Origin of the sequence: Muriicola jejuensis (genome assembly GCF_010671595.1) — a bacterium.
In the GTDB taxonomy this organism is placed as follows: Bacteria; Bacteroidota; Bacteroidia; order Flavobacteriales; family Flavobacteriaceae; genus Muriicola; species Muriicola jejuensis.
On the sequence record NZ_JAABOP010000002.1, the window covers coordinates 57,672 to 173,014 of the forward strand.

The 115,343-nt window shown below is 49.9% G+C and carries 118 protein-coding genes, 1 other RNA gene and 1 pseudogene (2 of these 120 cut by a window edge); 76 read left to right on the plus strand and 44 right to left on the minus strand.

All coding sequences use genetic code 11. The features are described from left to right. Positions 1-530 carry the 3' portion of a DUF5723 family protein gene (locus GWK09_RS08215; RefSeq protein WP_163692646.1) on the plus strand. 916 nt of this gene lie to the left of the window's left edge, so 530 of the gene's 1,446 nt are visible here — the last part of the coding sequence; the start codon falls outside the window, past its left edge; its stop codon occupies positions 528-530. A 9-nt stretch (positions 531-539) separates the two neighbouring features. After that, the gene (locus tag GWK09_RS08220) at positions 540-1,415 is read left to right on the plus strand and encodes a phospholipase D-like domain-containing protein (protein WP_163692647.1); all 876 of its coding nucleotides are present in this window, start codon (positions 540-542) and stop codon (positions 1,413-1,415) included. Here GWK09_RS08220 and GWK09_RS08225 read toward each other — a convergent pair. Beyond that, complete coding sequence (locus GWK09_RS08225; RefSeq protein ID WP_163692649.1) at positions 1,412-2,689, minus strand: replication-associated recombination protein A; 1,278 nt, start codon at positions 2,687-2,689, stop codon at positions 1,412-1,414. The two genes, GWK09_RS08220 and GWK09_RS08225, sit on opposite strands and share 4 nt — an antisense overlap. Before the next feature lie 75 nt (positions 2,690-2,764). Between GWK09_RS08225 and GWK09_RS08230 the strand changes: the two genes are divergently transcribed. Next, positions 2,765-3,526: a rhomboid family intramembrane serine protease gene (locus GWK09_RS08230; RefSeq protein ID WP_163692650.1), complete on the plus strand. Its 762-nt coding sequence runs from the start codon at positions 2,765-2,767 to the stop codon at positions 3,524-3,526. Here the strand turns inward: GWK09_RS08230 and rlmB are convergent. The 7 genes from rlmB to GWK09_RS08265 all read right to left on the minus strand — a co-directional run bounded on the left by rlmB (position 3,523) and on the right by GWK09_RS08265 (position 13,101). Beyond that, on the minus strand, positions 3,523-4,260 hold the full coding sequence (gene rlmB, locus GWK09_RS08235) for a 23S rRNA (guanosine(2251)-2'-O)-methyltransferase RlmB (protein WP_163692652.1): 738 nt from the start codon (positions 4,258-4,260) through the stop codon (positions 3,523-3,525). The genes GWK09_RS08230 and rlmB overlap by 4 nt on opposite strands. Before the next feature lie 68 nt (positions 4,261-4,328). Continuing rightward, positions 4,329-5,099 carry a hypothetical protein gene (locus tag GWK09_RS08240; RefSeq protein ID WP_163692654.1) on the minus strand — a complete coding sequence of 257 codons (771 nt, stop codon included), beginning with the start codon at positions 5,097-5,099 and terminating at the stop codon, positions 4,329-4,331. Then, positions 5,096-5,854 (minus strand): hypothetical protein, encoded by a 759-nt coding sequence (locus tag GWK09_RS08245; RefSeq protein WP_163692655.1) that lies wholly within the window; start codon positions 5,852-5,854, stop codon positions 5,096-5,098. Before GWK09_RS08245 ends, GWK09_RS08240 begins: the two co-directional genes overlap by 4 nt. A gap of 24 nt (positions 5,855-5,878) precedes the next feature. Further along, positions 5,879-7,204 (minus strand): aryl-sulfate sulfotransferase, encoded by a 1,326-nt coding sequence (locus GWK09_RS08250; RefSeq protein ID WP_163692657.1) that lies wholly within the window; start codon positions 7,202-7,204, stop codon positions 5,879-5,881. Between the two features lie 119 nt (positions 7,205-7,323). Then, positions 7,324-8,193: a hypothetical protein gene (locus tag GWK09_RS08255; RefSeq protein WP_163692659.1), complete on the minus strand. Its 870-nt coding sequence runs from the start codon at positions 8,191-8,193 to the stop codon at positions 7,324-7,326. A gap of 15 nt (positions 8,194-8,208) precedes the next feature. Then, positions 8,209-9,864, minus strand: coding sequence for a SusD/RagB family nutrient-binding outer membrane lipoprotein (locus GWK09_RS08260; RefSeq protein ID WP_163692661.1), 1,656 nt, complete (start codon positions 9,862-9,864; stop codon positions 8,209-8,211). 18 nt (positions 9,865-9,882) lie between these two features. Continuing rightward, entirely contained in the window at positions 9,883-13,101 is a 3,219-nt protein-coding gene (locus GWK09_RS08265; protein ID WP_163692664.1) for a SusC/RagA family TonB-linked outer membrane protein, read from the minus strand. A gap of 523 nt (positions 13,102-13,624) precedes the next feature. Between GWK09_RS08265 and rpsL the strand changes: the two genes are divergently transcribed. The 37 genes and pseudogenes from rpsL to ctlX all read left to right on the plus strand — a co-directional run bounded on the left by rpsL (position 13,625) and on the right by ctlX (position 36,940). Then, positions 13,625-13,999, plus strand: coding sequence for a 30S ribosomal protein S12 (gene rpsL, locus GWK09_RS08270; RefSeq protein ID WP_013305196.1), 375 nt, complete (start codon positions 13,625-13,627; stop codon positions 13,997-13,999). Positions 14,000-14,021: 22 nt separating this feature from the next. Continuing rightward, positions 14,022-14,498 carry a 30S ribosomal protein S7 gene (gene rpsG, locus GWK09_RS08275; protein WP_163692665.1) on the plus strand — a complete coding sequence of 159 codons (477 nt, stop codon included), beginning with the start codon at positions 14,022-14,024 and terminating at the stop codon, positions 14,496-14,498. An 8-nt stretch (positions 14,499-14,506) separates the two neighbouring features. After that, positions 14,507-16,633: an elongation factor G gene (gene fusA, locus GWK09_RS08280; RefSeq protein ID WP_163692667.1), complete on the plus strand. Its 2,127-nt coding sequence runs from the start codon at positions 14,507-14,509 to the stop codon at positions 16,631-16,633. A 10-nt stretch (positions 16,634-16,643) separates the two neighbouring features. Then, positions 16,644-16,949 carry a 30S ribosomal protein S10 gene (gene rpsJ / locus GWK09_RS08285; RefSeq protein ID WP_008613600.1) on the plus strand — a complete coding sequence of 102 codons (306 nt, stop codon included), beginning with the start codon at positions 16,644-16,646 and terminating at the stop codon, positions 16,947-16,949. Positions 16,950-17,105: 156 nt separating this feature from the next. Further along, positions 17,106-17,723 carry a 50S ribosomal protein L3 gene (rplC, locus tag GWK09_RS08290; RefSeq protein ID WP_163692669.1) on the plus strand — a complete coding sequence of 206 codons (618 nt, stop codon included), beginning with the start codon at positions 17,106-17,108 and terminating at the stop codon, positions 17,721-17,723. Continuing rightward, entirely contained in the window at positions 17,723-18,352 is a 630-nt protein-coding gene (gene rplD / locus GWK09_RS08295) for a 50S ribosomal protein L4 (RefSeq protein ID WP_163692671.1), read from the plus strand. The genes rplC and rplD overlap by 1 nt, the downstream gene beginning before the upstream one ends. Positions 18,353-18,358: 6 nt before the next feature. Further along, positions 18,359-18,649 (plus strand): 50S ribosomal protein L23, encoded by a 291-nt coding sequence (gene rplW / locus GWK09_RS08300; protein ID WP_163692673.1) that lies wholly within the window; start codon positions 18,359-18,361, stop codon positions 18,647-18,649. Positions 18,650-18,658: 9 nt separating this feature from the next. Beyond that, on the plus strand, positions 18,659-19,483 hold the full coding sequence (rplB, locus tag GWK09_RS08305; RefSeq protein WP_163692675.1) for a 50S ribosomal protein L2: 825 nt from the start codon (positions 18,659-18,661) through the stop codon (positions 19,481-19,483). Between the two features lie 13 nt (positions 19,484-19,496). After that, the gene (gene rpsS / locus GWK09_RS08310) at positions 19,497-19,775 is read left to right on the plus strand and encodes a 30S ribosomal protein S19 (protein ID WP_163692676.1); all 279 of its coding nucleotides are present in this window, start codon (positions 19,497-19,499) and stop codon (positions 19,773-19,775) included. Between the two features lie 7 nt (positions 19,776-19,782). Then, entirely contained in the window at positions 19,783-20,190 is a 408-nt protein-coding gene (gene rplV / locus GWK09_RS08315) for a 50S ribosomal protein L22 (RefSeq protein ID WP_163692678.1), read from the plus strand. Between the two features lies 1 nt (position 20,191). Beyond that, on the plus strand, positions 20,192-20,902 hold the full coding sequence (gene rpsC / locus GWK09_RS08320; protein ID WP_163692680.1) for a 30S ribosomal protein S3: 711 nt from the start codon (positions 20,192-20,194) through the stop codon (positions 20,900-20,902). A gap of 18 nt (positions 20,903-20,920) precedes the next feature. Continuing rightward, complete coding sequence (gene rplP, locus GWK09_RS08325; RefSeq protein WP_163692682.1) at positions 20,921-21,343, plus strand: 50S ribosomal protein L16; 423 nt, start codon at positions 20,921-20,923, stop codon at positions 21,341-21,343. Positions 21,344-21,361: 18 nt separating this feature from the next. Beyond that, on the plus strand, positions 21,362-21,553 hold the full coding sequence (rpmC, locus tag GWK09_RS08330) for a 50S ribosomal protein L29 (protein ID WP_163692684.1): 192 nt from the start codon (positions 21,362-21,364) through the stop codon (positions 21,551-21,553). A gap of 13 nt (positions 21,554-21,566) precedes the next feature. Continuing rightward, on the plus strand, positions 21,567-21,824 hold the full coding sequence (gene rpsQ, locus GWK09_RS08335) for a 30S ribosomal protein S17 (RefSeq protein WP_066424976.1): 258 nt from the start codon (positions 21,567-21,569) through the stop codon (positions 21,822-21,824). A gap of 2 nt (positions 21,825-21,826) precedes the next feature. Continuing rightward, positions 21,827-22,195 (plus strand): 50S ribosomal protein L14, encoded by a 369-nt coding sequence (gene rplN / locus GWK09_RS08340; protein WP_129605547.1) that lies wholly within the window; start codon positions 21,827-21,829, stop codon positions 22,193-22,195. Positions 22,196-22,207: 12 nt separating this feature from the next. After that, positions 22,208-22,519 (plus strand): 50S ribosomal protein L24, encoded by a 312-nt coding sequence (rplX, locus tag GWK09_RS08345; RefSeq protein ID WP_163692685.1) that lies wholly within the window; start codon positions 22,208-22,210, stop codon positions 22,517-22,519. Between the two features lie 2 nt (positions 22,520-22,521). After that, on the plus strand, positions 22,522-23,073 hold the full coding sequence (rplE, locus tag GWK09_RS08350) for a 50S ribosomal protein L5 (RefSeq protein ID WP_163692687.1): 552 nt from the start codon (positions 22,522-22,524) through the stop codon (positions 23,071-23,073). A gap of 1 nt (position 23,074) precedes the next feature. After that, positions 23,075-23,344, plus strand: coding sequence for a 30S ribosomal protein S14 (gene rpsN / locus GWK09_RS08355; RefSeq protein WP_163692689.1), 270 nt, complete (start codon positions 23,075-23,077; stop codon positions 23,342-23,344). A gap of 22 nt (positions 23,345-23,366) precedes the next feature. Then, entirely contained in the window at positions 23,367-23,765 is a 399-nt protein-coding gene (rpsH, locus tag GWK09_RS08360) for a 30S ribosomal protein S8 (RefSeq protein WP_163692691.1), read from the plus strand. 19 nt (positions 23,766-23,784) lie between these two features. Beyond that, positions 23,785-24,327: a 50S ribosomal protein L6 gene (rplF, locus tag GWK09_RS08365; protein WP_163692693.1), complete on the plus strand. Its 543-nt coding sequence runs from the start codon at positions 23,785-23,787 to the stop codon at positions 24,325-24,327. A 10-nt stretch (positions 24,328-24,337) separates the two neighbouring features. Further along, positions 24,338-24,694, plus strand: a complete 357-nt coding sequence (gene rplR, locus GWK09_RS08370) for a 50S ribosomal protein L18 (RefSeq protein ID WP_163692695.1) — start codon at positions 24,338-24,340, stop codon at positions 24,692-24,694. 9 nt (positions 24,695-24,703) lie between these two features. Next, complete coding sequence (rpsE, locus tag GWK09_RS08375) at positions 24,704-25,228, plus strand: 30S ribosomal protein S5 (RefSeq protein ID WP_163692697.1); 525 nt, start codon at positions 24,704-24,706, stop codon at positions 25,226-25,228. 6 nt (positions 25,229-25,234) lie between these two features. Continuing rightward, positions 25,235-25,414, plus strand: a complete 180-nt coding sequence (rpmD, locus tag GWK09_RS08380) for a 50S ribosomal protein L30 (RefSeq protein WP_163692699.1) — start codon at positions 25,235-25,237, stop codon at positions 25,412-25,414. 15 nt (positions 25,415-25,429) lie between these two features. Further along, the gene (gene rplO / locus GWK09_RS08385; RefSeq protein WP_163692702.1) at positions 25,430-25,882 is read left to right on the plus strand and encodes a 50S ribosomal protein L15; all 453 of its coding nucleotides are present in this window, start codon (positions 25,430-25,432) and stop codon (positions 25,880-25,882) included. Between the two features lie 13 nt (positions 25,883-25,895). Further along, entirely contained in the window at positions 25,896-27,236 is a 1,341-nt protein-coding gene (gene secY, locus GWK09_RS08390; protein WP_163692704.1) for a preprotein translocase subunit SecY, read from the plus strand. 3 nt (positions 27,237-27,239) lie between these two features. Continuing rightward, on the plus strand, positions 27,240-27,455 hold the full coding sequence (gene infA / locus GWK09_RS08395) for a translation initiation factor IF-1 (protein WP_013305172.1): 216 nt from the start codon (positions 27,240-27,242) through the stop codon (positions 27,453-27,455). Between the two features lie 12 nt (positions 27,456-27,467). Continuing rightward, positions 27,468-27,584 carry a type B 50S ribosomal protein L36 gene (gene ykgO / locus GWK09_RS08400; RefSeq protein WP_010519235.1) on the plus strand — a complete coding sequence of 39 codons (117 nt, stop codon included), beginning with the start codon at positions 27,468-27,470 and terminating at the stop codon, positions 27,582-27,584. 2 nt (positions 27,585-27,586) lie between these two features. Continuing rightward, positions 27,587-27,961, plus strand: coding sequence for a 30S ribosomal protein S13 (gene rpsM / locus GWK09_RS08405; protein WP_163692706.1), 375 nt, complete (start codon positions 27,587-27,589; stop codon positions 27,959-27,961). An 11-nt stretch (positions 27,962-27,972) separates the two neighbouring features. Then, on the plus strand, positions 27,973-28,377 hold the full coding sequence (rpsK, locus tag GWK09_RS08410; protein ID WP_163692708.1) for a 30S ribosomal protein S11: 405 nt from the start codon (positions 27,973-27,975) through the stop codon (positions 28,375-28,377). 94 nt (positions 28,378-28,471) lie between these two features. After that, a complete protein-coding gene (rpsD, locus tag GWK09_RS08415) occupies positions 28,472-29,077 on the plus strand; it encodes a 30S ribosomal protein S4 (RefSeq protein WP_163692710.1) in 606 nt (201 codons plus the stop codon). 17 nt (positions 29,078-29,094) lie between these two features. Next, on the plus strand, positions 29,095-30,087 hold the full coding sequence (locus GWK09_RS08420; RefSeq protein WP_163692712.1) for a DNA-directed RNA polymerase subunit alpha: 993 nt from the start codon (positions 29,095-29,097) through the stop codon (positions 30,085-30,087). Positions 30,088-30,148: 61 nt separating this feature from the next. Then, positions 30,149-30,658, plus strand: a pseudogene (rplQ, locus tag GWK09_RS08425) (50S ribosomal protein L17); the annotation flags it as partial. Positions 30,659-30,883: 225 nt separating this feature from the next. Then, on the plus strand, positions 30,884-32,011 hold the full coding sequence (carA, locus tag GWK09_RS08430; protein WP_163692716.1) for a glutamine-hydrolyzing carbamoyl-phosphate synthase small subunit: 1,128 nt from the start codon (positions 30,884-30,886) through the stop codon (positions 32,009-32,011). 101 nt (positions 32,012-32,112) lie between these two features. Next, positions 32,113-33,405 carry a phosphopyruvate hydratase gene (eno, locus tag GWK09_RS08435; RefSeq protein ID WP_163692718.1) on the plus strand — a complete coding sequence of 431 codons (1,293 nt, stop codon included), beginning with the start codon at positions 32,113-32,115 and terminating at the stop codon, positions 33,403-33,405. A 290-nt stretch (positions 33,406-33,695) separates the two neighbouring features. After that, complete coding sequence (locus GWK09_RS08440; RefSeq protein ID WP_163692720.1) at positions 33,696-34,979, plus strand: citrate synthase; 1,284 nt, start codon at positions 33,696-33,698, stop codon at positions 34,977-34,979. Positions 34,980-34,991: 12 nt separating this feature from the next. Continuing rightward, complete coding sequence (locus GWK09_RS08445) at positions 34,992-35,906, plus strand: dimethylarginine dimethylaminohydrolase family protein (RefSeq protein ID WP_163692723.1); 915 nt, start codon at positions 34,992-34,994, stop codon at positions 35,904-35,906. A 92-nt stretch (positions 35,907-35,998) separates the two neighbouring features. Next, positions 35,999-36,940 (plus strand): citrulline utilization hydrolase CtlX, encoded by a 942-nt coding sequence (ctlX, locus tag GWK09_RS08450; RefSeq protein ID WP_163692725.1) that lies wholly within the window; start codon positions 35,999-36,001, stop codon positions 36,938-36,940. A gap of 10 nt (positions 36,941-36,950) precedes the next feature. Here the strand turns inward: ctlX and GWK09_RS08455 are convergent, their stop codons facing one another. Then, positions 36,951-38,381, minus strand: a complete 1,431-nt coding sequence (locus GWK09_RS08455; RefSeq protein ID WP_163692727.1) for an SDR family oxidoreductase — start codon at positions 38,379-38,381, stop codon at positions 36,951-36,953. 3 nt (positions 38,382-38,384) lie between these two features. Next, positions 38,385-38,810: a hypothetical protein gene (locus GWK09_RS08460; RefSeq protein ID WP_163692728.1), complete on the minus strand. Its 426-nt coding sequence runs from the start codon at positions 38,808-38,810 to the stop codon at positions 38,385-38,387. 122 nt (positions 38,811-38,932) lie between these two features. Between GWK09_RS08460 and argS the strand changes: the two genes are divergently transcribed. Further along, positions 38,933-40,717, plus strand: coding sequence for an arginine--tRNA ligase (gene argS / locus GWK09_RS08465; protein WP_163692730.1), 1,785 nt, complete (start codon positions 38,933-38,935; stop codon positions 40,715-40,717). A 51-nt stretch (positions 40,718-40,768) separates the two neighbouring features. Here argS and GWK09_RS08470 read toward each other — a convergent pair whose 3' ends face one another. Further along, a complete protein-coding gene (locus GWK09_RS08470) occupies positions 40,769-41,497 on the minus strand; it encodes a bacteriorhodopsin-like (RefSeq protein WP_163692731.1) in 729 nt (242 codons plus the stop codon). An 86-nt stretch (positions 41,498-41,583) separates the two neighbouring features. On the opposite strand from GWK09_RS08470, the gene GWK09_RS08475 reads away from it, so the two are divergent. Then, a complete protein-coding gene (locus GWK09_RS08475; RefSeq protein ID WP_163692733.1) occupies positions 41,584-42,480 on the plus strand; it encodes a Brp/Blh family beta-carotene 15,15'-dioxygenase in 897 nt (298 codons plus the stop codon). Here GWK09_RS08475 and GWK09_RS08480 read toward each other — a convergent pair. The 3 genes from GWK09_RS08480 to GWK09_RS08490 form a co-directional block, all read right to left on the minus strand. After that, the gene (locus GWK09_RS08480) at positions 42,477-45,023 is read right to left on the minus strand and encodes a TonB-dependent receptor (protein ID WP_163692735.1); all 2,547 of its coding nucleotides are present in this window, start codon (positions 45,021-45,023) and stop codon (positions 42,477-42,479) included. The genes GWK09_RS08475 and GWK09_RS08480 overlap by 4 nt on opposite strands. Continuing rightward, positions 45,004-45,912: a FecR family protein gene (locus GWK09_RS08485; RefSeq protein WP_163692737.1), complete on the minus strand. Its 909-nt coding sequence runs from the start codon at positions 45,910-45,912 to the stop codon at positions 45,004-45,006. The genes GWK09_RS08480 and GWK09_RS08485 overlap by 20 nt, the downstream gene beginning before the upstream one ends. 110 nt (positions 45,913-46,022) lie before the next feature. Continuing rightward, positions 46,023-46,523 carry an RNA polymerase sigma factor gene (locus GWK09_RS08490; RefSeq protein ID WP_163692739.1) on the minus strand — a complete coding sequence of 167 codons (501 nt, stop codon included), beginning with the start codon at positions 46,521-46,523 and terminating at the stop codon, positions 46,023-46,025. A gap of 124 nt (positions 46,524-46,647) precedes the next feature. Between GWK09_RS08490 and GWK09_RS08495 the strand changes: the two genes are divergently transcribed. The 4 genes from GWK09_RS08495 (at position 46,648) to GWK09_RS08510 (ending at position 52,981) form a co-directional block, all read left to right on the plus strand. Next, entirely contained in the window at positions 46,648-48,417 is a 1,770-nt protein-coding gene (locus tag GWK09_RS08495; RefSeq protein WP_163692741.1) for a hypothetical protein, read from the plus strand. A 141-nt stretch (positions 48,418-48,558) separates the two neighbouring features. Then, on the plus strand, positions 48,559-49,890 hold the full coding sequence (gene ffh, locus GWK09_RS08500; protein ID WP_163692743.1) for a signal recognition particle protein: 1,332 nt from the start codon (positions 48,559-48,561) through the stop codon (positions 49,888-49,890). A 75-nt stretch (positions 49,891-49,965) separates the two neighbouring features. Further along, complete coding sequence (gene folD / locus GWK09_RS08505) at positions 49,966-50,853, plus strand: bifunctional methylenetetrahydrofolate dehydrogenase/methenyltetrahydrofolate cyclohydrolase FolD (protein ID WP_163692744.1); 888 nt, start codon at positions 49,966-49,968, stop codon at positions 50,851-50,853. A 97-nt stretch (positions 50,854-50,950) separates the two neighbouring features. After that, entirely contained in the window at positions 50,951-52,981 is a 2,031-nt protein-coding gene (locus GWK09_RS08510) for a M13 family metallopeptidase (protein ID WP_163692746.1), read from the plus strand. Positions 52,982-53,030: 49 nt separating this feature from the next. On the opposite strand, the gene GWK09_RS08515 is transcribed toward GWK09_RS08510, so the two are convergent. Continuing rightward, positions 53,031-53,186, minus strand: coding sequence for a hypothetical protein (locus tag GWK09_RS08515; RefSeq protein ID WP_163692748.1), 156 nt, complete (start codon positions 53,184-53,186; stop codon positions 53,031-53,033). Between the two features lie 123 nt (positions 53,187-53,309). On the opposite strand from GWK09_RS08515, the gene GWK09_RS08520 reads away from it, so the two are divergent. From GWK09_RS08520 to GWK09_RS08530, 3 genes are read left to right on the plus strand one after another with little or no spacing between them, the layout of a single operon-like run. Next, a complete protein-coding gene (locus GWK09_RS08520) occupies positions 53,310-55,046 on the plus strand; it encodes an alpha/beta hydrolase-fold protein (RefSeq protein ID WP_163692750.1) in 1,737 nt (578 codons plus the stop codon). Between the two features lie 19 nt (positions 55,047-55,065). Further along, positions 55,066-56,037 carry an aldo/keto reductase gene (locus GWK09_RS08525; RefSeq protein WP_163692752.1) on the plus strand — a complete coding sequence of 324 codons (972 nt, stop codon included), beginning with the start codon at positions 55,066-55,068 and terminating at the stop codon, positions 56,035-56,037. A 12-nt stretch (positions 56,038-56,049) separates the two neighbouring features. Beyond that, the gene (locus GWK09_RS08530; RefSeq protein WP_163692753.1) at positions 56,050-56,250 is read left to right on the plus strand and encodes a hypothetical protein; all 201 of its coding nucleotides are present in this window, start codon (positions 56,050-56,052) and stop codon (positions 56,248-56,250) included. Positions 56,251-56,266: 16 nt separating this feature from the next. Here GWK09_RS08530 and GWK09_RS08535 read toward each other — a convergent pair whose 3' ends face one another. From GWK09_RS08535 to GWK09_RS08555, 5 genes are all read right to left on the minus strand, one after another. After that, positions 56,267-57,229, minus strand: coding sequence for an NmrA/HSCARG family protein (locus GWK09_RS08535; protein WP_163692755.1), 963 nt, complete (start codon positions 57,227-57,229; stop codon positions 56,267-56,269). Positions 57,230-57,340: 111 nt separating this feature from the next. Next, entirely contained in the window at positions 57,341-57,763 is a 423-nt protein-coding gene (locus GWK09_RS08540) for a VOC family protein (protein ID WP_163692757.1), read from the minus strand. Positions 57,764-57,836: 73 nt separating this feature from the next. Then, positions 57,837-58,676 carry an alpha/beta fold hydrolase gene (locus GWK09_RS08545; RefSeq protein WP_163692759.1) on the minus strand — a complete coding sequence of 280 codons (840 nt, stop codon included), beginning with the start codon at positions 58,674-58,676 and terminating at the stop codon, positions 57,837-57,839. Between the two features lie 49 nt (positions 58,677-58,725). Continuing rightward, positions 58,726-59,271: a hypothetical protein gene (locus tag GWK09_RS08550; RefSeq protein ID WP_163692761.1), complete on the minus strand. Its 546-nt coding sequence runs from the start codon at positions 59,269-59,271 to the stop codon at positions 58,726-58,728. Positions 59,272-59,318: 47 nt separating this feature from the next. Continuing rightward, a complete protein-coding gene (locus GWK09_RS08555; RefSeq protein WP_163692763.1) occupies positions 59,319-60,833 on the minus strand; it encodes a helicase HerA-like domain-containing protein in 1,515 nt (504 codons plus the stop codon). 58 nt (positions 60,834-60,891) lie between these two features. Between GWK09_RS08555 and GWK09_RS08560 the strand changes: the two genes are divergently transcribed. Together GWK09_RS08560 and GWK09_RS08565 are read left to right on the plus strand one after the other, a co-directional pair. After that, the gene (locus tag GWK09_RS08560) at positions 60,892-61,344 is read left to right on the plus strand and encodes a RidA family protein (RefSeq protein ID WP_163692765.1); all 453 of its coding nucleotides are present in this window, start codon (positions 60,892-60,894) and stop codon (positions 61,342-61,344) included. Between the two features lie 56 nt (positions 61,345-61,400). Further along, a complete protein-coding gene (locus GWK09_RS08565; protein ID WP_163692767.1) occupies positions 61,401-62,033 on the plus strand; it encodes a 7-carboxy-7-deazaguanine synthase QueE in 633 nt (210 codons plus the stop codon). 48 nt (positions 62,034-62,081) lie between these two features. Here the strand turns inward: GWK09_RS08565 and GWK09_RS08570 are convergent, their stop codons facing one another. Continuing rightward, positions 62,082-62,876 carry a hypothetical protein gene (locus tag GWK09_RS08570; protein ID WP_163692769.1) on the minus strand — a complete coding sequence of 265 codons (795 nt, stop codon included), beginning with the start codon at positions 62,874-62,876 and terminating at the stop codon, positions 62,082-62,084. An 85-nt stretch (positions 62,877-62,961) separates the two neighbouring features. Then, complete coding sequence (locus GWK09_RS08575) at positions 62,962-63,741, minus strand: class I SAM-dependent methyltransferase (RefSeq protein WP_239530866.1); 780 nt, start codon at positions 63,739-63,741, stop codon at positions 62,962-62,964. A 28-nt stretch (positions 63,742-63,769) separates the two neighbouring features. Between GWK09_RS08575 and GWK09_RS08580 the strand changes: the two genes are divergently transcribed. Together GWK09_RS08580 and GWK09_RS08585 are read left to right on the plus strand one after the other, a co-directional pair. After that, the gene (locus GWK09_RS08580; RefSeq protein ID WP_163693417.1) at positions 63,770-64,264 is read left to right on the plus strand and encodes a YkgJ family cysteine cluster protein; all 495 of its coding nucleotides are present in this window, start codon (positions 63,770-63,772) and stop codon (positions 64,262-64,264) included. A gap of 41 nt (positions 64,265-64,305) precedes the next feature. After that, on the plus strand, positions 64,306-65,151 hold the full coding sequence (locus tag GWK09_RS08585; RefSeq protein ID WP_163692771.1) for a sterol desaturase family protein: 846 nt from the start codon (positions 64,306-64,308) through the stop codon (positions 65,149-65,151). On the opposite strand, the gene GWK09_RS08590 is transcribed toward GWK09_RS08585, so the two are convergent. Continuing rightward, entirely contained in the window at positions 65,142-66,425 is a 1,284-nt protein-coding gene (locus tag GWK09_RS08590; protein ID WP_394367573.1) for an exo-beta-N-acetylmuramidase NamZ family protein, read from the minus strand. The genes GWK09_RS08585 and GWK09_RS08590 overlap by 10 nt on opposite strands. Positions 66,426-66,491: 66 nt before the next feature. On the opposite strand from GWK09_RS08590, the gene GWK09_RS08595 reads away from it, so the two are divergent. From GWK09_RS08595 to GWK09_RS08635, 9 genes are all read left to right on the plus strand, one after another. Beyond that, positions 66,492-67,733: an ABC transporter permease gene (locus GWK09_RS08595; protein ID WP_163692773.1), complete on the plus strand. Its 1,242-nt coding sequence runs from the start codon at positions 66,492-66,494 to the stop codon at positions 67,731-67,733. Positions 67,734-67,813: 80 nt separating this feature from the next. Further along, complete coding sequence (locus GWK09_RS08600) at positions 67,814-68,794, plus strand: PLP-dependent cysteine synthase family protein (RefSeq protein ID WP_163692775.1); 981 nt, start codon at positions 67,814-67,816, stop codon at positions 68,792-68,794. Positions 68,795-68,825: 31 nt separating this feature from the next. Continuing rightward, positions 68,826-70,124, plus strand: coding sequence for a M20/M25/M40 family metallo-hydrolase (locus GWK09_RS08605; RefSeq protein WP_163692777.1), 1,299 nt, complete (start codon positions 68,826-68,828; stop codon positions 70,122-70,124). Positions 70,125-70,127: 3 nt separating this feature from the next. Next, on the plus strand, positions 70,128-70,913 hold the full coding sequence (locus tag GWK09_RS08610) for an aldose epimerase family protein (protein WP_163692778.1): 786 nt from the start codon (positions 70,128-70,130) through the stop codon (positions 70,911-70,913). Next, positions 70,910-71,569 (plus strand): Crp/Fnr family transcriptional regulator, encoded by a 660-nt coding sequence (locus tag GWK09_RS08615; protein WP_163692780.1) that lies wholly within the window; start codon positions 70,910-70,912, stop codon positions 71,567-71,569. Before GWK09_RS08610 ends, GWK09_RS08615 begins: the two co-directional genes overlap by 4 nt. Before the next feature lie 33 nt (positions 71,570-71,602). Further along, positions 71,603-73,348 carry a SulP family inorganic anion transporter gene (locus GWK09_RS08620; RefSeq protein ID WP_163692782.1) on the plus strand — a complete coding sequence of 582 codons (1,746 nt, stop codon included), beginning with the start codon at positions 71,603-71,605 and terminating at the stop codon, positions 73,346-73,348. Positions 73,349-73,390: 42 nt separating this feature from the next. Next, positions 73,391-74,800 carry an MBL fold metallo-hydrolase gene (locus GWK09_RS08625; protein ID WP_163692784.1) on the plus strand — a complete coding sequence of 470 codons (1,410 nt, stop codon included), beginning with the start codon at positions 73,391-73,393 and terminating at the stop codon, positions 74,798-74,800. Positions 74,801-74,952: 152 nt separating this feature from the next. Beyond that, positions 74,953-75,168 (plus strand): YgaP family membrane protein, encoded by a 216-nt coding sequence (locus GWK09_RS08630; RefSeq protein WP_163692786.1) that lies wholly within the window; start codon positions 74,953-74,955, stop codon positions 75,166-75,168. Positions 75,169-75,335: 167 nt separating this feature from the next. Next, on the plus strand, positions 75,336-75,518 hold the full coding sequence (locus GWK09_RS08635) for a hypothetical protein (RefSeq protein ID WP_163692787.1): 183 nt from the start codon (positions 75,336-75,338) through the stop codon (positions 75,516-75,518). 121 nt (positions 75,519-75,639) lie between these two features. On the opposite strand, the gene GWK09_RS08640 is transcribed toward GWK09_RS08635, so the two are convergent. The 7 genes from GWK09_RS08640 to ssrA all read right to left on the minus strand — a co-directional run bounded on the left by GWK09_RS08640 (position 75,640) and on the right by ssrA (position 80,874). Next, positions 75,640-77,007, minus strand: a complete 1,368-nt coding sequence (locus GWK09_RS08640) for an exonuclease domain-containing protein (protein ID WP_163692788.1) — start codon at positions 77,005-77,007, stop codon at positions 75,640-75,642. 108 nt (positions 77,008-77,115) lie between these two features. Beyond that, a complete protein-coding gene (locus tag GWK09_RS08645) occupies positions 77,116-77,445 on the minus strand; it encodes a YegP family protein (RefSeq protein WP_163692789.1) in 330 nt (109 codons plus the stop codon). Positions 77,446-77,595: 150 nt separating this feature from the next. Further along, positions 77,596-77,817, minus strand: a complete 222-nt coding sequence (locus GWK09_RS08650) for a hypothetical protein (protein WP_163692790.1) — start codon at positions 77,815-77,817, stop codon at positions 77,596-77,598. 196 nt (positions 77,818-78,013) lie between these two features. Beyond that, on the minus strand, positions 78,014-78,367 hold the full coding sequence (locus tag GWK09_RS08655; protein ID WP_163692791.1) for a PKD domain-containing protein: 354 nt from the start codon (positions 78,365-78,367) through the stop codon (positions 78,014-78,016). A 74-nt stretch (positions 78,368-78,441) separates the two neighbouring features. Continuing rightward, the gene (locus GWK09_RS08660; RefSeq protein WP_204260416.1) at positions 78,442-79,353 is read right to left on the minus strand and encodes a lipid A deacylase LpxR family protein; all 912 of its coding nucleotides are present in this window, start codon (positions 79,351-79,353) and stop codon (positions 78,442-78,444) included. 127 nt (positions 79,354-79,480) lie between these two features. Continuing rightward, the gene (locus tag GWK09_RS08665) at positions 79,481-79,774 is read right to left on the minus strand and encodes a hypothetical protein (protein WP_239530868.1); all 294 of its coding nucleotides are present in this window, start codon (positions 79,772-79,774) and stop codon (positions 79,481-79,483) included. Positions 79,775-80,477: 703 nt separating this feature from the next. Beyond that, positions 80,478-80,874: a transfer-messenger RNA gene (gene ssrA, locus GWK09_RS08670) on the minus strand. Positions 80,875-80,983: 109 nt separating this feature from the next. On the opposite strand from ssrA, the gene GWK09_RS08675 reads away from it, so the two are divergent. Continuing rightward, positions 80,984-82,186, plus strand: a complete 1,203-nt coding sequence (locus tag GWK09_RS08675; RefSeq protein WP_163693420.1) for an NAD(P)-dependent oxidoreductase — start codon at positions 80,984-80,986, stop codon at positions 82,184-82,186. Between the two features lie 6 nt (positions 82,187-82,192). On the opposite strand, the gene GWK09_RS08680 is transcribed toward GWK09_RS08675, so the two are convergent. Next, positions 82,193-83,311, minus strand: coding sequence for an Sb-PDE family phosphodiesterase (locus GWK09_RS08680; RefSeq protein WP_163692793.1), 1,119 nt, complete (start codon positions 83,309-83,311; stop codon positions 82,193-82,195). Positions 83,312-83,382: 71 nt separating this feature from the next. On the opposite strand from GWK09_RS08680, the gene GWK09_RS08685 reads away from it, so the two are divergent. Together GWK09_RS08685 and GWK09_RS08690 are read left to right on the plus strand one after the other, a co-directional pair. Further along, on the plus strand, positions 83,383-83,649 hold the full coding sequence (locus tag GWK09_RS08685; RefSeq protein WP_163692795.1) for a hypothetical protein: 267 nt from the start codon (positions 83,383-83,385) through the stop codon (positions 83,647-83,649). 6 nt (positions 83,650-83,655) lie between these two features. Then, a complete protein-coding gene (locus GWK09_RS08690; protein WP_163692796.1) occupies positions 83,656-84,015 on the plus strand; it encodes a DUF1801 domain-containing protein in 360 nt (119 codons plus the stop codon). A gap of 11 nt (positions 84,016-84,026) precedes the next feature. Here GWK09_RS08690 and kdsA read toward each other — a convergent pair whose 3' ends face one another. Further along, on the minus strand, positions 84,027-84,848 hold the full coding sequence (kdsA, locus tag GWK09_RS08695) for a 3-deoxy-8-phosphooctulonate synthase (protein WP_163693421.1): 822 nt from the start codon (positions 84,846-84,848) through the stop codon (positions 84,027-84,029). Between the two features lie 111 nt (positions 84,849-84,959). Between kdsA and typA the strand changes: the two genes are divergently transcribed. After that, a complete protein-coding gene (gene typA, locus GWK09_RS08700) occupies positions 84,960-86,795 on the plus strand; it encodes a translational GTPase TypA (protein ID WP_163692798.1) in 1,836 nt (611 codons plus the stop codon). Between the two features lie 37 nt (positions 86,796-86,832). Here typA and ppgK read toward each other — a convergent pair whose 3' ends face one another. From ppgK to GWK09_RS08730, 6 genes are all read right to left on the minus strand, one after another. Continuing rightward, complete coding sequence (gene ppgK, locus GWK09_RS08705) at positions 86,833-87,585, minus strand: polyphosphate--glucose phosphotransferase (RefSeq protein WP_163692799.1); 753 nt, start codon at positions 87,583-87,585, stop codon at positions 86,833-86,835. Between the two features lie 82 nt (positions 87,586-87,667). Continuing rightward, on the minus strand, positions 87,668-88,480 hold the full coding sequence (locus GWK09_RS14960) for an NUDIX hydrolase (protein ID WP_204260418.1): 813 nt from the start codon (positions 88,478-88,480) through the stop codon (positions 87,668-87,670). A gap of 12 nt (positions 88,481-88,492) precedes the next feature. Further along, positions 88,493-89,674: an MFS transporter gene (locus tag GWK09_RS08715; RefSeq protein ID WP_163692801.1), complete on the minus strand. Its 1,182-nt coding sequence runs from the start codon at positions 89,672-89,674 to the stop codon at positions 88,493-88,495. A 73-nt stretch (positions 89,675-89,747) separates the two neighbouring features. Then, on the minus strand, positions 89,748-90,428 hold the full coding sequence (locus tag GWK09_RS08720; RefSeq protein ID WP_163692803.1) for a sulfotransferase family protein: 681 nt from the start codon (positions 90,426-90,428) through the stop codon (positions 89,748-89,750). A gap of 25 nt (positions 90,429-90,453) precedes the next feature. Beyond that, positions 90,454-92,115, minus strand: coding sequence for an aryl-sulfate sulfotransferase (locus GWK09_RS08725; RefSeq protein WP_163692805.1), 1,662 nt, complete (start codon positions 92,113-92,115; stop codon positions 90,454-90,456). Positions 92,116-92,195: 80 nt separating this feature from the next. Beyond that, on the minus strand, positions 92,196-92,879 hold the full coding sequence (locus tag GWK09_RS08730) for a cell division ATP-binding protein FtsE (RefSeq protein WP_163692807.1): 684 nt from the start codon (positions 92,877-92,879) through the stop codon (positions 92,196-92,198). Positions 92,880-93,035: 156 nt separating this feature from the next. On the opposite strand from GWK09_RS08730, the gene GWK09_RS08735 reads away from it, so the two are divergent. From GWK09_RS08735 to GWK09_RS08745, 3 genes are all read left to right on the plus strand, one after another. After that, positions 93,036-96,050, plus strand: coding sequence for a tetratricopeptide repeat protein (locus tag GWK09_RS08735; protein WP_394367574.1), 3,015 nt, complete (start codon positions 93,036-93,038; stop codon positions 96,048-96,050). A 17-nt stretch (positions 96,051-96,067) separates the two neighbouring features. Next, positions 96,068-97,816, plus strand: a complete 1,749-nt coding sequence (locus GWK09_RS08740) for a TonB-dependent receptor (protein WP_163692811.1) — start codon at positions 96,068-96,070, stop codon at positions 97,814-97,816. A 146-nt stretch (positions 97,817-97,962) separates the two neighbouring features. Further along, positions 97,963-99,063, plus strand: a complete 1,101-nt coding sequence (locus GWK09_RS08745; RefSeq protein WP_163692813.1) for an OmpA family protein — start codon at positions 97,963-97,965, stop codon at positions 99,061-99,063. Between the two features lie 9 nt (positions 99,064-99,072). Here GWK09_RS08745 and GWK09_RS08750 read toward each other — a convergent pair whose 3' ends face one another. Beyond that, entirely contained in the window at positions 99,073-99,873 is an 801-nt protein-coding gene (locus tag GWK09_RS08750) for an NIPSNAP family protein (RefSeq protein WP_163692814.1), read from the minus strand. Positions 99,874-100,033: 160 nt separating this feature from the next. Between GWK09_RS08750 and GWK09_RS08755 the strand changes: the two genes are divergently transcribed. Both GWK09_RS08755 and GWK09_RS08760 read left to right on the plus strand, forming a co-directional pair. Beyond that, complete coding sequence (locus GWK09_RS08755) at positions 100,034-100,795, plus strand: NYN domain-containing protein (RefSeq protein ID WP_163693423.1); 762 nt, start codon at positions 100,034-100,036, stop codon at positions 100,793-100,795. Positions 100,796-100,889: 94 nt separating this feature from the next. Then, on the plus strand, positions 100,890-102,512 hold the full coding sequence (locus GWK09_RS08760; RefSeq protein WP_163692816.1) for an amidohydrolase: 1,623 nt from the start codon (positions 100,890-100,892) through the stop codon (positions 102,510-102,512). A gap of 54 nt (positions 102,513-102,566) precedes the next feature. Here the strand turns inward: GWK09_RS08760 and GWK09_RS08765 are convergent, their stop codons facing one another. Further along, positions 102,567-103,112 carry a DUF2911 domain-containing protein gene (locus tag GWK09_RS08765; protein WP_163692817.1) on the minus strand — a complete coding sequence of 182 codons (546 nt, stop codon included), beginning with the start codon at positions 103,110-103,112 and terminating at the stop codon, positions 102,567-102,569. A 240-nt stretch (positions 103,113-103,352) separates the two neighbouring features. Here GWK09_RS08765 and asnB point away from each other — a divergent pair, with 240 nt between their 5' ends. After that, positions 103,353-105,023, plus strand: a complete 1,671-nt coding sequence (gene asnB, locus GWK09_RS08770; protein ID WP_163692818.1) for an asparagine synthase B — start codon at positions 103,353-103,355, stop codon at positions 105,021-105,023. Between the two features lie 93 nt (positions 105,024-105,116). Here the strand turns inward: asnB and GWK09_RS08775 are convergent, their stop codons facing one another. Next, the gene (locus GWK09_RS08775; RefSeq protein ID WP_163692819.1) at positions 105,117-106,562 is read right to left on the minus strand and encodes an SLC13 family permease; all 1,446 of its coding nucleotides are present in this window, start codon (positions 106,560-106,562) and stop codon (positions 105,117-105,119) included. Between the two features lie 331 nt (positions 106,563-106,893). Here GWK09_RS08775 and gyrB point away from each other — a divergent pair, with 331 nt between their 5' ends. Both gyrB and GWK09_RS08785 read left to right on the plus strand, forming a co-directional pair. Beyond that, entirely contained in the window at positions 106,894-108,831 is a 1,938-nt protein-coding gene (gene gyrB / locus GWK09_RS08780; RefSeq protein ID WP_163692820.1) for a DNA topoisomerase (ATP-hydrolyzing) subunit B, read from the plus strand. A gap of 72 nt (positions 108,832-108,903) precedes the next feature. Next, positions 108,904-109,917: a DUF6588 family protein gene (locus GWK09_RS08785; RefSeq protein ID WP_163692821.1), complete on the plus strand. Its 1,014-nt coding sequence runs from the start codon at positions 108,904-108,906 to the stop codon at positions 109,915-109,917. Positions 109,918-109,995: 78 nt separating this feature from the next. Here GWK09_RS08785 and GWK09_RS08790 read toward each other — a convergent pair whose 3' ends face one another. Then, the gene (locus GWK09_RS08790; RefSeq protein WP_239530876.1) at positions 109,996-110,367 is read right to left on the minus strand and encodes a hypothetical protein; all 372 of its coding nucleotides are present in this window, start codon (positions 110,365-110,367) and stop codon (positions 109,996-109,998) included. Between the two features lie 325 nt (positions 110,368-110,692). Between GWK09_RS08790 and mdh the strand changes: the two genes are divergently transcribed. Together mdh and secDF are read left to right on the plus strand one after the other, a co-directional pair. Next, positions 110,693-111,619, plus strand: a complete 927-nt coding sequence (gene mdh / locus GWK09_RS08795) for a malate dehydrogenase (protein WP_163692823.1) — start codon at positions 110,693-110,695, stop codon at positions 111,617-111,619. 190 nt (positions 111,620-111,809) lie between these two features. Then, a complete protein-coding gene (gene secDF, locus GWK09_RS08800) occupies positions 111,810-114,764 on the plus strand; it encodes a protein translocase subunit SecDF (RefSeq protein WP_163692824.1) in 2,955 nt (984 codons plus the stop codon). 28 nt (positions 114,765-114,792) lie between these two features. On the opposite strand, the gene GWK09_RS08805 is transcribed toward secDF, so the two are convergent. Together GWK09_RS08805 and GWK09_RS08810 are read right to left on the minus strand one after the other, a co-directional pair. Further along, positions 114,793-115,170 carry a hypothetical protein gene (locus GWK09_RS08805; protein WP_163692826.1) on the minus strand — a complete coding sequence of 126 codons (378 nt, stop codon included), beginning with the start codon at positions 115,168-115,170 and terminating at the stop codon, positions 114,793-114,795. Between the two features lie 38 nt (positions 115,171-115,208). After that, a protein-coding gene (locus GWK09_RS08810) for an ATP-binding cassette domain-containing protein (RefSeq protein ID WP_239530884.1) crosses the window boundary here: on the minus strand, positions 115,209-115,343 show its 3' portion. 1,095 nt of this gene lie beyond the right edge of the window; only the last 135 of its 1,230 coding nucleotides appear in the window; the start codon falls outside the window, past its right edge; its stop codon occupies positions 115,209-115,211.

Genomic DNA, 115,343 nt, shown 5'->3' on the forward strand with positions numbered 1-115,343 from the left:
AAGGCGTTGAGGCCATTCTTCCCGATGCCTTTGATGATGCCAACTCGGATTTTTGGCAGGACCTGGTCGACGAGATTGAAGCCCAACTGCCTTTTGAGGATAACAATACCAGTTACTTGACATTCAGGCCCACCCAATTGTACGGTTCTATCCGATATAATTTCGGGGAACCCGTCAATGAGGATATGGACTGCGACTGCGACATTGGCGTCACGGATGCCGATGTTCGTACCCCATTCAGGAATGCCACTGGTCTGCAGCTCCATGCCGTGAACAGGCCCCGTGGGCCACAAGCGGCCCTTACGGCCTTTTACCTAAGGAGGTTTGGGAACTTCCTCAGTTTGAAGGGCACGTATACCGTAGATAAATTCTCCATGTCGAACCTGGGTCTGGGGATGAACCTCCAGGCCGGGCCTGTCAACTTCTACGTGCTCGCCAATAACCTCCTTGGATACAGGAATCTGGCAGACAGTCGTTATGCGTCTTTCCAGATAGGATTAAATATCCTATCTTGGGGAGCCAACAGATAGGCTTTTAACATGAAAAATTTAGGCTTTGTATTCACGCTCCTGCTGGGGCTGTCCGTATCGGCCCAATCCGTGCTGAATACCTACCAATACGTCATCGTTCCCACAAAATTTGATGGTTTTAGAAGCGAAAACCAGTATCAGACCAGTACGCTGGTCAAGTTCTATCTCACGAATAAGGGAATGAATGCTTTTTATGACAATGCTCCTCCCGCGGATCTGAATACAAATCGTTGTAAAGCCATTTACGCGGCCCTGGATGATCAGTCCACCACCTTTACGACCAAGGTGGCCGTCGTTTTCAGGGATTGTGATGGAGAGGAACAATACAGGACGAAGACAGGGATCAGCAAGGTCAAGCAATATGAAGAAGCATACCGGGAGGCCCTGCAAGAGGCTTTTACATCCCTGAAAGGATATCAGTATACCTTTCGGGCAGCCGATGCTACTACGCCGGTCGTCCTCAATTTTGGTGGGGATGTAAAGAAATTGCCTTCCGCTCAGGACCCTGCAAGGGTCCCCGAACAAAAACCACAAGCGAAGACGGAGGAAGTCCGGGAGTCACGGGACAAGGAAGCGAGCCCGGTAATGCCTATGCCCGGGGAAAATATGGAAGCGATCACGCTGGCAGATGCCGTAGCCCTGAATGGGGAGGAAGAAGCGGTCACCCCGATATCTCTTTATGCCCAAAAGACAGAGACGGGATACCAGCTCGTAGATACGGTGCCGAGTATCCGCTTTTATTTATGGGAGACCTCCATGCCCGATGTTTTCCTGGCCGAAAGGAAAGGGCAGTACGGGATACTGTATCTCAAAGACGGTAAGTGGATCTATGAGTTCTACCAGGGTTCAGACCGTATGCAGGAAGAATTACAGATCAAATTCTAGTATTCGTATTTACCCTTCCACCTGCGGGTCAGAAAATCTTTGATACTGTTCTCCCGCGAATTGTCGCCTGGAGAATAAAAAACAGTACCCTTGAGGGAATCGGGGAGGAACTCCGCATCGATAAAATTGTTCTGGTAATCGTGGGCGTATTTGTAGTCCTTTCCGTATCCCAGGTCTTTCATGAGTTTGGTCGGGGCATTTCTCAAATCTAAAGGCACCGGAAGGTCACCGTGTTCCTTTACCGCCGCCTGGGCGTCGCCAATGGCCATATAACTCGAATTGCTCTTGGGGCTCGTCGCGAGGTAAATGGCACATTCGCTGAGCAGGATCCTGGCTTCGGGATATCCGATGGTCGTCACGGCCTGAAAAGTGCTGTTGGCGATCACCAGGGCTGTTGGGTTTGCCAGGCCTATATCCTCTGACGCGAGGATGAGCAGGCGCCTGGCAATAAATTTTACGTCTTCCCCTCCCTCGATCATCCTGGCAAGCCAGTAGACAGCCCCCTGGGGGTCGCTTCCCCTGATAGACTTGATAAAGGCGGAAATGATATCGTAGTGCTGCTCGCCAGTCTTGTCGTAGAGTACGGTGTTCTTCTGCACTTTCGACAGAACCAGTTCATCGGTGATCACGATGGTATCTGCTGGCTCTGAGGTTACCAGTAGTTCAAAGATGTTCAGCAATTTTCGGGCATCCCCCCCTGAAAGGCGGAGCAGTGCTTCCGTTTCCTTCAGGTCTATGGTCTTTTCCCTGAGGATGTGGTCTTCTTCCAGGGCCCTTTTTAACAGCATCTCCAGGTCTTCCTTCCCAAACGGATTGAGGATGTAGACCTGGCAACGAGAAAGCAGGGCCGGGATGACCTCAAAGCTGGGGTTTTCTGTGGTTGCACCGATCAGGGTGATCCAGCCTTTTTCCACGGCGCCCAGAAGAGAATCCTGCTGGGCCTTGCTGAACCTGTGGATCTCGTCTATAAACAGGATGGGATTGCGAGTCGTGAACAGATTGCCCCCTGCCTTGGCCTTTTCGATCACCTCCCGAACGTCTTTTACCCCGCTGCTTATGGCGCTCAGGGTATAGAAAGGCCTTTTGCTTTCCTGTGCGATGATCTGTGCCAGAGTGGTTTTTCCGGTACCCGGGGGGCCCCATAAGATAAGGGAAGGTATGGTACCCCTGCGGATCTGATGGGTTAAGGAACCCTCCTTCCCGACCAGGTGGTGCTGACTGATATAATCTTCCAGGGTCTTCGGCCTGACCCGCTCTGCGAGAGGTTCATTCATAGCGTTAAAAGTACATTTTTTCTCCGGAAGGACCGGTGAGGGGAATTCGGAAAATGGCCCTAAATTTGCATAGAGATGAGCAGTAGAAAAACCTTCCGAGAGGAATCCCATTTCAAGTTTACCAACAGCGTGCTGGCCGTTCCCATGGCGGCTGTACTCCTTATCTGGACCGTGTTCTGGCTCGAATTGGAATTCAGGATCAACTGGAACGATCTGGGCATTTACCCCCGTACCATTTCCGGCCTCAGAGGGGTCATCTTCGGACCATTCCTGCACGCCTCCATTGAACATTTGTACAACAATACCATCCCTCTGGCCATCCTCCTCTCAACGCTTATGTATTTCTACCGTTCCATGGCGTTCAAGTTACTTTTCTGGGGGTTGATCACAACCGGGCTGATCACCTGGCTTATCGGGAGGCCGGCCTATCATATAGGGGCGAGCGGCCTCATCTATCTCCTGGCCAGTTTTATTTTCTTCAAAGGGATCTTCACCAGGCATTACCGTCTTGTGGCGGTTTCACTGGTCGTATCCTTCATTTACGGCAGTATGCTCTGGTATATTTTTCCCGTGGAGGACGGAATTTCGTGGGAAGGGCATCTGGGAGGTTTCCTCGTGGGCCTGTTCGCAGCCCTTTTGGTAAAGGTAAAGGTGCCTGAAATCCCCAAGTACGCATGGGAAAGAGAGGATTACGACGAGGAGGAAGACGAATTCCTGAAACACTTTGATGAAGAAGGGAATTTTATCGAAAAGCTACCTGAAGAACCGGAGGAAGAGATCAGGATCACATATCATTACCGAAAAGGAGATCCGAATCCTCCCTCAGATGGGGATTAAAGGACCCTTTGTCTGACCGCTTCATACAGGAAAACCCCACAGGCCACGGAGACATTCAGGGAACTGATCTCCCCCAGCAAGGGAAGCTTGGCCAGTTGGTCTGCTTCTTTCAGGATGGAGGGGGAGATTCCGGTATCTTCTGCGCCCATGATAATCCCTGTGGGGCCCTTGAGATCCACGTCATAGAGGAGGTGGTTCGTTTTTTCAGTGGCGGCCACGATGGAAATCCCGGAAGCTTTCAGGTAGAAGACGGCGTCCTTGATGTGATCGGTCTTGGCAATCGGGATGCGGAAGACAGCACCAGCTGAGGTTTTCACCGTATCGCCCGTGATAGGGGCCGACCCTTTTTTTGGAATGATGATACCGTCTACCCCCGAGCATTCTGCCGTTCTGATGATGGCACCAAAATTCCTTACATCCGAGATCCCGTCAAGCAAAAGGAAAAGGGGGTCCTTCTTCTGCGCCATGACCTGGTCCGTGAGCTCTTCCAGGCTCAGAAAGGAGACGGGAGAAATGGTCCCCACAACGCCCTGATGATTGTTCTGGGTGAGTTTGTTGATCTTTTGCAGAGGGACATAGGAGGTCGGAATCCCGGATCTTCTCAACAGGTCTTCCAGTTCTCTCGAAAGGGGCCCTTTAAGCCCTTTTTGGATAAATACCTTATCAAGGGGTTCCCCGGCCTTTATCGCTTCAATAACGGCCCTAATACCGTAAATCTGGGTGGTGTCTGACATGGGCCAAAGGTATGATTATAAGATGGGATCCTCAAAGTTTCCAGGATATGGAAATATGCGCTATTTGATTATTGCTTTGCCAGCAGGTCCATTTGGGCAACGGTCCGGATCAGCTGTGATTCATCAGAGAGATCGATCCCTTCCTCTTTCATAAACTGTTTTACTTTATCGGCCATGGGATCGTTCAATTCTTTGAGAAAGCGGTTCTTTTTCAGGGAGACCTCTGCAATGTCTCCTCCATCCGCTTGAAGGAAGTAGGAAGTAAATGTACTGAACCTGCTTGGGATGGGGTTTACCATGGAATTTGCCGCAGGTTTGGCCTCCGTGAACTTCGATTCGAGGTGCTTATAGATCTTGAAGTTCTCACCCCTGTATAGCAGAAGCAGATACCCTTCAAGGCGATCACCCTTAGACGTGGTGAACGGCAGGTAATGATAGCCCAGGTTTCCGGTTTTGGGGATCAGGACCACCTTGGGGTCCCTGATAAGGGCCTGCTGTTTCTCTTCCGCCATCAAGGTCCTCTTTAATTCGACCTCACTGGAAAAGATGTTGTACCGGTAATAGTATTCTCCCAGGTTATCATCCTCGTAGAAAACACTTCCTTTTTCAAATTCCTCCAGTTCGTAAGGGCTACCGACCTCTGCTCCTACGAAATGGGTGACAATTTCGTCATCATCCCTGACCTGCTGGAAGAGTTTCTGCATCATCGGGGCCCATCGCTGGTGGAAATTGGAGTAAGGGATGGTCTCTCCGGCCAGGCTTGGAGCCGGTTGTCCTACTTGTTGGGCGGAAAGCTGAAAGCCCAGAATGACACATGCGATGAGGCTGTAACTTTTCATGATTCGGTGTCCAGGGTGTTGATGTATTCAAAGGTCCTGATCAGGCCCTTTTCTTCGTCCAGGTCTATCCTTTCGTCCTTGAGGAAATCCCCGACGTTCTCCCGTTCGTCTTTTTCGAGGATCCGGAGTACAGCCGATTTTTTAGTTGCCAGCTGGTCTATGCGCTCCACACCCTCCTTTTGATAGTAGTATTCCACAAAATGGGCGTATCGGCTGGGAATGTCGTTTACCATGGAGTTCACTGCGGTCTTGCCTTCGCTGTACTTCACGGCAAGTCGCTGATACAGGGTGAAATTTTTCCCCTGTTCAATGATCGAAAGGAAACCGTTCTTGGTCTCCCCTTTCTTATTGATATAAGTGGTAAACCTCAGTTCGCGACTCCCGTATTTCACCCGCACATTCTCATTAGCCAGGAGGCGTTTGGGCTCTTCTTCGGGTAAAGAGGTCTCTTTGATCTCAATTTCGCTGTTGAGGGCATTGTATCTGATGTAGTAATCACCAATATAATCCTCGCCGAAATAGATCTTACTCTTAATAAAGTCGTCAGTCAGGTAGGGCGACCCAAGAATGTTACCGTCAAAGCCGTTATCGTTTTTTCGCAGGCTAGTCATGTGTTTTGCCAGGAAGGGATCGGTTGTACCCCTGCCGCCGATTCCGAAAGCGGCCCCGGCCCCTCCGTCTATACGACCGGTGGTCTGGGCCGATGAAGTGGTAATAAATAGAATTATGAATAAGGTGGTCAATATATATTTCATCAGATCTTGTTTCTTGTTTAAAAATTAATTGGACAGGTTCAGGGCTGAAATTTCAGGGGCATCTTTGTCGTAGTGGTAGGCCCGCCAGAAGAATCCCTGGGCATTGAATTTCCAGACAACCTGGCCTGTTTCGGTAACTTCCCATACACCATAATCCCCTTCTGCGATCATTCTATTACCGTTGGGTAAAAGAACAGCCCCTGATACTTTTGGGGAATACAGATCTGGATGGGAAAAAGTCCAGATAACCTCTGGCTCATTGTCCGTGTTCGGTTGCAAATTGAATTCAGAAGGTAGTTGTAATTCATAGACCGTGGATTGCTCTAACTCCGCCCCATTGGAAAAAATGAGCATTTTACCTTCTTGCTCACCCTTGAGAAGATTGGGAAAGTGGTTGTTCTTAAACAATCGCTCTCCGCTGGCATTCCTGTAGGCCTCGGGGTTTCCGAACCGGTAGATAAGGTCGCCTCCCTTCCCGTAGTTCCCACCGGAATTTCCTCTGGCCTCCTCCGTACTTGTGCTGTGATCGATCACCCACACCTCAGAGTAAAAATTGACGCTTAGATAGATCACGTCCTTCACAGGGTCGTAAGCGATACCGTTGGCGTGCATAATGTCGCCATTGTCTATAGTGACGTAGTTGACATCGATCAGCTGGGGATTATCGGCCACTACACCAAAATGATCCTTGGTCTCATCAAAATCCTGTATGATATGATCCCAGGCATGCCATTCCCAAACGATCTGATCCGTACGCGGATCCACTTCAATAATGGCCTCGGGGAAAACATCCACCAGGGAACTGGAACCTGCATTAGCAGCCATATCCTGTGTAACGCGTTCCCAGACCATGGCCAGAACATTTCCATTGGGAAGGAGTTCTACGTCATGATGGGTTTCGGCTTCCTCTGAAGAATAATTAAAATTCCAAGTAATAGTGCCATCCGGCGCTATGAATTGAATCTTACCTCCCTGGCCGCCAAAGGTTATTTTGGGATCATCCGCCTCGAGGGTCGCCAGGAGAACTCCGTCAGATTCAAGATGGGCGTCATTGCCCAGGTTGTTACTGAGGGGCCATTCATGAACAAGTCGGGCTTCTTTGTCCATAAGAAACGCCCGGTTATTGCCTGCGTCATTGATGAGGACAAGTCCATCATATACGAGATTGGCATTCAGAAACTGTACTTCACCCATTAATACAGGCGGTTCTTCCTCAGGGTCTGTGGGATCCTCAGTTATGGGGTCTTCAGTAATCGGCTCCTCCTCCACGACAGGAGGGATCTCGTCATTGGTACAGGCGGTGAAAATCAGTATCGCCAGCAGTCCAAAGAGGTAAAGAGGTTTCTTCATATTTTACGGTTAACGCTTTCAAATTTAGTAAAAAGACGCTACTCAACCGTAACAATTCTAAATCAAAAAAGGCCATCCCGTAAGATGACCTTTTCTGCTTTTAATTTATGGATATACCCTTACGGACATATACTTAGGAATCCAGTAAAGTCTCCTATGAAAGGACTGGGTCCATCCTGATAAGCCAGTTTTCCGTTAGGAGCGTACAACTGGTAGGTCACTTCGGAATCCCAATCTCCGGAAACGTATTCCCAGGTAACGGTAGTAGCCGTAGCTGGAATGGTAATGGTCTCGGAATTGGAGGATCCCTGAGCGGCACTCACCAGATAATCAGTGGCCACACCATCGACGGTTACCCTAACTGAGGCTCCGTTCCATCCATCTCCATAAGAATCCTGCATATCCAGGGTGTAGTCACCTGGTACAGGTCCGATCGGAATACAGGCTATAACCACGTCATACTTATAAGGGGAGGAGAAATAAGATCCACCCAATACCCCGTTGTTAGCGTCCGTGTTGGAAAAAGACCTTCCGTCTGTCAGGTTCACAACGAACCTGTACGAGAATACATCTCCTCCTGAATATCCTGTACCGATACCTACCGCAGTGGCAGATTCCTGAAGGGTCGTAGAGAATGTAAGTTCAGGGAGACCTCTTGAACTGGTCGTGAAATCACTGGCGGCAAAAGTAGCCAGCAGTTGCTCAGGAACACTGGTGTCAGTTGGATCGTCCTGGTTATCCGTGAAGGAGATATACAAATCCACGGATTCTAACAATCCTCCGAATTCCCCGTCCTGTTCTTCTACGGTAACGGTCCAGACCGATCCGGGAACAAACGCGTTATAAGGACTGCCTGCCTGGGCCCTGGTCCTCAGGACCGCCCCGACGGTATAGTCGTTGAGAACGTCGTCAATCACTTTATCATCCGATTCACAGGAGATAAAGAAGGTCGTTGACAATGCTAATAGAAATACACTTATTTTTTTCATCGTAATTTTTTTAAATTAATTAGCAACAGGGAATGAAGGTGATGCCGGATTGTTATCCCAGAATACCTGGTCAGTCACTCCTGATTTCTGATTTAGAGACGAATTGTTGTTCGCCGCGTTGGCAGGGTAGAAGAAGCTTCTGATAAACGATCCCGGGTTAGGTTCCAGGTTAGGTTCCAGGTTGGTTGGATACCCTTTTCTCCTGTAGAAGTTATAGGCATCGTGTCCATTTCCTTTCAGAGCAGTAAAGAACTGCTCGGCCATTATGTTCCATTTTCCTTCATTAGAGGCCGCATCGAAACGCGTATCCAGGTCGGCCAGGAAGGCATCTACATCGGCCTGTGTAGGCGCTGTAGAGAGGTCGGCATCAGGATCTTTGGATCCGAACGTCTGAACCTTTGCGATGGATTTGGTGGCACCAGCAATGATGAAGGCTTTTCCTGATGCAGGACTACTGTTCATGGCCAGTTCTGCTCTCCAGAAATCTACCCAGGAAGCGAGCAGAAGGGGAGTGATCCCGTTTCCACCACCACCAGAGCCAAGAGCGATTGCATCGAAACGGCTGTCATCAAACATACCTGCCTGTGGGTATACACCACCTACAGTCCTTAACAGACCATCTGGTGGAATACCTGCGTCGTTTCCGTGGTTCCTTCCCCAGTACCCATTATCCAAAGAACAGAATGGGAATCCACCAGCCACATATTGTGGAGGAGGAGTAGACTGCAGGGAGCAATCCAGGGTTTCTTCGTTGGGCTCTACGAAATTACCATCCACATCCAGGGCATTAGGAGTACCGTCAGTTTGACGATAATAGTAATACTGGATCCTTGGATCATCTGTAGTGTCCATCAGGTTCATCAACCAGATTGTGGAGTAATCTCCACCACCCTGGTTGGTATAGTTCTGTGCATAGTTAGGGTGCCTGGTATCAGGCTGTACCTGATTGGTTCCCCACTGGAACTGAAGGTCATCTGCTGAAGCAGAAATAAAATTTCCACCCGAAATGATGCTGTTGAAAGCAGCGGTGTTTCCCAGGTTGAGATGCAATCTCAGTTTCAGGGTATTCGCGGCTTTTATCCATGCATCCCAGTCTCCGTCATAATAGAAATCAATATCCGGTTCTGCCAGGGCAGAGGCATTGAAATTTGAAATGGCGTTATCCAAAAGGGCCAGTGCAGCACTGTAGATATCGGCACCGCTGTCAGGAGCAGGGTTAAAATTATCCCCGCCGGCCATAGCCTCAGTATAAGGAACATCACCGAAGTAATCCACCAAGAGAGTTATGGTGTACGCCTCAATGAATTGTGCGATCGCCACGTGGTGATTCAGGCCATTACCTTCAGCCAGTGCACGCATGTCCCTGGCGTTCTTGATAACCTCCTGATACGCATCTTCCCAGTTTCCGTCAAAACCGGAAGGGGAATAGGCGTTCTGGTAGTTTCTGCTACCCATCCATTCGATTCGGGTAACCTCGGCACCTGTTTCTCCCAAAGATTCGGCAAGTCGGGCAAACCTTACCTGAACCTCGTTCAGGTAGAAGTCGACGTCCGCCTGTGAAGGAGTAAGTGCGTTAGGGTTCTCCGTAAGGTCCAGATTGGCGGTTTCACACCCAGTGAAAAGAACTCCACCGATCAAACCCATACTTAGATATTTTACTATGTTTTTCATGATCAATTTTTATTTTTATTAAAATGAAGCTTTTACACTGAGACCATACCTCCTTGAGCTAGGACCATTCAACCAGTCAAAGCCACGTCCGTTTCCGATACCTACACCGGCTACGTTGGGATCAAAGTTAGTTCCTTTAGGAATATTGATCGCCTCATACCACAGGTTGAAACCTGACAGGCTGAAGGTGAGAGATCCGAAAGGCGTCTTGTCAAGGAATTTAGATGGTACACTGTACCCCAGAGAAACTTCCTGTAAACGCACTACAGAGGCATCATATACCCTCAACTCATCTGGTCCGTAAAGGATGTTGTTGAAGTAGAAGGTAGAGTTGTTGATCTGTACCGTGTTAGGTGAACCATCAGACTGTACGCCTGGCAGGATAAAGGTGCCCAGACGATCGATGGTATCTGTACTCAGACCCCTTCCGAGAAGTACGGATGTGGTAGTCGAGAAGATATCCCCTCCATGGGTGTATCCCAGAAGGAAGCTAAAGTTGAAATTCTTGTAGCTGAAGTTGTTTCCAACGTTCAGTACCCATTCCGGGTTGGGATCTCCGATCTCGAACAGACCCTGTTCTATCACGTAGTCACCCGCAGAGTTCACAACGTAATTTCCGGCGTCATCCCTTTGAATTCGGCTTCCCACGATGATTCCAAGCGGGCTGCCGGCTTGGGCTGCGTTACCCAGGTTAGAGAAACCGGAGTACACTACGATGTCCGTATCCAGACCGAGGTCGATGACCTCTGACTCATTGGTAAACCAGTTCCCGTTGAGGGTCCATTTGAGTCCGCCTTCCTCTGATGATTGGAAGATGGCCAGGGTGGCGTCGATCTCAAGACCGTCAGATTTGATCTCCCCAACGTTGGTTTGTGTGTTGGTATACCCAGTAGAAGGATCCAAAGGACGGCTGATGATCAGGTCCTGAGTGTTCCTGGTGTAGTAGGAAGCGTCTAAGGTAAGGCGACTTCCGAACAAGCGGGCCTCGATACCGAATTCCCACTCCTCGAGCAACTCAGGCTTCAGATTGGGGTTACCCAGCAAGTTTGCACTTACGTTGGTCACCACGTCGTTTCCTGCATCGTCCTGGAAGGACTGGGTGTCGAGAACGAGGTTGGAAGCCACGGGATACCCTGTTGGGAAGTTAGCGGAGGTACCGTAACCGGCCCTGAGCTTCAAATAGTTGACACCGTTTTCACTCTGTAATCCAGGGATGAATTTGGTCGGGATCAAAGACAAACTGGCAGATGGATAAAAGATAGATCGGTTATCCTGAGCCAGGTTGGATACCCAGTCATTACGTCCGGCGAGGGTCAGGTAAACCATACGGTCGTAATCGAAGTCCAACTGTCCGTAAAGACCGGCGATATTTCTTTCTCTGAAGAACTGAATCTCATCCTGAAGTGCAAAGTTGAAGTGTCTGAGCACTCCGAATACCTGCTGTCCTGAACTCGCAACCCCATTCTGATCAAATACCTCTCTCCTTGTGGTGGCACCGGCGTTGAAGCTGAAACCAACTTTTTCGGAGATCTCGTACTGTCCGGAAAGGATCAGGTTGTGATCCAGAATCGTGTTGGTGTTGTTCCAAGTCTGAAGGATACCGCTCTGTACGGCAACACTTCCACCAACACCTCCTTTGTTCTGGGAGTTTACGTTGTTCTCACTATAGACGTCCAGACCAAAACGATAGGTCAGGTTCAGGTTGTCATTGATATCATAAATGGCGGTCATGTTCCCGAACACCCGGTTGGTCACCTGACTGTTCTTAGAGTTCTTTACGGTCCACAATGGGTGCTGGATACTGTTGTTCTGACGATAGTATACGCTGGAACCATCCACAGGGCTTTCAAAAGGCAGCCCCTGGATATCCACACTTCGGGGAGTATAGAACACATCACCGAAGATGGAGGATCCTGTTCCAACCGCTCCACTCGCATCACTCGCCGCAACGGGAGGTGTACGGTAATCGGTATTGGAAAAGTTCAGGGTTCCTGAAACGGTAAATTTGTTGGTAAGGATAGCCCTACCTCCCATACCGATGGTGTACCTCCTCAGGTTGTTCCCGGGGGTAAAGCCCTGGTCGTCGAGGAGACCGAAGTTCATGTTATAGGAAACATCTCCATCCTTGGAACTACCGTTCACGTTTACGGAGTTGGTTTGAACGATTCCCTGCTTAAAGAATTTCTCTACACTGTCATAAGGCTTCCATGGATAGCGGGCCCCTGCAAATTCCGGGAAGGCCGCCCTGATAGCTGCTGTGGATGTAGAATATGGGTGAGCGAGGGTTCCGTTGGCATCGATGGCCGCCTGTGTACCCCATCCGGCTACACCATCCCTGTCGAAGCTTGGTCCCCAGTTACTGAAGAACCATCCGAAGGCCTGGTCGAATCCGTTTCCGTATTGATCCTGGTAATCAGGAAGAGAGGCGATCTCGTTGACAAAGATGGAACTAGATACGGTGATCTCATTCTTCTTAGCCTGCCCTGTGCTTACCGCACCGTTCTTGGTGGTGATCAGGATCACCCCGTTACGACCGGCTGTACCGTAGAGAGTGGCAGCAGCCAGACCTTTCAATACGTTTACGCTTTCGATGTTGTTAGGATCAAGGTCCAGGAACCTACTGGATCCGGTGTTACCATCGGCGAAGTCCCCCTGTTCGTTAGTACTGCTGTCAAAAGGCACCCCGTCTACGATAAACAGTGGCTGGTTACTGCCACTGAACGTACTGAGACCCCTGATGATGATACTGGTACCCGAACCGGAAAGTCCACTTTGGTTCTGAATATTTACCCCGGAAGCCTTACCGGTCAGGATACGACCGACATCTCCTTCAGCTCGCTGCTCGAGCAACTCGTCGCTTACCTCGGAGACCGCATAACCCAGGGCCTGCTTTTCCTTTTTAATACCTTGTGCCGTTACGACCACTTCTTCCAACGCCTGAGCGTCTTCCTGCATCTGCACATTGATTGAGTTACTGGCACCGATGGTGACCCGTACATTTCTCTGGCCGATGTAGGTGAAAAGAAGCGTTTGCCCAGCACTACCACGGATGGAGTAATTACCGTCAAAATCGGTCTGAGTTCCTGTAGTGGTCCCTTCAACGACGATGTTTACTCCTGGAAGCGGAAGCCCGTCCTGGTCCGTCACGGTACCGGTGATCGTCTTCTCCTGCGCAAAGGTCAAATGCACAACAAACGCCAACAACAGCGTCAAGATTCCATTTAGATTTGTTCTCATTTTAAAATTATTTGAATTAGGTAAGTGCGAAAATCCTAATTCTATGTTAATAATCCAAACTTATTTTAATAAAATTTTAAGAGCTAAACGGCATACCCTCTAATGGGTTTCATGGATTTCAGGGATTTCTCAATTATTCCTGTGCTGTGGTAGTAGATCCCAAAAAGAAGTCTTTTTTTTCTGAGGTCCGTTATAAAGGGTTTTATGCCCCATGTAAGGTGAACCCTGTTCACCTCGGGATACTTCTTTCACAATACTTCCTCCCAAACCCTGTGATTCGGGACGACCATTAGCAGTATTACCTATTATAGAGAACTGAGCATACGACGGGTTCCTCGGAGCAAGTTTTTTATCCTTATATATTAAGGTATACGAAAATGCGAATGGTGGTAAGTTTACCGTCTGTCCGGAACGGATTCGAAAATTCTTATAAAATTACCAGACAACCATTTGAATTATCTGTAATAATTACTACATTTGCCGACCCTTAAAAGAGGGTAGATTTTTTTACATATTTATTTATATGCCAACAATTTCACAATTAGTACGAAAAGGAAGGGCCACAATTACCAAGAAGAGTAAATCGGCTGCTTTGGATTCGTGTCCTCAGAGAAGGGGTGTCTGCACGCGTGTTTACACCACTACTCCAAAGAAACCAAACTCGGCCATGAGGAAAGTGGCCAGGGTAAGGCTGACCAACGGGAAGGAAGTGAACGCTTACATCCCAGGAGAAGGACACAACCTCCAAGAGCACTCGATAGTATTGGTTAGAGGCGGAAGGGTGAAGGATTTGCCAGGAGTTAGATATCACATCGTGAGAGGGGCTTTGGATACTGCAGGTGTTGCCGGCAGGACTCAGAGACGATCTAAGTACGGCGCCAAAAGACCCAAAAAGTAAGCATCACTTTTAAGCAGAAGCAATGAGAAAAAGACAGGCAAAGAAAAGACCACTCTTACCGGACCCGAGGTTTAACGACCAGCTGGTCACCCGTTTTGTCAACATGATGATGTGGGACGGAAAGAAATCCGTGGCCTTTAAAGTTTTCTACGATGCCATCGATATCGTGGAACAAAAGAAGACGGACGAGGAGAAAACAGGCTTGGAGTTGTGGAAAGATGCCCTCTCCAACGTAATGCCTCACGTTGAGGTAAGGAGCCGCAGGGTGGGAGGAGCTACCTTCCAGATCCCTATGCAGATCAGGCCGGATCGCAAGATCTCCACTGCGATGAAATGGCTCATCAATTTCTCGAGAAAGAGAAATGAGAAATCCATGGCCCAAAAACTGGCCGGGGAGATCCTCGCAGCTGCCAAAGAAGAAGGCGCTGCAGTTAAGAAGCGGGTTGATACTCATAAGATGGCAGAAGCCAACAAAGCATTCTCTCACTTCAGATTCTAAAACAAAACATGGGAAGAGATTTAAAATATACAAGGAATATAGGTATTGCAGCACACATCGATGCGGGTAAAACCACCACTACAGAACGTATTCTGTTCTATACGGGGGTTAGCCACAAGATCGGAGAGGTGCATGACGGTGCGGCTACGATGGACTGGATGGAGCAGGAGCAGGAGAGAGGTATTACCATCACTTCTGCAGCTACTACCTGTACCTGGAATTTTCCGATGAAAAACGGACAGATCATCGAAGATACCAAGCCTTACCATTTCAACATTATAGATACTCCTGGCCACGTGGACTTTACCGTAGAGGTGAATCGTTCCCTCCGTGTCCTGGATGGACTCGTTTTTCTTTTCAGCGCCGTAGACGGTGTGGAACCTCAGTCCGAGACCAACTGGCGCCTTGCCGATAATTACAAGGTTCCCAGGATGGGCTTTGTCAACAAAATGGACAGACAGGGGGCTAACTTCCTTGCAGTCTGTCAGCAGGTAAAGGATATGCTGAAGTCGAACGCTGTGCCAATCGTATTGCCGATAGGTGATGAGGCCGACTTCAAAGGGATCGTGGACCTGGTGAAGAACCGTGCGATCGTGTGGCATGAAGATAACTTCGGATCCACCTTTGATGTGATCGACATTCCTGCCGAAATGGAGGCAGAGGTTAAAGAGTACCGTGCTGCCCTTATCGAAGCGGTAGCGGAATACGATGAAAACCTGATGGAGAAATTCTTCGAAGACGAGGATTCCATCACAGAAGACGAAGTACACGCCGCTCTCAGGGCAGCCGTAATGGACATGAGCATCATCCCGATGATCTGTGGCTCCTCCTTTAAGAACAAAGGGGTTCAGTTCCTCCTGGATGCCGTATGCCGTTACCTTCCTTCTCCAATGGACAAGGACGCTATCGTGGGGATCAACCCCGATACCGGGGCAGAAGTCGCAAGGAAACCCGATGTAAAGGAGCCTTTTGCCGCCCTCGCTTTTAAGATCGCGACAGACCCATTTGTGGGCCGACTCGCATTCTTCCGTGCCTATTCGGGTAAACTCGATGCCGGTTCCTATGTATTGAACAATCGTTCCGGAAATAAAGAGAGGATCTCGAGGATCTACCAGATGCACTCCAATAAACAAAATGCTGTGGAATCTATCTCTGCAGGAGATATCGGAGCTGCAGTTGGTTTCAAGGACATCAAGACAGGGGATACCCTTTCTGATGAAAAACACCCTATCGTTCTCGAGAGTATGAACTTCCCTGATCCTGTGATCGGGATCGCTGTAGAGCCCAAGACCAAGGCCGATGTGGATAAGTTGGGGATGGCTCTCTCCAAACTGGCAGAAGAGGATCCCACCTTCCAGGTGAAGACCGATGAGGCTTCAGGACAAACAATCATCTCAGGAATGGGGGAATTGCACCTCGATATCATCGTAGACCGACTCCGCAGGGAGTTCAAGGTGGAAGTGAACCAGGGTCAGCCTCAGGTAGAATACAAGGAAGCGATCACGCAGGCGGCCAACCACAGGGAAGTCTACAAGAAGCAGACGGGTGGACGTGGTAAGTTTGCCGACATCGTCTTTACAATGGAGCCTTCTACTCAGGAGAAAGCCGGCCTCGAATTCGTGAATGAGATCAAGGGAGGAAACATCCCTAAAGAATATATACCCTCAGTTGAGAAAGGTTTCAGGGAAGCCATGAAGAACGGGCCTCTGGCAGGCTTCGAAATGGACAGTATGAAAATCGTCCTCAAGGATGGATCTTTCCACCCTGTGGATTCGGATTCACTTTCCTTCGAACTGGCTGCGAAAATGGGGTACAAAACAGCTGCCAAAGCAGCACGTGCCGTACTTATGGAGCCTATTATGAAGCTGGAGGTGCTCACCCCGGAAGAAAACATGGGGGATATAGTAGGTGACCTCAACCGAAGGAGGGGGCAGGTGAACAACATGTCTGACCGTTCCGGATCCAAGGTGATCAAAGCGGAAGTGCCGCTTTCGGAAATGTTCGGTTATGTGACCTCTCTGAGGACGTTGTCCTCCGGTAGGGCTACCAGCACCATGGAGTTCTCTCACTATGCCGAAACACCTTCGAACATTGCAGAAGAGGTCATAAAAGCAACCAAAGGGGTAACCGCTTAATTTCAAGGAGATGAGTCAAAAGATCAGAATAAAGTTAAAATCATACGATTACAACCTGGTAGACAAGTCTGCCGAGAAAATTGTAAAGACCGTAAAGACCACCGGGGCTGTGGTAACCGGACCCATTCCGTTACCTACCCACAAGAAGATCTTTACCGTATTGCGTTCACCTCACGTGAATAAGAAATCGAGAGAACAATTTCAATTGAGCTCTTATAAAAGGCTATTGGATATTTACAGCTCGTCTTCCAAGACCATTGACGCTCTGATGAAGTTGGAGCTTCCCAGTGGTGTGGAAGTAGAGATCAAGGTGTGATAAAATAAGAGGGGGAGGCTGTGCCTTTCCCGGACATGTCCGGAGCAGTTTGCGAAGGAAAAACGGAAACAAAAATATATTCGGGGTCGGATTATTTTTGGCCCTGTTTTTTTGTCAGAAGAATTTGAATCATTAAAACAATTAATAATAAATAGTATGTCTGGGTTAATAGGAAGAAAAGTAGGCATGACCAGCATCTTTGACGAGAACGGGAAGAACATTCCCTGTACCGTGATCGAAGCCGGTCCATGCGTAGTTACCCAAGTCAGAACCGAAGAGGTAGACGGGTATAAAGCCCTTCAGCTCGGTTTCGATGACAAGGCAGAAAAACGTGCGAAGAAGTCCGAAGCAGGACACTTCAAAAAAGCAGGTGCTTCTCCCAAGAAAAAGGTCGTCGAATTCCGTCATTTTGAAGGAGAGCACAAATTGGGAGACACCCTAGGGGTAGACCTGTTTGTGGAAGGAGAGTTTGTGGATGTTACCGCAACTTCCAAAGGAAAAGGATTTCAGGGGGTAGTGAAGAGGCACGGCTTCGGCGGTGTCGGTCAGGCTACCCACGGACAGCACAACCGTTTGAGGGCACCTGGATCCATAGGTGCGGCCTCTTATCCTGCCAGGGTCTTCAAAGGAATGAAGATGGCCGGCAGAATGGGAGGAGAGCGGGTTACCGTTCAAAACCTGCGCGTCCTGAAAGTCGTACCGGAAAAGAACCTGATCGTCCTGAAAGGGTGCGTTCCCGGTCATAAAAATGCTTACTTAACGATCGAGAAATAATGAAGGTAGCAGTTTTAGACATCAACGGTAAAGATACAGGCAGAAAGGTAGAACTTTCTGACGCTGTATTCAAGATAGAGCCCAATACGCATGCCGTATACCTGGATGTGAAGCAGTACAGGGCCCACCAGAGGCAAGGTACCCACAAGGCGAAGGAAAGAGCTGAGATCGCAGGGAGTACCCGTAAGATCAAAAAGCAGAAGGGCACTGGTACCGCCAGAGCCGGTAGTATCAAATCCCCGGTCTTCAGAGGGGGTGGAAGGATCTTTGGTCCAAGGCCTAAGGATTACACCCTGAAACTCAACAAGAACCTGAAGCGCTTGGCCAGAAAATCGGCCCTGAGTATCAAGCATCAGGAGAATGCCATCCTGGTCGTGGAAGACTTCGCTTTCGAGACCCCAAAAACCAAAGATTTCCAGAAGGTGATCAAGGGGCTTGGACTGGAGAACAAAAAGTCCCTCTTTGTCTTGGGCGATACAAATAATAACGTATATTTGTCGTCGCGCAATTTGGAGGGCTCCGAGGTCATAACTAACTCAGAATTAAGTACTTACAAAATATTGAACGCAAACAATATTGTACTTTTGGAAGGGTCGTTGGAAGGGATCGAGGCCAATTTAAACAAATAGGAAATCATGAGTGTGTTAATAAAACCTATCATTACGGAAAAGATGACAGCAGACAGCGAGTTGCACAACCGCTATGGCTTCATCGTGGATCCCAGGGCCAACAAATTGCAGATCAAGGATGCAGTGGAAGGTACTTACGGAGTCTCTGTAAAGAAAGTGAGGACCATGAATTACGGCCCGACAAGAAAGACCAAGTACACAAAGACAGGGATTCAGCAAGGGAAGACAAACGCCTATAAAAAGGCCATTGTCGATGTTGCTGAGGGTGATGTCATTGATTTTTACAGTAATCTATAAAGACACCAAATGTCAGTTAGAAAATTAAAACCGATCACTCCCGGACAGCGATTTAAAGTAGTAAACGGATTTGACGCGCTTACTGCTGACAAGCCGGAGAAAAGCTTGCTTGCTCCGTTAAAAAAGTCGGGAGGTAGAAACAGTCATGGAAAGATGACCATGCGCCACAGGGGCGGTGGTCACAAAAGAAGGTATCGTCTGGTCGATTTCAAGAGGATGAAGCACGGTGTGGAGGCCGAGGTAAAATCGATTCAGTACGACCCTAACAGAACCGCCTTTATCGCTCTGATTGAGTACAAGGATGGTGAAAAGGGCTACATTATTGCCCCGAACGGATTGCAAATCGGGCAGACAGTGGTATCCGGAACAGGGTCAGCCCCTGAGATCGGCAATGCCATGCCGATCAATGAGATCCCCCTTGGTACGATCCTCTCCTGTATTGAATTGCGACCCGGACAAGGTGCAGTTCTTGCCAGAAGCGCAGGTACTTTTGCACAATTGATGGCGAAAGAGGGCAAATACGTAACGATCAAGTTACCCTCTGGTGAAACGAGGATGGTACTGGGCAACTGTACGGCTACCATTGGTGCCGTTTCCAACTCTGACCACCAGCTGATCGTATCCGGTAAGGCCGGCCGCAGCCGCTGGTTGGGCAGAAGGCCAAGAACAAGGCCAGTGGCCATGAACCCTGTGGATCACCCGATGGGTGGTGGTGAAGGAAGGGCTTCTGGAGGTCACCCAAGATCCAAGAAAGGTATTCCGGCCAAAGGCTTCAGGACGCGTTCCAAGACCAAGGATACCAACAGATATATCATAGAACGTAGAAAGAAATAAAAAGTAGAAAGAAATGGCACGTTCACTAAAAAAAGGACCCTACGTTCACCTCAGTCTGGAGAAGAAAGTCAGGCAGAATGTAGACTCAGGCAAGAAGACCGTGATCAAGACCTGGTCTAGGGCATCCATGATCACACCTGATTTCGTGGGTCAGACCATCGCTGTTCACAACGGAAAGCAATTCGTTCCCGTTTATGTGACTGAGAACATGGTAGGACACAAATTAGGGGAATTCTCACCGACGAGATCCTTCCGAGGTCATGCCGGAGCTAAAAATAAAGGTAAAAAGTAAGTAAGCTATGGGAGTTCGAAAAAAACAAATGGCCGAAAGAATCAAGGCAGAGAAGAAAGAGCTGGCATTTGCGAAGCTCAACAACTGTCCTACCTCGCCCCGTAAAATGCGCCTGGTCGCCGACCTGGTAAGAGGAGCAGAGGTAGAAAAGGCACTTGCCATCCTCAGGTTCAATCCGAAGGAAGCCTCCCGCAGGCTGGAAAAACTTTTGCTTTCCGCTATTGCCAACTGGCAGGCAAAGAACGAGGACGCGAACATCGAAGAGGCTGATCTCATCGTGAAGGAGATCCGCGTAGATTCAGGAAGAATGCTCAAGCGCCTCAGGCCTGCACCTCAGGGAAGGGCTCACAGGATAAGAAAACGTTCAAACCATGTCACCCTGGTGGTAGGTGCTAACAATAATACAGAAGCTTAGTATGGGACAGAAGACAAATCCAATAGGAAACCGCCTGGGAATCATCAGAGGATGGGAATCCAACTGGTACGGAGGCAATGATTACGGGGACAAACTCGCAGAGGATGACAAGATCCGGAAGTATGTTCACGCCCGTTTGGCCAAAGCCAGTGTTTCTAGGGTAATCATCGAAAGGACCCTTAAACTGATCACGGTGACCATCACAACGGCCAGGCCCGGTATCATTATCGGAAAAGGAGGTCAGGAAGTTGACAAGCTGAAGGAGGAATTGAAAAAGATCACCGACAAGGAGGTTCAGATCAACATTTTTGAGATCAAGAGGCCCGAGGTCGATGCCAATCTGGTAGCCGCGAGTGTAGCCCGTCAGATCGAGAACAGGATCTCTTACAGGCGAGCCATCAAAATGGCGATTGCCGCTGCGATGAGGATGAATGCCGAAGGTATAAAAGTGATGATCTCCGGACGTTTGAACGGAGCTGAAATGGCGCGTTCCGAGTCTTATAAGGAAGGAAGGATCCCGTTGTCTACCTTCAGGGCCGATATCGATTACGCTACGGACGAGGCCCATACAACCTATGGACGTCTGGGTATCAAGGTGTGGATCATGAAAGGTGAGGTTTACGGGAAAAGAGATCTTTCTCCTCTAGTGGGAATGTCTAAAGGAACCGGAAAGGAAAAGCCGGACACCGGAAAGAAACGCAGAAGAAAATAATTAGTAAAGTAGGAAGACATGTTACAGCCGAAAAGGACAAAGTTTCGCAAAGCGCAGAAAGGCCGTATGAAGGGGAATTCCGGAAGAGGTCACCAACTTTCCAATGGGATGTTTGGGATCAAATCGATGGATTCTGCCTTTATCACCTCGCGTCAGATCGAAGCTGCCCGTATAGCCGCAACCCGTTATATGAAAAGACAGGGTCAGTTATGGATCAAAATATTCCCGGACAAACCGATCACCAAAAAGCCTCTCGAGGTACGTATGGGTAAGGGTAAAGGTGCGCCGGAGTACTTTGTGGCCATAGTAAAGCCCGGCAGGATCATGTTCGAGGTAGCCGGAGTTCCTATGGACGTTGCCCAGGAAGCACTCAGGCTGGCAGCTCAAAAATTACCGGTAAAAACAAAATTCGTCGTGGCTAGGGATTACGAAGCCGCCTAATTTCAAAGGGATAATACCATGAAACAATCAGAGATAAAAGAATTGTCGGTAGAGGACTTGAAGGAGAAGTTGGCGGACCTTCAGAAGAAGCATGCCGATCTGAAGATGGCCCACGCTGTGACCCCCCTGGAGAATCCACTCCAGCTGAGGAAAGTAAAGAGGACAGTAGCCAGACTGGCCACAGAATTAACAAAAAGGGAAAACCAATAACGGGTTCTGCTTTATGGAAAAAAGAAATTTAAGAAAAGAACGAGTAGGCGTTGTAACCAGCAACAAAATGGAGAAATCCATTGTGGTTTCCGAAGTAAAGCGGGTAAAGCACCCTATGTACGGTAAGTTCGTATTGCGGACAAAGAAATATGTTGCACACGATGAAACCAATGACTGCAATATTGGGGATACTGTAAAGATCATGGAAACAAGACCTTTGAGTAAGACCAAATGCTGGAGATTGGTAGAAATCCTTGAAAGAGCTAAATAATTATGTTACAGCAAGAATCTAGACTTAAAGTGGCAGACAACACCGGAGCAAAAGAGGTGTTGACCATCCGTGTCCTGGGTGGTACCAAGAGAAGATACGCCTCCGTAGGAGACAAGATCGTGGTTTCTGTAAAGGAGGCTACTCCAAACGGAACCATCAAGAAAGGTGCAGTCTCCACAGCTGTGGTTGTGCGCACCAAAAAAGAAGTAAGGCGTCCTGACGGATCCTACATCAGGTTCGACGACAATGCTTGTGTACTTCTGAACCCTACCGGGGAGATGAGGGGTACAAGGGTCTTTGGTCCTGTGGCCAGAGAGCTCAGGGACAAACAGTTCATGAAGATTGTTTCATTAGCTCCCGAGGTGCTATAATTATACAAGAAGATGAAATTGAAAATAAAAACAGGGGATACAGTTCGGGTTGTAGCCGGAGACCATAAGGGATCTGAGGGCAAAGTCGTATCTGTAGACCGAGAGAAGAACAAGGCTATCGTGGAGGGTGTCAATACCGTTTCCAAACACGAAAAGCCAAGCGCCAAGAACCCTCAAGGGGGGATTGTAAAAAAAGAAGCACCCATCCATATTTCCAACCTGTCTCTGATCGACAAGAAATCAGGGGAAACCACCAGGGTAGGTTATGAGGTAAGGGATGGTAAGAAAGTGCGGGTTTCAAAGAAATCTAACGAGGTAATATAGTTATGGCTTACGTTCCAAGATTAAAGCAAGAATATCAAGAGCGGGTGATCGCAGCGCTGAAGGAGGAATTTGGGTACAGCAATATCATGCAGGTCCCCAAGTTGAAGAAGATCGTTGTCAGCAGGGGTGTGGGTGCCGCAGTAGCGGATAAGAAACTCATCGACCATGCCGTGGATGAACTCACCGCAATTACCGGCCAGAGGGCTGTCTCCACGATCTCTAAGAAGGACGTGGCTTCCTTCAAGCTGAGAAAAGGAATGCCCATTGGGGCCAAGGTGACCCTCAGGGGAGAGAAGATGTACGAATTCCTCGACAGGCTGGTGACCACCGCATTGCCCAGGGTAAGGGATTTCCAGGGGATCAGGGCCACGGGCTTTGACGGACGTGGGAATTACAACCTGGGGATCACGGAGCAGATTATCTTTCCGGAGATCAATATTGACAAGATCAACAGGATCAATGGAATGGATATCACTTTTGTGACCAGCGCAGAAACCGATAAAGAAGCACAATCCCTTCTGGCAGAATTGGGTCTGCCGTTTAAAAAGAATTAGTATGGCTAAAGAATCAATGAAAGCCCGCGAACGCAAAAGGGCTAAAATGGTAGCGAAATACGCAGAGAAGAGAAAGGCCCTCAAAGAGGCCGGCGATTACGAGGCATTGCAAAAACTGCCCAGGAACGCCTCTCCTGTTCGCATGCACAATCGCTGCAAGCTCACCGGAAGACCAAGGGGATACATGAGGACCTTTGGGTTATCCAGGGTAATGTTCAGGGAAATGGCCAACAAAGGGTTGATCCCGGGAGTTAAAAAAGCAAGTTGGTAATACTACTTAAAAAGGAAAGAACATGTTTACAGATCCTATCTCCGATTACTTGACAAGAATAAGAAACGCCAGCAGGGCGGGTCACAGGGTAGTAGAAATACCGGCTTCCAACCTCAAGAAGGAAATCACCAAGATTTTGTTCGATCAGGGCTATATCCTGAGCTATAAATTCGAGGAAGACAAAGTACAGGGAACCATCAAGATCGCCCTTAAGTACGATAAACAGACCAAAGAGCCTGTGATCAAGAAGATCCAGCGAATCAGCAAGCCGGGATTGCGCAAATACGCAGGTCACGAAGATCTGCCAAGGGTGTTGAACGGCCTGGGTATCGCGATCGTCTCCACCTCTCACGGGGTGATGACCAGCAAGCAGGCCAAGCAGGAGAACGTCGGTGGCGAAGTGCTTTGCTACGTTTATTAAAAAGAAAAAAGTATAAGAAATGTCTAGAATAGGTAACAATCCGATAGCGATCCCAGAGGGAACTACTGTAGAGGTCCGGGACAATATCATTACCGTCAAAGGAAAACTGGGTGAACTCTCTCAGGAATTCTCCTCCGTGAAAATAAAGGTAGAGGACGGACAGGTGTGGATCACCAGACCCTCAGATTCTAAGGATGACAGGACCAAGCACGGACTTTACAGGTCCTTGGTATTCAATATGGTAAAGGGAGTGTCTAAAGGTTGGACCAAAGAATTGGAACTGGTAGGGGTTGGTTACAGAGCCAGCAATCAGGGCCAGAAACTGGACCTCGCCCTGGGATTCTCACATAACATCATCATCGATCTGGCTCCCGAGGTCAAAGTGGAGACCACTTCGGAAAAGGGGAAGAACCCAACCATCAAACTGACCTCGCATGACAAGCAGTTGATCGGACAGGTCGCGGCTAAGATCCGTTCCTTCCGCAAGCCAGAGCCCTACAAAGGAAAAGGGATCAAATTTGTCGGTGAGCAATTGAGAAGAAAAGCAGGTAAATCAGCATAAGTAAGAGATCATGGCATTATCAAAGACTGAAAGACGGGACCGCATCCGAAGGAGAATCAGAAAGATTTCTTTCGGCACCACTGAAAGGCCCAGACTGTCTGTGTACAGGAGCAACAAGGAGATCTACGCCCAGATCATAGACGATACTGAGGGTAAGACCCTGGTAGCTGCTTCTTCCAGAGACAAGGAACTGAGCAAGACCAAGGGCACCAAAACAGAAATCGCCGCACTCGTGGGCAAGACCCTGGCTGAGAAAGCCTTAAAGGCCGGTATTGAGTCGGTAGCTTTTGACCGTGGGGGAAATCTTTACCACGGACGTGTTAAATCATTGGCAGAAGGTGCCAGAGAAGGCGGATTAAAATTTTAAGCGATTACTATGTACGGCAAATACAAGAATGTAGAAACAGTAAAACCCGGAGGTCTTGAACTCAAAGACAGGCTGGTAGGCGTTCAACGTGTCACCAAGGTAACCAAGGGGGGGAGAGCTTTCGGCTTCTCCGCCATCGTGGTCGTCGGAGACGAGAAAGGAGTGGTAGGACACGGCCTTGGCAAATCTAAGGAAGTCGCCACAGCCATTGCCAAAGCTATAGAGGATGCCAAGAAGAACCTGGTTCGCATCCCTTTGAGCAAAGGTACGCTGCCTCATGAGCAGAAAGGCAAATACGGAGGAGCAAGGGTATACATTCAGCCTGCTTCCCACGGTACAGGAGTTATAGCCGGGGGCGCGGTACGCGCGGTACTGGAATCCGTAGGAGTACAGGACGTTTTGTCCAAGTCTCAGGGTTCAAGCAACCCTCACAACGTGGTCAAGGCAACTTTCGACGCCCTGCTCCAGTTAAGGGATGCCAGGACGGTTGCTGCACAGCGCGGTATTGCCCTTGAAAAAGTTTTTAAAGGATAAGGAACGATGGGAAAGATAAAAGTAACTCAGGTAAAGAGCAGCATTAAGCGGCCTCAGAATCAGAAGAGGACCCTGGAGGCCCTCGGACTCAGGAAATTAGGACAACAGGTGGTACACGAAGACACCCCGAACATCCTGGGTATGATCAATAAAGTTAAACATTTGGTTTCTACGGAAGAAGCTTAAGAAAAGCGTGACGAAATGAATTTAAGCAATTTAAAACCAGCCGAAGGTTCCGTTCACAAGGATGGAAAGATCATAGGTAGGGGTCAGGGATCCGGAAAAGGAGGAACTGCCACCAGGGGACACAAGGGAGCCAAGTCGCGTTCCGGGTATTCCAAGAAAATAGGTTTTGAGGGTGGACAGATGCCGCTTCAACGCCGCGTCCCCAAGTTCGGTTTCAACAATATCAACCGCGTGTCCTACCGGGGTATCAACCTCAGTTCGCTACAGGAACTCGTAGATAGCGGGGCCGTAAAGAAGACCGTTACGCTGGAGGATCTGATCGCAAACGGACTGGCCGGAAAGAACGACCTTGTCAAAATATTGGGTGGAGGTGAACTGAAAGCAGGCCTGAAGATCACTGTCCACAAATTCACCGGAAGTGCCCAAAAGGCGATAGAGGCTGCCGGAGGAGAAGCAATAACACTATAAGAGAACGGGCCTTATGAAGAAATTTTTTGAGATCATATCAAATATCTGGAAGATAGAAGAGCTGAGGAAAAGGATTCTGATGACCCTCAGCCTTTTACTTGTCTACCGTTTTGGTGCACAGGTGGTCCTTCCCGGTATTGATACCTCACAATTGGCGGCCTTAACCAGTCAGACAGAAACAGGGATTCTCGGTATTTTGAACGCCTTTACCGGCGGTGCCTTCGCGAATGCTTCGGTCTTTGCCCTGGGGATCATGCCCTATATTTCTGCATCCATTGTGGTGCAGTTGATGGGGATCGCCGTGCCATATCTTCAGAAGCTCGATAAAGAAGGGGAAAGCGGCCGTAAGACCAAGAACCAGATCACCCGTTGGCTCACCATAGGGATCTGTATCGTCCAGGCGCCGGCATACCTTTACAGTCTGGGTGCCCTTGGGGTTCCGGACAGTGCATTCTTACTGGGGAAAGGCATGGGTTTCATCATTCCTTCCGTGATCATCCTGGTAACAGGCTGTGTATTTGCCATGTGGCTGGGTGAAAAGATCACCGACAAGGGTATCGGAAACGGGATCTCCCTCCTGATCATGATCGGGATCATCGCCACCATGCCCCAGGCTTTTGTACAGGAAGCGGTTACAAGGCTGGACGGGAACGGAGGCCCTATGCTTATACTCGTTGAAGTGATCCTGTGGTTCGTGGTCATCCTGGCCAGCGTCCTGCTGGTGATGGCTACGCGCAAGATCCCAGTACAGTACGCCAGGAGATCTGCTTCAGGGGGTTATGAAAAGAATATCATGGGGAGCAGGCAATACATACCTTTGAAACTGAACGCTTCAGGGGTAATGCCGATCATTTTCGCCCAGGCGATCATGTTTGCCCCCGGTCTGCTCGGACGTACCTTTAACGATACGGCGGTAGGGCAATGGATGGAAGTACAGTTCCAGGATATTTTCGGGCTGGCCTATAACATCCTTTTCGCCCTGTTGATCATCATTTTCACTTATTTCTATACGGCCATCACCGTACCGACGAACAAGATGGCAGATGATCTGAAAAGGAGCGGTGGATTTATTCCCGGTATCAGGCCCGGAAAGGAAACAGGAAATTTCCTGGACAAGATCATGTCCCTGATCACCCTCCCAGGCTCGGTCTTCCTCGCCATCATTGCAGTATTGCCTGCCATTGTGGTGAAGCTGATTGACATTCAGTCCGGTTGGGCTCTGTTTTACGGAGGGACCTCCCTGCTTATCATGGTGGGTGTGGCAATAGATACCGTACAACAGGTGAATGCATACCTGTTGAACCGTCATTACGACGGACTCATGAAAACCGGAAAGAACAGAAAAGTAGCATAGGATATGGCCAAACAAGCAGCAATAGAGCAGGACGGAAGTATCATTGAAGCATTGTCCAATGCCATGTTCAGGGTTGAACTGGAGAACGGACATGTGGTAACCGCTCATATCTCGGGGAAAATGCGAATGCACTATATCAAGCTTTTGCCCGGGGACAAGGTTAAACTGGAAATGAGTCCATATGACCTTACCAAGGCTAGAATTACATATAGATATTAAGAAACTCGAGACATGAAAGTAAGAGCATCGATAAAGAAAAGAAGCGCCGACTGCAAGATTGTTCGCAGAAAAGGCAGATTGTACGTAATCAATAAGAAGAATCCCAGATTCAAACAAAGACAAGGGTAATTATGGCAAGAATCGCAGGGGTAGATATCCCAAAACAAAAAAGAGGTGTAATAGCCCTCACCTATATCTTCGGAATTGGAAAGAGCAGGGCTCAGGAGATCCTGGACAAGGCTCAGGTGAATGCGGATACCAAGGTGTCCGACTGGTCAGACGACGAGATCGGCCGGATCCGTGACGCGGTTTCTTCTTACAAGATCGAAGGGGAGTTGCGTTCCGAGAACCAGCTCAACATCAAAAGGCTCATGGATATCGGTTGCTACCGCGGGATCCGACACAGATCAGGACTCCCTTTGCGCGGGCAACGGACCAAAAACAATTCCAGGACCCGTAAAGGAAAAAGAAAAACAGTGGCTAACAAGAAAAAAGCTACTAAGTAATAGCGCATAAGATGGCAAAGACAGGTACAAAAACAGCTGCAAAATCGACCAAGAAACGCAAGGTCATTGTCGAATCGACAGGTGAGGCACACATCACCGCTTCATTCAACAATATCATCATCTCCCTGACCAACAAGAAAGGGGATGTGATCTCCTGGGCCTCCGCCGGTAAAATGGGATTCAGGGGTTCCAAAAAGAATACCCCCTATGCGGCTCAGGTTGCAGCGGAGGAATGTGCTAAGACAGCTCATGAAGCGGGTCTGAGGAAGGTTAAGGTGTTCGTGAAGGGGCCAGGAAATGGTAGGGAATCAGCGATTCGCTCCCTGCACAATGCCGGGATAGAGGTCACCGAGATCATCGACGTTACCCCAATGCCCCACAACGGCTGCAGGCCACCAAAAAGACGAAGAGTTTAATACTTATTTCCTAAATAAATTTCTCACAAAAGTGTAGTTACGATTATCGAAGGATAAGCCTTAATTCATAATCACACTTTTAATTTCAAAGAAGATGGCAAGATACACAGGACCAAAATCAAAGATCGCCCGTAAATTCGGTGAAGCGATCTTCGGCGATGACAAATCGTTCGAAAAGAAGAATTACCCACCGGGACAGCACGGTAACAACAGGCGTCGCGGTAAAAAATCGGAGTATGCGATCCAGTTGATGGAAAAGCAAAAGGCCAAGTATACCTACGGTATTCTCGAAAGGCAATTCCGCAACCTTTTTGCAAGGGCTAACCGCAGCAAGGGCGTTACCGGGGAGGTACTGCTTCAGTTGTGCGAATCCCGACTAGACAACGTGGTCTACAGGATGGGAATTTCTACCTCCAGGAGCGGAGCACGCCAGCTGGTTTCCCACAGGCATATCACCGTAAACGGAGATGTGGTCAATATACCCTCTTATTCCCTGAATCCAGGGGATGTGGTAGGAGTGAGGGAAAAATCCAAATCCCTGCAGACGATTCAGGACTCGCTGTCAGCCAACAGCAGTGTGTACGAGTGGATCACCTGGAACTCTGAAAAGAAGGAAGGAACCTTTGTATCCGTTCCCGAGAGGATGCAGATCCCCGAGAACATCAAAGAACAATTAATCGTTGAGTTATACTCTAAATAAACCACATATACCTGACTATGGCATTATTTAATTTTCAGAAACCCGATAAAGTTATAATGATCGATTCCTCAGATTTCGAAGGGAAGTTCGAATTCCGCCCTTTGGAACCTGGTTATGGATTAACTGTCGGGAACGCACTCAGAAGAGTATTGCTTTCCTCTTTGGAAGGATTCGCCATTACATCGGTGAGGATTGACAAGGTTGAACATGAATTTTCGGTGATCGAAGGGGTAGTGGAAGACGTAACTGAGATCATCCTCAACTTAAAGCAGGTTCGGTTTAAGAGACAGATCGACGATGTGAACGAAGAGACCGTATCCGTATCCGTCAGTGGCAAGGATCAGCTTACCGCGGGAGATTTTCAGAAATTCATCTCCGGCTTCCAGGTGCTTAACCCGGAACTGGTGATCTGTAATATGGACCCGAAAGTCAGTATCAACATGGAGTTGATCATTGAAAAGGGAAGGGGATATGTGCCTGCTGAAGAGAATAAAAAGTCGAACGCTCCCATTGGCAGCATCGCGGTAGACTCCATCTTCACCCCGGTGAAAAACGTCAAATACAGCATAGAGAACTTCAGGGTAGAACAGAAGACCGACTATGAAAAACTGGTTTTCGAGATCGTCACTGACGGTTCCATCCACCCAAAAGAGGCCCTCACAGAGGCTGCGAAGGTGTTGATTCACCACTTTATGCTGTTCTCCGATGAGCGCATCACCCTTGAGGCAGATGAGATCGCACAGACAGAGACCTATGATGAGGAGTCCCTGCACATGAGGCAGTTGTTAAAGACCAAGCTGGTGGATATGGACCTGTCTGTAAGGGCGCTGAATTGCCTGAAGGCTGCAGAGGTCGATACTCTGGGAGACCTGGTATCTTTTAACAAGAACGACTTGATGAAATTCAGGAATTTCGGAAAGAAGTCGCTGACCGAGCTGGAAGAACTCGTCATCAACAAGGGACTGAACTTCGGGATGGACCTGTCAAAATACAAATTAGATAAAGATTAATACCCGCTTCTCCCCGGGATGCTCGTCTGGGCAGGGGTTGAAGATCATATAGTACGAAACCATGAGACACGGTAAGAAAGTCAATCACTTGAGCAGGAAGACAGCACACAGGTCGGCCATGCTGGCCAATATGGCCTGTTCCCTGATCGAGCACAAAAGGATCAACACCACGGTGGCCAAGGCCAAGGCCTTGAAACTGTTCATAGAGCCATTGATCACGAAATCAAAGGCGGAGAACAATAAGTCACTGGAAAAGGGTACGCACAACAGGCGTATCGTATTTAAGAACCTCCGCGACAAGTATGCGGTATCCGAATTGTTCAGCACCGTAGCTGAAAAGGTGGGTGACCGTCCCGGAGGATACACAAGGATCATCAAATTGGGGAACAGACAGGGAGATAACGCAGATATGGCGATGATCGAACTGGTCGATTTCAACGAGGTCTACAATGCCGGGAAGGCTAAAAAGAAGAAATCCACCCGAAGGGGCAGGAGTTCCAAAAAAGCTCAGCCGGCTGCGGAAGCTACACAAATGGTTGAGGAAGTGGAAGCCCCAAAAGCCGCTGAGGCCAAAAAGGAGGAGAAAGCTGAGCCCAAAGCAAAAGCCGAGGCCCAGCCCAAGGCAGAGGAGCCAAAGGCTGAAGCACCGAAGAATGAAACGAATGAGGACTCAGCAGAATCAAAATCTGATGATGCGAAGGCATAAGATGTTTACAACGTCTGGAAAATTGAAAAGGATAGGCCTAAAAGCCTATCCTTTTTTTCTTTTTATTTGTGAAACCAAAAAAACAGTTCAATGAAGTATCAATCCAAGAAGAAGGCACTGATCTTGCTCGCTGACGGCACAATCTTTTACGGAAAATCCGTAGGGAATGCCGAAGGAACGGCTTTTGGTGAGGTTTGTTTTAACACAGGGATGACCGGATATCAGGAGATCTTTACGGATCCTTCCTATTTCGGGCAATTGATGGTGATGACCAACGCCCATATCGGGAATTACGGAGCCAATGAGGATGAGGTGGAATCCGATACGGTAAAGATCGCCGGACTCATCTGTAAAAATTTCAGTTATGATTATTCAAGGCCTGATGCGGACGGTAGCCTGCTCGACTTTCTCAACAAAAACAACCTCCTCGCCATTTCGGATGTGGACACCAGGGCCCTGGTGAGTTATATCCGGGACCACGGGGCGATGAATGCCGTGATCTCCACACGGGTTGACGAGATTGATACCCTCAAAGCCGAATTGAAAAAAGTGCCGAGTATGGAGGGGTTGGAACTCGCTTCCAAGGTGTCTGCCAAAGAACCCTATTACTACGGGCAGGAGAATGCGACCTTTCGGATCGCAGCCCTGGACATCGGTATCAAGAAGAATATTCTCAGGAACCTGGCTGCCAGGGACGCCTATATCAAGGTCTTTCCGTATGACACCCCATTTTCGGAGCTGGAGGCGTGGAACCCCCATGGCTACTTCATATCCAATGGGCCGGGTGACCCTGAGCCTCTGAAAGGTGTGATTGAGACTGCCAGACAGATCATTGCCCAGGATAAACCCCTGTTCGGGATATGCCTGGGGCACCAGATCATTGCCCTGGCCAATGGGGTCTCTACCTATAAAATGTTCAACGGGCACAGGGGGATCAACCATCCTGTGATAAACCTGAAGACAGGTAAAGGGGAGATCACCTCTCAGAACCACGGGTTTGCCATCAACCGGGAGGAGACCGAATCCCATCCGGACCTCGAAATCACTCACATGCACCTGAATGACCACACCGTGGCCGGGATACGAATGAAGAACAAGAATGTCTTTTCGGTCCAGTACCATCCCGAGGCCAGTCCGGGTCCGCATGACGCAACCTACCTGTTCGATCAGTTCTTTGAGATGATCAGGGCCCATGCCGATGTGAATGTCTCGGTCTGACGAACAGATTTCCATGCCATTATTTCGGGAACCCCCTCTGATTCACGGGGTCCTTTTGTATCTTTGAAAAGAAAGAAATCAACCAGAAAAAGTAACGTATTATGAGTATCATCCTTGATGTACACGCCCGCCAGATCTTTGATTCCAGGGGCAACCCGACCGTTGAAGTAGACGTATTAACGCAAAACGGTGTCATGGGAAGGGCAGCAGTCCCTTCCGGAGCTTCCACAGGAGAGCACGAAGCCGTGGAACTTAGGGACGGAGGCAAAGCCTATATGGGCAAGGGAGTTTCTAAAGCCGTTGAGAATGTCAACACGGTGATCGCCGAGAAGATCAGGGGGATGATGGTCTTCGATCAGAACCTCATTGACAAGACCATGATAGAGTTGGACGGGACCCCTAATAAGTCCAAGCTGGGCGCCAACGCCATCCTGGGTGTCTCTCTGGCAGTGGCCAAGGCGGCAGCAGATGAGATGGGGATGTCTCTTTATCGCTATGTGGGAGGGGTGAGTGCCAATACTTTGCCCGTGCCCATGATGAATATCATCAACGGGGGATCGCATTCCGACGCCCCCATCGCCTTCCAGGAATTCATGGTCATGCCGGTAAAGGCGAAGAGTTTTTCCCATGCCATTCAGATGGGAACAGAGATCTTTCATCACCTGAAAAAAGTACTGCACGACCGGGGCCTAAGCACTGCTGTGGGTGACGAGGGCGGTTTCGCCCCCACATTAGACGGCACGGAGGACGCCCTGGATACCATCGCCAAGGCGGTAAAGAACGCCGGGTACAAGTTCGGGGATGAGGTCATGGTGGCCCTGGATTGTGCCGCGGCCGAATTCTATGTGAACGGCAAATACGACTACACCAAATTCGAAGGGGACAAGGGAGCCGTCAGGACCTCTGAAGAACAGGCTAAATACCTGGCTTCCCTTTGTGACAAGTACCCCATCATATCCATAGAGGACGGGATGGACGAAAATGACTGGAAGGGCTGGAAGATCCTGTCCGAACTTATAGGGGATAAGGTACAGCTGGTAGGTGACGACCTCTTTGTGACCAATGTGACCAGGCTGTCACGTGGTATCGCCGAAGGGATCGCGAACTCTATCCTGATCAAGGTCAACCAGATCGGTACCCTTACAGAGACCATTGCCGCGGTGAACATGGCCAAGAATGCTGGGTATACGAGCGTTATGTCTCACCGGTCCGGGGAAACGGAAGACAACACAATTGCAGACCTGGCCGTGGCCCTGAATACGGGTCAGATCAAGACAGGTTCCGCATCCAGGTCGGACCGAATGGCCAAATACAACCAGTTGCTTCGCATTGAGGAAGAATTGGGGGAAGTGGCCTATTATCCGGGGAAGGATGCCTTTAAGGTGGGTCATTAAAGCATATTCAATCCAATGAAAGCCTTTCGGACAGCCGAAAGGCTTTTTTTTATCCATCATTCTTTCATGCGTTTCTGCCTTTTTCGGGAGTTATAGGCGTATTTCCCAATCAACCGGCCATGGGAAGAGACACCATCTTATTCATGGTCGTGATCAGGAGGTTCGGGAGGAAGTATCAGGATTGCTAAAATTCCATTAAATCTCGGTAGAATGCCCTGTTCAATAATTGTTAAGAAGGCCCCTTTTTCCTATCTTTATCACTCTGTCTAAACATTACCAAAAACATCTCCATGAAAGATAAAGCAACACTCGAATACGAAGGGAAGAAATACGAATTTCCCGTGGTGGAAGGTACCGAAAAAGAACTGGCGATCGATATTAAAACCCTGAGATCGACCACGGGTATGATCACCCTGGATCCGGGATACAAGAATACGGGTTCCTGTGAAAGTGCCATTACTTATCTGGATGGAGAAAAGGGCATATTGCGCTACAGGGGGTACAACATTGAGGAGTTGGCCGATAAGGCCGATTTTCTGGAAGTAGCCTACCTCCTCATCTTCGGGGAACTTCCCAATAAACAGCAATTGAAGCAGTTCCACGAAGACATCAAGCAGGAATCTCACGTGGATGAAGAGATGAAGAAGATCCTGGATGCCTTTCCTAAATCTGCCCACCCCATGGGCGTGCTTTCCTCTTTGACCAGTGCCCTGATCGCCTTTAACCCTTCTTCGGTCAACGTCACTTCAGAAAAGGATATGTACCATGCCATCATCCGGATCATGGCCAAATTCCCGGTACTGGTGGCCTGGACCATGCGCAAGCAAAAAGGATTGCCCCTGGATTATGGGGATGACTCCCTGGGCTATGTGGAAAACCTCCATAAGATGATGTTCAAGAGGCCCAGCAAGGAATACGTAAAGAACAAGGTCGTCATTGAGGCCCTCGACAAGTTGTTGATCCTCCATGCAGATCACGAGCAGAATTGCTCTACCTCTACGGTTCGAATCACCGGCTCTTCACACGCAGGGCTGTTCGTTTCTCTTTCCGCAGGGATTTCGGCTCTGTGGGGCCCACTGCACGGAGGCGCGAACCAGGCTGTTTTGGAGATGCTCGAGGCGATCGCGGCCGATGGAGGAGACACCCAGAAATACATGAACAAGGCCAAGGATAAGAATGACCCTTTCAGGTTGATGGGCTTTGGCCACAGGGTGTACAAAAACTTCGATCCCCGTGCCAAGATCATCAAGCGCGCTGCCGATGAGGTGCTGGGGGACCTGGGGATTGAGGATCCCATATTATCCATCGCCAAAGGACTCGAAAAAGTGGCCCTGGAAGATCCTTACTTCGTAGACCGCAAGCTGTATCCTAATGTCGATTTCTATTCGGGAATCATCTACCGGGCCCTGGGTATACCGACCGAGATGTTTACCGTCATGTTCGCCATGGGAAGGCTGCCCGGATGGATCGCCCAATGGCGTGAAATGCGATTGAGAGGCGAACCTATCGGCCGGCCAAGACAGGTCTACATAGGCGAAAACCAAAGACCTTTTGTGCCTCTTAACAAGCGTTAGACCCCCCTCTGCATGCTACAACTCAATGTAAGAGATGAAACATCTCCTCTGAAGGCCGTGGTATTGGGCAGAGCTGAAAGTTCTGGCCCGATTCCCAGACCTGAGGAAGCCTATGATCCCAAATCCCTGGAACATATCCTGGCCGGTACCTATCCAATAGAAGAAGACATGGTCAGGGAAATGGCTGCTTTTGATGCTGTCTTGAAGAAGCATGGGGTGCGAGTATTCAGGCCGGAGGTTATAGAAGATTGCAACCAGATCTTTTCGAGGGATATCGCTTTTGTCATCGAAGATAAACTCATTAAGGCCAATATATTGCCAGAGCGGGAAAAGGAGTTCGAGGCCATCCTCCATGTCCTGGATGTGATAGACCCGGATAAAATCCTTGTTCCTCCTCCATCGGTACACGTGGAAGGTGGAGATGTAATGCCCTGGAAGGAATATATCTTTGTGGGCACCTACCGGGGGGAAGACTATGCCAGTTATATCACGGCCAGGACCAATACGGCAGCCGTGGCCTATCTGCAGGAACAGTTTCCGCATAAGGTGATCAAATCCTTCGACCTGAGAAAATCGAATACGGATGCCCGGCAAAACGCCTTGCATCTGGATTGCTGCTTCCAACCCATTGGCAGAGATAAGGCCATCCTCCACAAAAATGGTTTCCTGGTTGAAGAAGAGTACCAGTGGCTTCTGGATTACTTCGGCCGCGAGAACGTATTCGAGATCAGCAACGAGGAGATGTATCAAATGTTCAGCAATGTCTTCTCCATTTCACCGGATGTGATCGTTTCCGAGAGGTCGTTTACCAGGCTCAACACCTGGCTGCGCGACCGGGGTTTTACCGTTGAAGAGGTGCCTTATTATGAAATAGGCAAACAGGAAGGCCTGCTCAGGTGCAGTACCCTGCCGCTGGTCAGGGAATAGGTTGGATCCATCCCGGCAGTATAATTTTCTTCTCCAATTCAGAATAATGTATCCGTTTAAGGAGTAACTTTGACCTGAAATCAGACCACTTCATGCAGATCACCAACACTATTCTCATGGTCAGGCCCGTGCGTTTCCGGATGAATGAGGAAACCGCCGTAAATAACTATTTCCAGGAGGATTTGGATATCAAGAACCAAACCATCAACCTCAGGGCTCAAAAGGAATTCGACGATTTTGTCACTGCCCTGAGAGCTAAAGGGGTGGAGGTGATCGTAGTGGACGATATCTTTGAAAGGGATACCCCGGATTCCATCTTTCCCAACAACTGGATCTCCTTCCACGCCAACGGAACGGTAGGCTTATATCCCATGTTCGCCGAAAACCGGAGAAGGGAACGGAGGGAGGACGTACTCGATATCCTCGAGGAAAAGGGTTTCGAGATCCGAAACGTGGTTGATTATACTTCTGCCGAGGAAGACGGGCTTTTCCTGGAGGGTACGGGAAGTATCATCATGGACAGGGATCACCAGAAGGCTTATTGCGCCCTTTCTCCAAGGGCAGATGAAGGCCTTTTCATTGAATTCTGCGAAGACATGGAATGTACCCCCGTGATCTTTACTGCCTACCAGTCGGTAGACGGCCAGCGCCTGCCCATCTACCACACCAATGTGATGATGTGTGTGGGTGAGACCTTTGCGGTGATCTGTCTGGATTCCATCGACGACAAAAAGGAACGCAAGAACGTGGTAGACCACCTCCGGGGAGACGGGAAGGAGATCATCGCTATTACGGAGGTGCAGGAACAAAACTTTGCGGGAAACATGCTGCAGGTCATAGGGAAAGCGGATAAACGCTACCTGGTGATGAGTACAGCGGCATACAACAGCCTGAATCAGGAACAGCTGGAGGCCATCCAGCGCCATTGCGAGATCATTCATAGTCCGCTCGACACCATCGAGACCTGTGGTGGAGGGAGTGCGCGTTGTATGATGGCAGAGGTATTCCTCCCGAGGACCCGGGTGTTGTCCTAAAACCCCGTAATCAGGATCTTGTCTTGGCGATGTTTCGGATCATTCCCCCGAAGATAAAGTAGTGAAATGGTAGGATGGCATACCAGTAAAGCCTCCCCCGGAGCCCTTTGGGTCTGAAGGTGGCGGTCTGATGCAGTACGGAGTCCTTGTCTATCCTGAACTCCAGCCAGGCTTCACCGGGAAGTCGCATTTCAGCGAAGAGAAGCAGGCGTTTTGCTTTTTTGTCTGCCAGCAATACCCGCCAGAAATCCAGGGAATCTCCCGGATAGATCTTGTCCGGATGAGTCCGGCCCCTTCGGAGTCCAACTCCCCCGGTCAGTTTGTCGAGAAAGCCGCGTATCTTCCACAGCCAGTTCCCGTAATACCATCCCTGTTCTCCCCCGATGCGCCAAATATTCCGAAGAACAGCGTCCGGATCATCCACCTTTAGCTTCTTCTCGTCCTTTAACACACCGTATTTCGGAACCTGAATGTATTTTTCCAGATTTTTCTGGAACCTGCCGCTGATCATGCTGTCCTTCCAGCTGCTGACCACCAGGTTCTGTTCGATCTTTTTAAACGCCATGTCAATGGCTTCCATGTAGGTATGAGTTTCCAGACCCAGGAGTTCCTGCAGGCGGTTGTCCCTGGCCACCACCTCCATTTTCATGCTGTCTACCAGGTTCACGGCCAGTTTGTAGGAAGTGGAAGTGACAAAGTACAACCAGTAGGAAGAAAGTTTGGGGGTCATCACAGGAACGGTTAGGATATAGTTCTTGAATCCCCTCGCTTTGGCGTATTGCTGGAGCATCTCTTTGTAGGTGAGTATGTCTTTGCCCCCTATATCGAAAGACGTATCATAGGTGTCTTCCCTCCCCAGGACACCGGTCAGGAAATTGATCACATCCCGGATCCCAATGGGCTGCGTCCGGGTCAGCACCCATTTTGGTGTGATCATGACCGGAAGTTTTTCACACAGGTCGCGTATGATCTCAAAGGAAGAACTTCCCGACCCAACGATGATCCCTGCCCTCAGTACGGTCAGGTGATACCCTCCCTGGTAGAGGATGTCCTCCACATTTTTCCTCGACCTCAGGTGTTTGGACAGTTTTTCCTCGTTGACGATCCCGCTGAGGTAGACCACCTGTTTCACGTGGGTACCCTTTAGATAGCTGTTGAATGTCTCTGCGGATATTGCCTCCTTTTCATCGAAGTCGTCCGTAGACGAACTCATAGAGTGTATCAGGTAGTAAGCGGCATCGATGTCTGCCGGAAGGAGCCCTTCTTTTACCTCATTCAGGAAATCGACCTCCACGACCTCTATCTTCTCCAGGGTATCCTCATCCACAGAAAGCCGTTTTTTGTCCCGAACGGCGCACACCACTTCATGGCCCATTTCGAGGAGCCTGGGAAGCAAGCGCATCCCGATGTATCCGTTGGCACCAGTCAGAAGTATCTTCATAAATCAGAGGTCGTCTATGTGAGTCGGTGCGGTATCGGCCTTGTAGTCCATCAGTTTTTTAAAGAATTTCTGGACCGCTTTGGTATCTGATCGTACCTTGATAAAATGGTGGTCGCGATAGATGGAGTATACCGCCAGATCGCCTTTATAAAGGGTGAGTTTGTAAAATGGAATCACCAGGGCGAAGGTCTCCAGGAGGGATCGGAACCTGACGATCACGCCCTTGGGTCTGATCTCGATATTGCAGCTGTCGAGGTTATTGTCAAGGATGAGTAGGTTTCGTATCTCCACACTGGCCTCGGTGATGAACAGTTTCGGGGAACCTATGCCTCCCATGGCCCAGCGGTCTTTCAGGGGAAAGGGTTTGCCCACTTCCTCATCGATCTTCCGGATGAGTTCTTTGTTGTTGTAGGAAACGTTTACTAACATGTATTTTCTTTTTCTGTAGCGGGTTAAAGTTACCGAAATCCTTGGGGAATCCTTATTAAGGAGATTATAAAAGCTCAAAAAATACGTAGTTTTGCAACTTTAATAAGGGTCAGCCCGGGAATATGGAACACGAACTGATAAGGAAGACCAAAGAAGCAGTAATCGCCCTTTTCGGGGTAGAGCTTCCTTCGGTCGAATTACAACCTACACGCAAGGATTTTGAAGGAGATATCACCGTGGTGATCTTTCCTATGTTGCGGTTTGTGAAAGGTAATCCTGAAAAGATCGGAGAGGCCATCGGGAACCATTTGATCGGAGCCGTGCCCGAAGTGTCCCGGTTTAATGTGATCAAAGGCTTTCTGAACCTTACCCTTTCAGACGAATATTATCTGGAGGCATTCTCCAGAATCCTGGCCGAGGAGGAGTACGGAAAGGCCCCTTCACAGGACAAAGGGGCTGTGATGGTAGAATATTCCTCTCCCAACACGAACAAGCCCCTGCATCTGGGTCACATCCGGAATAACCTCCTCGGGTACTCTGTGGCCGAGATCCTCAAGGCTTCCGGCAAAAAGGTCTACAAAACACAGATCATCAACGATCGCGGCATCCATATCTGCAAGAGTATGCTCGCCTGGCAGAAGTTCGGTGAAGGGATAACGCCTGAATCCTCCGGTCTAAAAGGGGATAAGCTGGTAGGCAATTACTATGTCGCCTTTGACAAGGCCTATAAAAAACAGGTCGACGAGTTGGTGAAGCAAGGCAGGAGCAGGGAAGAAGCCGAACAGCAGGCGCCTATCCTTCTGGAAGCCCAGGAGATGCTCAGGCAATGGGAAGCCGGGGATAAGGAGGTGGTCTCCCTGTGGAAGACCATGAATTCGTGGGTGTATAAGGGTTTTGAGGAGACCTATGCCCGACTGGGAGTTGATTTTGACCGGCTTTATTACGAGAGCGATACCTATCTCCTGGGAAAGGAAGTGGTGGAAGAAGGGCTCAGGAAGGGTGTTTTTTACCGCAAGGATGACGGAAGCGTCTGGATAGACCTCACGGAAGACGGGCTGGACGAGAAGATCGTACTCAGGGCGGATGGAACAGCTGTGTATATGACCCAGGACATTGGGACCGCCATACAGCGCGTGAAGGATTTTCCCGATATCAGCGGGATGGTCTACACGGTAGGGAATGAACAGGACTATCATTTCAAGGTGTTGTTCCTCATCCTGAAAAAACTGGGATTTACATGGGCAGATCACCTGTACCACCTGAGCTACGGCATGGTAGACCTGCCGGAAGGTAAAATGAAGAGCAGGGAAGGCACGGTGGTGGACGCGGACGACCTCATAGAGGACATGGCCCAAACGGCCGAGGAGATCTCCAGGGAACTGGGCAAACTCGACGGGTACTCAGAGGAGGAGAAAAAGGAACTATACCGCATTATAGGCCTTGGGGCCCTGAAGTATTTCATACTGAAGGTCGACCCCAAAAAGCGAATTCTGTTCAACCCGGAGGAGTCAGTGGACTTCCAGGGGAATACAGGCCCTTTTATTCAATATACCTACGCCAGGATACAGTCTATTTTGAGGAAAGCGAATTTTGATAAGGAAAAGTTTGGTAAAAATTCAACAAAATACAGGAATCCTATTCACCCAAAAGAGAGGGAATTGGTAAAACAATTGCTGGTATACCCTGAAGTGGTGCAGGAAGCGGCCGAGCAATTCAGTCCGGCTCTTATTGCCAATTATACCTATGACCTGGTCAAGGAATTCAACTCCTTCTATCAGCAGGTATCCATCCTGGGGGAAGAGGATCTAAAGGTGAGGGATTTCAGGGTGCACCTCTCTGCCGTGGTGGCCGAGGTGATCCGATCTGCTTTTGCACTTTTGGGCATACAGGTGCCGGACCGTATGTAAAGAAAAAGACCGCCCGGAGGCGGTCTTTATAAATATTTGTTCTCAGGAAAATTATTTTTCAGAGCTCTGAGCTACAGCCAGGCCGTAGATCACAAGTCCGAAGCCGATTTTGTTCACTGCGTCACCGATGTTGTAGATAACGTCCATGTTCAAGCCGGTAAAGATACCTTCGTACCACCCTGGAGTTCCGGCCATGTAACCGATAGGATAGATAGCCCATCCTACGAGTACAAACCAGCAGAGAGTCTTGTGGGCACTAAGTACGGCTCCACCAGCATCTACCGCCAGTTTCTTGGCCTCACCAAACCAGATAGCGTACACGATCCAGAAGTAAGCAAGACCAGAGATCAGACCCCAAAGCCAGGCGTTGTCCCTGTCTACAGCTTCTCCCCAGTATCCGGTAACCAGCATGACCACAGAGGCAGCAATAAGCTTCCACATCAGGGATTTCTTGGCACCTGCCACTCTGAGGATCAGGAAGAATTCAACGCACATCAGGGGTACGGTAAGAACCCAGTCCACATAGCGGAAGAAGGTAGGCGACTCGGCGAAACCTGCCCAGTAATCCCTCATGTACCAGTAGTGCACTGCAGCAATGAAAGTAATTAATCCCGAAACCAGGATTGAAGTTCTCCACTTCTTGTCGAAGCTGTTCATCGACAAAAAGAAAAATGCAGAGGCCGCCATCATGGCCATACAGCCAACGAAGAAGGTAAACCCTACATAGTCATTGGTCGCCAACTTGGAAACCAGTGAAATTGATGCTAAAAAATTTTCCATAGAAATAGAATTAGTTAATTTTGTTTAACCAAATGTAGTAAAAGTTGAACATTATTTCATAAATTTGAGGGTAGAATTTTAGGGATTTGGAAAAAAAACAACAAAATATTAACACTTTCAGCAGTTTTATGATCGTCGCGACGTTTTTCTCGCTCTGGATCTCTGTCTATTTTGATGTAAAGGCTGAGGCTGTTCTTTCCTATTTCCTCATTTTCACCTTCGGGATCCTTCACGGGTCAAACGATCTCAAACTCATACAACAGACCTCTGGGAATTCGAGAAAGGGTTTTTTCCTGCGGGCCCTGGGCAGCTATATTTCTGTGATCTTGTTCACGGTATTGTTCTTTTCCTTTTTTCCCACTCTGGCCCTGGGATTCTTCATCCTTGCCAGCAGCTATCATTTCGGGGAACAGCACTGGGCCTCCCAGACCGGGAAATCGACTTTGTCATATCCCTTCTTTGGCAGTTACGGCATGGTCATCTTTTTTCTGCTTTTTTATTGCCAGGCCGAAGAGGTCTCTCCCATCATCTACCAGATCACCGGCCTTGAAATACCGACAGAATTCTATCTGTATACTCTGACAGCTTCTTTCGCAGTATTTATGGCCATCTATTTTTGGTGGCTGGCCAGGGGAGAGATCAAGGTGAACATGGTTAAGGAACTCTTCTACCTGGCCGTCTTCTTTATCGTGTTCAAGACCGCTTCGCTGATATGGGCCTTCAGTATCTATTTCGTGATCTGGCACAGCATCCCCTCCCTGATGGACCAGACCAGGTTCCTTTACGGTAAAATTTCCAAAAGTTCTTTACTGGCTTATTTCAAGACCTCTTTGTTGTACTGGATCGTCTCTATGGTGGGCCTCGCAGGGATGTATTACCTCTTCCAGGACAGGCAGGGCCTTTTCCTTTCCATCATGATCTACTTCCTGGCGGCCATTACCTTTCCGCACGTGATCGTGATGAACCGACTCAACCGTTCTTAAAAACTGACCCTGAAACTCGCGTTAGGGGTCAGGCCCAGGGAGATACTCTCCACGGTTTCGATCTCGTTCTGGTCATTGAGTCGATAATAGGTGTTCAGCACATTTCGCTTTCCGAAAATATTGAGTACAGAAATTCCCGCGGTAGCCCTAATCTTACTGTCGAGGTCAAAGGAGTAGATCAGGGAGGCGTCTGCCCTGAGGTAATCGGGCAACCGGCTGCTGTTGGGGCTTTCGTAAATGATCCTGTTAGGGAAGACCGTGATATCAATGGGACTGTTTCCTTCCCGGGGTTTGGTGAAAGGCTTTCCCGTCCTGTAATTCAGGCCGAAACCCAGTTTAAGGTCCCGGTAGTTATAGGTCGTGGCCAGGGTAGCGGTATGGGTAATGTCCAAATTATTGGGGAATTCTGAAGGGGTGATGTCCTCAAAATAATAGGTATTCTTGTTGTAGGCATAGCTCGCCCAGCTGCTGAACCTGTTGTTCTTGTAATTGACCAGAAATTCCGCCCCCCGTATGGTATAGCTGCCGATCTCCCCATCGAATTGATCCTCGTTCTGAAACCCCTGGGTGGAGGTGCTGATCCCCTTTACTTCCTTGAAAAATCCTTCCAGGCCTATGAACCACCGGTTCTTGTCGTAGTTAAAGCCCACGGATCCCTGCTTGCTTCGGGTCACTGGCAGGATATCCTCATCGGAGAGGATCCATCTCCTTTTCTCTATCCCCAGGAAATTCTGTTCGAGGTCGACAACCTGATTGGTGACCTGGTTCTTGAATTCCCCCTGGATTTCGAACCGGAAATCGGGCCAGAGCATATAACTCATATTTAACCGGGGTTCCAGGATGATCTCTTCAAAGGTCCCCAGGTTCTCGATATAGTTGAGTCTCGCACCCCCGATCACGTCCAATTTTCCGTCCTCAGAACCGTATTCCAGCTCACTGAAAAGGGCGTGCATCCGGATCACCCCTTTGATATTGCTATTGAAAGGCGGCTGGGTCACATTGGTAAAATTCGTGATGCCGACCTCCGTGAACTGGTAACCATTCCTGAAATGGAATTGATCCGTAAGCGTGTATCTCGTGTTCACCTTAAAGGAGGATTCCAGTACCTGGTTGTTCTGGAAGAGGGATTGCTCCCCGTTTGCGGTTATGTTCCGGGCATCCAGGTTATAGCGGGTGAGGTAGGCACTTATCTGGGTTGAAAATCGGTCGGACCAGCGGCTGGCCAGCCTGCCACCTAAAGAAAAATTGGTCTGGTCTAGCAGACTCTGATCAGATCTCCCCGTGTTCTGGTTGCTCTCAAGGTAATCCAGAGTGTTGTTGATGTAGATCGCACTGACCCTCAGTTTGTGATCCTCGTTTATATCGTATAGCAGTTTTCCGGTAAAGTCATAAAAATAAAAGTTCTCATCCCTGTCAATTGCCTCATCCGCTCCACCGCCCCCTTTGACCTCCGTATCCTGGAATGCCCTGTCAAAGAACTGATTATAGGTGGGTGTATTCAGAAAATCCGTGACGGACCTGCGGCCGGAAAACTGCAGGGCGATTCTGTCAGAGAGGGGAACATGGCCGTACAAATCCCCGCTGATCAGGTTAAAACCCCCTCCTCCGGAGATGCGGTCCTGCACCTCGTCCCGGGTCTCCATACTGATGATCCCGCTTACCCCGTCTCCGTACTGGGCGCTGGTCCCGTTCTTGATCACGGTGACCTTCTCCGTGAGGTAGGGGTTAAAGGCCGATATAAGGCCGAAGAAATGCCCGGACTGGTACATCTTGATCCCATCCCACAGGATGAGGTTCTGGTCGTTGGTACCACCGCGAATGTTGATATCGGAAACGGTCTCATCTATACTTTTGATCCCGGGCAGGGCCTGTACGGTCTGCAGGATGTCTGGCTCCGAGAGGCCCGGCAGGATCCCGAAATCCTCTGTGCTCAACAGGATGCTGCCGTCTGTTTCCCGGGTCAGACCCGTGGTCAGGAACTGATATACCACCACTTCCTGTAATTCCTGGTAGCTGAGGGCCATTAAAAGGGAAGGGCAATCGTTTCCGCTCAATTCGGAGGCCGCTATATATCGGGGTTTAAACCCAAGGAACCGGATGCGCAGGTTTGCATCCCTGGGCACATTGGTAAGGGTGAATCTTCCATCCATATCCGTGACCAGTGCCGTACTGCTGCCCAATACTTCCACCGAGGCACCCGGAATGGTGTTTTTCCCATAATTATCAAATACAAAACCGCAGATGTCTACGGTAGTGCTCAGGACGATGCTGTAATACCGGTCAGAAAGTTTCTCAATTCTGAGTCGGGTTAACTCTTCCAGGGTTTCCAGGATAAGCGAGAGGTCCGATCCATCCGGGGGGTCGATCTCGATGTCCGTCAAATCCTCGTCCACATAGGAGAATTTCACATTGAATTCCTGTTCGAGTTGTTGGAGGTAGGAGATCAGGGAGAGCCTATTCCCTTCCTGTCCCAGGCCGGTAGCGAGGAAAAACAAAAGGAAGGAGAAGCAAAAAAAGAATCTCTTAAGGCGTCTTATCTCCATAAAAGAGCACTTTGTTCCCCTCTAAGGTAAAGCTTATTTGAGAAGGAGTACTTATACTCTGTAACGCCAAATTCATATTCGTGTTGCTGAAACTACCCGTAAAAAGTTCACTGAGATCAACGTTTTGGGTCTCTACCCTCACATTGAACTGTCTCTCAAACTCTTTCAGTACGAATGACAGGGGAATACTTCTGAAACTACTCTCGTCATTGACCCAGGTAGGTTCTGTCGTCATAGGTGCCTGCACGTCTTTTACTTCTCCGTTGATGACCAGAAAAGAGGACCCTGCAGGCAGCTTCATTTGCCTTCCTTTGTGGTCTACGCTTACGAGGCCCTCGTAACAGGTCACCTCGAAATAACCATTCCTGCTTTTTACATTGAACTGAGTTCCCAGGACACTTACAGATCCTACATCGGTCCTCACCGTAAACTTTTCTCCCTTGGCCACTTTGAAAAACGCCTCCCCTTCCAGGGTGAGTTTGCGTTCTTTTTCCCAATTCCGTTCGCTGAAAGACAACTCGGATCCGGCATTCAGGATCACTTCCGAGGCATCGGGGAGAACGACCTCCGTGCGCTGTGCATAGGCCGCACTGAAAGTCTCATCCAGGGTAGAGATATAAAATACACTGGCTGCGATAAGTACCGTAATTGCTGCTGCGATCTGCATGAGGTAGCGCCTTGGACGCATACGGACCACCCTGACCTCTGATCCTTTCCTTTCCCGGAGATCAGCAAGGGCTCTGTCCATATCAAAGGATGGAGGGCTCAGGGCCTCTGAAGTCCTGGCGATCTTCTCGTAGGAAGCGTACTCCTCCGTTTGCTTGAAGGCAGCCAGTTCCTCATCGCTGAGTTCGTTGTTGAGCCACTTGGCCAGGTAATTTTCCTGCATGATTTCTATCCTTTACTCCTATATAACATCCAAGGGTAAAAAAACCCTACCGTTGGTCGATATTTTTTTTTCCCCTTCCCTTAATCCCTTTGGTTGACGCGTATTATTCATCATATCCCATCGATCTGTTCCCTCAGGGTCTTCAGGGCCAGGTGCATCCTTTTTTCGATCGCCTTTACACTCACCCCTTCCATCTCGGCGATCTCCGTATACTTTTTTCCATCGATCCTGTTGAGCAGGAAGACCGTTCTCTGGTTTTCCGGAAGACTGTCCAGGGCACGGTCCAGTTTCTCCTTGAACTGTTTTTCCTCCATCAGGAACTCCGGGGATTCCGCATTGGGATTCTTAGGCGCCTTTTCGGCGTATTTCAATCTGACCTTTTCCGCTTTCAGCACATTCAGATAAAGGTTGTTGGCCACTTTGTAGACAAAGGCCTTGGCTTTCTCCGGGATTACCTTGGCGCAATTCTCCCACAGCTTCACAAAAGCCTCCTGCACAGCGTCATAGGCCTTCTCTTCATTCCCATATTTATAATATATGTAATTAAAGATCGTTTTTGAATGGGCCCTGAAGATGGAATTGAAGACCTGTTCTTCACAAACATTGTCCATAAAGTAATCGGCTTATTTGATTGGCGTTCCTCAAAGATATTTTAAAAAAATTAAAAAAAGGGGTAGGGTTTTTAAACTGAGAACTGTTTCATCTGTGTACAAACAACAAAAAATCCAAATCGTTATGAAAAATGTATTTAAGTATTCAGTGTTTTCCCTACTGTTTATGGCGACACTGATGGTGACGTCCTGTCAGGAAGAATTTGAAGAACTTCCGCAGCCGGATGAGCAACAGACTCTTATGGCCAGTTCAACCACTGCGAAACTGATCGAAAGGACCGCAGCCAATGACGGGTCCTTTGACAATATTGTGGATGGTGCCAGCTGTTTTGCCCTTAATTTCCCCTATACGGTTGAAGTGAACGGCATACAGATCACTATCGATTCCCGTGAAGACCTGCAGGTAATTGAGGAGATCTTCGATGCTATTGACGATGATGTGAACGTGCTGGAGATCCTCTTCCCCGTCACGATCACCTACAGCGATTACTCACAGATTGTGATCAACAATTTAGAAGAGTTACGGGCCCTGGCCGAAGAATGTGTGGAAGGTGGAGCCGATGACGATATTGAGTGTATCGATTTCGTTTACCCCATCACCCTGTATACCTTCGATATCAACGAACAGCAAACAGGAAGTGTTACCGTGAACAGCGACGAAGAACTGAGGCTTTTCTTCAAAGGCCTGGATGAAAACGATCTTATCAGCATCGACTTTCCTGTGACCCTCGAACTCTATGACGGTACACAGATCACTGTGAACAGCAATGCCGAACTGGCCGTGGCTATCGAAAACGCCAAGGAAGCATGCGATGAGGATGATGATAATGACTACAATGACGACGATTTCACCCTGGAAAGGTTTAACAATCTCATCACCGAATGTCCCTGGTTGGTCCGTGAAGTACAGCGTGACGCTATCAGCCAGACTGATCAGTACTTCGAGTACCTGATGAACTTTACCGAAGATGGTGCCGTAACCGTGAAAGACCGTCTTGGTAATGTGCTGAACGGAACCTGGAACACCAGGATCACCGATCGAGGCGTGCTGCTGAACCTGCAGTTCGATATCCTTGTCGACTTCAACCTGGAGTGGTTTGTATACGAGATAGAACCCGGCAAGATCAAATTGTACGCCGAAGGTGGGAACAAGATTATCCTGAAATCGGTCTGTGATGTCTTCAATGACGATCCCAATACCCTTCGTGAGATCCTGAGGGAGTGTGCCTGGGTGATCAAAAAGGTACTCATCAACGGCGATGAAGTGGAAAGGATGATCGGATACGAATTCAAGTTTATGGCCGAAGGTGTGGTAACTTTAAGCAACGGGATCAACGTGTCTGAAGGATCCTGGGTGATCACCACCAATGCCCAGGGCAGGCTGGTACTGGCCCTTGAGTTTGGCAACGAACCCACCCTCAACTTCGAGTGGCTGCTGAGCGACCTCCGGAATGACAGGCTGAAGTTCAATATAGAAGGAACTGCCTATGAACTGGTTGTCCAAAGAGTTTGCGAAGACGATCCTGCCAATGTGGACGGAGATGTACTGGAGATCCGCAATGTGATGATGGGCGGTGAATGGATGGTGGCCCGTTACAGTAAAGGTGAAGTGGATGAGACCCAGAATTTCATGCCCTACTCCTTTGTCTTCGGCCCCGAGCATGTCATGAGCATTACCCTGGGAGATACAGGGACCACCCAACCAGGTATCTGGAGGGTGCTGAGGAACAGCGACGGCAAACTCAAGGTATACCTGAATGCTGGCATCGAAGGTTCCCTTGCAGCTCTTACTGACGACTGGGACTTTGTATCCATGACCTCAAACCGAATCGAGCTGAAAAGCTACAGCGAGTCTAACGCAAGTTATGAGGTGCTGGTCTTCGAAAAGCCTTAAGTACCCCTTTTTAGCCCCATTTAATTGAGAACAGGGCCGCTTCGCAGAGAAGCGGCCCTTTTTCTTTGCATTTTAAGACACCGGGCTTCCCTGATCCCGATCCAATTGTTAAATTTGCATTCCTCTAAAGGCAAAGCAGATATGTTCGACAACTTAAGCGAGAAACTGGATAAGGCCCTGCACGTCCTCAAGGGCCATGGGCAGATCACAGAGATCAATGTGGCGGAGACCACCAAGGAAGTGAGGAGGGCTTTGCTCGATGCAGACGTCAATTTCAAGATCGCCAAGGAATTTACCAACAAGGTCAGGGATAAGGCCCTGGGCCAGAATGTACTGACCACCCTCCAGCCAGGACAGTTGATGGTGAAGATCGTCAAGGATGAACTCACTGAGCTCATGGGCGGGGATGCCGCCGGTATAGACCTCTCAGGTAACCCTTCTGTCATCCTGATGTCCGGTCTGCAAGGGTCCGGTAAGACCACCTTCTCCGGGAAGCTGGCCCATTATCTGAAGACAAAAAAGAACAAATACCCCCTCCTGGTGGCCTGTGACGTATACAGGCCGGCAGCTATAGATCAGTTGCATGTGGTAGGGGATCAGATCGGTGTGCCCGTTTACTCCGACAAGGAGAATTCAGACCCGGTTTCCCTGGCCAAGGCGGGTATCGCACATGCCAAGGCCCAGGGGCAGAATGTGGTCATCATTGATACGGCAGGCCGACTTGCGGTAGATGAGCGCATGATGACGGAGATCTCACAGATCAGAGATGCCGTACAGCCGCAGGAGACCCTTTTCGTCGTAGATGCGATGACCGGGCAGGATGCTGTGAATACGGCCAAAGCCTTCAACGATGTTCTGAACTTTGACGGGGTCATCCTTACCAAACTAGACGGGGATACCAGGGGTGGGGCCGCCATCTCTATACGCTCGGTGGTCAACAAACCCATAAAATTCATCGGGACAGGAGAGAAGATGGATGCCCTGGATGTATTCCACCCAGACAGGATGGCAGACAGGATCCTGGGTATGGGAGACGTCATCTCCCTCGTGGAACGCGCACAGGAGCAGTTTGACGAGGAAGAAGCGAGGAAGATCCAGAAAAAGATCGCCAAGAACACCTTTGGTTTTGACGACTTCCTGAAACAGATCCAGCAGATCAAGAAAATGGGCAGCATGAAAGACCTGATGGGTATGATCCCGGGTGCCGGAAAGGCCCTTAAAGGACTGGATATAGACGATGACGCTTTTAAACACGTAGAGGCCATCATACATTCCATGACCCCGGACGAACGGTCTAACCCCTCCATTCTGGATGCCAGCAGGAAGAAACGCATCGCAAAGGGCAGTGGTAGAAGTGTGCAGGACGTGAACCAGTTGCTGAAGCAATTCAACCAGATGGGCAAGATGATGAAGATGATGCAGGGCGGAGGCGGCAAGAAAATGATGCAGATGATGGGAGGCCTTCGCGGATAGGGCATAGCCTTTAAAATTTCGTCCTGATAGGACGCCTGAGTGCTTTCAAAGATCACAAACGATAAAATAAAACACATGGTCATACTGGACGGTAAAAAGATCTCAAACCAGATCAAGGATGAGATCGCCACGGAGGTGGCGCAGATGAAGGAAAGGGGCGAAAAAGTGCCTCACCTCGCGGCGGTGCTCGTGGGGAATGATGGTGCCAGCCTGACCTATGTGGGCAGCAAGGTGAGATCCTGCAAACGCATCGGATTCGAATCCACTCTGAAACACCTTCCCGAAGAGACCACGGAAGCGGAATTGCTGCAACTGGTCAAAGACCTGAACGACGACCCTGAGATCGACGGGTACATCGTACAACTCCCCCTGCCGAAGCACATAGACGAACAAAAGGTCCTCATGGCGGTACACCCGGACAAGGACGTGGATGGGTTCCATCCAACCAACTTCGGTAAAATGGCCCTGGATATGGAGACCTTCATTTCCGCTACCCCCTACGGCATCATGGAACTTCTGAGAAGGTATGATGTGGAAACGGAAGGAAAACACGCGGTGGTCATAGGCCGGAGCCATATCGTAGGCAGGCCTATCAGCATCCTGATGAGCCAGAAGGGAAAGGCGGCCAATGCCACCGTCACCCTTTGCCACAGCAGGACAAAGAACATCAAGGAACTCACCTTACAGGCCGATATCGTGATCTCCGCCCTCGGAGTCCCACATTTCCTCAAAGCAGACATGGTGAAACCCGGGGCGGTGATCATCGATGTGGGTATTACCCGTGTGGAGGATAAAAGCGCAGAAAAGGGATACTACATCACAGGGGATGTGGATTACGAGAACGTCCGGAAAAAAGCCTCTTTTATTACCCCGGTTCCGGGCGGTGTAGGTCCAATGACCATTGCCATGTTGCTAAAAAATACTCTCCTGGCCCGCGAACGCCACATGGCCAAAGCATTGTAGAACCACCTGTAAGCACCTTGGGATTTATTAAGGCAAAGTGTAACAAAACGGGGTTTTGAAAGTCAAATCCTCACGAACTAATTAACATATCAATTTTATGAGAAAGACTATTTACGGCTTGTTGGCCCTCACCGTTTTGTCGGTGCTCTCCTGTTCATCCGAGAAGAAGGCCGATAAGGAACTCACCTCGGGGATCCTTGTGGAATACATGGATACGCTGGTAAACCCGGGAGACAATTTTACGGCCTACGTGAACGGAGCCTGGGTGAAGAACACCCCTATCCCCGATGACAAGGCGAGTTATGGAGTTGGCTACATCGTATACGAAGAATCCGAAGACAATGTGAAGAAGATCATCGAGGAGTCTTCCCAGGGTGAGTTTGCCCAGGGATCCGATGAGCAGAAGGTCGGGGATCTGTATACTTCCTATGTCGACTTCGAGAAACGCAACGAGATTGGCGTGGCCCCTTTAAAACCTGAATTCGACAAGATCGATGCCCTGTCTAACTACGACGACCTGGCAACCTATTTTGCCTATGCCAATAAGGTGGGGATCAATGTACCCCTGGGCCTTTTTGTCTACCAGGATTTCAAGGATCCGACCATTTATACCGTATACACCTGGCAATCGGGCCTGGGCCTGCCAGACAGGGAATATTACCTGAAGGAGGATGAGAGATCTGAGGAGATCCGTGCAAAATACCTCGAGCACGTGGAGAAGATGTTCGACCTGGCCGGACTGCCTGAAGGTGAGAAGGCCGCCCGCACGGTCATGGCGCTGGAGTCTACCCTGGCGGAAAAGCACCTGGAGAAGGAAAAGACCAGAGACCTGGTCTCCCTCTACAATATGTTCCCCGTAGACACCCTGGGTAACATCATGCCAAAGTTCAACTGGACCGCCTTCCTGGGCGAAGCAGGCTTATCCGGGCAGGAAAAGCTGGGCGTGCTTATGCTCGACTATACCAGGGCACTGGATGGGATCATCACATCTACCGATATGGATACCTGGAAGACCTATTTGAAATGGGGCGTGATTGACGCTAATGCTTCCCGGCTTAACGAAGCCATGGACAGGCAGAACTGGGAATTCTACAGTGCGGAACTCCGCGGGACCAAAGAACAGCGCCCCCTCTGGAGGAGAGGCGTTTCGGCCGTGAACGGCACCCTGGGTGAAGTGGTCGGAAAGGTCTATGTTAAAAAACACTTTCCGCCTGAGGCCAAAGAACGCATGGAGGTCCTGGTTTCCAACTTGCTTAAGGCTTATGAGGTCAGTATCAAGGAACTCGACTGGATGAGTGACGACACCAAGAAAGAAGCTCTGGACAAACTGAGCAAGTTTACCCCCAAGATCGGCTATCCCAACAAGTGGAAGGAATACGATTTTGAGATCAAGGCAGATGACCTCTTTGGCAATATGCGGAGATCCAAACTCTACGAGTACAACCGGGAACTGGCCAAACTGGGGCAGCCCATAGACCGGGAAGAGTGGGGAATGACACCCCAGACGGTCAATGCCTATTACAATCCCACCCTGAACGAGATCGTCTTCCCTGCCGCCATTCTTCAACCGCCTTTCTTTGACCTCAATGCAGAAGACGCCGTAAACTACGGGTCTATCGGGGCCGTGATCGGCCATGAGATCGGCCATGGATTCGACGATTCTGGAAGCACCTTTGACGGGGATGGAGCCATGCGAAACTGGTGGACCGATGCGGATAAGGAGGAATTCAAGAAGAGGACCGGCGCTCTGGTGGAACAGTACAATCAGTTTGAAGTACTGCCAGGCCTCAACATCAACGGGGAATTCACCCTGGGTGAGAATATCGGAGACCTCGGAGGACTGAGCATCGCCCTGAAGGCCTACAAGATGTCCCTTGACGGAGCGGAAGCACCTGTAATGGACGGATTTACGGGAGAGCAGCGAGTGTTTATCGGCTATGCACAATCCTGGAGGAACAAGGCCCGGGATGAGGCCCTTCGCGTTCAGATCAGCACAGACCCGCATTCGCCTGCGGATTTCAGGGTGAACGGAGTGGTGCGCAACGTACCTGAATTTTATTCAGCCTTCGATATAAAAGAAGGAGACAGCCTGTACCTCGCCCCTGAAAAACGGGTCAAGATCTGGTAATAAAGACTAATAATGATCGAAAGGAAGCCCTCCCAAGTGGGGGCTTTTTTTATTGGGGGATCTCTGTGGTCCTGTGTACGGCCTGGGTGGTATCATTCGGGGTCAGGATATCCAGGTCGCTGTCACCTTCGTCATTGGTGCAGCTCCAGGTAAAGATGATCGAGATGATCACAAGCAGGAAATAAAGGACATAGGGTCGTTTCATAGCTCAATAATTTAGTAGGTGTGGATTACCGAGTTACCGATTATATAAAACGGGGAAAAAAGCCCTTTGGTATTGGTGACCTTCCCAAAAAACGGTACCTTTTATCGAAAATTTATCGATAAAATGAAAAAATTCGCTCCTCTTCTCTTTTCTCTGGTATTTGTGTGTTTCTCCTGCAAAAAGACGGATCCAGAACACTCTATCTCAGAGATCGGCATCTCCTTTGAAGATTCATTATCAACCCAGGCCATGGACGGCCGCCTATTGCTCATGTTTGCAAGGGATGACAAGACGGAACCGAGGTTCCAGATCAACGACGGCCCTGGAACGCAACTGATCTACGGGATGAATGTTGAGGGGATGAAACCCGGTGAATCCCTGAGTTTCGATCCCTTATCCTTTGGCTATCCCATCGCCAGCCTGTCGGATATACCTCCCGGAGAATACTGGGTACAGGCCCTTTTACATGTGTATGAGACCTTTAACCTATCTACGGGCCAGACCGTCAAACTCCCCATGGACAACGGAGAAGGACAGCAATGGAACCGGTCTCCAGGCAATTTGTACAGTACCCCCAGGAAGATCACGGTTGACGAGAACGGAATCGGAACCCTGGATATCAGTATGGATCAGAAGATCCCGCCCATAGAAGAACCCGAGGATACTGAATGGATCAAGCATATCAGGATTCGTTCGGAAAAGCTCTCCGAGTTCTGGGGACGCGACATGTATCTGGGGGCCCATGTGCTGCTGCCCAAGGGATTTAAGGAACACCCTGAGGCCAGGTACCCCCTCATGATCTTCCACGGGCATTTTCCCTCTGATTTTGGGGGATTCAGGACCACCCCTCCCGATCCCGGCCTGGAACCCGATTATTCCGCCAGGTTCGACGTGGAAGGCTACAACATCCTCCAGCAGCAGGAAGCCTATGATTTTTACAAGCGCTGGAATGACCCTGAATTCCCCAGGTTCCTCATCATCGAGATACAACATCCCACGCCTTATTACGACGACTCCTATGCCGTGAACTCGGCGAGCCAGGGCCCATACGGGGATGCCATCACCTACGAACTCATCCCATTTATAGAATCACAGTTCAGGGGAATAGGGGAGGGATGGTCCCGTTTTCTCTACGGTGGGTCTACCGGAGGGTGGGAAGCCCTTGCAGTGCAGGTCAAATACCCCGATGAATACAATGGCTGCTTTGCGGCCTGTCCGGATCCTATCGACTTCAGGGCTTACTGCCTGACCAACATTTACGAAGATGAGAACGCCTATTTCTACAAGAGCGATTTTGTGGACCTTGAAGTGCCAGCCCACAGGGATTACCTGGGGCAGATACAAGGTACCGTAAGGGGGAATAACCATTTGGAACTCGTCCTGGGCGACAAGTCGCGCTCCGGCCAGCAATGGGACATCTGGGAGGCGACCTATTCCCCCCAGGGAGAAGACGGATACCCCAAGCGGATCTGGGACAAGATGACCGGGGAAATAGACCACGAGGTGGCTGAATACTGGAAGGAGAACTACGACCTGAGGTATATCCTGGAACGCGACTGGGACAAGCTGGGCGAAAAGCTAAGGGGGAAGATCCATATCTACTGCGGGGATATGGACAATTACTACCTCAACAACGCGGTCTATCTTATGGAGGATTTCCTGGAAAACACCACAGATCCCTATTACGAAGGGGAAGTGAAATACGGCGACCGGGCAGAGCACTGCTGGAACGGAGACCCGGAATTGCCCAACCATATCAGCAGGTTGAGGTATAACAGCATGTACGTGCCCAAGATCATGGAACGGATCTGGAAGTCGGCTCCTTCTGGGGCCGACCTGACCAGTTGGCGATACCGTTAAAATCATTAAATAGAACATTATGAAATACAGGATATTTGGACGTACAGGATGGGAAGTAAGCGAGATAGGATACGGTATGTGGGGCATGGGCTCCTGGAAGGAATCGGATGACCGCTTATCAGCCCGGTCCCTCGACCTGGCGGTGGAACTGGGGGTCAATTTCTTCGATACGGCCTGGGGCTACGGTGAAGGCCACAGTGAAAGACTTTTGGGAGAACTCCTGAAAAGGCACCCAGGGAAAAAACTCTACACCGCGAGCAAGATACCCCCAAAAAATTTTAAGTGGCCCGCACTGGCCGACTATGCCTTTGAGGATTCCTATCCCACTGAGCACATAATGGACTATACCCACCGAACCCTAAAGAATCTGGATGTGGAGCGCATAGACCTGATGCAGTTCCATACCTGGGATGATACATGGGCGCACAGGGAGGAATGGCAGCGTGCGGTGGAAGACCTGAAAACCTCCGGGAAGGTAGCTTCTATGGGGATCAGTATGAACAGGTGGGAACCCGAGAACGGGATCAAGGCCCTTAAGTCGGGCCAGATCGATACGGTACAGGTGATCTACAACATCTTTGACCAGGCCCCGGAAGACGCATTGTTTCCCCTCTGTGATCAAATGGACATAGGGGTGATCGCAAGGGTACCCTTTGACGAGGGTACGCTTACCGGGAATATTACCCGGGATACGGTCTTTCCTAAAGGCGACTGGAGGGGTACCTACTTTGTGCCTGAAAACCTTATTCCCAGTGCAGAACGGGCCGACAGGCTCAGGCCTCTGGTGCCCGAGGGAATGTCGATGGCAGAGATGGCCCTGCGCTTTATCCTGATGAACGACCAGGTAGACACTGTGATCCCAGGGATGAGGAAGCAGGAACACGTTCGGTCCAACATATGGACCAGCGATGGGAAGGGGCTCGACAAGTCCCTGTACAATGCACTGCGCACCCACCGCTGGGATCGTGTACCTACCTCCTGGTCGCAGTAATCGGAACGATCTATGGAACGCAAAAAATTTATTGCACAGGTGGCCATAGCCGTGGTGCTATATGTCCTGATCTCATTGATCCTGGAAAAGGAATACTCCTCCGGGATCATCTTTCGCGAAGTGAGGGACGGGTTGGTCTTTGGGCTGGTCTACGCACTTTTTCTCTGGATCTGGCATCGGGTTAAATCCGGGAAAAAATCGCAGGATGAATAGCTTCGGCCGGCCTTAGTTAAGTGGATTCTGTTTGAACTGGAATCTTGCCCTTGTTCTTTTTAAGCCAGTTTTCAAAGGTCTGTAATTCGGGATTCAGCTTCCGCGTCTCAGATAGGTTCCTCGCCTTGCAAAAGTCGGATTCAAACTCATCCATCATCTGATACATATTGGCCAGGTCATCAGCTCCTGGAAATCCGAAGGACCGATACATTTCCGGGGTCACGGCATTGTATTTTACCGGTTTGCCTAAAACACGGGTGAAGGCATCTGCCATTTGACTCCCCGTAAGGTGTTCGCCTGCAATACCCACAGTCTTGCCCAGATACTCTTTCCCTGCCTTGAATATTCCCAGGACACATTTCCCGATATCCCCTACGGCTATTCCCGGTAATTTGGCATCTCCCAATGGAAAAGTAATGGCTAATGTTCCGTCCGGTCCTTTTTGAGGCTCAGCCCCGAAAAAGATAAAGTTATCCCAGAAGAAGGAGGTCAGCAAGAGCGTATAGGGTACGCCGCTTTTTTCAAAATATGTGTTCGAGGCCCCCTTCCCGTCGAAGTGGGGTACTTTGTACTTACCCATAAGCGTGGGCATTCGGTCATCATCCAGGGGAATCCACTTTCGCGTATCCTCCAGCGTAGACCAGATCACATGGGAAATATTCGCTTCTTTAGCCGCCTCTGCCATGTTTTGGGCGTGTTGAATCTCTTTTTCGGGGGAGAAGTGATCCCAGAAAAAGGTCACACAAAAGGCCCCGTAAGCCCCCTCGAATGCCCTCACCAGGCTTTCCTTGTCCGAGACATCTGCTACTGCTATTTCAGCTCCTCTCCTCGAGAGCGCCTTGGCTTTTTCGGAATTTGCATCACGGGTGATGGCCCTGACAGTAAATTCACCTGAGGGATCATTGAGAATGGCGTCAATGACTCCACCCCCCTGGGCACCGGTGGCACCCACAACGGCAATGATTCTTTTGGATTTCATGATGGGTATATCTTAGGTTGATCGTACCCTCTGAAGTTACAAAAAAGATGGACACAAATCATCTTGAAGCGAAGATGATACGCTCATAACCAGAAACTTACATCTGATAGTTTACTTTGCAAACAATTGCCCCATATCCTTAAATGCCTTGAATTCGAGGGCATTTCCCGCTGGATCCAGGAAGAACATGGTTGCCTGCTCACCCACTTCTCCCTGAAAACGGATATATGGTTCAATAATGAAGGTCACCCCTTTGGCCTTGAGTTCCCTGGAGAAATTCTGGAAGGTGTCCCAGGGCAGGACCACGCCATAATGAGGTACAGGTACATTCTTCCCGTCTACCGGGTTGGTGTGCAGTTCTTCTTCCGATTTGGGCTTGTAGTGGATTACCAGCTGATGCCCGAAGAGGTTGAAATCGACCCAGTGATCGCTGCTTCGGCCTTCTTCGCAGTTGAGCACCTCCCGGTAAAAGGTGCGGCACTCAGCCAGATTGTGAACGGGAATAGCGACGTGAAAGGGGGTGATGGACGACATAGTGATTGAGATTTGTTAATGGGGTATCTGTGTTTGATTGAAAATGATATAATAAATTAAAATTAATCCTTTTCTAGGAGTTCAGGAAATCCAGGATCTCTTCGCTCACAAAGTCCTGGTGCATGGAATGGCCATACCCCCGGGTCTTTATCAACTGGCTGCCTTTCCAGTTCCTGTGCACTTTCTCAGAGGCCCGGAATGGGGCTATCGTATCCAGTTCATCGTGTATGAGCAACCCTTTGATATCGAGCTCTTTGGCGTATTCGGCTGTGGAGAATTCCCGTATCCCAAAGCCGAACCTGGCTTTCAGGTAGCTGTCGAGCGCATGAAATACTTTATTATTGAACCTCAGGATCTTCTGGTATTGCATGATGAGGTCCTCCAGGTCTGAAGGCGAGCCGATGGTCACGATCTTCTTAAGAGAATTCTTGGGATACCGAAACTGATGATAGACTGCCGTGAGTCCGCCCATGGAATGTCCGATGATATAATCGGGTTGGTATCGCTCCACCACAGTCCGCGTACAGGCGGTATAGCGGATCACGTTCAGTAACTTCCCGGTAGAATGGCCCTGAGCAGGGGCATCGAAGGCCAGGATCTCATAGCTTGCATCCTTCAGGAAACCGATGAGGTTCCTCCATCGGTAGGTATTGCTTTCCCACCCGTGGAGCAGCAGCACCTTCTTGCCTTTCCCCGCCCACCGATAGGTCTGGATCTCCATATCCTCCACAGTGATACGCTCATAGGCAGCATCCCTGAGGAATATTTCCTGGATAGGCAACACCTTACCCTTCCTGGGGGTGCAGAATACGATATAGGCCTTGTGGGCCGCTTTCCTGGGAGAGAAGGTGGCCAGCAGGTTGAAGTATTTCCCTATGGCAAGGGGAAGCATCCTTTGAAAGGCTCTTTTCAAACCGAAAGGATTAAAAGGGTTTTTATATCTGAGGCATCTACGTTCCCTGTTAGTTCCATCCCACCATCATGTACTTGATCCTGGCCTTGTCCGGGATCTGGATCATATCGATATCCGAACTTACAAAGCGCAGTTCTGCGGGGAGTTCCTCTTTGCTGATCGTAAAGTAGAGGTCACTGTCCCGGATCAGGATCACCACATTGTTGAGGGAGGTGATCACCTTTTTAATGTTCAGTTTTTCCCGCAGATCCTTAAAAGTGCTCAGAACATTCACACCCTCCGGGGTCACGTACCGGGGGTCGTGTATCCTGATATTCGCGATGACGGGGATACTGTCTGTAGTTGGACTTACGCTTAATAACTGTTTTCCACCTTTCTCATAGATTTTGATGGCCTCCGAGGTCGACTGACCCTGAACATTGGCCGCCGGTTCTACGATGGAATCGGATGCAAACAGGGTTTTCAGTTCTGCTAGTGTGGTTGTTTTTGTGATGGGCCCGACCCCTTCTCCCGTGATGCTGAACCTGGGGTCAGTTTCCTTCTGGCAGGCAGTTAGCAGGAATATGGATAATAGGCTTAGAATGATCTTCTTCATAAAGAATAATTTGGAAATTGTACAGGTATTTGGGTCTGTTTAAGGCCCTATTTCATGGCTTTGCTGAGGATACCAAGGACACCTCGAATAAAAGTAGCGCTGGTGAGGACTTTTACCACCGGGTTTTGGCGGGTACTGCTCCTTCGCGATCGGGAAGAGGAAGTCCTGGTGGAAACCTTTTCTTCTTCTTTTTTGGCCATAGCCTCTGCCTTTTCGATCTTTTCGTTCAGGATCTCGTAGGCACTCTCCCGGTCTATGGTCTCATTGTATTTGGGGATGAGTCGGGATTGGTCGATCACCTCCTTCAACTCTTTTTCGGTCAGGACGTCCATCCTGCTCATAGGCGCCCTCAGGAGGGTTGCGGCCAGGGGAGTGGGCCTGCCTTTCTCGTCAAGGGCACTGATCAGCGCTTCCCCAATTCCCAGGGAAGTTAGGACCTCCTTCGTATCGTAGAAATCCGAGATCGGGTAGTTCTCTGCGGTTAATTTGATCGCCTTCCGGTCTTTGGCCGTAAAGGCCCTTAGGGCGTGCTGTACCTTCAGTCCCAGTTGGGCGAGGACCGCATCCGGCACATCCGTAGGGTCCTGGGTCACGAAGTAGAGGCCGATCCCTTTTGACCTGATCAGCTTTACGATGCTTTCGATCTGGTCGAGGAGGGCCTTTGAAGCTTCCTTGAAAATGAGGTGGGCCTCATCGATAAATAGGATCAGTTCCGGACGGTCGCTGTCGCCCTGCTCAGGAAAGGTCGCATACACCTCCGCCAGCAGGCTGAGCATAAAGGTGGAGAACAGTTTGGGCCGGTCCTGGATATCGGTCAGCCTGATGATACTGATGAACCCCCGTCCGTTTTCGTCAATACGCGTCAGGTCGTTCACGTCAAAGGACTTTTCCCCGAAGAAGAGGTCGGCCCCCTGTTGTTCGAGTTCTATGACCTTCCTCAGGATGGAGCCTGTGGAACTGGTAGCGATACGTCCGTAGCTCTCTTCAAATTCTTTTTTTCCCTCTCCCGTGGCATATTGAAGCACTTTCTTAAAATCCTTCAGGTCGAGCAGGGGCAGTTTATGGTCGTCACAGTATTTGAAGATCACCGCCACGATGCCTTCCTGGGTGTCTGAGAGGTCGAGGATGCGAGAGAGCAGTACGGGGCCGAATTCCGAAACCGTGGCCCTTAACTTCACCCCTTCCTGTTCCGAAAGCGAAAGGATCTCTATCGGAAATTTCTTCGCGGTAAAGGGAAAGCCGATCTTCTCATGCCTTTCGTCTATTTTAGGGTGCCCGGGACTCGGCTGGGCAAGTCCGCTCAGATCCCCTTTCAAGTCCATCAGCAAAACGGGTATCCCTTTGTCTGAGAGGTTTTCGGCCAGGACCTGCAGGGTCTTGGTCTTCCCTGTTCCCGTGGCACCGGCGATAAGGCCGTGGCGGTTGAGGGTCTTCAACGGGATCTTCACCAGGGCATTAGTGATCGCCTCCCCGTCTAACATGGCCGCCCCCATGGATATATAATCCCCTTTGGTCGTATAGCCTGCCTCTATATGTGCAAAGAAATCTTCCTTCTTACCCATCTTTCTTAATTTTCGATAAAAATAGGGTAATTTTAAGCAACAATAAAACGGCAAAATCATGAAAGACCTCTGGTTGCTTTTCTCTTTTCTTACCCTACTGATAATTTCACCTACCCTGGCCCAGGACAAGCCGGGGATCATCTTTCACCCTTCGCACGAGCCGAAAAAGCAATCGGCCCCTTACAGTGATGCGGTGGAAGCGGGCAACCTGTTTTTCCTGGCGGGTCAGATCGGGATGGATCACGGCACGCGCACCCTGGTGGAAGGAGGGATCCGGGCAGAAACTACTCAGGCAATAAACAATATCATCGAGGTTTTGAAGCAACACGGCCTCAGCCTGGACCATGTGGTGAAATGCACCGTAATCCTCAGTACCATGGAGGATTTTTCGGCATTCAACGAGGTCTATTCCGGATTCTTCGTCAAAAAGCCGGCGAGGACCACCTTTGCGGCCTCCGGTCTGGCGCGGGATGCCAGGGTAGAGATCGATGTGATCGCTGTCAGGAATTAGTTGCCCTCACTTTTTGGGTATTCGATTTCTCCAAAACTAAGCTGTATCTTTGCCGCATGGAAGTCAAAGAGATCATGGAACTCGTAGATCAGGGGTTAATGCTTCCCCTCATGGAAGAATTCTACACCATTCAGGGAGAGGGATACCACAAGGGGACCGCGGCCTATTTCATCCGAATAGGCGGATGCGATGTGGGATGCCACTGGTGCGATGTAAAAGAAAGCTGGAACGCCGCCCTCCATCCCCCCACTTCCGTCGAGGCCATCGTTGAGAACGCAGCAAAATACTCTGATACCATCGTGGTAACGGGTGGTGAACCCCTTACGTGGGACATGACGCCACTCACAGTTCTTCTCAAGGCCAGGAACCTTAAGACCCACATTGAAACTTCCGGGGCCTATCCGCTGACCGGGACCTGGGACTGGATCTGCCTTTCCCCAAAGAAGAACAAGGCCCCAGTGGGGGATATTCACAACAAAGCCCACGAATTAAAGGTGATTGTCTACAACAGGGATGATCTCAGGTTCGCCGAGGAACACGCTTCGAAGGTCGGGCCAGACTGTCTCCTCTACCTGCAGCCCGAATGGAGTGTGCGAGAAAAGGTCACTCCCTATATCGTGGAATACGTAATGGCGAACCCCAAATGGAAGGTGTCCCTTCAGACCCATAAATACCTGAATATTCCCTGATTTCCGGAAATCAAATTTCACCTGGAAGAATACGCCAGCGAATCTAACCTAACGGCCTCCGTTGGCCTGGAGGTCTGCCATGCATTCGGAGTCGAGTCCGGGTACGGCCGCTTTCCCGGTCAGGAGGCGGTTGTTCATCATGCCCAGCAACCCGCTGCCGAACTCGATCTCGGCCCGCATCAGGCATCCATTGACATTGCAGTGGTGTTCTGCATTGGGATCCTCATGAGCATTCACAGGGGGTGAGCCCAGATCTACAAGTCCAAGCAGGTGCCCGAATTCGTGGTTCAGAGTGGCCGTCTCCACATCCTCTATGGTGATCTGGCTGCTTTTCAGGGCGAGATCCCTTACGGTTTCCTCATAGATGACCATGGAGGTATTCCTATACACCGCTCCCAGGGTCACGGTCCCTTCCTGGGGATCGTCTGTATCCGAGGGCGCATCCGCAAAGTAAATGTAGATAGCCAGAGTACTCTCCTCGTTGTAGGCCGTCCTGTTGTCAAATTCCAGGTCGGCTACCTCCTGCAGGCTGAGCTCATTTTTATTTGGACTCGGAAGTTCGAGGTATTGTATTTCGATGCTCTGTTTAAAGGTGAGCTGCTGCAGAAAAGCCTGGAAATTATTCATCGCCTCCGCACTGGGCCTGAAACCCGTGACATACCCTATCTCTATCAGCAATCGGTCATAGGTGTCGTTGGTCAGGATATCATTCGCTGAATCGCCCGTTGCCAGGAGGTTGGCAGACCGGTCTATGTTATCCGGAGGATTTCCCGTATTGTCAGAATCCTTGGAACACCCGGCTAAGATCAATATTCCCGCCATCAGGAAAAAGAATCGCTTCATTGAAAACATGCTCAAAGTCTTTTTGTTGTACTGATATAACAAGTAAGGACGTTTTTACCCTACGTAAAACGAAGAATACGCTTAGCTAGTATCCTAAAAGGGTCAATTTACCCAAATAGTCGTAATGATCCCCTTTCCTTACAAGTTGGCATCCAAATCCATGGGTTGCGGCCATTTTTGCCATGGTATCCCAATCGACGTACAGCCAGGGAAAAGGTTCACTTCTCAAGGCCTTGTACCCCACCTGAAAAATGACCTCTCCGTAATAGGTGTGGGGGTCGGGAAACTCATAATGGCCGTGCTCATCCTGGTCGAACATATAGATGATGTCGCTGGAGTCGAACACGATCTGGCCCGAGGGCTTCAACAGTTCCTTTGCCTTTTCGAAGAACTCGGGAAGATGGTCGAGACGGCCTGCGATTCCGATGCCGTTCATCAACAGCAACAGGGTGTCGAACTTTTTGCCGCTATACCTCCAGAAATCGGACCTGACCACATCCGTAAGTCCCCTCGCCCTGCAGACCTCGGCTGCCCCTTTGGAAAGGTCCAGGGAGGTGACCTCCATTCCTTTTCCTGCCAGGTGCAGGCTGTGGCTTCCGGCACCGCATCCGACATCCAGGACGCTCCCCCTGCAAAGCTTCAGGGCATGCTGTTCGAGGGCAGGCATAGAGCTGAAATCCCGGAAAAGGTAGGATACAGGGAAGGCATCCTCCTCCCCCAGGGAAGAAAAGGTCTGTATCTCACCTTCCTTTTTCCCCGAAAAATAATAGTCCCGTATCGCCCTGCCAAAGACATCGTTGGTCATACCCATCTTCTTTATCACAAAAGTGGGATATTTGCAGCAGTACTGAAAACTTATAAACATGGAGGATGAAAATTTGCCGGTTGATCCGATGAAGGAGTTGCTGGAGTCCCTCCCTCAGAAAGCACGGGAGAAGGAGAGCGAGAACCGTCGATTTTTTACCCGTCTCAAAAAGAAGCCCCCCAAAGACCTGGACCTGACCATTCAGGAGTTGCACCGGGCCGAATTCGAGCGCACCGATTGCCTTACCTGTGCCAACTGCTGCAAAACCACAGGCCCGCTTTTTACCAGGGCCGATACAGATCGGATCTCAAGGCATCTTAAGATGAAGGCGTCCAGGTTCGAGGAGACCTACCTCCGTACCGATGAGGATGGGGATACCGTCTTGCAGGAGGTGCCTTGTCCCTTCCTGGGGGCAGATAATTATTGCAGTATCTATGAAGTGCGGCCCAAGGCCTGCAGAGAATATCCGCATACAGACCGCCGAAGGTTTGAACAGCTGGGAAAACTTACGGTAAAGAATACGTATGTGTGTCCCGCAGCGTTTAATATTGTGGAGGAAATGAAAAGAAGGATCCGGACTTAGGCTCTTGGATAGAAGAAATCAAATATCTTATTTTTGTGATTGTGGAAAATCTGATCCAGTATTTTGAGACCATTCCCTCCAGTCACCGCAGCCTGCTGCTGGTGCTGGGGATCACCTTCTTCTGGCTCCTGGAAGGGGCCGTGCCCTTGTTCCGTTTTCGGTATAAGAAATGGAGGCACGCCATCCCCAACTTTTTTTTCACCCTTACGACCATCGCAATCAATTTCGCTCTCGCATTTCTGTTATTGAAAACCAGTGACTGGGTGGCTGCCAATGATTTTGGGATCATCAACTGGCTGCCCGAGATGCCCTTATGGGCTTATGTCATTCTCGGGGTGCTTCTCCTCGATTTCTTCGGGGCCTATCTCGCCCATTACGTAGAACACCAGGTGAAGCCCTTGTGGATGATCCATCTGGTTCATCATACGGACCACGAGGTAGACACGACCACCGCGAACCGGCACCATCCCCTTGAAAGTCTCATCCGCTTCACCTTTACCTTGTTCGGTGTGCTGCTTGCAGGCACGCCTATCGGCATCGTTATGCTGTATCAATCCCTCTCCCTGGTGGCCACCCAATTCGGTCATGCGAACATACGCCTGCCCAGGAAGGTCGACAGGGCGATCAGTTATGTCCTGGTCTCACCGGATATGCACAAGGTCCACCACCATTATGTGCTCCCCTACACGGATTCGAACTATGGCAATATTTTCTCTATCTGGGACAGGCTCTTCGGTACGTATATGGAGCTAGACAGGGAGGCTATTATCTATGGGGTGGATACGTTTCCAGACAGAAAACAAAATGGTTCCATCGCGGGACTTTTAAAACAACCTTTTCACAAATATCGCAAGCCCACCGGCGGTGAGGGGTTTCCTCAAGGATAAAGAAGGTATTTTTTTCTGATCCCGGAAAAGGCCTCCAGGTCTGCCTCCCAGGTCTCCCTGATCTCTTCTTCCCCCAGTCCTTCCTCTATTTGTTTTTGAAGTTTATCTGTCCCTGCGTGTTTACTGAAACCTGAGGTGTTGAAAAACAGGTCTTTCCGATCACAATGTTTGTATGCCCTGATCAGCCATTCCAGGGATACCTTTCGAAGAACGGGAGCCGAACTCAGGTCCTCTCCGTAACAGGTCGCCTCCTTGTGCTTTGGATTTTTTGCGCCCGGATTGGGTACAGGGGTATAGCTAAAGGTAAAATATTCCCGGTTGAGATAAGGCGCTCCGTACCGCTGGAACTGATATTCTGTACCCCTCCCGGCATTGATGTCCGTACCTTCAAAAAGCCCCAGGCTGGGATAGAGATTGACGGCCTTGTCATTGGGCAGATTAGGGGAAGGCCTGATCGGAAGGCTGTACTCCGCTTCGTGGGTGTAATCTTCCAGAGGGATGACGGTCAGGTCTGCTTTTTTCCCACCCTCGAGCCAGCCTTCGCCATTGACCATGGTGGCGTATTCCCCTATGGTCATCCCGTACACCAGGGGGATGGGGGTCATCCCGAGAAAGCTCTTCAGATGAGGTTCCATGGTAGGCCCGTCCACGTATTGTCCGTTGGGGTTGGGGCGGTCGAGTACGATGACAGGGATGCCCGCTTCGGCACAGGCCTCCATGACCAGCTGGAGCGTTGCGATATAGGTGTAGAACCGCACTCCCACATCCTGTATGTCAAAGACCACCAGATCCAGACCTTCCAAATGCGATCTGGACGGCTTTCGGTTCTCGCCGTAAAGTGAAATGACCGGCAGGCCGCTGCGCTTGTCAACCCCGTCCTTCACCTCTTCCCCGGCATCTGCTGTGCCCCTGAATCCGTGTTCCGGCGCAAAGACCCTGACCAGATTAATCCCGGCAGAGAGGAGGGAATCGGCCAGGTGGGTATAGGAAGTCTTTTCCCCGGATCCCTCGTCTTTCCTGAAAATAACGCTGGTCTGGTTGGCTACGAGGCCAACTTTTTTATCCCTCAGGAGAGGAAAATAAACCTCCGTACGGTTGGCACCTACCTTCAGGTTCTGTGCCGTCGAATCCACCCTTGCAGCTCCCGGGATCTCCGCGGGCATGGAGGCTCCGGATCCCTGCCCCTTGCATCCGAAGAGGAGAGACATGCTCAGGAGAAAGAAGAAGAATATCCCCGTTCTCAAAGGTGCCCACGCTGGGTACGACTTTTTCATCGATAGAGAAACATCGGGAACTAACAGTTGAAAACTGTATTTTTGGGGGAGATAAAAAAACATCGGTTGAATTTAGAACTGTTTATCGCAAAGCGCCTTATCAAGGGTAAGCAGCATAAAATTAGCATATCCGCCCCAATAATAAAAATAGCCATTGCGGCTATTGCGCTGGGGGTTCTGATGATGCTGATCGCCATCGCAACGGGGGTAGGGCTTAAATACAAGATCCGGGAAAAAATTGCGGCCTTCAATGGCCACATACAGATCTATAATTACGACAACAACAATTCCGAGGTGTCTGTCATCCCGGTTTCCCTCCAGCAGGATTTTTATCCGGATTTTGACATTGTGGAAGGCGTGCGCCACGTCCAGGCAGTGGCCACGAAGGCGGGTATTATAAGGACGGAAGATACCTTTGAAGGGATTATCGCCAAGGGAGTGGGCCCGGACTACGACTGGACGGCTTTCGAGGAATTCCTGGTGAGGGGAAATATCCCAAACTATACAGGCGGTCTCAATACGGAAGTACTCATGTCACGGCTCATGGCGAGCAGGTTGCAGCTCGATGTGGGAGACGAATTCTACACGTTCTTCCTCAAAGAAGAAGACCCCTCAAAGATCCCGAACCAGCGCAGGTTTACGGTTAAAGGGATCTATGACAGCGGTTTCGAGGAGTTCGACGGCACTTACATCCTGGTGGATATACGGCATATCCAGCGGATGAATCAATGGGGTGATAATGAGGTTGGGAATTTCGAGGTCTTTCTGAGCGATTTTGATGAAATAGGCGAAAAGAGCGCCCAGATCTACGGGCAGACCCTGAGTACTCTGGACACCCAGACCATAGAGAACAAGTATTACAAGATCTTTGAGTGGATCGGGCTGTTCGACTTCAACATAGGTATTATCATCGGTATCATGATCATCGTTGGGGGGATCAATATGATCACGGCCCTGCTTGTACTCATCCTCGAACGCACGCCCATGATCGGGATCCTCAAGGCACTGGGGGCGGCAAACTGGAGTATCCGGAAGGTCTTCCTCTATAATGCGGCCTACCTGATCCTTCTAGGCCTGTTCTGGGGGAACCTCCTGGGGTTGGGACTGATCTGGTTCCAGGATACCTATCGCTATTTCCGCTTTCCAAACCCCCAGGAATACTACATCGATTACATCCCGGTCTACATAGACCTGCCCACCGTACTCCTCCTGAACGCAGGGGTGCTCCTGCTCTGCATGCTCATGATGCTCATCCCTTCCCACATCATTACCAGGATCAGTCCTGTGAAGGCCATCAAATTCGACTGACGGGATACACCCTGTTAAAATGCAATCAAAATCGATCACTTGCGAGAAGCAGAAAAGAGGAACTCCTATCTTTGTAGCCTATGGATTACGCTGAGAATATTCTGGGGACCATCGGGAAGACACCCCTTGTAAAGTTGAATGTACTGACAAGGGAACTGCCCTGTCTTGTGCTGGCGAAGTACGAAACCTTTAACCCGGGGAATTCGGTAAAGGACCGCATGGCGGTACAAATGGTAGACGATGCCGAAGCCGAAGGGAAATTAAAGCCCGGGGGGACCATAATCGAAGGAACATCCGGAAACACGGGGATGGGCCTGGCCCTGGTCGCTGCCGTAAGGGGCTACAAGATGATCTGCGTGATCTCTGACAAACAATCCAAGGAAAAGATCGACATCCTCAAAGGAGTGGGGAGCGAGGTTTACGTCTGTCCTACCAACGTAGCCCCGGACGACCCCAGGAGTTACTATTCAACCGCCCGTCGCCTGTCTGAGGAGATCCCAAATTCCTGGTATGTAAACCAGTATGACAACCCGTCGAATACCAAGGCCCATTTTCTGACCACAGGGCCTGAAATATGGGAACAGACAGACGGAAAGGTGACCCATTTTGTGGTGGGAGTAGGTACAGGGGGGACCATCTCCGGAGTAGGGACTTACCTGAAGTCAAAAAACCCGAACATCAAGGTCTGGGGTGTGGATACCTATGGCAGCGTTTTTAAGAAATATCACGAGACGGGGATCTTTGACGAGAATGAGATCTATCCCTATATCACCGAAGGGATAGGGGAGGACATCCTGCCCAAAAATGTGAACTTCGACATCATTGACGGGTTTACCAAGGTGACGGATAAGGATGCCGCGATGTATACGAGGCGACTCGCGAGGGAAGAGGGGATGTTCCTCGGGAACTCCGCGGGTGCTGCTATCAAAGGTGTACTCCAGCTCAGAGAGCACTTCGGGAAGGACGATGTGGTGGTCGTTCTTTTCCACGATCACGGAAGCCGCTATGTGGGCAAGATCTACAATGACGAATGGATGAAAAAACAAGGCTTTCTAGAATAGATTTCCTATCTTTTATCCCCAAAGAGTTACCATGAAAATCAGAAACATTCTCATCCTGGTGATGGCATCCGCTCTCACCCTCCCCGGTTTTTCCCAAAAGCTATCCCGCACTGAAAAAAAGATCCTGGCCACGGTTGAAAAGAACAATGATGAGGCCATTGGCTTCCTGGAGGAAGTGGTAAATATCAACAGCGGTACCCTGAACGCTGCCGGTGTCAGGGAGGTGGGAAAGGTCTTTCAGAATGCCTTTGAAGAGATCGGTTTTGGAACGCGCTGGATCGAGATGCCCCCGGAGATGAACAGGGCAGGACACCTATTTGCGGAAAAAGAGGGCAGCAAAGGGAAGAAATTGCTGCTTATCGGTCATCTCGACACGGTTTTTGAGGAGAACAGCCCGTTCCAGCGTTTTGAAAGAATCAATGACAGCACGGCCCACGCCCCAGGCGGAAATGATATGAAGGGAGGTGATGTGATCATCCTCTATGCACTCAAAGCCTTACAGGAGCAGGGATTATTAAAGGATGCTCAGATCATTGTCGCCTTTACGGGAGACGAGGAGAGCACGGGAAAACCGCTTGAAATTAGCAGAAAGGACCTGATCGAGGCAGCCAAGCGAAGCGATATCGCCCTGGGATATGAAACCTCTACCGGGTTCAACTATGCAACCGTGGCCCGTCGCGGGGCCTCCGGCTGGGAAGTGCAGGTGACCGGAAAGAGGGCTCATTCCTCCGGAGTATTCAGTGAAAGGACGGGTGCAGGGGCCATTTTTGAAATGTCGCGTATCCTCAATGCCTTTTACGAAGAAGTTAAAGGGGAGGAATTTCTGACTTTCAACCCCGGGATCCTGATGGGAGGTACCTTTACCGAATTCGATACCATGAAAAGTTCAGGAGAGGTTTTTGGGAAGACCAATGTGGTAGCCCAGACCGCATACGTCCGGGGGGGATTGAGATTTATTTCCGAGGAACAAAAGGAGAGGACAAGGGAGAAGATGAGGTCCATTGTTTCCGAAAACCTGCCCCAGACGTCAGCTGAGATATCCTTTACAGATAGCTATCCGGCCATGCCACCCACAGAGGGGAATATGCGGTTGCTCGAAGAGCTGAACCAGGTGAGCAAAGCCCTGGGGCAAGGAGAAGTCCTGGCTTATGATCCGGGCAGGAGAGGAGCAGCAGACACTTCTTTTGTAGCGAATTATGTCGACTGCCTGGACGGGCTTGGAACCATGGGTTCCGGGGCCCATACTCCGGAGGAGACCGTGAACCTGAATACCATCGAAGCACTCACCAAAAGATCGGCCATCCTGATCTACCGACTTATCAATCAATAGCCCATGGTGACCCTGGAATACAAAGATCAGGTGGCGGTCATAGAAGGTGGAGAACTCATCAGTTACAAGGATGAGGGCTTTGAATACATGCATCAGAAGGGACAACCGGGATGGGGGAATTCAGATGCAGAAATGTTCCCTGTAATAGGCCCGACAGCTGCTGCGGGGTACAGGGTACAGGTCCCTAAGGGCAATGCGGTGCTGGACCAGCACGGCCATCTGCGGGAACTCCGATACACCCAACAGGAGCAGAAGGAAAGATCAGCTACCTATATAAAGCAATACACAGCGGGAACCCTGATCTCCAATTCAAAATATCCGGCCCGGTCCAAGGCCCCCAAATTGATCTGGCCATTCAGTTTTGTGTTTAAGAAACATTTCCAGCTTGGGGAAGAAGGATTAAAGATCACATTTGGCATTAGTGGAGACAAGGATATGCCCTATATGCTGGGTTACCACCCGGCTTTTCAATTGCGCACAGAGAATGCGCGGGTGATAGCAGAAGGAAGATCCTACGGACTTCGGGAAGTCATGGAGGCCGGGGACAGGGCTCTGGAGGTTTCCGGGACGGAGCTGCTGATACTTGAAGACGAGAAACGTATTGGGCTTCGGACCCGTGGATTCGGACAGTTCATGTTGTGGTCACCGGTGGCCAGTATGATCTGTGTGGAGCCTATCACCTTTTATCCCTACGCAGTCGAACAGACCTTCCTCCATGAGGGATTCCGTCATCTGGACGGCCCGGAAGCGACCTTTGAGGTGTTACTAATACCAAATATCAAATCATGAAGGAGCAAAACAAGAACGAATTAACACTGGAATACCTCAAAGACCTGTATGGCTATCTTTTTGAGGATGAGCTGATAAAGGAGATCCACGCAGCGGGGAAGTTCCAGAAGGTGGAGCAGGGGAATTACCTCATGGATATAGGGGACGAGATCACCTTTATGCCCCTGATCTTCAGCGGTGCCATAAAGATCATGAGTGAAGATGAAAGGGGGGATGACCTGCTGTTGTATTTCATAGAAAAAGGGGATACCTGTGCCATGACCCTCTCCTGTTGCGTCAAACAGGGCAGGAGCAATATACGGGCCGTAGCGGAGTCTGATGTGGAACTGCTGATGATACCGGTGGATAAAATGGAGGATTGGATGGGAAAATACCGGAGCTGGAGGGCTTTTATCCTCGACAGTTATCACAACAGGATGCAGGAATTGCTGGAAACCGTCGATACACTCGCCTTCATGAATATGGATGAACGCCTGTTGAAATACCTGAGGGACAAGGCCATGGTAAACCACGACGATGTGATCCATACCACGCATCAGGAGATCGCGGCAGACCTGCATACCTCCAGGGTCGTGGTTTCCCGATTGCTTAAGAAGATGGAAAGGGAGGGAAAGATCGATCTCCAGCGAAGCCAGATCAAGGTAAATAGCTTGTGATTCCGGATTTAGCCCGTCCGTAATGCCAACAGAATGAATAAGATTTTTCCATTTTTGGACTGGATAGGAAAGTACAAATGGTCCTTCCTTCCCAGTGATCTCCTTGCAGGGATCACGGTGGCCATCGTACTGATCCCTCAGGGTCTGGCCTATGCCCTGATCGCAGGATTGCCTGCGGTCTATGGCCTGTATGCGTCCATGGTTCCCCTGGTTGTCTATACCCTGTTCGGGACCTCAAGGGCCCTCGGGGTGGGGCCGGTGGCCATGGACTCCCTTCTGGTGGCCGCCGGGCTTGGGGCGATAGCTTCGGTGGGTCCGGAGAATTACATCGCTATGGCCATCGTCCTTGCCTTTCTGGTAGGCGGCATTCAATTTTTCCTGGGAATCTTTAGGATGGGATTCCTGGTCAATTTTCTTTCAAGACCGGTGATCAGTGGTTTTACTTCCGGGGCCGCCCTGATCATCATGTTTAGTCAGCTGAAATACCTGCTTGGCATAGACATGGAAGGCAGCAGCCAATTGCACCTGGTCCTCTGGAACGCTTTTCAAAAGATAGGCGAGATCAACCCCTTTGACCTTGGGATTGGTATTGTAGGGATTCTCCTTATGGTGCTGCTCAGGAAATGGAACAGGAAGCTACCTTACATTTTGATCGTGGTCATCCTGGGCATCCTCTCTGTGTATTTTCTCCAGCTGGTGACCAGAGATGTCGGGATCGTGGGAGAGATCCCCAGGGGCCTGCCTTCGGTCGCCCTTCCCGAGCTAAGCGGGGGCGTGTTGATGGACCTGTGGCCCATCGCCCTTACCCTGGCCCTGGTCGGCTACCTGGAAACGATCACCATTGGCAAAGGTGTGGAGGACAAGATGAACGGAGACCGGCTCAAGGCGAATAAGGAACTGGTGGCACTGGGCCTGTCTAATATGGCCGGTTCCCTTTTCCAGTCCTACCCGATCACCTCCAGTTTTTCCAGGTCTGCCATTTACTACGAGTCCAAACCCAGGACCAATCTCGCAACCCTTTTTACGGCCTTAATGGTCCTCCTTACCCTGCTCTTTCTCACCCCCTTGTTTTACTACCTACCCAATGCCGTACTTGCCAGCATCATCATGGTCTCTGTGTACGGGCTGGTAGACATCAGTTATGCCCAAATTCTCTGGAAGTACAGGAAGGACGAATTCCTGGTTCTGATCACCACCTTTCTCCTGACCCTTTTTGTCGGGATCATGGAGGGCATTCTGACCGGTGTCCTGATCTCCCTGCTGCTTATGGTCTACCGCACTTCTAACCCACATGTGGCGGTCCTGGCCAATATCAGGGGAACTCCTTACTACAGGAATGTGGATCGTTTTGGATCGGATGCCCTCCTGAGACCCGATCTCTTGATCGTGCGGTTTGATGCCCAGCTTTATTTCGGGAATGCCAATTTCTTCAAATCACACCTTATGGAACTCATCCACCAGAAAGGCCCTGCCCTGAATGCGGTGATCCTGAATGCGGAGTCGATCAACTACATCGATTCCTCAGCGACCCAGACCTTGAAAAAACTCATTGAAAGCCTGTATGAAAAGGGGATCCACTTCTTTATTGCAGGAGCCATAGGCCCGACAAGGGATATCCTGTTCTCGAGTGGGATCATGGAACTGCTTCCCAAAGAGTGCCTTTTTGTGGAGACGCGGGAGGCGGTCGAGTTCTTTGATGATCCCGCCAAAAAGCAGGAGTTGAAGGACAGGGTAGCATATCAGCGGAATCCCGTTGGTAACCAGGGTTACCGAAGCTAGCTCATTATCCCTTATTTTTGCAGTGATAAAAGTAGAGAAAAGATGACCATAGAACAGATTTATACAGGTTGCCTCGCACAGGGGGCGTATTATATAGAAAGCATGGGAGAAGCGGCTATTATCGACCCCCTCAGGGAAGTGTCGCCCTACATCAAAAGGGCGGCAAAGGATAAGGCCAGGATCAAATACGTCTTTGAAACGCATTTTCACGCCGACTTCGTCAGTGGGCATGTTACCTTGTCCAAACAGACCGGGGCTCCCATAATTTACGGGCCTAATGCGGATCCCTCCTTTGAAGCGCATATCGCTGAGGACGGGGAAGAATTCAAGATAGGCGACCTCACTATCAAGGTCCTGCATACACCCGGTCATACCATGGAGAGTACCACTTACCTCCTCAGGGATGCCAAAGGCAAGGACATCGCCATATTCTCAGGGGATACCCTTTTCCTGGGCGATGTGGGCAGGCCCGACCTGGCACAAAAGGCCGCACACCTCACCCAGGAGGAGCTCGCAGGGCTGCTCTACGACAGCCTGAGGGAGAAGATCATGCCACTGGCGGATGATGTCACGGTTTATCCAGCACACGGGGCGGGATCCGCCTGCGGAAAAAATATGATGAAGGAGACCGTAGATACTCTTGGAAACCAGAAAAAGATGAATTACGCCCTTCGGGCAGATATGACCAAAGAGGAATTCGTCAAAGAAGTAACGGAAGGCCTGTTGCCTCCCCCTAAATACTTTCCGCTGAACGTTAAGATGAACAAGGAAGGATACGAAGATATTGGCGAGGTATTAAAGAGAGGAACAAGGGCCCTTAACCCTGAAGAATTCGAAGTACTTGCCAATGAAACAGAGGCCATCGTCCTGGATGTGCGCACTCAGCAGGATTTCGTAAAAGGACATATCCCCAGATCGATCTTTATCGGACTCAATGGGGATTTTGCACCCTGGGTCGGCGCCCTGATTGCCGATGTCACCCAGAGTATTTTACTGGTGACGCCCGAAGGGCAGGAGGAAGAGGCGGTGACCAGGCTTTCAAGGGTGGGCTTTGACCATACCCTCGGCTATTTGAAAGGGGGATTCGACTCCTGGAAGAAAGCAGGCAAGGAGATCGACACGATCGATTCCAGACCAGCTCAAGAGCTTAGCAAAGAACTCTCCGATAAAAACACCACTGTGTTTGACGTCAGAAAGGAATCGGAATACAAATCGGAGCATCTGGTCAATGCGGAAAACACCCCCCTGGACACCCTCAATGAGCACCTGAGTGAATTTCCGGACGATAAACCCTTCTACATGCATTGTGCAGGCGGGTACCGTTCAGTGATAGCGGCGTCCATCCTCAAGAGCAGGGGAATCCACAACCTGGTGGATGTAGGAGGAGGATTTGATGCGATCAAGGCTGCCGGGATGGAGGTCACGGATTACGTATGTCCTTCCACCTTATGACAGATATCATTGATTGTTAGGGCTGGTTTGGCTAGTATTGTTCTGTGAGTAGGTATAAATGGATAAAGTGGATCGGGGTATGTATTCTCTGTTTGGGGCTTGTATACCTCATTGCCCTGGTCACTTATCACCTAACCTGAAAATAAGAAGATATGAAAACTAACATGGGAACCTTGGACAAGATCATCCGCGTGGTAGTCGCTTTAACCGCGGCAGCCCTGGTTTATTACGATGTGGTGCAAGGCGTGTACTCGTATGTCCTGTTAACCATTACCGCGATCTTCCTGTTTACAAGTTTGATCGGTTTTTGTCCACTTTACGGCATTTTCGGCATTAATACCTGCAGTGTAAACCGAAGAGGTTCCTAAGGGTGGGCATAAAGGTTTAAAGAACCGGTCCCCTTCTCTGAATGCACTCATAGCGGGCCCCGGCCGGATGAGGTATTGAAAATTCCTATATCGACATTTGTAAATTTAGTACAGTCCCCCGTTTCGTTAGGGGGATTTTCTTAATTTAGACATGACAATCATAGAAAATGCTTAAAAATTTCATTCGGAGTGTAGGGGTCATTAACGTCATTTTACTCCTTGTCGTCCTCTCGATCATTGTCGTTTCCGAATATATGTACCTGACGGGCAATAAGCTCGACGCGATTTTCATAGCGTTCTGGGCGCCGACCATTCTTGGTTTTATGAACTATTTTAAATTCAGGAAGTGATGGATTTTATTCTTGCATACTCCATCTTCGTCGGTCTGATCTTCGTGGTCTGGATGCTCTTCGTCATCAGGATGTACAAAGAACTCAACAAGAAGCACTAAGCGGGCTTCCTCAGAAATCTCTAGTTTATTTCCAACAGCTTCTCACGATTCCTGAGCACATAGGAACTGATCAGTCTCCTGTCTTCCAGGGTTTCCTTTTGTGGGGTAACAAAGGCCAGGAGATCTTCCATGGAGGAGACCTCGGTTTCCTTGGGAATAAAACCATAGCCGTAATACAGACCATCCCTCACCACTACCAGCGCATCTTCCCCAGGGTTTCTGCCTCTTTCCTTTATGATGAAGTTCTCCCTTTCCGAGGTGAGTGATGCGATGGCCTGCTGTACCTTTGTATTATAATCCGCAACGCCCTCGTTGCCCCTGCAGATCCCGTCACACGGACCCAGTCTGAAGTGGTTGCAAGTAGAGACCCCTTCCTGCAGGTGGCAGTATTTGGGACAAAGCCCAAAACGACGGCAGAGATTTTCCAGGAGTTCCCTGCACTCCGCCAAAGAATAAAGTACCACCAGAGGGTTTGGCACACTTCCTGTTTTTGAGGAAGCCAGGTGGAGAATACCCTCCCTGTCCTCATAAGAAAAGATCGATATCCCCTGCACTTTTCTCTTCTGTGCCCTGTTGTAAAGGGGATACAGCCTTTTGATGGCCTGGTTCTCCATGAGCAGGGCTACGAGTTCATTGCCAGACAGGTCGTATTCTATTTGTTCGGTGGCACGGCACATGCGAACCTCTTTCTCACTTCGGTCATAGAAATGGCCCAGAACCCTTTTCCTGATATTCTTGGCCTTGCCTGTGTAGATCACTTCTCCCTTGGCATTCTTGAAGTAGTAAACACCCGGTGCCTGGGGGAGCGTTTCGTACTGCCCTCTGGACAGGGAAGGCGGGAGGGTGGCCTCCTGGGACCTGGCATTCAGGAATCTCTTGAGGGTAGTTTCTATACCGGAAGAGGCCATGATTTGTTCGAAGAGAATAACGGTGGCCTGTGCATCACCCCTTGCCCTGTGCCGGTCCTCAAGGGGTATGTTCAGAGAAGTGCATAATTTTCCAAGGCTGTAGGACCGGAACCCGGGAAATACCGTTCTGGCCAGTCGAACTGTACATAACTTCTTCCTGGAAAAGGGAATCCCGAGTTCGTTGAATTCGTTCTTGATGACGTGGTAGTCAAAATTCACGCTGTGGGCAACAAATATGCAGCCCTCCGTGATCTTCAGGATCTCCTCGGCAAGATCCCTGAAAGGAGGAGCATCGCGTACCGTATCATTGTCAATTCCCGTGAGTCCGGTAATAAAAGGCGGGATCTCACATTCCGGGTTGACCAGGGTGGTGAATTCCTCCAGGACCCTTCCACCAGAATGTTTGAAGATGGATATCTCCGTGATCTTGTTCCCCCGGATCCCGGTTCCTGTGGTCTCTATGTCTACAATGCAATACACCCTGGGAATTTCTTCCTCCTAAAGGTAACGCAAACACGAAAAAAGGGCAACATCCGTTGCCCTTTCTCTCATTTCATTTTCAAAGCACGGGAGATTCCCGCGAATGATTTAAGAATTGTCTACCACTTTTGCCGAAGACGCATTCTTCTTTACAGAGGCGATACCGTTCGCCATGGAGGAGGCGGATGCATACATCTGGCTGGCGCCGATCTCCTGGCCATTGGAGGCCTTCAGGCTAAAATAGGGTTTGCCGTTTTTGGCAACTTTGCGCTCGAACATCCCGTCGTTTTTGGAATTTTTTCGAACGGACTCAATGCCATTCTCACAGGCTGCCTTGGTCTTGTAAGCTTCACTGGTAAGGATTACCTGACCGTTACCCGCTTTGAGGTTAAATCTGAATTGACCTGATTTGTCTTTTTTAATTTCGAATTTGCCCATTTTGAAGTATTTTGAATTTTTCCAAATTTACTATTAAATACCATTTTTTTTAAGCAACAGACAAAAAATAATCCACATTTTACGGTGGATTATTGCTGTTTTATCAGATTTCGTGACAAAAAAGGTCCCTGAAATTAAAGTACTACTACTTTAAATCACGGGAGAACCTTTCAATCTCTTTTCTATCTTCTGTTTTTTCTCTGTAAGCCTTTTCATGAGATCCATGAGCTCAGGATCTTTCGTCTTCTTGTAAATCTCGTTCAATGCGAGGATCAATTCTTTGGCATCCCTGGACGCCTGTACCCTATCACTGGTAGACATATGGCTCATTTTCATGTTCTCAAATGTCTCTGCTCTTTTCAGTAAATCCATATTGCTGTAATCTTAAACCTCTGAAAAGATAGGAAACATTTGATTGGAGTCATCACCCCCTATTCATAAACTTTTCCTATTATTTCCTTAAAAAAAAGCTAAGCACCTTAGTGCATAGGAAATGTTACGCCCAGAGGATCCCTGATAAAATATCGTGGCGAATTCAACAACTGGATTCCTCAACTACCGCCTGAGCTCAGTTCGGGTCTACTACCGTAATGAAATTCTCCCGGGTCTGGGTGTTGTTTCCTTCACTGTTGATAGCCGTGAGGGATACATCGTAGGTTCCGGGGTTGAGGTACTGAATAAAAGGTTCTACCTCCGTACTGCTGTCCGGTGTGCCCCCGGGGAAGGACCAGAGGTAAGAGGTTGCATTGAGAGATCCGTTGACAAATTGTACCCGGGTCCCTGCGCGTATGGTGGTGGCCAGGGCGTTGAATTCAGCAATGGGCGGAGTGCTGCGTTCGGGCGTAGTGTTGCCGTCGTCATTGGAACACTGCAGGTGAAGCAGTAATATCATAAGACCGATAAGGATCCTGAAAGATTTCATACACATAGATTAGGCCCTAAAAATAGTAATTTCCGCAATGGTTTCGCAAATGATCTCACCGGGTAAAAAGAGCCTCAGAAATTCCTGGCATAGGTCAGGGAAACGTATTTGTGCGCCCTGGTTCCTTTCGCCTCAGGGGTCAGGATGCGGTAGCCGAAGCGATATTCGTTCTGTCCGAACCGGTGGTGAACATCCAGACCTGCAGTAAAAAGGTGTTTCAGGGCATCGATCAGGAAAATGGAATCGTCCCCGGCCGCATTTCCTTCCAGCATGGCATTGTGGGCCACATAGCGGTAATCGGCCCTAAGACTGAAATAGATCTCCCTGGATGTCGCTCCTATGCGGTGGTGTGCCATGCTCGATCTCAGGGGGTCCCGCCTCCCGAAATAAGAGATCCAGGTGAGTTGCCCGTACTGATCACGTGTTCCAAAGGCAAGCTCTGGCTGAATCCCGGTCCTTACCGAGAAAGGCAGGGGGGCGAGGGTCCATTCCCTGTAATAGTCCACGTAGAGGTTGGCATGGGCTGTATTGTTCATCTCCCCGGTCCATACAGGAGGGTCCGATACTACGAAGATCTTGTGGTACCACCGCTGGAATCCCCCGGCACCTGAATTATTGCCGGCAATACCCAGGAGGAGGCTGACATCCACGGCCTGGTTTTCCTTCACCCTGGACCAGCCTGTCCTCAACCCCAGGAAACCTACGTAGGGTCTGTCCTGTTCTGAAATTTCTCTGGCCTTGATATCAGCAGGGGTATAGACCTCCTGTCCGAGTTTCAGGGTGATTTGCTGGTTCTCATCTCCTTTTTCCCAGGTGCTGAGTCGCCTGGTATATGAGAGAAAAAGGCCGGAGGAATAGTACCTGTCGCTGAGCGCAAAGAAGTCGTTGTCGTGCTGTAAACTGAGTTGGTGATTCGGTTCATTATTCCTCCGCGTACCAGTGGTAATGGTCTGGGAATAAAGTGGATTATTTATCAAGGTGACCAAAAGCAAATATCCCAAAGGAAGACTGCCATATAGACCAAAGAGAGTTTTGAGAGATGTAAGAAATTTAGGGATCAAGAAAATGTTTTGGAGGGGAAAGATAAAAATACTGAATATATGGGCCGAATTTTTAATCCCCGGCTTTCTCGATTTTGTTCAGGCTGTCCATCTCCTTCCTAAATCTCAGAATCATAAAACTGTCGAGTTCCTGAGAGATGCTGTCCCTCATGCGCCGCCAGTTGGCTGCATTCATTTTGCCGGTATATTCGCGGATTTGGTTAAACCTTTCCAAATTGTACCTGTTAGCCTTCCAGGCTGCTTCCGTGCTTTCCTTGTGTTTGAGGTCCTGGAGGTAGATACCGATGCCGAAGCCGATGATCACCACCGCCAGTATTAGAAGGAATTTGGAATTAGTCAACTTCAAAACAGAAATTTAGGACCTCTAAGCTAGCTTAAATAAAGAAGAAGTACATGAAAAGTCTTTGATATATACTTTTATGCCGTTATATGGCCTGAGGAAGTTAGTAAATAGAGATTTCAAAATCCTTTGAAAAAGGTATGCTTCGTTACGTTGCAGGGAGATTACCGCGCTTCGTGCGCTGTTCTCCTGAGATCAAGTACTGCAAACCTGCCTTTGCCGGTGGCAAAGCAGTTTATTTGTTCTCCCGGAAGCAGATTTTCAGCCTTTTTCTCAAACGAGGGAGATTACCGCGCTTCGCGCGCTGTTCTCCTGAGATCCCGTCCTGCAAACCTGTCTGCCGGCAGGCAGGCACAAACCCGGCTTTGCCAGAGGAAAAGCAGTTAATTTGTTCTCCTGGAAGCAAATTTTCAGCCCATTTCTCAAACGAGGGAGATTAACGCGCTTCGCGCGCTGTTCTCCGGGTCTCCGATATTGCAAATAAAAATACCCATTGCTGGCGCAATGGGCTTATGGAACTTTTGCTCTAGATTTTGATCGGGAGATTACCGCGCTTCGCGCACTGTTCTCCTGAGATCCCGTCCTGCAAACACAAACCTCGCTTTGCCAGGGGCAAAGCGGTTTTCCGTTTCCTAAATCCTTAACAGAGCAAGCTCTGTACGGCCTCAGAAAACGAAAAACCCCGCCTTTTGGCGGGGTTTGTGAGTGATCGTGGAGCCGGGGAGAATCGAACTCCCGTCCAAACAAGCAATACCACTGCTTTCTACATGTTTAGGACCTGTTCGGTTTTCGATACAGGGCTGACCAGGAACCGCCTACCCTGTACTTAGCTTCTTTGATTTTGAACCCCCGCCGAAGCTACGGGGATCCTATGTTGATTTTTATGGTGCCCCGGTGCGGATCGCCATCAACAAGGGCTATCCCGGGACATCTCGCTTCCCTGCCTTGCAGGGACGAGGCTATATCCTACTATAATTCAGATTAAGCGGCAAGAGCGTAATTAGATTCGCCATTTAAAAGTGTGAAATATGAGATTTACGAGCTGTATCCCAGCGCTCGACATGCTTACAATGCCATTGGTCTCGCTGTCAAAACCAGTCGGCCCCAATATGTTAAAGAACGTTGTCCGATAAAAAGGATTGCGAAGATACCAAAAAGTTTGCGCACCGCCTTAATTCCGTGTAATTTTGAGCAAATTCCATACCAAATCCTATGATACATTTCGGAATCATCAGGGAACGCAAAAACCCCCCTGATAAAAGGGTGGTCCTGTCACCGGGAGCCTGTCAAAAAGTCCTGAAGTCCTTTCCGGAGGCTGAAATAACGGTGGAATCCTCCCCAATTCGAGTCTTTGCGGATCAGGAATATCGACAGGCCGGTATTCCTGTATCCGATTCTGTTTCGGACTGTGATGTACTCATAGGGGTTAAAGAGGTACCCATCGAGGCCCTGATCCCGAACAAGAAATATTTCTTCTTCTCCCATACCATCAAAAAACAACCCTATAACCGAAAATTACTGAGAGCCATCCTGGAAAAGAACATAGAGCTTTATGACCACGAGGTGATCACCAATAACAAAGGCATCCGCCTTGTGGCATTTGGCCGCTATGCAGGGATCGTGGGATCCTATAACGGTATGAGGGCACTTGGACTCAAAACCGGCACCTTTGAGATCCCGAAGGCAGAGACCCTGAAAGACAGGGAATCCCTGATCCGGGAGTTGAAGAAAGTAGATGTACCCCCGGTAAAAATCCTGCTCACAGGGAAGGGAAGGGTAGGCAACGGGGCGAAAGAGATATTAGAGGGAATGGGACTTAAAGAGATTTCTGTTGCTGACTATCTCGGAAAGAATTTTGAAGTCCCCGTCTTTTGCCAGATCGATGTGCTCGATTACAATAGGCGAAGGGACGGGCAGGATTTACCCATGCAGGATTTCTTTGACCATCCGGAAGCCTATGAATCCACCTTCATGCGGTTTGCCAGGGTCTCTGATCTCTACATCGCTGGCCATTTTTACGGACAGGGAGCACCTTACCTCTTCACCAGGGAAGATGCGAAGGATCCCGGTTTCAAGATCCGCGTGGTGGCCGATATCAGCTGCGACATAGACGGACCCGTGGCATCCACCCTGAGAGCTTCTACCATTGCCGATCCCATCTATGGATATGACCCTGAAAATGAGGTCGAAACGGATTACCTCAATCCCCGGGCGATCGCTGTCATGGCTGTAGACAACCTGCCTGCCGAGTTGCCCAGGGACGCCAGTGTAGGGTTCGGGGAGACCTTTGTGGACCACGTGATCCCTTCCTTTTTCAACGGGGATGCCGAAGGTATTCTCGAAAGGGCAAGGATGACAGAAAACGGAAGGCTTACTCCCAGATATGCCTACCTCCAGGACTACGTAGACGGGAAGTAATCCCCTCTATTCAGGAAGGAGTTCCCAGGTCACCACCGGTTGTGTCTTCGGGGCCGTGTACGCCCCAAGGGCCTTTAACCGCAGATCCAACTTCCCCTTCCTCTCCAAGGTCTTGATCTGCAAAAGGATCTTCTTCCCGGCTGGAATCTCAAAAACAGGTGGCTTACTGTAAAAGGTGTACCCCATCTGGTTTTCAAAAAGGAGATCGCTGCTAGAACTATTTTCGAGTTCTACCTCCAGGATATCCGTATTTGGGATGTAAGCTACCCTGTGGATCTTTATACAGGCCTTGAGTAGGGGTACCAGGAATTCTGGCCTTCCCACAAACAGAGAATTGTAAACCGCCACAGTACGCCCTTCAAAGAGGGCTTCTCTCAGGCTTCGAGCGCTCCTTTCCTTTGCGAAGACCAGGGTAACCGGCCGGTGGTTTCCCTTTTCCAGATAATCCCAGTCGATCAACCCGTGAATATCGCTCGTCCCCATGATGGTGAGATTGTGCTCCAGGGCCAGGGCCAGGGATTCCTCCGCATAATCAAACGTATTGATCACCTCAATCCCGTGCAATTCTCCATTTTTGATCCGGGTTCGCTGAAAATCACTCAGGATGGGGTTGCCATCCGGATTTTGTGCATACCAGGCGGGATGATTCCAGAATACGAAGGCACCTTGCTTTTTTGCTTCCCTGAAGGGTACTTCTGCATTTTCATCCAGTAGTGCGTTCGCATCCGATATAAAAATGGCATTGCTATGTCCTATGGGGGCATTCCTCGTGATCTCCGAACCGTGAATGATCAGCAGGTCATGGTCCCGGGCTTCCTCCAGGGCCAGTTGATAGGACCGGTTGCGGTCCGGATGCGGGATGTCTTCCCTGTGAGGTTGATATTCGAGGTGTTCCGTAAGGGAGATGGCATCCAGCCCTTCCCTCAGTGCTTCCATAACCCTGATAGACGGCCATACCTCCCCGTCGGAAAAGACGGTATGCTGGTGGAGATCACATTTCAGGGTCTTAAAACCGGGAATATCCGGGAAAGTGAGGGCTTTGCCATAGGCGTGCTGGTGATCTTGTGAATTTGCGTCTCCGGACCATAAGAGAGCTATTAAAATAAGAAAGGAAGGATACTTCATGATTTTTGAGATTAATTGAATGCTTTTTGATGGAAATTAATATATTTCAAGTTCTTAAAGGAACATCCCACGTGAAATTCAATTGGATCCTTTCCAATGAGTTGGATGAAAGCATCCGGCGATATTGCATAGAACTGGAATACCAGCTCCGCCCGAAAATAACCAAATTCCTCATGGCCAGGCTGGAAAATGAATGCAATGGTGACTTTTCCTGTTTCCACTTCGATGTGGACCTGATCACTAAGAACATTACGATCTCTCCTGAAACACCTGCGCGTTTCTCCCGCAGGATCGAGGGCGATTTTGAAAAAGAGATCAACACCTTCTGTTGTACCTGACCCATCGTGGATCCTGCCTCTTCGTATATCCTGGAACAACCGGAACCGTACAGGGCGATTTTACTTCACCTCCAGTCTGTAGTGCAGCAAACCATTCCCGCGGTCGATTTGAAATACAAATGGCGTATCCCATTTTTCTACCTGGAGGGAAAGCCGTTCTGTTATCTCAACCGCTCTAAAGATTACGTCGATATAGGATTTTTTAAGGCCGCCTACCTGACGGTCCATACAGAACTCATGGTGACCGAAGGACGAAAAGTGATGAAATCCCTGCGGTACCGTTCCCTGGAAGAGATCGATGATAAGGTGTTGACCGACGTCCTTAAAGAGGCCTATCAGGTCAGGCATAAAAAATTTTACCGCTGAGCAACGGATGCTTAGTCCAGGCTGTTGATCGTACTTCTTAATTTAGTCAGATCGGTAAGCAGTTTCTCCAGTTTGTCAAGCGGAAGCATATTGGCCCCGTCACTCTTGGCATTGGCCGGATCGAAGTGTGTTTCCATAAAAAGACCGTCCACTCCTGCGGCAATCCCTGCTCTTGCCATCGTGCCGATCAGGGCGGGCCTTCCCCCGGTAACCCCGGAAGACTGGTTGGGTTGCTGGAGGGAATGGGTCACATCCAGGACCACGGGTGCATATTGCTTCATGGTAGGAACACCCCTGAAGTCGACGATCATATCCTGATAGCCGAACATCGTTCCCCGGTCCGTGATGATCACTTGTTCATTTCCTGAATCCGTGACCTTTGCTACTGCGTGCTTCATACTTTCCGGACTCATGAACTGGCCCTTTTTCAGGTTAACGACCTTCCCCGTATGGGCCGCGGCAACGACCAGGTCGGTCTGGCGGACCAAAAAGGCTGGAATCTGAAGTACATCCACGTATTCTGCCGCCATGGTAGCATCGGATACCTCGTGTATGTCCGTTATGGTAGGGACTTCAAACGTCTCAGAGACCTTTCTCAGGATTTTCAGGGCTTTTTCATCTCCTATCCCCATAAAGGAATCCACCCTGCTTCTGTTGGCCTTTTTAAAACTTCCTTTGAAGACATAGGGTATTTTAAGCTTGTCGGTGACTTTTACAATATGCTCAGCGATCCGCAGAGCCATATCTTCCCCTTCAATGGCACAGGGACCTGATAGCAGGAAGAATTGACCGCTGTTTTGATGTTTGAGCTGTGGGACCCGGGTAAAATCCATGGAAAATATTTTCGGCAAAGGTAGGAATTTGGGGCCACTTATCCGGAAAGGAATTCAATACGGAACCCCCTCAGAACCAGTCTGCTAAAAAAAGCACAACTTTAGTACCCAATGCCGAAAATAGCAGTATCTTTGCGCGCTCAAAACAAGAAGACAACTGTGACTAAAAATATTGCCATCATTGCCCACGTAGACCACGGTAAGACCACCCTGGTAGACAAGATCCTGCATTTTTGCCAACTCTTCCGCGAGAACGAAAAGACCGGAGACCTCATCCTCGACAACAACGACCTGGAGCGGGAAAGGGGGATCACCATCGTTTCCAAGAACGTATCGGTAACCTACAAGGGTACCAAGATCAATATCATAGATACTCCCGGCCACGCCGATTTTGGTGGGGAAGTGGAACGGGTACTCAATATGGCCGACGGGGTCCTCTTGTTGGTGGATGCCTTTGAAGGGCCGATGCCACAGACCCGTTTTGTGCTGCAGAAGGCATTGAGCCTTGGGCTGAAACCCTGTGTGGTGATCAACAAGGTAGACAAGGAGAACTGTACCCCTGAGGAGGTGCACGAGAAGGTATTCGACCTCATGTTCGAACTGGGGGCCGAAGAATGGCAGCTCGATTTCCCTGTGGTCTACGGCTCTGCCAAGCACAATTGGATGGGTGAGGACTGGAAGAAACCTACTGAAACCATTGAGCCTTTACTGGAAATGGTTATTGAACACATCCCTGAATTTAAACCTGAACAAGGGAATACACAGATGCTGATCACCTCCCTGGATTATTCTTCCTTCACCGGTCGAATAGCCATTGGACGGCTACAAAGGGGCAGTCTGAAGGAAGGACAGCAGATCGTTCTCATAAAAAGGGATGGTACCAAGGTAAAGTCCAAAATAAAGGAATTGTACACTTTTGAAGGCCTGGGTAAAATCAAGGTTTCAGAAGTAACCACAGGAGATATCTGCGCGATCGTAGGCTTGGAAGGATTTGATATAGGGGATACCGTTGCCGATAGCGAAAATCCGGAAGGCCTGAAGACCATCGCCATTGATGAGCCTACCATGAGTATGTTGTTCACCATCAACGATAGTCCTTTCTTTGGGAAGGATGGAAAATTCGTGACCTCAAGGCATATCAAAGAACGCCTGGAGAGAGAACTGGAAAAAAACCTGGCCCTCAGGGTGGAAGAAACAGACAGTGCGGATAAATTCATGGTTTATGGCCGTGGGGTACTCCACTTGTCTGTTCTGATCGAAACCATGAGAAGGGAAGGCTATGAACTTCAGATCGGGCAGCCCCAGGTCATCATTCGCGAATTTGACGGGGTTAAATGCGAGCCTATTGAACAACTGACCATCGACTTGCCTGAGGAAGTATCCGGAAGGGCTGTGGAAATGGTTGCCATGCGAAAAGGCGAAATGGTAAGTATGGAATCTAAAGGCGAACGGATGGTTTGTGAATTCCTGATTCCCTCAAGAGGGATCATTGGTCTTCGAAACCAATTGTTGACCGCAACTGCCGGGGAAGCTATCATGACACATCGCTTTCTGGAATATCAGCCCATGAAAGGCGATATTCCCCAGAGGCAGAATGGTTCTCTTGTTTCCATGGAGAATGGGAAAGCTATCCCTTATTCCATTGATAAATTACAGGAAAGGGGAAGATTCTTTGTAGATCCGGGTGAGGATATCTACGAAGGACAGGTCATTGGAGAGAACTCAAGGGGGGATGATATGACGGTCAATGTCACAAAGACCAAAAAATTATCCAACGTTCGTTCTTCAGGGGCAGATGATAAAGCCAAGATCGTACCTGCCATCAAATTTTCCCTGGAGGAAGCTCTGGAATACATCCAGAAAGATGAATATGTGGAAGTGACCCCAAAGCACATCCGCCTGAGGAAGATCCACCTGAAAGAGGTGGACCGCAAGCGGAACAAGTAATAAAAAAGCGCCAACTCGGCGCTTTTTTTGTGTTCTTTCAATCCAGGGTGATCGGGTGGTGTATGGCTGCGGCTGCGGCTCCGATGATCCCGGCGTGGTTCTGCAGCCCGGCAGGGATGACCGGGGTCTCAATGGTGATAAAATCCTTGTATTCATCAAAATCCTTGGAGGTGCCTCCTCCCAGGATGATCAGATCCGGGGAGACCAGGATCTCTACGTATTGCAGGAAGGTATTGAACCGCTTACCCCATTCCTCATAGGTGAGGTTCTCATTCTCCTTCGCAGAGGCTGCGGCCCAGGTCTCGATCTTGTCGAATTCTTTATATGGGATCTGACCCAGCTCGAAATTCGGGATGAGTTCTCCATCCCAGAAAGCACCACTGCCCAGGCCCGTACCTATGGTGATCATCACTACAAAACCTTTTTTACCTCTCCCCACCCCGTAATTCATGGTGGCATAGCCGGCAGCATCCGCGTCATTGATCACCGTGACGGGCAAGCCTGTGGCCTCGGTGAAAAGTTCCTTTACATTCACGTTGACCCATTTCTTGTGGAGGTTGCCTCTGGACTTGCAGACACCGTGCCTCAAGGTGGTGGGGAAGCCACAACCGATCGGCCCTTGATAGTCAAAGTGCTCAACGATCTGCCTTACCACTTTGGCCATGGGTTTGGGTTTGCGGGATTCAGGAGTGGGGATCCGGAACCGTTCTGTCAGCATCTCCCCGGTTACCGAATCTACCAGGGCACCTTTCATTCCCGATCCTCCGATGTCTATTCCCAAAACTGTCATACGAACTGTGTCAGTAGGCGAATCTCGCCTGGTTAGTCGGCCATAAAAGTAATAAAAACAAAGAGATGAAATGATAATGAACCTAGATCCTCTCTTCCTCTCTCAGATGATCAAAAATGAGTTTCCCCACGGCAGATAGCTGTTCCCTCTCCGGAAAAGCCAGCCATTTCATCTCTGCGATCTCTGAGGCGGGCTGCAGTTCGCCTGAGAACCCGGCTTCGTAACAGCGGATTCGGACAAATACACCGGGAGGTTTTTCATCGGCCTGTGCTTCAAAAGAACCGAGGAAGAGGAAGCTTTCTGTTTTCAGGGAAACCTTTAATTCTTCCCGGATCTCCCTGCTCAGCGCCAGGATGTCGGATTCCCCTATTTCCCTTTTCCCACCGGGAATATAGAACAGCGTCTTGTCCATACTTCTTACGCACAGTACTTTTTTGTCCCTCACCAGAACCCACCCCAGTTTGTCTATGACGTTCTGTGAAGGTTCCACGTAATAGTCGATGGAGTTGAGCGAATGGTTTGGGTCGATCGCATCCAGGAATCCGTCGATGAATTTCCCAAAGCCGGTGAGCATGCCCAGTTTTTTATTCCTTCCCAGGGCACTGGAGATCGTCTCATCCCGGTTGCCGAAAGGGTAGCCGCCTTTCCGCACCCAGAGGAGGTTGAGGAGGTGTTGCATGAGCACATTGCCAAGTTGGTCTATGGAAATGGCGATCTTCAGTAAATATTCCCCCACTCCCGTGATTCCCTTTCTGAACAGCTGGTGGAAAAGTCCATATAGAAAGCCGATAGGGCCTGTGAAGACCAGCAGGACCAGGGAGATCAAAAAGAGCAGGACCCCGAGCAGGGGGTGTATTTTCTTGTCTGGGGTTTCCTGTTTTTTCTTCCGTATCAAGAATCGACCTCTTTAATTCTGTGCATCGGTGGTCGCCAAAGATCTTTTATGGATCCAGTACCACATCAGAAAGATAAGAGTAAGACCCAAAAGGACCAAGGCGAGGATGTAAAACAGGCGAGACAGGGAGAGGTAATTCAGAACGGGAAGGAGCACAAGAGGGGAGAGGAACTGCCCGAGGAACCAGAATGTGGTGAGCCTGCCGATCTCTTTTCCACGGATCTCCTGGGGTGCCAGGTGCATGACCCACAGATTGGCGTTCGGGATCATCAGCCCCATGCCCAATCCTGCCAGCAGTGTTCCAAGGAGTACCACGGCGTATGAATTTCCCATTGCCATGGCGGCAAAGGCCAGGGCCATAAGGAAATATCCCAGGGCAAATATCTGCCGGAATCCGAGCTTGTCCCTGATCCGGCTGTATGAAAAGGAGGATACGGCAGAGAACAAGGTGCTTGCCGCTATAGCGATCCCTATCATGGCATTCTTTTCCACGCCGATTTCCTTGAGGTAAAATGGGATCTGGACCGGGATAATAAAGAAAATGATCCACATGAGCATCACATTGACAAAGATGAGCCAGATAATACGGGGGGATTGTATCCCCTTAACGGTCTCTGAGGTCTTTACTTCCCTTTTAGGTTCCTTCAGGTACAGGGAAACTGCCGGCAGTATCAAGAGGGAGAAGAAATAGAGCAGGAAAGGGACCCTCCAACCGACATCGGCCAGCACCCCTCCCAGGGTGATAAAGAGGATGCCGGCGAGCGACATCACAGCGATCTGCAACCCTGCGAACTGTTGCCTCGACTTACCCTGGTAATAATCGGCTACCAAGGTCGTTACGATCGTCATAGAAATACCCACTGATATACCGAGAAGTGCCCTTCCGGCCAGGATACCATACAGATCGTCCAGCCAGTACCCAGAGGTGCCCCCGATCGCAAAGAGGACCAGCGCAATGCCCAGTAATTTGAGTCGGCCTGTCCTGTCAATAACGATCCCCGCCAACATGGCACTCAGGGCGATAAAAAGGCCGGGAAAGGACAGGGATAATTTCACAAGCCCCTCACTGTTAGGGACATCCGAAAAGGATCGGGTCATATCGGGCAAAGAGGCCGAGACGGTGATCATGGACATGATCGTGAGGCTGCTCACCAGCAACAAGGTCGCCTTTACCTGCCAGGTCTCGGATTTCATACAAAGGGTCTTTAAGGGCCGGATCTGCAAAAACGGCCCATGGGTTAGGGAATGGTATTTTAAAGGACCAGGATCAGGCCATCTCCCCTTTCATCAGCTTGGGAAGCATCTGTTTGAAATTTTCCTTTTTATTGAGATGTGGCAATTCCTCTGAGGGCTCATCAACCCCCAGGAATTTACAGAGGGGTGCCCATCCGTCACGGACGTCGTACACCAGTAATTTTTCTTTCGGGACATAGTTCTTCACCTCCGCCAGGTGATTTTCCCATACCTTTTTAGCATGCGCCTTGTCTTCGAACTGTCCACTCATCTCCCCCGCAAAAAATGTTTTTTTAAAGAACTTGATGCACTTTACCACATTCCGTGCCCGGCTGCTGAAGAGGAGCTTGCCCATCATTTTTAACTTTTCCCCTGGTGTTTGGGGTCCAGCCCTGAAAACTGTACTGTCCACGCTCTTGTACCAGGCCTCAAAATCCCTAACGGTGAGGATCACCTTGGCATCCGGGTAACGTTTCATGTGTTCCTTGTACCAGGGATATCCGGGAAAATCCACGGTGGCATCGTATCCTTTGTAGAGACCGTCCCAGTCGGTATCTCCGGTCTCAGAAAGGGTTTTCCAGTAATGGAGGTTATGGGGATTTACCAGGAGTTCCTTCATGTGATATACATGGTTGAACCCCAGCATTTCGAGGGATTGCTTAAGCGTTGTGGTTCCTGTCCTTGGGAAACCGGCTCCGATGATTTTAATTGACATGTCGAATTGTTTTTGGTTGTATGTATTATTGTACGGGTTCTTCCTGGTTGGCAGGTACTTCCAGAACAAAGGGTTCTGGCTGGGGGATCACCGGATTGAGGGTTTTGCCCGCAAATGCCGGATGTTCTTTTGGGTATAAAGTGGCTCTGAAAAGCCCAAAAATAAAGGGTCCTGTGGGTTGTGCAGGAGATCCGTCAGGCAGGGTGTAATCGAATTTGTAGGGTGTCCAGTACTCCCATACCTTCTTACCGTTCTCATCCACTTCTATAAGCCTGCCCTGCATACCCTGGGTGATAAATGTATGCCCGTTCTTCAATCTATGAGCTCCCGAGATGAAGGCTGAATACATAGAATAAAGATCCGGGGCTTTATACGTCCAGTCGGGCTCATTAGGGCCAAATGTCCCACCCTCACCGAGCTCGTAATTCCCATTATCATCAGAAGGAATCGCCCATTGAAATACAGCAGAATAATTCCCTACATCCCCTATGGCCACATCCATTGCCGGGGTCATATTCCCTGCCAGGGAGGCCCACATATTGGGCAATTTATTATCGGGATGCGGGATATCGTTGTTGTAGACCATCAGGTTGCCTTCTCCGGGATATCCTTTAGGAATCCATTTGCTGTCGTGCTGGCCGAAGAGTTTTTGGTCTTCCTTCGAGCCTTTTCCGTAATTGGCCGGATTCCCCCATCGGTAAAGCAGTTCGCCTCCGTGTCCCCATCGCCCTCCTGAGCTTCCTTTGGCTTCCTTTGTGGTGGTACTGTGGTCGATCACGAGGATCTCCCCATAACCCGGGACACTGATGACGATCTGATCCAGTTCCGGGTTGTAGGACACGGCATTGGTATGGGTCACGTCCGATCCCTGGTTATCTACGGTTGCATTGGAGGTCAGGAAGCCCATTTTCTTCATCTCTTCTATGCGTTCAGCGCTCATAGGTGAGCCGGCCTCTGCGCTGTGAGTATTGATGTTGAGTTTTCGGGGATGCTCTGCTACCTTTCCGTAATTCTTCTTATCCGGATACAACTCCTGTACGAGATGGTCGCGCATCCTCCATTCCCAGACGATCTTGCCTCCTTTGGGCCGTGTGGGTTCAATTTCTATGATCTTGTCGAGCCAGATACCCGCATTGGGCACGTGTTCGGGATCCATACCAGCTTCTATGGCCTCTTCTTTGCTCAGGGCGTCATAGGAAATCGCAAGGATATGCCCGTTGGGCATGATCTCCATATCGTGGTGGGTGAGGTAGGTTTCACTGAAATATTCGAAATCCCATACCAGGTTGCCATCCCAGTCGTATTCCCGTATCCTGCCGGATTGGCCGCCGGCCGCAAAGGTTGTAAAGTTCTCCTCCCTTTCCATCCGGATAAGGTGGCCGTTAGGCTGGAGGTAAGAGTTCATGGAATTGAGCTCTGATTCCCACGTGTGAACCACTTCTCCCTGTTTGTCTACCAAAAAAGTAAAGGTGCCGGTTGGGGGTTCGTAGAGGACATAGCCTTCTGTGTCCTCTTCCGAATCGTATATAAGGCCGCGTTCGGCCAGGGCTCCGGACATGCTCCGTACATCTTCCGGATTCCATTGCCGGACCTCCGTGGCAGCCACTTCGGCCTTTGGAGGAGTGTCTGTTTTACAAGAAAGTAAGGAAAGGAGCAGGAGGGAGCAAGCGAAAGAAATCGTTCTCATGTTGGTTTTGGTTGGTCTGTAGGGAAAGATACGGTTTTTTCCTTGATCTTGACAAGAAATCACCGCGGAAAGGATGGTAATCAGACCGCTTTTTGTACGACCTCAAATACCTTGGCCCCGTCGCATTTGAGGGTCTTGGAGGGATACTTCAGGATGAGGGCATAGTCGTGGGTGGCCATCAAAATAGTGCGCCCGGTCTTGTTGATTTCCTGGAGGACCTTCATCACTTCCACGCTGGTCTGGGGATCGAGGTTGCCGGTAGGTTCATCTGCCAGGATGAGTTCCGGATCGTTGAGCAGGGCGCGTGCGATGGCTACCCTTTGCTGTTCCCCTCCCGAGAGTTCGTGGGGGAATTTGAACCCCTTGGTCTTCATCCCGACCTTCTCCAGTACCTCCTCTATCCTGGCATTCATGAGGGCAGGGTCTTTCCAACCGGTTGCCTTCAGGACAAAAAGAAGGTTCTTCTGGATATTCCTGTCCGGGAGCAATTTGAAATCCTGGAATACCACCCCGAGTTTTCTTCTGAGGTACGGGATGTCCTTCTCCTCCAGTGTTTTCAGGTTAAACCCTACAACCCTTCCGTGTCCGTGTTTCAGGGGAAGGTCTGCATATAAGGTTTTCATAAAACTGCTCTTCCCGCTCCCGGTCTTGCCGATGAGATACACGAATTCACCTTTCGTCACTTCGAGATTGACGTCCTTGAGGACCAGGTTCTCCTTCTGGTAAACAGCTACTTCCTTAAGGCTTAAAACGGGTTCTTCCATCTTACTTTTTGTTGATATAAAAGTAATAAGTTCTGCAGGATTAAAAGGGAGGACGTCCTAAAAAACTTTTTCTTTGATTCTATTATACTGCCGGTTGATATTTGCCGTTACTAAGTCAAATACGGTAATTCTCAAGAGCTCTAGAACACTATGCGAATGATAAAGACTGCCATAACCCTGGTGGCCCTCGGACTGCTGCTCATCAGCCACGCCCAGGAATCAGGGATCTACACGGATGAAGACCGGATGTTCCGGGAGGCTCTGGAATTGTACAATAATCGCCAATATCAGTCGGCCCAGACCCTGTTCGAAAAGATAGGTTCCCAGACCCAAAACGAAAGCACCGCAGCCAACAGTGCCTATTATGCGGCCAATGCGGCCGTGCGCCTGAATCAGGTGGGTGCAGACCGGCTTATGGAGGAATTTGTGGAGAACTACCCCACCTCTACCAAGAGGGATGCAGCCTTCCTGGATGTTGCGGACTATTATTTTGAGAATGGGAAATATCCCTATGCGCTGAAATGGTATCAGAAGGTGGAGCCTGGTACAGTCCCTTACAAGGACCGGGATCGTTATCATTTTAATATGGGGTATTCCCTCTATGCGGCCAAGAAGCCCGAAGAAGCCAAGGCCTATTTCAACAAGGTCTCCAATTCGGCCAAATACGGGGCCCAGGCGAAATATTACCTCGGGTTTATCGCCTATCAGCAGGATGATTACGAAGGGGCGAGCCAGCGATTCGACCAGATCACCGACCAGAATCTCCTGGACGAAAAACTCTCGTATTTTCAGGCCGACCTGAATTTCAAACTCGGGAATTTCGAAGAAGCCATTGCTCTTGCCAAAAAACAACTCCCCGTTTCAGACAGACAGGAAGTTTCCGAGTTGCACAAGATCATAGGCGAGAGTTATTTCAACCTCAAACAATACGCAGAGGCCATTCCCCACCTGGAAGCCTACCGAGGAAAACAGGGTAAGTGGAACAATACGGATTTCTACCAGCTCGGATATTGCTATTATCAGCAGAAAGACTACGCCAATGCCATCCTACAGTTCAATAAGATCATAGGGGGGAAGGATCCGGTAGCCCAAAATGCCTATTACCACCTGGCTGAGTGTTACCTCGAGCTAGACAAGAAACAGGAGGCCCTGAACGCCTTCAGGAATGCCTCCCAGATGGATTTTTCAACTGAGATTCAAAAGGACGCCCTGCTCAACTACGCAAGGCTGAGCTACGAGATCGGGAATGCCTATGAACCGGTTACCGATGTACTGATGGCCTACCTGGAAAAGTATCCCAAAGACGAGCACAGGACGGAGGTCCAGGATCTCCTAGTGGATTCCTACCTGACCTCGAGGAATTTCAAGGGAGCGCTGGAATTACTGGAAGAAAACAGGAATTTCGCCAATAAGTCGACCTACCAGAAAGTCGCCTTTTTCAGGGGCATGGAACTTTTTACGGAAGGGGATTACGCAGAGACCGTTGAGGTGCTGGATCGGGCTGTAAAGAGCGATGCGGATGCCGTGTTTACAGCCAGATCGAGATACTGGAAAGGGGAAGCCGAGTACCTGCTCAACCGCTTTGACCAGGCCCTGTTGGATTTCATACGTTTCCAGCAGAGCCCGGTAGCTTCCGGTACCGTGGAGTTCAGGGAGCTGGATTACAACCTGGCCTATACCTATTTTAAACTCAGGGACTATAATTCTGCCATTCCGTATTTCCGGAACTTCGAGAACAAGAATTCAGGAGACCTTAAGGGACAGGATGCGGTGGTACGCCTGGGAGATTGCTACTTTGTGACCAGGGAATACGACCCAGCGGTAAAGGCCTATTCCCGCTATATCTCCGCCAATGGGTCGGAGAAGGATTACGCGGCTTTTCAAAGGGCTATCAGCTATGGATTTATGGGCAGGAACGAGACCAAGATCACCGAACTGAAAGACTTCAAATCCCGTTATCCCTCATCCACCCTGAATGACGACGTCCTTTTTGAACTGGGGAACACCTACGTAAGGGAAAACAAGGAACAGGAAGGCCTGAGGGCTTACGCTGAGCTGGTTGACACTTACAACGGCAGCAAACTGGTTCCCGAGGCACTCCTGAGGCAGGGCCTGGTCCATTACAACGCCAACAGGAATGAAGAGGCCCTGTCTCAATTCAGGGCGGTGGTGAGCAAGTACCCAAGGTCGGAGGAAGCGGTACAGGCCGTGAACACGGCAAAACTGGTGTATATGGACATGGGGCGCGTGAACGAATACGCAGCCTGGGTCAGGAACCTGGATTTTGTGGAAGTGTCTGATGCAGATCTGGACAATGCCACTTATGAATCTGCAGAACAGCAAAACCTGGAGAACCGCAAGGAGGCTGCTATCCGTGGGTTTGAGAACTATATCAGGGATTTTCCATCCGGCAGGCACATCGCAGATGCGCACTTCAAGCTTGCCCAGCTTTATTTTGGTGAGGGGAAAATGGACGAGGCCCTGCCGCATTACCGCTATGTCGCAGACCGCGGGGGCAACGAATACAAGGAACAGGCGCTGACGAGGACCTGTGAATTGCTTCTGGCTAAGGGAGATAACGCCAAGGCCATGGAATACCTTCTCCGCCTCGAAAGTTCGGCCGACATCCCCCAAAACCGAACCTATGCCCAGCAAAACCTGATGAGGTTGTACTACGGACAGCAGGAATACCAGAAGACACTGGCCTATGCAGACAAGGTCCTGGCTACCGTTGGGATAGACGACAGGATCCGGAGTGATGCACAGGTAATGATCGCCAGGTCGGCCATGAGGACGGGAGACGAATCCAGGGCCGAAGAGGCTTATGGCCGGGTGTTAAAGATCGCTACCGGGATCATTGCTGCCGAAGCCCTGTATCACGATGCCTATTTCAAACAGAAACGCGGGGCACTTGAGGAGAGCAATACGGCCGTTCAAAAACTCGCCAGGGAATATTCAATCTACAAGGAATGGGGAGGAAAGGGACTCATCTTGATGGCCCAGAATTTTTATGCGTTGGGGGATGCCTTCCAGGCGACCTACATCCTGGAAAGTGTGATTGGCAATTTCTCCCAGTATCCCGAAATCCAGTCAAGAGCCAAAGAAGAACTGGGGAAGATCAAGGCCAGGGAGGCCGAAAAGAACGCTTCCGTAAACCCCAACGAGAATTAAATTAACGCAAGTGTATTATGGCCAGAAAGATTTTATTCGCCTTCAGTATAGTTTTCAGCGCAATTTTAGGGGTTTCCGCCCAGGAAAGGGACCTGGGAACTGAAACGGTGACGGTAGTCAAATCGTATACCCCTACCATTTCAGATGCCTTTAAGATCAGGTCAGTACCCGTGATGAGCGATTCCATCATTCTCACAAAAAAGAAGATACAGTACAGCATATTCTCCGTCCCGGTGGCTTCCACCTTCGTACCGGCCAAGGGAAAAGCGGCCACAGTCCAGAAATCGGCCCCGGAAAAACTGTACAACTCTTCCCTTTCCTTTGGGCTGGGTAATTTTAACAATGCCCTCCTGGATTTCTACACCAGTCGTGACTTTGATAGGGGAAATCAAAGAGTGGATGTAGGTCTCAACCATTTCTCCTCTCGGGGAGATCTGGATTTCACTCCTTTGGATACGGATTTCTACAATACGGCCCTGAACCTCAGTTATTCCAATAAGGGCCGTGATGGCAGCTGGGGACTTTTTGGAGGTGGCAGCCATCGCCTTTACAACTGGTATGGGATACCCGAGGGGGTCTTTGACGAGGCGACCATTGCAGGGATAGACGAACAACAGCAATACTACAGCGCGGAACTGGGTGCCCGCTTCGAACAGAGCGAATCTGTCCTGGGAAGTGGTGAATTCAAGGTAAAGCGATTCTGGGATGAGGTCTCCTCGGCAGAGAACAGGGCCTATCTCACCACCAACCTTGAATTCCCTTTGAGTCAGGATTCCTTCTCCCTCGGGATTCTGGTGGACTATGTGGGGGGAGAGTTTGCCAATGCCGATGTCAACAATACGGCGAATACCGCGGGGATCAATTATTCTCTGTTCCAGGCGGGGATCAGCCCCAGTATCCTCATCGAACAGGACCAGCTCAGCCTCAGGCTGGGAGCCCAGCTCGTTTACGGAATGGATGTGGAGAACAGTGACAGCAACTTCTATATCTACCCACAGGTATCGGCAACCTATGAACTGCTGGAAGATCTTGTCATCATCTATGGAAGTGTAAAAGGGGAATTGAGGCAGAACTCCTATGCGGATTTCTCCGAGGAGAATCCCTTTGTATCCCCAACCCTGACTGTACAACCCACAGACCGGCAATACGATGCGCGCATCGGCTTCAAAGGACAGCTCTTACCAAATCTGAGTTATGATGTCAGGGGTTCTTACAGCGCAGAAAACCGAAAGCCCCTCTTTAAACTCAACCCACAGAACGATTTCAGGGATGATGATAAAGGGTATACCTATGGGAATTCCTTCGAATTATTTTACGACGATGTAAAGACCCTGAGTGTTTTCGGGGAACTCAACCTGGATATCAGCCGGAATTTTTCCCTGGGTGTCAACGCCTCCGTGCGGGATTACGATACAGAGACCGACAACCCTGCCTGGAACCTCCCCAATGTGGAAGGGTCCCTTTTTATGGATGTGCAGATCGATGAACGTTGGTACGCCGGAGCCTCCCTTTTCTACGTGGGCGAACGGGAGGACCTCTTTTCGGTGGCGGCGCCTAATACACCACCTTCGGATTTTACTTCGACCATCCTGACGCTCGACAGTTATTTTGACGCGAATGTCCACCTGGGGTACCGCTTTAGCGATCAGCTATCGGTGTATGCACGGGCAAGTAACCTGGCGAACAACGATTACCAGCGGTGGGCGAATTTCAGGGTCCAAAGCTTCCAGGTCCTGGCAGGTCTTACCTATAAATTTGATTTTTAAGGAGTACATGGCGTAAGCCTTCTTCGCGCTTTCAGACACCAATTAAGGCTGACAGAGGCCCTTTGGTCGACTTTTAGGCGACGCACGGGGGTATTCGAGGTCCGGAAAGGATACAATCCTTACTTTTATGGGAAGAAAACCCAGGGATGAAAGGGCTGTTTTCACTTATTTGTTTCCTCCTGATCGGGACCGGAGTGGCTTTTGGGCAGAACCTGGTGCTCAACCCCAGTTTCGAGGAACACAGGGCATGCCCTGAAAAACTGGGCAACTTTAACACGGACCTCGTGAGCTGGACTACACCTACCCTTGGTTCTACGGATTATTTTCACGGATGCAGCGATGCTATGGGTACCCCTGAGAACTTCAACGGAACCCAGCTTGCAGATTTTGGACAGGGGTATGCCGGATTCTACCTCTACGCTCCGAATGACTACCGGGAATACATGCAGGCTACGTTGTCATCGCCCCTGGTGGAGGGAGTCACCTATGAGCTGAGTTTCTTTGTGAGCCTGGCCGAGCGGTCGGATTTTGCCATCAACGCCTTTGGGGTCGTCTTTTCCAATGAACCCCTGCAGTTTGAGATCCAGAAAGACCTTTCCAAACACCATCTCTATTCGGACCCCAATAACCCCTTCAGCTACGTGGAGATAGGGTACTCACACTTTGCCAACGACAAGAAAGAATGGATGCTGGTCACCACCTCTTACACGGCCAGTGGAGGGGAAAGGTACATGACCCTTGGGAATTTTAAGAACAACGCGCGCACGCGTAAATTTCTCATCAAGAAGGATGCAAAACAGGGGGCCTATTACTATGTGGACATGGTTTCGTTGATGCCTCCCGATAATGGGAAAACCGGAGTTATTGCCGGGCGGACGGCTGGCGAAAGTACCCCAAGCCTGAACACTCCCCACCTCTTCCAGCACGTATTGTTCGATTTCGACGAATACCACCTCCTGGATTCTGCCAGGGAATACCTGAAGGAGACCTTTGATTTCCTGATGGCAGACCCGACTCTGCATATTGTCATTCACGGGCATACGGATGGGATTGGGCTGCCGGAATACAATATGAAACTGTCAGGGAACCGGTGTAAGGCTGTGGTCGACTATTTTACGGGCCTGGGACTGCCTGAGGCCCGCATCTCCTGGAAGGGCCATGGAGGCAGCCTTCCCGTTGCGGATAACGCAACTCCCGAGGGCAGGCAACAGAACAGGAGGGTGGAATTCATCCTCACCAGGATGTAAAAACCATGTTTAGTAGTCTGAGTAGGATGTCGGGTAAAGCAGCAAAATATCTGCCTTATTCACATTATTGGCATAATAAGGATTGTTCCACAATTCATTCCATTTTGAAGTGTCAAAAAAGACTTTCCATAATGAGTCTCTGGATGCCATATCTTTGAACGTGGTCATGTACATGAGGTTAGGCATCCTGGATCCTGCTATAACTTCCCCGTAGAATACAGCATGGAACCCGACATCTTCAAAAAGTGTGACCTCACCCCCTTCATTGAACATTTCCACTTTATTCTGGAAGAGAGCTTCTGTTGGGGACTCATAGCTCCGGAGTTCATATACCCTTTTGTCTCTTTCTCCGGTAACGGAGGAAGGACGCAGGTAGGGCATTTCCTTAAACGGTTTCATGATTATGACCTCCAGCCTCTCATAGGGCGGTGCATCATAAGGAGCATTAATGAATGACTGTCCATCTTTCTGCAGGACAGAGTCTTTTGAAAGAGCTTCCCCTAATTCGCCGAATCCTTTGAGGCCCTTGAATGCGTATAGCAAATAGACCTTTTGGGTGCTGTCCTGTTCCGAGGGGATATTTTTAAAAACCCCTATATCCTTTAGGCCATTTCTTTTCATAGCGGGGATCAGGGCGTGTTCGAGATAGGAATCCAATTGCCCTTCCTGTTCCGCATCGGTGAGGTGGTAGACCCTCAATTCAAATAAACTCTGATGTGAGGCATCCTCCTTCTTGGATGGGCTGCATTGTATTAAAATCGTTGAGGAAGCAAGGAGAAGGAACCCGATCAGGATATGTGTTTTTTTCATGGGAGTTAAGGTGGATGATTCTCAAACATACTCGATTTTCTGTCTATTTCCTATGCACAGCCTATTTCTTGCCTTTTTCCGGGGAGTCTAAAGGATATTCTTGAGACGAAACAAGGGTAATTATCGCAGAATGACGACCTTTACGAAAATTAAGGAATCCATGGACCTGAATTTAGCAGTGTTGATAGACGGGGATAATATCCCTTCCGCCTATGTCAAGGAAATGATGGAAGAGATCGCGAAGTACGGCAATCCCACTATCAAGAGGATCTATGGCGACTGGACGAACCCCCGCCTGGGGAAATGGAAGAAGGTTTTGCTGGAGAATGCGATCACCCCTGTACAGCAATACGGGTATACGGCAGGGAAGAACGCCACGGATTCTGCCATGATCATCGACGCCATGGATATTTTGTACTCCGGCAAGGTGCAGGGGTTCTGCCTGGTGAGCAGCGACAGCGATTTCACCCGCCTGGCCACCCGTCTCAGGGAAGCCGGGATGATGGTCTTCGGGATCGGCGAGAAGAAAACACCGGATCCTTTTATCGTGGCTTGCGACAGGTTTATTTATATTGAGATTCTGAAAAAGCAGTCGGAAGAGATCTCCTCGGATCCGGAAGACAGCAGGTCGGGCAAGAAGAGCGGGGTCGACAAGATCACCCGCAAAGACATTCAGCTGATCACGGATACCGTCGATGATGTCGCAGATGATGACGGCTGGGCATTCCTGGGCGATGTGGGGAGCCTGCTGCAGAAGAAACAACCCAATTTCGACTCCAGGAACTACGGGTACCAGAAGCTGACGCCCCTGATCAGCGCCCTGGGGGAATTCGACGTCGAGAGGCGTGAGGATGCCAAAGGCCGCAAAAAACTGATCTATGTAAAGATCAAGGAAAAAAAAGGGCGGGGTTCCCGAAAATAAGTTATCCCTCCACCACCTTACCTTTGTATCTGGTGAATTCACTATTTTTGGAAGCCTGAGATCGTAAGATCCTGCATCCGTGAAAAATCCAAATATGAAAAAGACATTCCTTCTATCCCTCGCACTGATCATCGCATCCTGTCAGTCCCCTAAAGAACCGGCAGATCTGCTGGTGATCAACGCCAACCTGTATACCGTAAATGAATCCTTTGACAAGGCTGAGGCCATGGCGATCAGGGATGGGAAGATACTGGCTGTAGGCCGTTCGGAAGATATTACAAAGGCGTATGAAGGCAAGGAAGTGATGGATCTTGGCGGGAAGACTGTGATCCCCGGATTCATAGATGCCCATTGCCACTTCTACGGCCTGGGCCTGAACCAGCTGAAGGTAAACCTCGTTGGGACAAGCAGTTATCAGGAGGTGCTTGAGCGCGTCCGGGACTTTCAGGAAAAGAATCCTTCCAATTTCATACAGGGAAGGGGATGGGACCAGAACGACTGGGAAGTGAAGGAGTTCCCGACCAAAGAAGAACTGGATAGGCTATTTCCCGAAACGCCGGTGGCCCTGGAAAGGGTAGACGGGCATGCCTATCTCGTGAATCAGAAAGCCCTTGACCTGGCAGGGATCACCGCGGAGACCAAAGTTTCCGGTGGGGAGATCATCAAAAAGGACGGGAAGATCACAGGGGTCCTGGTAGACAACCCCATGTACATGATCGACGCCATCGTCCCTCCCCCGACCAGGGAGATGGACATCAAGGCTCTGCAGGATGCCGAAGGGATCTGCCTGGACTACGGCCTGACCACGGTGAACGATGCCGGCCTGATGCGGAATACGATCGAACTCATAGACAGCCTCCAGCAAACGGGAGACCTTTCCATCAGGGTCTATGCCATGGTTAGTAATACGCCCGGGAACCTGGATCATTTCCTCAACGTGGGGATCATTAAAAATGACAGGCTCAATGTGCGTTCTGTAAAGGTCTACGGGGATGGTGCCCTGGGTTCAAGGGGAGCGGCCCTGAGGGAGCCCTATTCTGACCAGCCCGGGCATTTCGGGGCCATGGTCACCCCTGTAGAGGATATCGAAGCCCTTGCCATGCGTCTGGCCACCACGGACTACCAGATGAATACACATGCCATTGGGGACTCGGCCAACATAGCCGTGCTGCGCGCGTATAAAAAAGCCCTGGAAGGAAAGCAGGACAGGAGGTGGAAGATCGAACACGCCCAGGTGATCACGGAGGCCGACTTCGACTACTTCAAAGAAGGGATCATCCCATCCGTTCAGCCTACCCACGCCACCAGCGATATGTACTGGGCCGAGGACAGGCTGGGCGAGGAACGCGTGAAAGGCGCCTATGCATTTAAAACCCTTCTGGATAAGGCCGGGATGGTAGCCCTGGGCACTGATTTTCCGGTAGAGCAGGTGAGCCCCTTCCTTACATTTTATGCATCTGTAGGCAGGCAGGACCTCGAGGGCTATCCCGAGGGAGGTTTTCAGATCAAAGATGCGCTTAGCAGGGAAGAAACCCTGAAAGGGATGACCATATGGGCTGCCTATTCCAATTTTGAGGAAGATGAAAAAGGCAGTCTGGAACCCGGAAAGTTTGCTGATTTTGTGGTGCTGAGCGGGGATATCATGACCGTTCCCCTTAACCAAGTCTCTGAACTGAAGGCCGAGCAGGTCTATATTGGAGGGGAAAGGAAAAAGTAGGAAAATAAAAAGCCGAAGCGAGAGCTCCGGCTTTTTTATTTCCAGGTAAAACAATTACATCACAAACGTGATAGGGACAGCCACCCTTTCGGTACCCCAGCCCATAACGAGGTGAACACCGCCATCCACTTCCTGGAAAGTCATGGAAAAAGCATCCAGGGATTCATCTCCCTTGGAAACTTTGGCCTGAACGCGGGCTACGTCTCCTGAATCCTGGTAAAAATAGGATCCCCACTGATTCAAGTTCTTGTTCAGCACAATGGTCCATTCGTTCTCCCCCGGGATGGTGAAGAGAGAATACGTACCTGCTTCAATATTCTTCCCGCCTATGGTGGCTCCTTTGTAAAAAGTGATCTCAGCGGCTTCGTTGGCGCCTGTCCTCCAGACCTTTCCGGCCGGGGCAAGGTCGGCCACGTCGCGTCCCTTGAGCTGTGGCCTGCTGTAGATCACCCTGACCGCCTTGTCGGAGATCTTGTAATCGGAGGGATAGGAGGCCATGTCCATCGGACTTTTGTCCATGCCGCTGAATTCCTGTGCAGCCATTTCAGCGGAAAAGACCATGGCGCACATCAATAAGGTAAGTGTAAGTACATTTTTCATAAGTTCGATTTTTAGTTCCTTCAAAGCTAATCGCTATGCTTGTTGGATTTTTATAAAGAGTCGTTAAAATTTGAACTTCTTACATTTCGTTCTGTGAGTAATCAATAATGAAAATTAACATTTCAATATTCACTTAATACTCTTAATTAAGTAACATATTGAAACAGAAAGTACAATAGTGTTTTCTATTTAAAAGTATATCTTCATCTTTGCCTTCTCTAATTAAAACAGTGGAGTTGTATGTGTGGAATTGTTTGCGCTTTTGAGTTAAAGGAAAGTACGGAGGTTTTAAGGCCGCAGTTGTTGGAAATGTCGAAAAAGGTCAGGCATCGCGGTCCCGACTGGAGTGGGATCTACGCTGATGAGAAGGCCATCCTGGCCCATGAGCGGCTCGCTATTGTGGATCCTGCGTCCGGGAAACAACCCCTGGTCAGTGAGGACGGTGCCCTCATCCTGGCCGCCAACGGGGAGATCTATAACCACAGGGAACTGCGCAAGCAGTTTGAGGGAAAATACCAGTTCAGGACCGAATCGGATTGCGAGGTCATCCTCGCACTCTACCAGAAAAAAGGCCCTGCCTTCCTGGATGAGATGAACGGGATTTTTGGGTTCGCGATTTACGATACGACCAGGGACGAGTATTTTGTGGCGAGAGACCATATGGGGATCATTCCCCTCTATATGGGTTGGGACAAAAATGGGACCTTTTATGTGGCCTCCGAACTGAAAGCCCTTGAAGGGACCTGCACAAAGATTGAGCTTTTCCCTCCCGGACATTACCTCCACAGCTCGGACGGAGAACTAAAGAGGTGGTATGAGCGCGACTGGATGGAATATGAGGCCGTGAAGGAGAACGAGACCAGTATAGAATCCATTCGTCAGGCCCTGGAGGCAGCTGTGCACAGGCAGCTGATGTCTGATGTGCCTTACGGGGTGTTGCTTTCGGGCGGACTCGATTCGTCCGTTACCTCGGCCATCGCCAAGAAATTTGCCCAGAAAAGGATAGAATCCGATGACACCACAGAAGCCTGGTGGCCCCAGTTGCATTCCTTCTCAGTAGGTCTGGAGGGTTCACCGGACCTGGCCGCGGCCCGAAAGGTTGCGAAACATATAGGGACGGTTCATCACGAGATCAAGTTCACTATACGGGAAGGGCTGGATGCCATCAAGGATGTGATCTACAACCTGGAGACCTACGATATCACGACCATCAGGGCGTCTACCCCTATGTACCTCATGGCCAGGGTGATCAAGTCGATGGGGATCAAGATGGTGCTTTCAGGGGAGGGGGCCGATGAACTCTTCGGGGGCTATTTGTACTTCCACAAGGCCCCGAACGCGCGTGAATTCCACGAAGAGACCGTCAGGAAATTGAAAAAACTCCATATGTACGACTGTTTGAGGGCCAATAAATCGCTCGCCGCCTGGGGTATTGAAGGCAGGGTGCCTTTCCTGGACAAGGAGTTTATGGATGTGGCGATGCGGATCAACCCTCAGGACAAGATGATCAACGGGGAGCGCATGGAGAAATGGGTGGTCCGGAAGGCCTTTGAATCCTATCTTCCGGAAAGTGTCGCCTGGAGGCAGAAAGAACAGTTCTCCGACGGGGTGGGATACAGCTGGATAGATACGCTGAAGGAAATGGTGGCCGCGGAAGTAAGTGACGAACAACTGGCCAATGCCAAATTCCGATTTCCCATCCAGACGCCTACGACCAAGGAGGAATTCTATTACCGCTCGATCTTTGAATCCCATTTCCCTTCAGATGCGGCTGCCCTATGTGTGCCCCAGGAAGCCTCTGTGGCCTGCAGTACTCAGATCGCATTGGAGTGGGATGAGGCTTTTAAGAATATGAATGACCCGTCAGGCAGGGCAGTGGCTAAAGTGCACGCAGACGCCTATGTAAAATAACACCATCCCCTAACCGGATCGGATTGAAGAATGCAGGAAGAAAGCACCCGGATGGGTGCTTTTTTGTCGCTAGCCCTGAACATTTCTTCCCCCTTAAAACAGGACAAAGATCAGCAGGATAATTCCTGTAATGATAAGCGGTCCCAGGATCCCCAGCACAAGGCCACCAAATCTGAAATCCTTTTGTTCCAGCTTCCCCGTACTGTACGCAATGGCATTAGGCGGTGTTGAAATAGGAAGGAACAGGGCAGTTGAGGCACTCAGACCGATCACCAGGGGCAGGACGATGGGATTTTGATAGGTGAGTATAATCCCCAGCGGGATCAGTACAGTGGCTGTTGCCGTATTGCTCATCACATTGGAGAGGATAACGGTTACAAAGGCAAAAAGGAGCACCAGGACAATAAAATTCAGGTCGAAATCTGCGATCTTCTCCACGTAGTATGCGGCCAGCCCTGTTTCTTTAATGGCTAACCCCAGGGAGAGTCCGCCTGCCACCAGCATCAGAGTATCCCAGGGCAGCTTCCGAACATCGTCAGCATTGACAATACCGCTCATGGTCAACAGGATAATAGGGAGAAGGGAGACCACGGAAGCGGGAATCCCGTGCAACTTCTCCGTAAGCCATAGCAGGAGAGTAAGAGCCAGGACACCCAGAACAATGCGTTTCTTTATCTTCTCAAATTTATAAGACTCATCATCGACGGGGATGGATTTTTTTTCGATCTCAATCACCAGCTTGTCCTTTTTTGAGAGGTATTTGCGGGACAACATCAGCCAGAATAAACCGGTCAGGATAAGGGAGAGCGGAAATCCGATCATCATCCACTCCAGGAACCCCATTGAGATCCCGTGATTGTTGAGCGCTTCAGCAGCAATGGCATTAGGAGGGGAGCCAATCAGGGTACCCATGCCCCCGATGGTTGCAGCCCCTGCGATACCTATGAGGATGGCCTTGGATATGGGAGCGTTGCTGTCAACGGTGTTGAGGAAGGGCAAAACAGAGGCGATCATCATAGCCGTCGTGGCCGTATTGGACATGATCATGGAAAACAGGGCGGTAGTGAGCATCAGCCCGAGAAGCACCCTCCTCGGGGAGGTCCCCAGCCTCGAAATACTGAGCTCAAAGACAACCTTGTCCAGTTGGGTTTTGCTCATGGCTTCCGCTATAAAAAAGCCTCCAAGCATCAGCCAGATAACGCTGCTGGACCAGGAATTTATATAACCTACATAGTGCTCCCTGACGTTTTCCGGATCGACCTGGGAATAGTGGCTGTTCATCGCAAAGATCAAAAACCCGAAGACCATCAGGCCTACCGCAAACGGTGGGATGGCCTCTGTGACCCATAGCCCGATGGCTAGAAAAAGGAGGAAGAGAACATAGACCTGTGCCTGGTCAAGGCCGGGTTCGTACATAAAATAGGTCAGAATAAATGAAAATATAATGCAGAGCAGGAAATAGATGACCCTGCTCTGTACATCAACCACCTTCTGAATATGCGACATCAACTTCAGTGAAACAGCCCGGGAATCGCTCATAATTCAAAAATTAAAACAATGCGGTAAAATTAGGCCTCAAAATGGGAAGAAAACCTAATATTTATCATGTAAAATTCAATTAAATCGTATTCCTGGACTAGAGTTGTGAATTGTTGTTAAATTGTTGATAACTTCACTGCTTCATTTGGCCGCTACCCCTATATTTCACGGGGTTTTCCTTATATTTGTGAGATTGTAAAAAAGCAGGCAATCCCAGAGGTTTTTAAGCGGATAAATCCACCGGATTTTGAACCTTCCAGGATTGTTTTTTTGCGTTTGAAAAACAGGGTCGGCAAACACCCTGGCAGAAAGTGAAACCTTAATCGATTGTATGAGCGAAGAGAAGAAGAACAGTTATTCAGCGGACAGTATTCAGGCCCTGGAAGGGATAGAGCATGTGAGAATGCGTCCCTCCATGTATATTGGAGACGTAGGCGTAAGGGGTCTTCACCATTTGGTGTATGAGGTCGTGGATAATTCCATTGACGAGGCGATGGGAGGGCATTGCGACACCATCAGCGTCATCATCAATGAAGATAATTCCGTCTCCGTCCGGGACAACGGAAGGGGGATCCCTGTAGACCTCCACAAAAAAGAAGGGGTTTCGGCCCTTGAAGTGGTCATGACCAAGATCGGTGCCGGGGGAAAATTCGACAAGGATTCCTACAAGGTCTCCGGGGGTCTCCACGGAGTTGGGGTCTCCGTTGTGAACGCCCTTTCCAACTCCCTTAAGGCTACGGTTTTCAGGGATGGCAAGATCTGGGAGCAGGAATACGAAAGAGGAAAAGCTCTGTATCCCGTGAAGAGCACGGGTACTACCCAGGAAAGGGGTACTGAGGTTACCTTTCACCCGGATGACCAGATCTTTACCCAGACCATAGAATTCAGCTACGAGACCCTGTCTAACCGCATGCGGGAACTGGCGTACCTCAATAAAGGCATCACCATTACCATCACGGACCGCCGGCAAAAGGACAAGGACGGCGAATTCATTTCGGACGTTTTCCATTCTGAGGAAGGGTTGAAGGAATTCATCAGGTTCCTGGACGGGAACCGGGAAGCCCTGATTCAGAACATCATCGCCATGGAAGGGGAAAAGAACGACATCCCTGTGGAGGTGGCCATGGTCTATAATACAGGGTATACGGAAAACCTGCATTCCTATGTCAACAATATCAACACCCACGAAGGTGGAACCCACCTCTCCGGTTTCCGGCGTGGCTTGACCACCACCCTGAAGAAGTACGCCGACTCCTCCGGGATGCTCGACAAGCTCAAGTTCGAGATACAGGGGGATGATTTCCGGGAAGGGCTCACAGCCATTGTTTCCGTGAAAGTGGCTGAGCCTCAGTTCGAGGGACAGACCAAGACCAAGTTGGGGAACAGGGAGGTATCCGCAGCGGTAAGTCAGGCCGTTTCTGAGATGCTAACCGATTACCTGGAAGAACACCCGGACGATGCGAAGATCATCGTACAGAAGGTCATTCTCGCAGCCCAGGCAAGGCACGCCGCCACCAAGGCCCGTGAACTCGTACAGCGCAAGAATGTGATGTCTGGCGGGGGACTGCCTGGTAAGTTGTCCGACTGTTCGGAACAGGACCCTTCCAAATGCGAAGTATTCCTCGTGGAGGGAGATTCAGCCGGGGGTACTGCCAAGCAGGGCAGGGACCGAAATTTTCAGGCCATCCTGCCCCTGAGGGGAAAGATCCTGAACGTGGAAAAGGCCATGCAGCACAAGGTCTTTGAGAACGAGGAGATCAAGAACATATACACCGCCCTGGGCGTGACCATAGGAACGGAGGAAGACAGCAAGGCACTGAACCTCGATAAGCTCAGATACCACAAGGTCATCATCATGTGTGATGCCGATGTGGACGGGAGCCATATCGAGACCCTCATCCTCACCTTCTTCTTCCGCTATATGCGGGAACTGATAGAAGCGGGCCACGTCTATATCGCTACGCCTCCACTGTATTTGGTCAAAAAGGGCAGTAAGAAGAGCTACGCCTGGAACGACAAGGAGCGGGACGCCATCTCCGAAAGTTACAAAGGAGGAGTCAGTATTCAGCGCTATAAGGGTCTGGGGGAAATGAACGCGGAACAACTCTGGGAGACCACGATGAATCCACAGTTCAGGACACTCAGGCAGGTCACCATCGACAATGCGACGGAATCCGACAGGATCTTCTCCATGCTGATGGGTGATGAGGTGCCTCCGAGAAGGGAGTTTATCGAGAAAAATGCGGTCTACGCCAACATTGATGCATAAAAACCGGCATTACACAACAAAAACTCGCCTCCCCAGGGCGAGTTTTTTAGTTTTAGGCAAAATTAGATCGATATGAAAAATCTATTGTTTGCTATCATGGGATTCTGCGTGCTGGCCGTGCAGGCACAATCCAATGTCAACGACCTTTTTGCGGCCGGGGTGGAAGATGCCGAGACCTTTATGAACGACTACCTGGCTCCGGTATCCGAAGGTGCCATTTACAGTATTGCGGGTTCCTGGTTCAATACCGGGGATGCCAAACCCCTGGGAGGTTTCGAGATCTCCGTGATCGGGAACCTCACCGGTTTTAAGAACAAGGAAGACAAAAAGACCTTTGTGCTGAACACGGCGGATTATCAAAACCTCCAGTTCGTGGACGGAAGTACATCAAAAACCGTATCCACGGCACTGGGAGATATTCAGGGTATACGCGTATTCGTGGAAGATGAGGTGGCCCCGGGGATAACCGTCAGGGAAGAATTTGAGTTGCCTTCCGGACTTGCAGGGGAAGACATCAACTTTATCCCTTCCGGCTATATTCAGGGGAGTGTAGGTCTGATCAAAGGGACGGAGCTCAAGGCGCGCTTCCTACCCAAGATCAATACGGATGATGTGGCCATTAGCCTCTTTGGGGTGGGGATTCAGCACGAATTCACCAAGCACCTCCCGGCAGACAAGATCCTGCCCATCGCTATCTCCGGGGTGATAGGGTATACCCATATCAACGGGACCTATGATTTTACTAACACCAGTATCATTGGGGGGTCTGATCAGCGGATAGACGCCAAGATCAATACCTGGGTCTTCCAGGCAGTGGTCTCCACCAAACTACCCATCATCAATTTCTACGGAAGCCTGGGTTACCTGAGCGGAAAGTCCGAAACGGCCATTCTCGGAACCTATGATGTGCAATCAGGGCCTTTTCAACAGACCTTCACAGATCCCTTTACCCTTGAGAAAGACGCGAGCGGGGTAACCGCCAACGTGGGTACGAAGTTAAAACTGGGCTTCTTCCGCTTACATGCAGATTATACCCTGGCAGAATTCAACAACTTTTCCTTTGGGTTGAGCTTCGGGTTCAGGTAAACCGATCCATTTACAAAATGAAAACAGCCTTCCCATCGGAAGGCTGTTTTACTATATAGAAAAAAGTCAGGGGATCTTTTATTCTCTCAGCGCCAGTATATTGCCTTGAATATCTTCAAGGACGGTGCCTTCTTCTGATGTCTTCATGCTCACTCTTTGTTCGGGCATATCGGTACCGGGATAGGAGATGGTGTACACACCGTTGTCTTCCGTCCAGCTGAAATCTGTCTTTACTTCTAACTGACTGCCTTCATAAGAATGGTATCGTCCCAGGTATACATCGTTAAATATCCATTCCTGCTTGCTGGTATATCTTCCGGCTTCCTGGTCTGTAATAATATCTACCTTGGTCCAAATTCCGATGATAGGGTCATTATTTTCCGGGATCTCAGTACAATTGCTCACCGAAATAATGGTGACGATAGCCAATAGGGAAAAGAGCTTTTTCAAAATGTAGGTTTTAGATTTGGGATCTGTTACAGGTCTCTAACGCCTTGAATTCCTGCTCTATTGCTATTTTTCGACGAACGGCATGCACGGGATCAAAAAATTCGACGAACGTCACACTTCCTATTGGAAAAGGGGTAGTGGTTCAGCTGAGTTCCGGCAACTTTCCCCGGGAAAATAATCCTCGGGAAGAGGCCCGCTAGTCCGTTAAAAATTGCTATTTTTGCGGCAGCTTAAGGTCGATGTGAAGGCTCGATTTCAATGGGGTTACCTCCCTGCTTAGCTCCCTTCCCATCACACAGATTAACACCAGAAAAAAATTCAAAATATGAAAGTTACAATTGTAGGTGCCGGTGCCGTCGGGGCCAGTTGCGCAGAGTACATCGCTATCAAGGATTTTGCATCAGAAGTGGTCCTCCTGGATATCAAGGAAGGATATGCTGAAGGAAAGGCCATGGACCTTATGCAAACCGCGTCCCTCAATGGGTTTGATACCAAGATATCAGGGACCACGGGCGACTATTCCAGGACCGCCAACAGTGACATCGCAGTGATTACCTCGGGCATACCACGGAAACCCGGGATGACCAGGGAGGAACTGATCGGGATCAATGCCGGGATCGTTAAAGACGTTGCGGCCAACCTGATCAAACACTCACCCAATGTGATCCTTATCGTGGTGAGCAACCCTATGGATACCATGACCTACCTGGTCCACAAGATCACGGACCTGCCCAAGGAACGCATCATTGGGATGGGGGGTGCCCTGGACAGTGCGCGGTTCAAATACAGGCTGGCGGAAGCACTTGGTGCTCCGATCTCCGATGTGGACGGTATGGTCATTGGCGGGCACAGCGATACAGGGATGGTGCCTCTGGCGAGGCATGCTACCAGGAACAGCGTAAAGGTCTCTGAATTCCTTTCTGCTGACCGCCTGTCACAAGTAGTGGAGGACACCAAGGTAGGAGGAGCCACCCTGACCAAGCTCCTAGGCACCAGTGCCTGGTATGCACCCGGAGCAGCAGTGTCTGCATTGGTGCAGGCCATAGCATGCGATCAGAAAAAACTTTTCCCATGTTCGGTCCTCCTTAACGGGGAATACGATCTGAAGGATATCTGCATCGGAGTACCCGTTATCCTGGGCAGGAATGGGATCGAGAAGATCGTAAAGGTCGACCTCGACCAGGCTGAGAAGGACAAAATGCAGGAGAGCGCCGAAGGGGTAAGAAAGACCAACAGCCTGCTGCAGGTGTAAAGAACCTCCTGAAACCAAGAGATAAAGCGTTCCCGGGGAACGCTTTTTTTCTGCTTTGAAATCCGCGAAATCCACAGGATTCCCGGGCCGGGAAATGACCTATAAATCATTCAAATAAATTGTCAGTTCCTCTTGGAAATGATATATTTGCACGCTATTTACGGAATCCATCAATTAATTAAAAAATCAGATGCAGAATAAAGGACTGATAAAGCTTTTTGCTTTTTTGTTCGGGCTGGTAAGTATTTACCAACTCTCTTACACCTTCATTACCAGCAGGCTGGAGGATGAGGCAGAAACCTATGCCACCGCCAGGATCCCTTCTACGGAAGACAACTACGTGGCCCAACGCGAAGCCCTTGAAGCCAGGTACCTCGACTCCATAGGGGACAACACGGTGCTGGGATACACCTCCTACAACGAAGCGAAAAAGAAGGAACTCAACAAGGGACTCGACCTGAAGGGGGGAATCAACGTGACCCTCCAGATATCCGTAAAGGACATCCTCAAAGGTCTCGCAGACAATACCAGGAACCCGGTCTTCAACAAGGCCCTGGCCGATGCCGACCAGGCTTCCAAGAACAGTGATGACACCTATCTAAACCTCTTTTTTGAGGCCTTTGACAATATCAAGGGAGATACCAAACTGGCATCGCCAGACATCTTCGGAAATAAAGGGCTCAGCGATGAGATCAACTTCCAGATGACCGATGACCAGGTAAAACCCATCATCCGGAGGAAGATAGACGAATCTATCGTATCTGCCTTTGAGGTGCTCAGGGAACGGATCGACGGTTTTGGAGTAACCCAACCCAACATCCAGAGGGAGGGTACTTCAGGGCGAATCCTGGTGGAACTGCCGGGAGCCAGGGATATCGCCAGGGCTCAGGACCTGCTTTCCAGTACCGCTCAGCTCGAATTCTGGGAAACATATGAGCCCGGGAATCAGAGCCTGATCAACTTCTTTATACAGGCCAACGAAAAACTGAAAACCCTCGTCGAGGATACAGGGGAAGAGCAGATCAAAGAGGCATCTGAGATCGATACCCTGCTATCAGACGTGGCTCAGGATTCTCTCGATCTGAATGCCGAGCGCAACCCCCTGTTTGAAAAAATGCAACTGAACGGTCCGGGCTATGCCATAGCGATCGCCGCCTTAAAAGATACCGCACAGATCGGTTCCTGGCTGCGCATGCCTGAGATCAGAAGATTATTGCCGGCGGATGTGCAGTTCACCAAATTCCTTTGGGAACGCCCTTCTCAAAATTCTGAAGTAGCCGCCCTTTACGCCCTGAAATCGAACCGGGAAGGCGCACCGCGTATCAGCGGGGATGTGGTCAGTGATGCCCGCGACCAGTTCGACCAGTTCAACCGCCCCGCCGTGGGGATGGACATGAATGTCAGGGGAGCAAAGGAATGGGAAAAACTTACCAACGAGGCAAACCTCAACAATACAGGGATCGCCATCGTTCTGGATAACAAGGTCTACACCGCACCCGGTGTCTCTCAGGTCGGGGGGATCTCCGGAGGGAGTTCAGAGATTACGGGAACTTTTACCGTAAATGAGACCAAAGATATCGCCAACGTTTTGAGGGCCGGTAAATTACCTGCTTCAGCAGAGATTATCGACTCCTTTGTCGTAGGTCCATCTCTGGGTCAGGAGGCGATCGACAGCGGTTTTACCTCTTTCGTGATCGCCATGATCTTTGTATTGATCTGGATGTTCTTCTACTACGGCAAGGCGGGGATCTTCTCCGATATCGCCCTGGTGTTCAACATAGTGCTGATCTTTGGCGTCCTGGCCAGTCTGGGTGCCGTACTTACCCTGCCCGGGATAGCCGGTATCGTCCTTACGATCGGTATGTCCGTGGATGCGAACGTACTTATCTTTGAACGGATCAAGGAAGAAATCCACAAGGGGAAAGGCAAGGGACAGGCTATTAATGACGGATTCAATAACGCCTTATCCTCTATCCTGGATGCCAATATCACTACCGGCCTTACAGCCCTGATTCTCCTCGTGTTCGGATCAGGACCTATTAAAGGGTTTGCGACCACGCTGATCATAGGTATCCTTACCTCCCTGTTCACAGCGATCTTTATTACTCGCCTGCTGGTCGACTGGTATATATCAGGAAAAGGTCGCACACTTGCCTTTTCCACCGTTATCACCAAAAACCTGTTTACCAACGTAAACATTGATTTCCTCAGCAAGAGGAAGATTGCCTATATTATTTCGGGGATCATCGTCATCGCCGGGGTGGCTTCCCTGTTCACCAGGGGGCTCGACCAGGGTGTCGACTTCGTAGGGGGGCGTAATTATCAGATCCGCTTTGTAGATCCGGTAAACCCTTCTGAGATCACAAATGACCTCACGGCTGCCCTTGGAAGCGCCAGTGCAAAGACTTTTGGGGATGCCAACCAGATCATGGTCACTACCAAATACAAAGTAGATGCACAGGGAACCGAAGTAGACGATGAGATCCTGGGCATCCTGTACACTGCGCTTCAGAAATACCTTCCAGATGGGGCTACCTACGAGGACTTCGTTCCCGGGGGTAGCAACGAAGACATTGGGGTGATGAAATACAGAAAAGTAGGACCGACCATTGCGGATGATATCAAGAAGAATGCGGTATGGGCCGTTCTGGGTTCCCTGGCCGTTGTCTTCCTTTATATCCTTCTGCGATTCCGCAAATGGCAGTTCTCCCTGGGTGCGGTGGCCGCTGTGTTCCACGACGTATTGATCGTACTGGGGGTCTTTTCTTTCTTCAGCATTTACATGCCCTTCAGCATGGAGATCGACCAGGCCTTTATAGCGGCTATTTTGACGGTGATCGGATACTCCCTGAACGATACAGTGGTGGTCTTTGACCGGATCCGGGAGATCGTCAGTGAGAAGGGATTCAACGCGGGGATCAACATCAACGAGGCCCTTAACAGCACGTTGAGCCGTACCCTGAACACCTCCCTGACCACCTTGGTGGTGCTCCTTGCGATCTTTATCTTCGGGGGGGAGACCCTTCGCGGATTCATGTTCGCGATGATCGTGGGAATTGTGGTGGGTACCTATTCGTCCCTGTTCATTGCCACACCTGTGATGTTCGATACCCTGAGGGAAAAAATCTCCAAGAGGAACAAATAAAAAGAAACCGCTCAATCGAGCGGTTTTTTTATGCGAGTAACCACTTCCGGGCTTCCCGTTTATTGAGGAAGAGTTTCATCTCATACCCCAGGTTGTTCATAACGGTCTCCGTGAATGATAGGTGGTTGAACTGCTCCTGGTTTTTGACCACAACAGATAGCTTGTAATCCGGGACCCACCCCATATTGGCGGCCGCATCCACCAGGTTGAATTTGGAAGAGGTGGAATGCTGTCCTTCGAGGTCTAAAAATGCCAGCACCAGGTGTCTGTCTGTCGACCTGCAGAGGGAAGCAATGGTAGACCAGCGTTCCTTGGCCTCCCTTAATTCATTGCCTTCCACTATGGTACCTTTGACATGCACCTCCAGGTATTCGGGCAGTACCCTGTGTTCTATGGTATACGGCATTTCTCAGCGATTTTCCTTGAAAATATAAAAAAGAGACCTCACCTCAAAATTATTCCTTCGGAGCCGGCCTCGGTAGGGTTCAGTTGCAGAATGCCCCGGGGCTTAAGTTCGGGTTCTTCCCTGTGAGATACGAATAGAACCGCGGTATGGCTCTCTGTCGCCATTTTGTTGAC

Coding starts and splice junctions, on each gene's coding strand:
- GWK09_RS08220 (WP_163692647.1), top strand. CDS start 540: ATGAAAAATTTAGGCTTTGTATTCACGCTCCTGCTGGGGCTGTCCGTA.
- GWK09_RS08225 (WP_163692649.1), bottom strand. CDS start 2,689: ATGAATGAACCTCTCGCAGAGCGGGTCAGGCCGAAGACCCTGGAAGAT.
- GWK09_RS08230 (WP_163692650.1), top strand. CDS start 2,765: ATGAGCAGTAGAAAAACCTTCCGAGAGGAATCCCATTTCAAGTTTACC.
- rlmB (WP_163692652.1), bottom strand. CDS start 4,260: ATGTCAGACACCACCCAGATTTACGGTATTAGGGCCGTTATTGAAGCG.
- GWK09_RS08240 (WP_163692654.1), bottom strand. CDS start 5,099: ATGAAAAGTTACAGCCTCATCGCATGTGTCATTCTGGGCTTTCAGCTT.
- GWK09_RS08245 (WP_163692655.1), bottom strand. CDS start 5,854: ATGAAATATATATTGACCACCTTATTCATAATTCTATTTATTACCACT.
- GWK09_RS08250 (WP_163692657.1), bottom strand. CDS start 7,204: ATGAAGAAACCTCTTTACCTCTTTGGACTGCTGGCGATACTGATTTTC.
- GWK09_RS08255 (WP_163692659.1), bottom strand. CDS start 8,193: ATGAAAAAAATAAGTGTATTTCTATTAGCATTGTCAACGACCTTCTTT.
- GWK09_RS08260 (WP_163692661.1), bottom strand. CDS start 9,864: ATGAAAAACATAGTAAAATATCTAAGTATGGGTTTGATCGGTGGAGTT.
- GWK09_RS08265 (WP_163692664.1), bottom strand. CDS start 13,101: ATGAGAACAAATCTAAATGGAATCTTGACGCTGTTGTTGGCGTTTGTT.
- rpsL (WP_013305196.1), top strand. CDS start 13,625: ATGCCAACAATTTCACAATTAGTACGAAAAGGAAGGGCCACAATTACC.
- rpsG (WP_163692665.1), top strand. CDS start 14,022: ATGAGAAAAAGACAGGCAAAGAAAAGACCACTCTTACCGGACCCGAGG.
- fusA (WP_163692667.1), top strand. CDS start 14,507: ATGGGAAGAGATTTAAAATATACAAGGAATATAGGTATTGCAGCACAC.
- rpsJ (WP_008613600.1), top strand. CDS start 16,644: ATGAGTCAAAAGATCAGAATAAAGTTAAAATCATACGATTACAACCTG.
- rplC (WP_163692669.1), top strand. CDS start 17,106: ATGTCTGGGTTAATAGGAAGAAAAGTAGGCATGACCAGCATCTTTGAC.
- rplD (WP_163692671.1), top strand. CDS start 17,723: ATGAAGGTAGCAGTTTTAGACATCAACGGTAAAGATACAGGCAGAAAG.
- rplW (WP_163692673.1), top strand. CDS start 18,359: ATGAGTGTGTTAATAAAACCTATCATTACGGAAAAGATGACAGCAGAC.
- rplB (WP_163692675.1), top strand. CDS start 18,659: ATGTCAGTTAGAAAATTAAAACCGATCACTCCCGGACAGCGATTTAAA.
- rpsS (WP_163692676.1), top strand. CDS start 19,497: ATGGCACGTTCACTAAAAAAAGGACCCTACGTTCACCTCAGTCTGGAG.
- rplV (WP_163692678.1), top strand. CDS start 19,783: ATGGGAGTTCGAAAAAAACAAATGGCCGAAAGAATCAAGGCAGAGAAG.
- rpsC (WP_163692680.1), top strand. CDS start 20,192: ATGGGACAGAAGACAAATCCAATAGGAAACCGCCTGGGAATCATCAGA.
- rplP (WP_163692682.1), top strand. CDS start 20,921: ATGTTACAGCCGAAAAGGACAAAGTTTCGCAAAGCGCAGAAAGGCCGT.
- rpmC (WP_163692684.1), top strand. CDS start 21,362: ATGAAACAATCAGAGATAAAAGAATTGTCGGTAGAGGACTTGAAGGAG.
- rpsQ (WP_066424976.1), top strand. CDS start 21,567: ATGGAAAAAAGAAATTTAAGAAAAGAACGAGTAGGCGTTGTAACCAGC.
- rplN (WP_129605547.1), top strand. CDS start 21,827: ATGTTACAGCAAGAATCTAGACTTAAAGTGGCAGACAACACCGGAGCA.
- rplX (WP_163692685.1), top strand. CDS start 22,208: ATGAAATTGAAAATAAAAACAGGGGATACAGTTCGGGTTGTAGCCGGA.
- rplE (WP_163692687.1), top strand. CDS start 22,522: ATGGCTTACGTTCCAAGATTAAAGCAAGAATATCAAGAGCGGGTGATC.
- rpsN (WP_163692689.1), top strand. CDS start 23,075: ATGGCTAAAGAATCAATGAAAGCCCGCGAACGCAAAAGGGCTAAAATG.
- rpsH (WP_163692691.1), top strand. CDS start 23,367: ATGTTTACAGATCCTATCTCCGATTACTTGACAAGAATAAGAAACGCC.
- rplF (WP_163692693.1), top strand. CDS start 23,785: ATGTCTAGAATAGGTAACAATCCGATAGCGATCCCAGAGGGAACTACT.
- rplR (WP_163692695.1), top strand. CDS start 24,338: ATGGCATTATCAAAGACTGAAAGACGGGACCGCATCCGAAGGAGAATC.
- rpsE (WP_163692697.1), top strand. CDS start 24,704: ATGTACGGCAAATACAAGAATGTAGAAACAGTAAAACCCGGAGGTCTT.
- rpmD (WP_163692699.1), top strand. CDS start 25,235: ATGGGAAAGATAAAAGTAACTCAGGTAAAGAGCAGCATTAAGCGGCCT.
- rplO (WP_163692702.1), top strand. CDS start 25,430: ATGAATTTAAGCAATTTAAAACCAGCCGAAGGTTCCGTTCACAAGGAT.
- secY (WP_163692704.1), top strand. CDS start 25,896: ATGAAGAAATTTTTTGAGATCATATCAAATATCTGGAAGATAGAAGAG.
- infA (WP_013305172.1), top strand. CDS start 27,240: ATGGCCAAACAAGCAGCAATAGAGCAGGACGGAAGTATCATTGAAGCA.
- ykgO (WP_010519235.1), top strand. CDS start 27,468: ATGAAAGTAAGAGCATCGATAAAGAAAAGAAGCGCCGACTGCAAGATT.
- rpsM (WP_163692706.1), top strand. CDS start 27,587: ATGGCAAGAATCGCAGGGGTAGATATCCCAAAACAAAAAAGAGGTGTA.
- rpsK (WP_163692708.1), top strand. CDS start 27,973: ATGGCAAAGACAGGTACAAAAACAGCTGCAAAATCGACCAAGAAACGC.
- rpsD (WP_163692710.1), top strand. CDS start 28,472: ATGGCAAGATACACAGGACCAAAATCAAAGATCGCCCGTAAATTCGGT.
- GWK09_RS08420 (WP_163692712.1), top strand. CDS start 29,095: ATGGCATTATTTAATTTTCAGAAACCCGATAAAGTTATAATGATCGAT.
- carA (WP_163692716.1), top strand. CDS start 30,884: ATGAAGTATCAATCCAAGAAGAAGGCACTGATCTTGCTCGCTGACGGC.
- eno (WP_163692718.1), top strand. CDS start 32,113: ATGAGTATCATCCTTGATGTACACGCCCGCCAGATCTTTGATTCCAGG.
- GWK09_RS08440 (WP_163692720.1), top strand. CDS start 33,696: ATGAAAGATAAAGCAACACTCGAATACGAAGGGAAGAAATACGAATTT.
- GWK09_RS08445 (WP_163692723.1), top strand. CDS start 34,992: ATGCTACAACTCAATGTAAGAGATGAAACATCTCCTCTGAAGGCCGTG.
- ctlX (WP_163692725.1), top strand. CDS start 35,999: ATGCAGATCACCAACACTATTCTCATGGTCAGGCCCGTGCGTTTCCGG.
- GWK09_RS08455 (WP_163692727.1), bottom strand. CDS start 38,381: ATGAAGATACTTCTGACTGGTGCCAACGGATACATCGGGATGCGCTTG.
- GWK09_RS08460 (WP_163692728.1), bottom strand. CDS start 38,810: ATGTTAGTAAACGTTTCCTACAACAACAAAGAACTCATCCGGAAGATC.
- argS (WP_163692730.1), top strand. CDS start 38,933: ATGGAACACGAACTGATAAGGAAGACCAAAGAAGCAGTAATCGCCCTT.
- GWK09_RS08470 (WP_163692731.1), bottom strand. CDS start 41,497: ATGGAAAATTTTTTAGCATCAATTTCACTGGTTTCCAAGTTGGCGACC.
- GWK09_RS08480 (WP_163692735.1), bottom strand. CDS start 45,023: ATGGAGATAAGACGCCTTAAGAGATTCTTTTTTTGCTTCTCCTTCCTT.
- GWK09_RS08485 (WP_163692737.1), bottom strand. CDS start 45,912: ATGCAGGAAAATTACCTGGCCAAGTGGCTCAACAACGAACTCAGCGAT.
- GWK09_RS08490 (WP_163692739.1), bottom strand. CDS start 46,523: ATGGACAATGTTTGTGAAGAACAGGTCTTCAATTCCATCTTCAGGGCC.
- GWK09_RS08495 (WP_163692741.1), top strand. CDS start 46,648: ATGAAAAATGTATTTAAGTATTCAGTGTTTTCCCTACTGTTTATGGCG.
- ffh (WP_163692743.1), top strand. CDS start 48,559: ATGTTCGACAACTTAAGCGAGAAACTGGATAAGGCCCTGCACGTCCTC.
- folD (WP_163692744.1), top strand. CDS start 49,966: ATGGTCATACTGGACGGTAAAAAGATCTCAAACCAGATCAAGGATGAG.
- GWK09_RS08510 (WP_163692746.1), top strand. CDS start 50,951: ATGAGAAAGACTATTTACGGCTTGTTGGCCCTCACCGTTTTGTCGGTG.
- GWK09_RS08515 (WP_163692748.1), bottom strand. CDS start 53,186: ATGAAACGACCCTATGTCCTTTATTTCCTGCTTGTGATCATCTCGATC.
- GWK09_RS08520 (WP_163692750.1), top strand. CDS start 53,310: ATGAAAAAATTCGCTCCTCTTCTCTTTTCTCTGGTATTTGTGTGTTTC.
- GWK09_RS08525 (WP_163692752.1), top strand. CDS start 55,066: ATGAAATACAGGATATTTGGACGTACAGGATGGGAAGTAAGCGAGATA.
- GWK09_RS08530 (WP_163692753.1), top strand. CDS start 56,050: ATGGAACGCAAAAAATTTATTGCACAGGTGGCCATAGCCGTGGTGCTA.
- GWK09_RS08535 (WP_163692755.1), bottom strand. CDS start 57,229: ATGAAATCCAAAAGAATCATTGCCGTTGTGGGTGCCACCGGTGCCCAG.
- GWK09_RS08540 (WP_163692757.1), bottom strand. CDS start 57,763: ATGTCGTCCATCACCCCCTTTCACGTCGCTATTCCCGTTCACAATCTG.
- GWK09_RS08550 (WP_163692761.1), bottom strand. CDS start 59,271: ATGAAGAAGATCATTCTAAGCCTATTATCCATATTCCTGCTAACTGCC.
- GWK09_RS08555 (WP_163692763.1), bottom strand. CDS start 60,833: ATGGGTAAGAAGGAAGATTTCTTTGCACATATAGAGGCAGGCTATACG.
- GWK09_RS08560 (WP_163692765.1), top strand. CDS start 60,892: ATGAAAGACCTCTGGTTGCTTTTCTCTTTTCTTACCCTACTGATAATT.
- GWK09_RS08565 (WP_163692767.1), top strand. CDS start 61,401: ATGGAAGTCAAAGAGATCATGGAACTCGTAGATCAGGGGTTAATGCTT.
- GWK09_RS08570 (WP_163692769.1), bottom strand. CDS start 62,876: ATGAAGCGATTCTTTTTCCTGATGGCGGGAATATTGATCTTAGCCGGG.
- GWK09_RS08575 (WP_239530866.1), bottom strand. CDS start 63,741: ATGTTTATAAGTTTTCAGTACTGCTGCAAATATCCCACTTTTGTGATA.
- GWK09_RS08580 (WP_163693417.1), top strand. CDS start 63,770: ATGAAGGAGTTGCTGGAGTCCCTCCCTCAGAAAGCACGGGAGAAGGAG.
- GWK09_RS08590 (WP_394367573.1), bottom strand. CDS start 66,425: ATGAAAAAGTCGTACCCAGCGTGGGCACCTTTGAGAACGGGGATATTC.
- GWK09_RS08600 (WP_163692775.1), top strand. CDS start 67,814: ATGGATTACGCTGAGAATATTCTGGGGACCATCGGGAAGACACCCCTT.
- GWK09_RS08605 (WP_163692777.1), top strand. CDS start 68,826: ATGAAAATCAGAAACATTCTCATCCTGGTGATGGCATCCGCTCTCACC.
- GWK09_RS08610 (WP_163692778.1), top strand. CDS start 70,128: ATGGTGACCCTGGAATACAAAGATCAGGTGGCGGTCATAGAAGGTGGA.
- GWK09_RS08615 (WP_163692780.1), top strand. CDS start 70,910: ATGAAGGAGCAAAACAAGAACGAATTAACACTGGAATACCTCAAAGAC.
- GWK09_RS08620 (WP_163692782.1), top strand. CDS start 71,603: ATGAATAAGATTTTTCCATTTTTGGACTGGATAGGAAAGTACAAATGG.
- GWK09_RS08625 (WP_163692784.1), top strand. CDS start 73,391: ATGACCATAGAACAGATTTATACAGGTTGCCTCGCACAGGGGGCGTAT.
- GWK09_RS08630 (WP_163692786.1), top strand. CDS start 74,953: ATGAAAACTAACATGGGAACCTTGGACAAGATCATCCGCGTGGTAGTC.
- GWK09_RS08635 (WP_163692787.1), top strand. CDS start 75,336: ATGCTTAAAAATTTCATTCGGAGTGTAGGGGTCATTAACGTCATTTTA.
- GWK09_RS08645 (WP_163692789.1), bottom strand. CDS start 77,445: ATGGGCAAATTCGAAATTAAAAAAGACAAATCAGGTCAATTCAGATTT.
- GWK09_RS08650 (WP_163692790.1), bottom strand. CDS start 77,817: ATGGATTTACTGAAAAGAGCAGAGACATTTGAGAACATGAAAATGAGC.
- GWK09_RS08655 (WP_163692791.1), bottom strand. CDS start 78,367: ATGAAATCTTTCAGGATCCTTATCGGTCTTATGATATTACTGCTTCAC.
- GWK09_RS08680 (WP_163692793.1), bottom strand. CDS start 83,311: ATGAAGTATCCTTCCTTTCTTATTTTAATAGCTCTCTTATGGTCCGGA.
- kdsA (WP_163693421.1), bottom strand. CDS start 84,848: ATGGATTTTACCCGGGTCCCACAGCTCAAACATCAAAACAGCGGTCAA.
- typA (WP_163692798.1), top strand. CDS start 84,960: ATGCCGAAAATAGCAGTATCTTTGCGCGCTCAAAACAAGAAGACAACT.
- ppgK (WP_163692799.1), bottom strand. CDS start 87,585: ATGACAGTTTTGGGAATAGACATCGGAGGATCGGGAATGAAAGGTGCC.
- GWK09_RS08715 (WP_163692801.1), bottom strand. CDS start 89,674: ATGAAATCCGAGACCTGGCAGGTAAAGGCGACCTTGTTGCTGGTGAGC.
- GWK09_RS08720 (WP_163692803.1), bottom strand. CDS start 90,428: ATGTCAATTAAAATCATCGGAGCCGGTTTCCCAAGGACAGGAACCACA.
- GWK09_RS08725 (WP_163692805.1), bottom strand. CDS start 92,115: ATGAGAACGATTTCTTTCGCTTGCTCCCTCCTGCTCCTTTCCTTACTT.
- GWK09_RS08730 (WP_163692807.1), bottom strand. CDS start 92,879: ATGGAAGAACCCGTTTTAAGCCTTAAGGAAGTAGCTGTTTACCAGAAG.
- GWK09_RS08735 (WP_394367574.1), top strand. CDS start 93,036: ATGATAAAGACTGCCATAACCCTGGTGGCCCTCGGACTGCTGCTCATC.
- GWK09_RS08740 (WP_163692811.1), top strand. CDS start 96,068: ATGGCCAGAAAGATTTTATTCGCCTTCAGTATAGTTTTCAGCGCAATT.
- GWK09_RS08745 (WP_163692813.1), top strand. CDS start 97,963: ATGAAAGGGCTGTTTTCACTTATTTGTTTCCTCCTGATCGGGACCGGA.
- GWK09_RS08750 (WP_163692814.1), bottom strand. CDS start 99,873: ATGAAAAAAACACATATCCTGATCGGGTTCCTTCTCCTTGCTTCCTCA.
- GWK09_RS08755 (WP_163693423.1), top strand. CDS start 100,034: ATGGACCTGAATTTAGCAGTGTTGATAGACGGGGATAATATCCCTTCC.
- GWK09_RS08760 (WP_163692816.1), top strand. CDS start 100,890: ATGAAAAAGACATTCCTTCTATCCCTCGCACTGATCATCGCATCCTGT.
- GWK09_RS08765 (WP_163692817.1), bottom strand. CDS start 103,112: ATGAAAAATGTACTTACACTTACCTTATTGATGTGCGCCATGGTCTTT.
- asnB (WP_163692818.1), top strand. CDS start 103,353: ATGTGTGGAATTGTTTGCGCTTTTGAGTTAAAGGAAAGTACGGAGGTT.
- GWK09_RS08775 (WP_163692819.1), bottom strand. CDS start 106,562: ATGAGCGATTCCCGGGCTGTTTCACTGAAGTTGATGTCGCATATTCAG.
- gyrB (WP_163692820.1), top strand. CDS start 106,894: ATGAGCGAAGAGAAGAAGAACAGTTATTCAGCGGACAGTATTCAGGCC.
- GWK09_RS08785 (WP_163692821.1), top strand. CDS start 108,904: ATGAAAAATCTATTGTTTGCTATCATGGGATTCTGCGTGCTGGCCGTG.
- mdh (WP_163692823.1), top strand. CDS start 110,693: ATGAAAGTTACAATTGTAGGTGCCGGTGCCGTCGGGGCCAGTTGCGCA.
- secDF (WP_163692824.1), top strand. CDS start 111,810: ATGCAGAATAAAGGACTGATAAAGCTTTTTGCTTTTTTGTTCGGGCTG.
- GWK09_RS08805 (WP_163692826.1), bottom strand. CDS start 115,170: ATGCCGTATACCATAGAACACAGGGTACTGCCCGAATACCTGGAGGTG.